The sequence below is a fragment of the Polaromonas sp. YR568 genome (genome assembly GCF_900116715.1).
Taxonomy (GTDB): domain Bacteria; phylum Pseudomonadota; class Gammaproteobacteria; order Burkholderiales; family Burkholderiaceae_C; genus Polaromonas.
This window is the reverse complement of record NZ_FPBM01000007.1, coordinates 1-113,997: the sequence shown is the minus strand read 5'-3', so window position 1 is coordinate 113,997 and position 113,997 is coordinate 1. Positions and strand designations below refer to the sequence as shown.

Annotated in this window: 105 protein-coding genes and 1 other RNA gene (1 of these 106 only partly in view); 57 read left to right on the top strand and 49 right to left on the bottom strand. The window is 62.9% G+C overall.

The window, feature by feature from the left end:
• The 3 genes from BM408_RS15635 to BM408_RS22785 all read left to right on the top strand — a co-directional run.
• A protein-coding gene (locus BM408_RS15635) for an FAD-dependent oxidoreductase (protein WP_092130799.1) crosses the window boundary here: on the top strand, positions 1-623 show its 3' portion. 634 nt of this gene lie to the left of the window's left edge; the window shows 623 of its 1,257 coding nt (coding positions 635-1,257); the start codon falls outside the window, past its left edge; it ends in the stop codon at positions 621-623.
• A gap of 164 nt (positions 624-787) precedes the next feature.
• Positions 788-988 carry a hypothetical protein gene (locus BM408_RS15630; protein ID WP_092130798.1) on the top strand — a complete coding sequence of 67 codons (201 nt, stop codon included), beginning with the start codon at positions 788-790 and terminating at the stop codon, positions 986-988.
• Positions 989-1,195: 207 nt separating this feature from the next.
• A complete protein-coding gene (locus BM408_RS22785) occupies positions 1,196-1,471 on the top strand; it encodes a hypothetical protein (protein WP_139237359.1) in 276 nt (91 codons plus the stop codon).
• Positions 1,472-1,555: 84 nt separating this feature from the next.
• Here BM408_RS22785 and BM408_RS15620 read toward each other — a convergent pair whose 3' ends face one another.
• The 3 genes from BM408_RS15620 to BM408_RS15610 all read right to left on the bottom strand — a co-directional run bounded on the left by BM408_RS15620 (position 1,556) and on the right by BM408_RS15610 (position 4,642).
• On the bottom strand, positions 1,556-2,455 hold the full coding sequence (locus BM408_RS15620) for a sulfurtransferase (RefSeq protein WP_092130796.1): 900 nt from the start codon (positions 2,453-2,455) through the stop codon (positions 1,556-1,558).
• Between the two features lie 10 nt (positions 2,456-2,465).
• Positions 2,466-3,368, bottom strand: a complete 903-nt coding sequence (locus BM408_RS15615) for a DMT family transporter (protein WP_092130795.1) — start codon at positions 3,366-3,368, stop codon at positions 2,466-2,468.
• 155 nt (positions 3,369-3,523) lie between these two features.
• Positions 3,524-4,642, bottom strand: a complete 1,119-nt coding sequence (locus BM408_RS15610; protein ID WP_092130964.1) for an aromatic ring-hydroxylating oxygenase subunit alpha — start codon at positions 4,640-4,642, stop codon at positions 3,524-3,526.
• 277 nt (positions 4,643-4,919) lie between these two features.
• Between BM408_RS15610 and BM408_RS15605 the strand changes: the two genes are divergently transcribed.
• The 6 genes from BM408_RS15605 (at position 4,920) to BM408_RS15580 (ending at position 12,081) form a co-directional block, all read left to right on the top strand.
• Positions 4,920-5,177 (top strand): exodeoxyribonuclease VII small subunit, encoded by a 258-nt coding sequence (locus BM408_RS15605; protein ID WP_092130794.1) that lies wholly within the window; start codon positions 4,920-4,922, stop codon positions 5,175-5,177.
• A gap of 62 nt (positions 5,178-5,239) precedes the next feature.
• The gene (locus BM408_RS15600; protein WP_092130793.1) at positions 5,240-6,160 is read left to right on the top strand and encodes a polyprenyl synthetase family protein; all 921 of its coding nucleotides are present in this window, start codon (positions 5,240-5,242) and stop codon (positions 6,158-6,160) included.
• Between the two features lie 67 nt (positions 6,161-6,227).
• On the top strand, positions 6,228-8,135 hold the full coding sequence (gene dxs / locus BM408_RS15595) for a 1-deoxy-D-xylulose-5-phosphate synthase (RefSeq protein WP_092130792.1): 1,908 nt from the start codon (positions 6,228-6,230) through the stop codon (positions 8,133-8,135).
• Between the two features lie 240 nt (positions 8,136-8,375).
• Positions 8,376-9,455 (top strand): TRAP transporter substrate-binding protein, encoded by a 1,080-nt coding sequence (locus BM408_RS15590; RefSeq protein WP_092130791.1) that lies wholly within the window; start codon positions 8,376-8,378, stop codon positions 9,453-9,455.
• Between the two features lie 231 nt (positions 9,456-9,686).
• A complete protein-coding gene (locus tag BM408_RS15585) occupies positions 9,687-10,766 on the top strand; it encodes a TRAP transporter substrate-binding protein (protein WP_092130790.1) in 1,080 nt (359 codons plus the stop codon).
• Between the two features lie 235 nt (positions 10,767-11,001).
• Positions 11,002-12,081, top strand: a complete 1,080-nt coding sequence (locus BM408_RS15580; protein ID WP_092130789.1) for a TRAP transporter substrate-binding protein — start codon at positions 11,002-11,004, stop codon at positions 12,079-12,081.
• Positions 12,082-12,161: 80 nt separating this feature from the next.
• Here the strand turns inward: BM408_RS15580 and BM408_RS15575 are convergent, their stop codons facing one another.
• From BM408_RS15575 to selD, 4 genes are all read right to left on the bottom strand, one after another.
• A complete protein-coding gene (locus BM408_RS15575; protein WP_092130788.1) occupies positions 12,162-12,683 on the bottom strand; it encodes a hypothetical protein in 522 nt (173 codons plus the stop codon).
• Positions 12,684-12,783: 100 nt separating this feature from the next.
• Positions 12,784-14,325, bottom strand: coding sequence for a TRAP transporter large permease (locus BM408_RS15570; protein WP_092130787.1), 1,542 nt, complete (start codon positions 14,323-14,325; stop codon positions 12,784-12,786).
• A 47-nt stretch (positions 14,326-14,372) separates the two neighbouring features.
• Complete coding sequence (locus BM408_RS15565; protein ID WP_092130786.1) at positions 14,373-14,912, bottom strand: TRAP transporter small permease subunit; 540 nt, start codon at positions 14,910-14,912, stop codon at positions 14,373-14,375.
• Positions 14,913-15,102: 190 nt separating this feature from the next.
• Positions 15,103-16,176: a selenide, water dikinase SelD gene (selD, locus tag BM408_RS15560; RefSeq protein WP_092130785.1), complete on the bottom strand. Its 1,074-nt coding sequence runs from the start codon at positions 16,174-16,176 to the stop codon at positions 15,103-15,105.
• A gap of 225 nt (positions 16,177-16,401) precedes the next feature.
• Here selD and BM408_RS15555 point away from each other — a divergent pair, with 225 nt between their 5' ends.
• The 7 genes from BM408_RS15555 to BM408_RS15525 all read left to right on the top strand — a co-directional run bounded on the left by BM408_RS15555 (position 16,402) and on the right by BM408_RS15525 (position 26,095).
• Positions 16,402-17,022, top strand: coding sequence for a hypothetical protein (locus BM408_RS15555; protein ID WP_092130784.1), 621 nt, complete (start codon positions 16,402-16,404; stop codon positions 17,020-17,022).
• A gap of 120 nt (positions 17,023-17,142) precedes the next feature.
• The gene (locus BM408_RS15550; RefSeq protein ID WP_092130783.1) at positions 17,143-17,760 is read left to right on the top strand and encodes a hypothetical protein; all 618 of its coding nucleotides are present in this window, start codon (positions 17,143-17,145) and stop codon (positions 17,758-17,760) included.
• 87 nt (positions 17,761-17,847) lie between these two features.
• A complete protein-coding gene (locus BM408_RS15545; protein WP_254774852.1) occupies positions 17,848-20,841 on the top strand; it encodes a hypothetical protein in 2,994 nt (997 codons plus the stop codon).
• Positions 20,838-21,476: a tail fiber protein gene (locus tag BM408_RS15540; protein ID WP_092130782.1), complete on the top strand. Its 639-nt coding sequence runs from the start codon at positions 20,838-20,840 to the stop codon at positions 21,474-21,476. The genes BM408_RS15545 and BM408_RS15540 overlap by 4 nt, the downstream gene beginning before the upstream one ends.
• 54 nt (positions 21,477-21,530) lie before the next feature.
• The gene (locus BM408_RS15535; protein ID WP_092130781.1) at positions 21,531-22,907 is read left to right on the top strand and encodes a hypothetical protein; all 1,377 of its coding nucleotides are present in this window, start codon (positions 21,531-21,533) and stop codon (positions 22,905-22,907) included.
• An 18-nt stretch (positions 22,908-22,925) separates the two neighbouring features.
• Positions 22,926-23,810, top strand: coding sequence for an FkbM family methyltransferase (locus tag BM408_RS15530; RefSeq protein WP_092130780.1), 885 nt, complete (start codon positions 22,926-22,928; stop codon positions 23,808-23,810).
• A gap of 2 nt (positions 23,811-23,812) precedes the next feature.
• The gene (locus BM408_RS15525; RefSeq protein ID WP_092130779.1) at positions 23,813-26,095 is read left to right on the top strand and encodes a glycosyltransferase family A protein; all 2,283 of its coding nucleotides are present in this window, start codon (positions 23,813-23,815) and stop codon (positions 26,093-26,095) included.
• Between the two features lie 22 nt (positions 26,096-26,117).
• On the opposite strand, the gene BM408_RS15520 is transcribed toward BM408_RS15525, so the two are convergent.
• Positions 26,118-27,620 carry a protein kinase domain-containing protein gene (locus BM408_RS15520; protein ID WP_092130778.1) on the bottom strand — a complete coding sequence of 501 codons (1,503 nt, stop codon included), beginning with the start codon at positions 27,618-27,620 and terminating at the stop codon, positions 26,118-26,120.
• Positions 27,621-27,636: 16 nt separating this feature from the next.
• Positions 27,637-28,575 carry an FHA domain-containing protein gene (locus BM408_RS15515; protein ID WP_254774839.1) on the bottom strand — a complete coding sequence of 313 codons (939 nt, stop codon included), beginning with the start codon at positions 28,573-28,575 and terminating at the stop codon, positions 27,637-27,639.
• 615 nt (positions 28,576-29,190) lie between these two features.
• Between BM408_RS15515 and BM408_RS15510 the strand changes: the two genes are divergently transcribed.
• The 4 genes from BM408_RS15510 (at position 29,191) to senA (ending at position 34,163) form a co-directional block, all read left to right on the top strand.
• Complete coding sequence (locus BM408_RS15510; RefSeq protein WP_092130776.1) at positions 29,191-29,859, top strand: hypothetical protein; 669 nt, start codon at positions 29,191-29,193, stop codon at positions 29,857-29,859.
• Between the two features lie 11 nt (positions 29,860-29,870).
• Positions 29,871-30,527, top strand: coding sequence for a glycoside hydrolase family 25 protein (locus BM408_RS15505; RefSeq protein WP_092130775.1), 657 nt, complete (start codon positions 29,871-29,873; stop codon positions 30,525-30,527).
• Between the two features lie 8 nt (positions 30,528-30,535).
• The gene (locus BM408_RS15500) at positions 30,536-32,758 is read left to right on the top strand and encodes a glycoside hydrolase 64/thaumatin family protein (RefSeq protein ID WP_092130774.1); all 2,223 of its coding nucleotides are present in this window, start codon (positions 30,536-30,538) and stop codon (positions 32,756-32,758) included.
• Positions 32,759-32,891: 133 nt separating this feature from the next.
• Complete coding sequence (senA, locus tag BM408_RS15495) at positions 32,892-34,163, top strand: selenoneine synthase SenA (protein WP_305790677.1); 1,272 nt, start codon at positions 32,892-32,894, stop codon at positions 34,161-34,163.
• A 27-nt stretch (positions 34,164-34,190) separates the two neighbouring features.
• Here senA and BM408_RS15490 read toward each other — a convergent pair whose 3' ends face one another.
• Positions 34,191-35,972: an ATP synthase subunit B family protein gene (locus BM408_RS15490; RefSeq protein ID WP_092130773.1), complete on the bottom strand. Its 1,782-nt coding sequence runs from the start codon at positions 35,970-35,972 to the stop codon at positions 34,191-34,193.
• A 228-nt stretch (positions 35,973-36,200) separates the two neighbouring features.
• A complete protein-coding gene (locus BM408_RS15485) occupies positions 36,201-37,316 on the bottom strand; it encodes a substrate-binding domain-containing protein (RefSeq protein WP_092130772.1) in 1,116 nt (371 codons plus the stop codon).
• A gap of 166 nt (positions 37,317-37,482) precedes the next feature.
• On the opposite strand from BM408_RS15485, the gene BM408_RS15480 reads away from it, so the two are divergent.
• The 8 genes from BM408_RS15480 to BM408_RS15445 all read left to right on the top strand — a co-directional run bounded on the left by BM408_RS15480 (position 37,483) and on the right by BM408_RS15445 (position 45,333).
• Positions 37,483-38,235 (top strand): ABC transporter permease, encoded by a 753-nt coding sequence (locus tag BM408_RS15480; RefSeq protein WP_092130771.1) that lies wholly within the window; start codon positions 37,483-37,485, stop codon positions 38,233-38,235.
• Positions 38,232-38,921 carry an ABC transporter ATP-binding protein gene (locus BM408_RS15475; RefSeq protein WP_092130770.1) on the top strand — a complete coding sequence of 230 codons (690 nt, stop codon included), beginning with the start codon at positions 38,232-38,234 and terminating at the stop codon, positions 38,919-38,921. Before BM408_RS15480 ends, BM408_RS15475 begins: the two co-directional genes overlap by 4 nt.
• Positions 38,918-39,745, top strand: a complete 828-nt coding sequence (locus BM408_RS15470) for an ABC transporter substrate-binding protein (protein ID WP_092130769.1) — start codon at positions 38,918-38,920, stop codon at positions 39,743-39,745. The genes BM408_RS15475 and BM408_RS15470 overlap by 4 nt, the downstream gene beginning before the upstream one ends.
• A 140-nt stretch (positions 39,746-39,885) precedes the next feature.
• Complete coding sequence (locus BM408_RS15465; RefSeq protein WP_092130768.1) at positions 39,886-40,659, top strand: molybdate ABC transporter substrate-binding protein; 774 nt, start codon at positions 39,886-39,888, stop codon at positions 40,657-40,659.
• A 681-nt stretch (positions 40,660-41,340) separates the two neighbouring features.
• Complete coding sequence (locus BM408_RS15460; protein ID WP_092130767.1) at positions 41,341-41,727, top strand: DUF2946 family protein; 387 nt, start codon at positions 41,341-41,343, stop codon at positions 41,725-41,727.
• A 93-nt stretch (positions 41,728-41,820) separates the two neighbouring features.
• Positions 41,821-44,160: a TonB-dependent receptor gene (locus BM408_RS15455; protein ID WP_092130766.1), complete on the top strand. Its 2,340-nt coding sequence runs from the start codon at positions 41,821-41,823 to the stop codon at positions 44,158-44,160.
• Between the two features lie 39 nt (positions 44,161-44,199).
• Complete coding sequence (locus BM408_RS15450; protein ID WP_092130765.1) at positions 44,200-44,763, top strand: YcnI family copper-binding membrane protein; 564 nt, start codon at positions 44,200-44,202, stop codon at positions 44,761-44,763.
• An 84-nt stretch (positions 44,764-44,847) separates the two neighbouring features.
• Entirely contained in the window at positions 44,848-45,333 is a 486-nt protein-coding gene (locus BM408_RS15445) for a copper chaperone PCu(A)C (protein ID WP_092130764.1), read from the top strand.
• Positions 45,334-45,362: 29 nt separating this feature from the next.
• Here BM408_RS15445 and crcB read toward each other — a convergent pair whose 3' ends face one another.
• The 4 genes from crcB to BM408_RS15425 form a co-directional block, all read right to left on the bottom strand.
• Entirely contained in the window at positions 45,363-45,749 is a 387-nt protein-coding gene (gene crcB / locus BM408_RS15440; protein ID WP_092130763.1) for a fluoride efflux transporter CrcB, read from the bottom strand.
• A gap of 65 nt (positions 45,750-45,814) precedes the next feature.
• Positions 45,815-47,125: a TRAP transporter large permease gene (locus BM408_RS15435; RefSeq protein WP_092130762.1), complete on the bottom strand. Its 1,311-nt coding sequence runs from the start codon at positions 47,123-47,125 to the stop codon at positions 45,815-45,817.
• Between the two features lie 149 nt (positions 47,126-47,274).
• Positions 47,275-47,808, bottom strand: coding sequence for a TRAP transporter small permease (locus BM408_RS15430; protein WP_092130761.1), 534 nt, complete (start codon positions 47,806-47,808; stop codon positions 47,275-47,277).
• A 3-nt stretch (positions 47,809-47,811) separates the two neighbouring features.
• The gene (locus tag BM408_RS15425) at positions 47,812-48,795 is read right to left on the bottom strand and encodes a TRAP transporter substrate-binding protein (RefSeq protein ID WP_092130760.1); all 984 of its coding nucleotides are present in this window, start codon (positions 48,793-48,795) and stop codon (positions 47,812-47,814) included.
• A gap of 232 nt (positions 48,796-49,027) precedes the next feature.
• Between BM408_RS15425 and BM408_RS15420 the strand changes: the two genes are divergently transcribed.
• Both BM408_RS15420 and BM408_RS15415 read left to right on the top strand, forming a co-directional pair.
• On the top strand, positions 49,028-49,588 hold the full coding sequence (locus BM408_RS15420) for a winged helix DNA-binding protein (protein WP_254774838.1): 561 nt from the start codon (positions 49,028-49,030) through the stop codon (positions 49,586-49,588).
• Positions 49,589-49,611: 23 nt separating this feature from the next.
• Positions 49,612-53,223 carry a hydantoinase B/oxoprolinase family protein gene (locus BM408_RS15415; protein WP_092130759.1) on the top strand — a complete coding sequence of 1,204 codons (3,612 nt, stop codon included), beginning with the start codon at positions 49,612-49,614 and terminating at the stop codon, positions 53,221-53,223.
• Between the two features lie 10 nt (positions 53,224-53,233).
• On the opposite strand, the gene BM408_RS15410 is transcribed toward BM408_RS15415, so the two are convergent.
• Both BM408_RS15410 and BM408_RS15405 read right to left on the bottom strand, forming a co-directional pair.
• Entirely contained in the window at positions 53,234-54,148 is a 915-nt protein-coding gene (locus tag BM408_RS15410) for an SDR family oxidoreductase (RefSeq protein ID WP_092130758.1), read from the bottom strand.
• A 49-nt stretch (positions 54,149-54,197) separates the two neighbouring features.
• On the bottom strand, positions 54,198-55,076 hold the full coding sequence (locus tag BM408_RS15405) for a helix-turn-helix domain-containing protein (RefSeq protein ID WP_092130757.1): 879 nt from the start codon (positions 55,074-55,076) through the stop codon (positions 54,198-54,200).
• A 118-nt stretch (positions 55,077-55,194) separates the two neighbouring features.
• Between BM408_RS15405 and BM408_RS15400 the strand changes: the two genes are divergently transcribed.
• Positions 55,195-55,740, top strand: a complete 546-nt coding sequence (locus BM408_RS15400; RefSeq protein WP_092130756.1) for a DinB family protein — start codon at positions 55,195-55,197, stop codon at positions 55,738-55,740.
• 81 nt (positions 55,741-55,821) lie between these two features.
• On the opposite strand, the gene BM408_RS15395 is transcribed toward BM408_RS15400, so the two are convergent.
• The 13 genes from BM408_RS15395 to gyrA all read right to left on the bottom strand — a co-directional run bounded on the left by BM408_RS15395 (position 55,822) and on the right by gyrA (position 70,758).
• Entirely contained in the window at positions 55,822-56,508 is a 687-nt protein-coding gene (locus BM408_RS15395; protein ID WP_092130755.1) for a ComEA family DNA-binding protein, read from the bottom strand.
• A gap of 149 nt (positions 56,509-56,657) precedes the next feature.
• On the bottom strand, positions 56,658-57,665 hold the full coding sequence (rfaD, locus tag BM408_RS15390) for an ADP-glyceromanno-heptose 6-epimerase (protein ID WP_092130754.1): 1,008 nt from the start codon (positions 57,663-57,665) through the stop codon (positions 56,658-56,660).
• A gap of 37 nt (positions 57,666-57,702) precedes the next feature.
• Positions 57,703-58,638, bottom strand: a complete 936-nt coding sequence (gene rfaE1 / locus BM408_RS15385) for a D-glycero-beta-D-manno-heptose-7-phosphate kinase (RefSeq protein ID WP_092130957.1) — start codon at positions 58,636-58,638, stop codon at positions 57,703-57,705.
• A 29-nt stretch (positions 58,639-58,667) separates the two neighbouring features.
• Entirely contained in the window at positions 58,668-59,813 is a 1,146-nt protein-coding gene (lapB, locus tag BM408_RS15380; protein ID WP_092130753.1) for a lipopolysaccharide assembly protein LapB, read from the bottom strand.
• Positions 59,803-60,084 carry a LapA family protein gene (locus tag BM408_RS15375; protein ID WP_092130752.1) on the bottom strand — a complete coding sequence of 94 codons (282 nt, stop codon included), beginning with the start codon at positions 60,082-60,084 and terminating at the stop codon, positions 59,803-59,805. Before BM408_RS15375 ends, lapB begins: the two co-directional genes overlap by 11 nt.
• Before the next feature lie 63 nt (positions 60,085-60,147).
• Positions 60,148-60,462 (bottom strand): integration host factor subunit beta, encoded by a 315-nt coding sequence (locus BM408_RS15370; RefSeq protein WP_092130751.1) that lies wholly within the window; start codon positions 60,460-60,462, stop codon positions 60,148-60,150.
• 69 nt (positions 60,463-60,531) lie between these two features.
• Positions 60,532-62,217, bottom strand: coding sequence for a 30S ribosomal protein S1 (gene rpsA / locus BM408_RS15365; RefSeq protein ID WP_007869489.1), 1,686 nt, complete (start codon positions 62,215-62,217; stop codon positions 60,532-60,534).
• Positions 62,218-62,367: 150 nt separating this feature from the next.
• Complete coding sequence (locus tag BM408_RS15360) at positions 62,368-64,350, bottom strand: bifunctional 3-phosphoshikimate 1-carboxyvinyltransferase/cytidylate kinase (protein WP_092130750.1); 1,983 nt, start codon at positions 64,348-64,350, stop codon at positions 62,368-62,370.
• An 11-nt stretch (positions 64,351-64,361) separates the two neighbouring features.
• Positions 64,362-65,240 (bottom strand): prephenate dehydrogenase, encoded by an 879-nt coding sequence (locus BM408_RS15355; RefSeq protein ID WP_092130749.1) that lies wholly within the window; start codon positions 65,238-65,240, stop codon positions 64,362-64,364.
• A 33-nt stretch (positions 65,241-65,273) separates the two neighbouring features.
• Positions 65,274-66,356, bottom strand: coding sequence for a prephenate dehydratase (pheA, locus tag BM408_RS15350; RefSeq protein ID WP_092130748.1), 1,083 nt, complete (start codon positions 66,354-66,356; stop codon positions 65,274-65,276).
• Between the two features lie 81 nt (positions 66,357-66,437).
• Positions 66,438-67,544 carry a 3-phosphoserine/phosphohydroxythreonine transaminase gene (serC, locus tag BM408_RS15345; RefSeq protein ID WP_092130747.1) on the bottom strand — a complete coding sequence of 369 codons (1,107 nt, stop codon included), beginning with the start codon at positions 67,542-67,544 and terminating at the stop codon, positions 66,438-66,440.
• Positions 67,541-68,110: a DUF2059 domain-containing protein gene (locus BM408_RS15340; protein ID WP_092130746.1), complete on the bottom strand. Its 570-nt coding sequence runs from the start codon at positions 68,108-68,110 to the stop codon at positions 67,541-67,543. The genes serC and BM408_RS15340 overlap by 4 nt, the downstream gene beginning before the upstream one ends.
• Positions 68,110-70,758 (bottom strand): DNA gyrase subunit A, encoded by a 2,649-nt coding sequence (gyrA, locus tag BM408_RS15335; RefSeq protein WP_092130745.1) that lies wholly within the window; start codon positions 70,756-70,758, stop codon positions 68,110-68,112. The genes BM408_RS15340 and gyrA overlap by 1 nt, the downstream gene beginning before the upstream one ends.
• Positions 70,759-71,010: 252 nt before the next feature.
• Between gyrA and ompA the strand changes: the two genes are divergently transcribed.
• From ompA to ssrA, 4 genes are all read left to right on the top strand, one after another.
• A complete protein-coding gene (ompA, locus tag BM408_RS15330; RefSeq protein ID WP_092130744.1) occupies positions 71,011-71,652 on the top strand; it encodes an outer membrane protein OmpA in 642 nt (213 codons plus the stop codon).
• A gap of 66 nt (positions 71,653-71,718) precedes the next feature.
• Positions 71,719-72,426, top strand: coding sequence for a bifunctional 2-polyprenyl-6-hydroxyphenol methylase/3-demethylubiquinol 3-O-methyltransferase UbiG (gene ubiG / locus BM408_RS15325; RefSeq protein WP_092130743.1), 708 nt, complete (start codon positions 71,719-71,721; stop codon positions 72,424-72,426).
• Between the two features lie 93 nt (positions 72,427-72,519).
• The gene (gene gph / locus BM408_RS15320) at positions 72,520-73,185 is read left to right on the top strand and encodes a phosphoglycolate phosphatase (RefSeq protein ID WP_092130742.1); all 666 of its coding nucleotides are present in this window, start codon (positions 72,520-72,522) and stop codon (positions 73,183-73,185) included.
• A gap of 12 nt (positions 73,186-73,197) precedes the next feature.
• Positions 73,198-73,584, top strand: a transfer-messenger RNA (tmRNA) gene (gene ssrA, locus BM408_RS15315).
• A gap of 135 nt (positions 73,585-73,719) precedes the next feature.
• Here ssrA and BM408_RS15310 read toward each other — a convergent pair.
• Both BM408_RS15310 and BM408_RS15305 read right to left on the bottom strand, forming a co-directional pair.
• Positions 73,720-75,078 (bottom strand): histidine kinase dimerization/phospho-acceptor domain-containing protein, encoded by a 1,359-nt coding sequence (locus BM408_RS15310; RefSeq protein WP_092130741.1) that lies wholly within the window; start codon positions 75,076-75,078, stop codon positions 73,720-73,722.
• The gene (locus BM408_RS15305) at positions 75,075-75,755 is read right to left on the bottom strand and encodes a response regulator transcription factor (protein WP_092130740.1); all 681 of its coding nucleotides are present in this window, start codon (positions 75,753-75,755) and stop codon (positions 75,075-75,077) included. Before BM408_RS15305 ends, BM408_RS15310 begins: the two co-directional genes overlap by 4 nt.
• 188 nt (positions 75,756-75,943) lie before the next feature.
• On the opposite strand from BM408_RS15305, the gene BM408_RS15300 reads away from it, so the two are divergent.
• Positions 75,944-76,645, top strand: a complete 702-nt coding sequence (locus tag BM408_RS15300; RefSeq protein ID WP_092130739.1) for a phosphatase PAP2 family protein — start codon at positions 75,944-75,946, stop codon at positions 76,643-76,645.
• A gap of 56 nt (positions 76,646-76,701) precedes the next feature.
• Here BM408_RS15300 and BM408_RS15295 read toward each other — a convergent pair whose 3' ends face one another.
• From BM408_RS15295 to BM408_RS15280, 4 genes are all read right to left on the bottom strand, one after another.
• Positions 76,702-78,030: a caspase family protein gene (locus BM408_RS15295; RefSeq protein WP_092130738.1), complete on the bottom strand. Its 1,329-nt coding sequence runs from the start codon at positions 78,028-78,030 to the stop codon at positions 76,702-76,704.
• Positions 78,020-78,661: a DUF1353 domain-containing protein gene (locus tag BM408_RS15290; protein WP_217649435.1), complete on the bottom strand. Its 642-nt coding sequence runs from the start codon at positions 78,659-78,661 to the stop codon at positions 78,020-78,022. Before BM408_RS15290 ends, BM408_RS15295 begins: the two co-directional genes overlap by 11 nt.
• A 133-nt stretch (positions 78,662-78,794) precedes the next feature.
• Complete coding sequence (locus tag BM408_RS15285) at positions 78,795-79,505, bottom strand: alpha/beta hydrolase (RefSeq protein WP_092130737.1); 711 nt, start codon at positions 79,503-79,505, stop codon at positions 78,795-78,797.
• Positions 79,506-79,507: 2 nt separating this feature from the next.
• Positions 79,508-81,151, bottom strand: coding sequence for an AAA family ATPase (locus BM408_RS15280; RefSeq protein ID WP_092130736.1), 1,644 nt, complete (start codon positions 81,149-81,151; stop codon positions 79,508-79,510).
• A gap of 287 nt (positions 81,152-81,438) precedes the next feature.
• Between BM408_RS15280 and BM408_RS15275 the strand changes: the two genes are divergently transcribed.
• Both BM408_RS15275 and BM408_RS15270 read left to right on the top strand, forming a co-directional pair.
• On the top strand, positions 81,439-82,197 hold the full coding sequence (locus tag BM408_RS15275; protein WP_092130953.1) for a pseudouridine synthase: 759 nt from the start codon (positions 81,439-81,441) through the stop codon (positions 82,195-82,197).
• A gap of 38 nt (positions 82,198-82,235) precedes the next feature.
• Positions 82,236-82,829, top strand: a complete 594-nt coding sequence (locus BM408_RS15270) for a putative pterin-binding protein (protein WP_092130735.1) — start codon at positions 82,236-82,238, stop codon at positions 82,827-82,829.
• 86 nt (positions 82,830-82,915) lie between these two features.
• On the opposite strand, the gene BM408_RS15265 is transcribed toward BM408_RS15270, so the two are convergent.
• A complete protein-coding gene (locus BM408_RS15265; RefSeq protein ID WP_092130734.1) occupies positions 82,916-83,707 on the bottom strand; it encodes an alpha/beta fold hydrolase in 792 nt (263 codons plus the stop codon).
• 221 nt (positions 83,708-83,928) lie between these two features.
• On the opposite strand from BM408_RS15265, the gene BM408_RS15260 reads away from it, so the two are divergent.
• The 10 genes from BM408_RS15260 (at position 83,929) to BM408_RS15215 (ending at position 94,606) form a co-directional block, all read left to right on the top strand.
• Complete coding sequence (locus BM408_RS15260; protein WP_254774849.1) at positions 83,929-84,897, top strand: YVTN family beta-propeller repeat protein; 969 nt, start codon at positions 83,929-83,931, stop codon at positions 84,895-84,897.
• Positions 84,863-85,783 carry a polysaccharide deacetylase family protein gene (locus BM408_RS15255; protein ID WP_092130732.1) on the top strand — a complete coding sequence of 307 codons (921 nt, stop codon included), beginning with the start codon at positions 84,863-84,865 and terminating at the stop codon, positions 85,781-85,783. Before BM408_RS15260 ends, BM408_RS15255 begins: the two co-directional genes overlap by 35 nt.
• A gap of 5 nt (positions 85,784-85,788) precedes the next feature.
• Positions 85,789-86,751 (top strand): sterol desaturase family protein, encoded by a 963-nt coding sequence (locus BM408_RS15250; protein WP_092130731.1) that lies wholly within the window; start codon positions 85,789-85,791, stop codon positions 86,749-86,751.
• A gap of 61 nt (positions 86,752-86,812) precedes the next feature.
• Positions 86,813-87,742, top strand: a complete 930-nt coding sequence (locus BM408_RS15245; protein WP_092130730.1) for an EI24 domain-containing protein — start codon at positions 86,813-86,815, stop codon at positions 87,740-87,742.
• Between the two features lie 11 nt (positions 87,743-87,753).
• Positions 87,754-88,578 (top strand): competence/damage-inducible protein A, encoded by an 825-nt coding sequence (locus BM408_RS15240; protein WP_092130951.1) that lies wholly within the window; start codon positions 87,754-87,756, stop codon positions 88,576-88,578.
• Positions 88,579-88,817: 239 nt separating this feature from the next.
• Complete coding sequence (glnA, locus tag BM408_RS15235) at positions 88,818-90,233, top strand: type I glutamate--ammonia ligase (protein WP_092130729.1); 1,416 nt, start codon at positions 88,818-88,820, stop codon at positions 90,231-90,233.
• Between the two features lie 178 nt (positions 90,234-90,411).
• On the top strand, positions 90,412-90,939 hold the full coding sequence (locus BM408_RS15230) for a hypothetical protein (RefSeq protein ID WP_092130728.1): 528 nt from the start codon (positions 90,412-90,414) through the stop codon (positions 90,937-90,939).
• Between the two features lie 40 nt (positions 90,940-90,979).
• Positions 90,980-92,086, top strand: a complete 1,107-nt coding sequence (gene glnL / locus BM408_RS15225; RefSeq protein WP_092130727.1) for a nitrogen regulation protein NR(II) — start codon at positions 90,980-90,982, stop codon at positions 92,084-92,086.
• 94 nt (positions 92,087-92,180) lie between these two features.
• Positions 92,181-93,692 carry a nitrogen regulation protein NR(I) gene (ntrC, locus tag BM408_RS15220; RefSeq protein WP_092130726.1) on the top strand — a complete coding sequence of 504 codons (1,512 nt, stop codon included), beginning with the start codon at positions 92,181-92,183 and terminating at the stop codon, positions 93,690-93,692.
• Between the two features lie 272 nt (positions 93,693-93,964).
• Positions 93,965-94,606 (top strand): DM9 repeat-containing protein, encoded by a 642-nt coding sequence (locus tag BM408_RS15215; protein WP_092130725.1) that lies wholly within the window; start codon positions 93,965-93,967, stop codon positions 94,604-94,606.
• 28 nt (positions 94,607-94,634) lie between these two features.
• On the opposite strand, the gene xth is transcribed toward BM408_RS15215, so the two are convergent.
• The 5 genes from xth to BM408_RS15190 all read right to left on the bottom strand — a co-directional run bounded on the left by xth (position 94,635) and on the right by BM408_RS15190 (position 99,674).
• Positions 94,635-95,414 (bottom strand): exodeoxyribonuclease III, encoded by a 780-nt coding sequence (gene xth / locus BM408_RS15210; protein ID WP_092130724.1) that lies wholly within the window; start codon positions 95,412-95,414, stop codon positions 94,635-94,637.
• Between the two features lie 347 nt (positions 95,415-95,761).
• Positions 95,762-97,555, bottom strand: a complete 1,794-nt coding sequence (locus BM408_RS15205) for a phospholipase D-like domain-containing protein (protein ID WP_092130723.1) — start codon at positions 97,553-97,555, stop codon at positions 95,762-95,764.
• 142 nt (positions 97,556-97,697) lie between these two features.
• Positions 97,698-98,291, bottom strand: coding sequence for a DUF4337 domain-containing protein (locus tag BM408_RS15200; protein WP_092130722.1), 594 nt, complete (start codon positions 98,289-98,291; stop codon positions 97,698-97,700).
• Between the two features lie 51 nt (positions 98,292-98,342).
• Positions 98,343-98,828, bottom strand: coding sequence for a dihydrofolate reductase (locus BM408_RS15195; RefSeq protein ID WP_092130721.1), 486 nt, complete (start codon positions 98,826-98,828; stop codon positions 98,343-98,345).
• A gap of 15 nt (positions 98,829-98,843) precedes the next feature.
• Positions 98,844-99,674, bottom strand: coding sequence for a thymidylate synthase (locus BM408_RS15190; RefSeq protein WP_092130720.1), 831 nt, complete (start codon positions 99,672-99,674; stop codon positions 98,844-98,846).
• Positions 99,675-99,874: 200 nt separating this feature from the next.
• Between BM408_RS15190 and BM408_RS15185 the strand changes: the two genes are divergently transcribed.
• Entirely contained in the window at positions 99,875-100,456 is a 582-nt protein-coding gene (locus BM408_RS15185; RefSeq protein WP_092130949.1) for a uracil-DNA glycosylase family protein, read from the top strand.
• Positions 100,457-100,478: 22 nt separating this feature from the next.
• Here the strand turns inward: BM408_RS15185 and BM408_RS15180 are convergent, their stop codons facing one another.
• On the bottom strand, positions 100,479-101,900 hold the full coding sequence (locus BM408_RS15180) for an FAD-binding oxidoreductase (protein WP_092130719.1): 1,422 nt from the start codon (positions 101,898-101,900) through the stop codon (positions 100,479-100,481).
• A 15-nt stretch (positions 101,901-101,915) separates the two neighbouring features.
• Positions 101,916-102,299: a DUF2069 domain-containing protein gene (locus tag BM408_RS15175; protein ID WP_092130718.1), complete on the bottom strand. Its 384-nt coding sequence runs from the start codon at positions 102,297-102,299 to the stop codon at positions 101,916-101,918.
• 86 nt (positions 102,300-102,385) lie between these two features.
• Between BM408_RS15175 and BM408_RS15170 the strand changes: the two genes are divergently transcribed.
• The 5 genes from BM408_RS15170 to BM408_RS15155 all read left to right on the top strand — a co-directional run bounded on the left by BM408_RS15170 (position 102,386) and on the right by BM408_RS15155 (position 105,020).
• A complete protein-coding gene (locus tag BM408_RS15170; protein WP_254774837.1) occupies positions 102,386-103,600 on the top strand; it encodes a YihY family inner membrane protein in 1,215 nt (404 codons plus the stop codon).
• A 175-nt stretch (positions 103,601-103,775) separates the two neighbouring features.
• The gene (locus BM408_RS15165; RefSeq protein WP_092130716.1) at positions 103,776-104,012 is read left to right on the top strand and encodes a hypothetical protein; all 237 of its coding nucleotides are present in this window, start codon (positions 103,776-103,778) and stop codon (positions 104,010-104,012) included.
• A gap of 158 nt (positions 104,013-104,170) precedes the next feature.
• Complete coding sequence (locus BM408_RS22975; protein ID WP_175541809.1) at positions 104,171-104,329, top strand: hypothetical protein; 159 nt, start codon at positions 104,171-104,173, stop codon at positions 104,327-104,329.
• A gap of 242 nt (positions 104,330-104,571) precedes the next feature.
• Positions 104,572-104,769, top strand: coding sequence for a DUF3606 domain-containing protein (locus BM408_RS22780; protein WP_254774836.1), 198 nt, complete (start codon positions 104,572-104,574; stop codon positions 104,767-104,769).
• Positions 104,766-105,020, top strand: a complete 255-nt coding sequence (locus BM408_RS15155; RefSeq protein WP_092130714.1) for a hypothetical protein — start codon at positions 104,766-104,768, stop codon at positions 105,018-105,020. Before BM408_RS22780 ends, BM408_RS15155 begins: the two co-directional genes overlap by 4 nt.
• Positions 105,021-105,028: 8 nt before the next feature.
• Here BM408_RS15155 and BM408_RS15150 read toward each other — a convergent pair whose 3' ends face one another.
• On the bottom strand, positions 105,029-105,394 hold the full coding sequence (locus tag BM408_RS15150) for an Mpo1-like protein (protein ID WP_092130713.1): 366 nt from the start codon (positions 105,392-105,394) through the stop codon (positions 105,029-105,031).
• Positions 105,395-105,505: 111 nt separating this feature from the next.
• On the opposite strand from BM408_RS15150, the gene BM408_RS15145 reads away from it, so the two are divergent.
• Positions 105,506-105,922 (top strand): thioredoxin family protein, encoded by a 417-nt coding sequence (locus BM408_RS15145; RefSeq protein ID WP_092130712.1) that lies wholly within the window; start codon positions 105,506-105,508, stop codon positions 105,920-105,922.
• A 1-nt stretch (position 105,923) separates the two neighbouring features.
• Here the strand turns inward: BM408_RS15145 and BM408_RS15140 are convergent, their stop codons facing one another.
• The 4 genes from BM408_RS15140 to BM408_RS15125 all read right to left on the bottom strand — a co-directional run bounded on the left by BM408_RS15140 (position 105,924) and on the right by BM408_RS15125 (position 111,512).
• On the bottom strand, positions 105,924-107,180 hold the full coding sequence (locus BM408_RS15140) for a cytochrome P450 (protein WP_092130947.1): 1,257 nt from the start codon (positions 107,178-107,180) through the stop codon (positions 105,924-105,926).
• 62 nt (positions 107,181-107,242) lie between these two features.
• Positions 107,243-109,381 carry an acetyl-CoA hydrolase/transferase C-terminal domain-containing protein gene (locus tag BM408_RS15135; protein ID WP_092130711.1) on the bottom strand — a complete coding sequence of 713 codons (2,139 nt, stop codon included), beginning with the start codon at positions 109,379-109,381 and terminating at the stop codon, positions 107,243-107,245.
• 8 nt (positions 109,382-109,389) lie between these two features.
• Positions 109,390-110,208, bottom strand: coding sequence for an alpha/beta fold hydrolase (locus BM408_RS15130; RefSeq protein ID WP_092130710.1), 819 nt, complete (start codon positions 110,206-110,208; stop codon positions 109,390-109,392).
• A 2-nt stretch (positions 110,209-110,210) separates the two neighbouring features.
• The gene (locus BM408_RS15125) at positions 110,211-111,512 is read right to left on the bottom strand and encodes an O-acetylhomoserine aminocarboxypropyltransferase (RefSeq protein ID WP_092130709.1); all 1,302 of its coding nucleotides are present in this window, start codon (positions 111,510-111,512) and stop codon (positions 110,211-110,213) included.
• 172 nt (positions 111,513-111,684) lie between these two features.
• On the opposite strand from BM408_RS15125, the gene BM408_RS15120 reads away from it, so the two are divergent.
• Both BM408_RS15120 and BM408_RS15115 read left to right on the top strand, forming a co-directional pair.
• Positions 111,685-112,140 carry a CBS domain-containing protein gene (locus BM408_RS15120; protein ID WP_092130708.1) on the top strand — a complete coding sequence of 152 codons (456 nt, stop codon included), beginning with the start codon at positions 111,685-111,687 and terminating at the stop codon, positions 112,138-112,140.
• Positions 112,141-112,299: 159 nt separating this feature from the next.
• Positions 112,300-113,502, top strand: coding sequence for an MFS transporter (locus BM408_RS15115; RefSeq protein ID WP_371327020.1), 1,203 nt, complete (start codon positions 112,300-112,302; stop codon positions 113,500-113,502).
• Positions 113,503-113,997 lie beyond the last annotated feature (495 nt).

Below are 113,997 nucleotides of genomic sequence, written 5' to 3'. Positions count from 1 at the left end.
TCCTGGCGACGATTGACCGCGGCACTTACTGGCAATGCGCTTATGTGATTCCCAAAGGTGGCATTGAGGAGGTGCGCGCGCGCGGCCTGGAGGCTTTCCGGGCCGACATGGTGAAGGTGGCGCCGCTTTTTGCGGGCCGCATCGGCACCCTGGCAAGTTGGGACGACATCAAGTTGCTGAGCGTCACGGTCGACCGGCTGGAGCGCTGGTACAAGCCGGGCCTTTTGTGCATAGGCGATGCGGCGCACGCCATGTCGCCGGTCGGTGGTGTCGGCATCAACCTGGCGGTGCAGGACGCGGTGGCGGCGGCCAACATCCTGGCCGCGGCGCTGGCCGATACGCGCATGGGCAAGGCAGACTTCACGCCGCTGCTCGCGCAGGTGGAAAAGCGCCGGCTGTTTCCGACCCGCCTCACGCAGGCCGCCCAGGTGGCGATCCAGAACCGGGTGCTCAGCCCGGTGCTGGCAGGCCGGGGCCGCGACGGCCCGCCCATGGAAGTTCCCTGGCCCATGAAGTTGATGCAGCGCTTTCCGGTGCTGCAGGCGCTGCCGGCGTATGCGGTGGGCATGGGCGTGCGGCCCGAGCATGTGCGCTCGCCCGCGACGCCGCCGGCGGATTTGTAGGAAGCTTCCTACATCATCGGAAGGCATTGCCTACACCCACCGGCAGGGCTGCCTTTTAGAGTGAATCAAGCGCAGCACGCGAACATACCGAACGCGTGCCCGAACTGCATGGCCAATACTCTTCGGAGCCAGGAGGCCACGCCCTGCAAGCCAAGGAGGCCAACATGAAAATCAGCGACCACTCACCGCGCACCTACAGCGCCCACCGCCCCGAGCCCAGCCCGTCCAAGGGCCTGGTGGGCGACAGGCCCGACAACGGCTCCCGCAGCAGCCGCGGCGCGGGCCCCAATTCGGGTGCACGGCTGGACAACCCGCACAAGCGCATTCGCCTGACAGGGCACGGACGTTTTGACGGCGCAAGCTAAAGGCACCGCACGACACCGCACGCGTATGGCGAAGAAGCCCTACAGCCCTGTGGGAAGCCGTCTCATGCGGGCCAGCCCGGGCGCCCGGCTAAATTGAAATCTGGCTGGCGTCAAACCTTGCAGCCCAAGTTCAGACGATAACGGTCACGATCACAGACGATCGGTTCTTTGATTCATCTTTCATCGCTTTTATAAAAGGAAACAGACATGCTCGCATCCAAATTCAAACCCGCTGCCGCTACGGCCGTCGCATTGGCCGCTTTGCTGGCACTGGGCGCCTGTGGCAAAAAGGTGGAGGACACCGGCGCAACACCTTCATCGTCATCGACGCCTGCCGCGACAACGCCATCGACTTCGTCCATGCCGTCCACCACGCCATCATCCACCGACACCAGTGCCACGCCGACGCCTGGCGCCAGCGCCGCAGCGGCGAATGCGGGTGTCACACCGGCCGGCACGCCTGCCAGCGGCAGCACCAAATAACGCGTACTGCCCCCGGTTTTTGCACCGGCAATAAAAAAAGCCACCAGTGCCCATGCCTGGTGGCTTTTGTTTGAGGGGTGCGCGTCAGCCCTGCGCCACCGGCCGCTCCGGGTTGCTGCACCAGTCGCTCCAGCTGCCGGCGTACAGCCCAGTCCTTCCCAGGCCGGCGACTTCCATCGCGATCAGGTTGGGCACGGCGCTGACGCCGCTGCCGCAGTGATGAACCACGGTCGCCGGGTCGCGCCCGGCCAGCAGGGTTTCAAACTCGGCCTTGAGCTGCGCGGCTGGTTTGAACTTGCCGTCGGGCCCGATGTTCTGGCTGAAAGGGCGGTTCAGCGCGCCCGGGATGTGGCCCGCCACCGGGTCCAGCGGCTCGACCTCGCCTTTGAAGCGGGGCGTGGCGCGTGCATCAACCAGGGTCTGCGCCGGCCTGCCGAGCTGCTCGGCCACGGTCTGCACCGACACCAGGGAAGCCCTGGCCGGCGCCAGCAGGAAATTCGCCTGGAAGTGCGCGGGCTCTTCGCCGCTGTTGACGGCGCCGCCTGCGGCCTGCCAGGCCTGCAGCCCGCCGTCGAGCACGGCGACGTTTTCATGGCCGGCCCATTTGAGCATCCACCACAGACGCCCGCAGTAGTTGGCGCCGTTGCGGTCGTACACCACGGCCTGCATGTCGTTGGCCAAACCAACACTGGACAGCCAGGTCGCGAACTTCTCGCGGTTGGGCAGCGGGTGACGGCCGCCCGACGCGGGGGCGTCGGCGCCGCTGGCGGTGATCACACCGTGCGCGCCCGGCACGCCGTGCTTGGCGCTGAGCGCGGTGTCCAGGTTGGCATACACGGCGCCGGGAATGTGCGAGGCGAGGTATTGCTCTTGCCCGGCGCTGGGTTTCATCAAATCAAAGGTGCAGTCGAAGATACGCAGGGGCTTGGCCGATTTGACCAGGGCTTGCAGCTGCTCTGCGGAAATCAGGGTGGTGTAGCTCATGGGAAGCTCCTTAGTGTTCTTCAGCCGGGGCGTTCGGCGCAGCGCGGGCGCGCAGCACGGTCGCGGCAATCGCGCTCACGATGATGAGCGCCATGCCGGCCCAGCCGATCCAGGGGATATTGTCGCCAAACAGGATGAGGCTGTAGATGGCCGCAAACACAATGCCCGAGTACTGCAGGTTGGCCACCATCAGCGTGCCGCCGTGGTTCTCCGACATGGAGTAGGCCTTGGTCATGGCCAGCTGGCCCAGCGAAGCCAGGATGCCTATGGGCGGCAGCCACAGCGCGTGCTGCCAGTTCCAGGGCGTGATGCCCATCACCGCCATGCCCAGCGAGCCGGCCACCGCGGTGCCGACGGCAAAATAAAACACGGTGCGCGTTTCAGGCTCGCCCATGCGCGCAATCGCCATCACCTGCATATAGGCAAAGGCGGCGCCCAGGCCCGACATCAGGCCTACCAGGCCGGCAAAAGTCTGGTTCTGGTCGATGGCGGGGCGCAGCAGCATGACCACGCCGATAAAACTCGCGAGGATGGCCATGACCAGGGGCCCCTGGCTCGGGCCTTTTTGCCCGGCCTTGCCCAGCATCAGCGCGCCGCCGACCAGAAAGGCGGCAATCCAGACACTGCTCATGTAATTGAGCGTCATGGCGGTCGCCAGCGGCAGGTGGGCAATGGCGTAGAACCAGGCCGACAGCGACATCACGCCGATCAGGCTGCGCCAGGCATGCATCGCCGGGTAGCGGGTGCGCAGCGTGATGCCCTGGGCGCGGGCGTAGGCGGCCATGAAGAGGATGCCCAGCACGCCGCGGTAAAACACCAGCTCGGCGCTGTTGAAGTGCTCGGAAGCGAACTTGACGCAGACCCCCATGGTGGCAAACATGAACGAGGAAAAAAGCATCCAGAAGGCTTGCATGGCGGGCGGTGGGCTTAAAGGGAAGGAAGGGAAGGAGGGGAAGGAGGGGAGGGAAGGGTGAAATGAAAAATGGCTGCGGCCCCAATGTGTGGGACTGCAGCCATCCTATACGCGGTCTCGGCGGCTTGCACGTTGACGGGTTCTCAGACCATCTCTCAAATCATCTGCGTGGTCTTGCTGGCGCCCATTTCGCGGCGGTACCACTCGTGAAAGTGCTGCATGCCGTCTTCCATGGGGCTCTGGTAGGGGCCGAACTCGTTGTCGCCGCGAATCATCAGCGCCTTGCGGCCGGCGTCCATGCGCAGGGCGATCTCGTCGTCTTCCACGCAGGTCTCCATGTAGGCGGCCTGCTGGGCTTCGATGAATTCGCGCTCGAAGGCGCAGATCTCTTCAGGGTAGAAAAACTCGACCACGTTGAGCGTTTTGTCGGGCCCCTGCGGATGCAGCGTGCTGACCACCAGCACATGCGGGTACCACTCGATCATCACGTGCGGGTAGTAGGTGAGCCAGATCGCGCCGTACTTGGGCGGCACGCCCTTGCGGTACTGCAGCACCACGTCGTGCCATTTTTTGTAGGTGTCGGTGCCGGGCTTGCCCAGCTTGTCCGACACGCCCACGGTCTGCACCGAGTAGTCGGATTCGAGCTGCCAGCGCAGGTCGTCGGTGGTGACAAAGCCGCCCAGCCCGGGGTGGAAGGGGCCGACGTGGTAGTCCTCCAGGTAGACCTCGATGAAGGTTTTCCAGTTGTAGTTGCACTCGTGCAGGTGCACCTTGTCGAGCTGGTAGCCCGAAAAGTCGAGGTCGGAGAAAGTGGCGAGCTGCGACATTTCGGCGGCGACGTCGCGGCCGTTGTCTTCAAACACCAGGCCGTTCCAGGTCGTGGTTTTGTAGCGGTTCAGGTTCAGGCAGGGGTCGATCTCGAAGTGCGGCGCGCCTATGAGCTCGCCCGAGGTGTTGTAAGTCCAGCGGTGCAGCGGGCAGACGATGTTGCTGCCGGTGTTGCCGCGGCCCTGCAGCATGGTCGACTGGCGGTGCCGGCAGACATTGGAGATCAGCTCGATCCCCGAAGCGTTGCGCACCAGCGCGCGGCCTTCGCCTTCGTGCGGCAGGGCGTAGTAGTCGCCCAGCTCGGGCACCGCCAGCTCGTGGCCCAGGTAGCGCGGCCCGCGCGCAAACAGCTTTTGCTGCTCCCGCTCAAACAGGCCCGCATCAAAATAGCTGGAAATGGGAAGCTGGCTGGTGGCCTGCAGGAGACGAAGGCTGAGATCAGACATGCAAATTTCGGTGAACATGCCGCCGCGCAGGGCTTGGAGGCAGTTGACAAGCGAGGGAAGCGGGCTGAGCGGCAGCCCACGGGTGAAACAAGGCCGGGTATCCCGCAGCGGGGGCTCCGCTGCTATCGAGAACTGTTATCAATTGTACCCGCGGGGGGTGAATTCGGGGGGCTTAAGGCGCGGCCACTGGATAATGGGAATATTGCATTTGCAACCCGGCTCTGCGGGGCCTGCAAAAGCCCCCAACGGCCTAAAATCAGGCTTTCACCCCAAAAACATGGCCAAAAGCTCAACATCTTCCGCCTCCGCTCCTGCTGCCGCCCCGGCATTGCCTGCCACTTATGAGGCGGCCCTGCAGGAACTCGAAGGGCTGGTGGACAGCCTGGAGTCCGGCCAGTTGCCGCTGGACCAGCTGCTGACCGGCTACCAGCGCGGCGCGCAGCTGCTGAAGTTTTGCAAGGACAAGCTCGAAGCCGTGGAAAACCAGATCAAGGTGCTGGAAGGCACGGAACTCAAGCCCTGGGTGCAGGAGTAGGCGCGGCGCCTTGTGCCGGCCCCTGCTCTTTCTTTTTGACCCCCTACAACAAGAGACCCCGATTGAACGCCCCTGAAAAACTGCCCCTGTTCACGCTGAGCGCCTGGAGTGCCAAACAGCTGGCCACCGTCGAGCAGGCATTGTCCCGCTGGGTGGCATGCCCCACCGCCGCGCCCGCGCCTGCGGGCCTGGGCGACGCCATGCGTTATGCCGTGCTCGACGGCGGCAAGCGCTTGCGGCCGCTGCTGGTCATGGCGGCCTGCGAAGCCGTTGACGGCAATGCCCAGGCCGCCTTGCGGGCTGCCTGCGCGGTGGAGCTGATTCACGCTTATTCACTGGTGCACGACGACATGCCCTGCATGGACAACGATGTGCTTCGCCGCGGCAAGCCCACGGTGCACGTCAAGTTCGGCCAGGCCCAGGCATTGCTCGCCGGCGACGCGTTGCAGGCTTTGGCTTTTGAATTCCTCACCCCTGAAGACGGCTCCGTCGATGCCGCCACGCAGGCGCGCCTGTGCCGCATGCTGGCCCAGGCTGCGGGCTTTCAGGGCATGGCCGGCGGCCAGGCGATTGACCTGGCCAGTGTGGGCATGCCGCTGAATTCGCAGCAACTGCACGAGATGCACCGCCTGAAAACCGGCGCCCTGCTTGAGGGCAGCGTCATGATGGGCGCGGCCTGCGGCGCCGCCAGCCCTGCCGCGCAAAGCGCCTTGCGCGACTACGGCGCGGCAGTCGGCCTGGCCTTTCAGGTGGTCGACGACATCCTGGACGTGACGGCCGACTCGGCCACGCTGGGCAAGACCGCCGGCAAGGATGCCGCGCAGGACAAGCCCACTTTCGTCTCGCTGATGGGGCTGGAGGCGTCCAAAACCTATGCGCAGCAATTGCTGGCCAAAGCCCTGGCCAGCCTGGACGCCAGCGGGCTGGGCCATACCGACGCCCTGCGCGCGCTGGCCGACATGCTCGTCAACCGTCATCACTAAAGCTTGACCCGCGACAGACAACACCAGGGACAGAGGACGCGGCCTCGCCATAACAACGACACACACGATGTACTCACTGCTTGAAACCATCAACAGCCCCGCCGATTTGCGCAGGCTGCCCCGTGCCGAATTAAAACCACTGGCCGATGAACTGCGCGCCTATGTGCTCGACAGCGTCTCAAAGACCGGCGGGCACCTCAGCTCAAACCTCGGGACCGTGGAGCTCACGGTGGCGCTGCACTACGTCTTCAACACGCCCGACGACCGCCTGGTGTGGGACGTGGGCCACCAGACCTATCCGCACAAAATCCTGACCGGCCGGCGCGAGCGCATGGGCAGCCTTCGCCAGTTCGGCGGGCTGTCGGGTTTTCCGCGCCGCGACGAGAGCGAATACGACACCTTCGGCACGGCGCATTCGTCGACCTCGATTTCCGCCGCGCTGGGCATGGCGCTGGCCGCCCAGCAAAAAGGTGAAAACCGCCACGCGGTCGCCATCATCGGCGACGGCGCCATGAGCGCCGGCATGGCCTTTGAAGCGCTGAACAACGCGGGTGTGCACGACCACTGCAAGCTGCTGGTGGTGCTCAACGACAACGACATGAGCATCAGCCCGCCGGTGGGCGCGCTGAACCGCTACCTCGCCCAGTTGATGAGCGGGCGCTTCTACGCATCGGCCCGGCAAGTGGGCAAACAGGTGCTGCGCGTGGCGCCGCCCTTGCTCGAGCTGGCCAAGCGGCTGGAGTCGCACGCCAAAGGCATGGTGGTGCCGGCCACGCTGTTTGAAAACTTCGGCTTTAACTACATCGGCCCCATCGACGGCCACGACCTCGAGTCGCTGGTGCCCACGCTGGAAAACATCAAGCACCTGATGGACACCCAGGGCGGCCCGCAGTTCCTGCATGTGGTCACCAAAAAAGGGCAGGGCTACAAGCTCGCCGAAGCCGACCCTATCGCCTATCACGGCCCCGGCAAGTTCGACCCGGCCATGGGCCTGCAAAAGGCGGCAGCACCGGCCAAGCAGACTTTCACCCAGGTCTTCGGCCAGTGGCTGTGCGACATGGCCGTGCAAGACAGCCGACTGGTCGGCATCACGCCGGCCATGCGCGAAGGCTCGGGCATGGTCGAGTTCCACAGGCGCTTTCCTGAGCGTTACCACGATGTCGGCATTGCCGAGCAACACGCCGTGACCTTTGCGGCCGGCATGGCCTGCGAAGGGCTCAAGCCCGTGGTCGCGATTTATTCGACCTTTCTGCAGCGCGGTTACGACCAGCTGATCCACGATGTGGCCTTGCAAAACCTGCCTGTCGTGTTTGCGCTGGACCGCGCCGGCCTGGTCGGCGCCGACGGCGCCACCCATGCGGGCGCCTACGACATTCCTTTCCTGCGCTGCATTCCCAATATGAGCGTGGCCTGCCCGGCCGATGAGCGCGAATGCCGCCAGCTGCTCAGCTCCGCCTTTGCGCAAAACCACCCGGTGGCCGTGCGTTACCCGCGCGGCGCCGGCGCCGGCATCGAACCCGAAGCCGGCCTGGAGCCGCTGCCCTTCGCCAAGGGCGAAATCCGCCGCGAAGGCGCGGGCGTTGCCATCCTGGCCTTTGGCACGCTGCTGTACTCGGCCCTGCAAGCGGCCGAGAAACTCGGCGCCACCGTCGTCAACATGCGCTGGGCCAAACCGCTGGACACCGAACTGCTGCTCAAAGTGGCCGCCAGCCATGAAGCCCTCGTCACGGTCGAAGAAGGCGCCATCATGGGCGGCGCCGGCAGCGCCGTCAGCGAAGCCCTGCAAGCCGCAGGCATCGCCACGCCCGTGCTGCACCTGGGCCTGAAAGACGAGTTCATCGAACACGGCGACCCAGCCAAGCTGCTGTCGCTGCAAGGCCTTGATGCCGCGGGTATCGAAGCGGCCGTCACCACGCGCTTCGGCGCGTTGCTGACCAATAAGCCTGCCAAGCCCGCGCTCAAGTCCGTCGCTTAAGCGCGGACTCAACTCTTTAACCAGGCAGGGGCCGCAAGCGCAGCGGCTCCTCGGCGGACAGCGCATTACACGAAGTGAAAAGCGTGGGAGCCGACAGGTTCCTGTCAGCTCTTCAAGGGTTTACCCGCCCGGGCCCCACCACCCTCATTTCTAGAATTCCTCAAGGCCTGCAGAAGCAGTCTTTCGGGTGCATGCACCCAGTCAAAAGCCTTTCTTTTTTCACACTTCGGAGTCAACCTGATGGATCGTCGTTCCCTCATCAAGCACGCTGGCGTCGCCGGCGTTCTGGCCGCAGGCGTTGCGCCTGCCGTTCACGCGCAGACCGCCGTCCGCTGGCGCCTGGCGTCCAGCTTCCCCAAATCCCTGGACACCATCTATGGCGGCGCGGAAACCTTTGCCAAACACGTCAAGGCGATCTCGGGCGGCAAGTTTGAAATCTCCGTCCATGCCGCCGGCGAGCTGATGCCCGCTTTCGGCGTGGTCGACGGCGTGCAGCAGGGCTCCATCGAAGCGGCCCACACCGCGCCTTATTACTTCTTCGGCAAGGACGAAACCTTTGCCATCGGCGGCGCCATTCCTTTCGGCCTGAACAGCCGCCAGATGAGCGCCTGGACCTTCGAAGGCAACGGCCTGAAGCTCATGCGCGAGTTCTACGCCAAGTACAACATCATCAGCTTCCCCTGCGGCAATACCGGCGCGCAGATGGGCGGCTGGTTCCGCAAGGAAATCAAGTCGATTGCCGACATGAAGGGCCTCAAATTCCGCGTCGGCGGCTTTGCCGGCAAGGTCATTGAACGCCTGGGCGGCGTGCCGCAAAACATCCCCGGCGGCGAGATTTACCAGGCGCTGGAAAAAGGCACCATCGATGCCGCCGAATGGATAGGCCCCTACGACGACCAGAAGCTGGGCTTTAACAAAGTGGCGCCCAATTACTACTACCCCGGCTGGTGGGAAGGCGGCCTGCAGCTGGACCTGTACATCAACCAGAAGGCCTACGACGCACTCTCGCCCGAGTACAAGGCCATCGTGGAAGCCGCCAGCGCCGCCGCCCACGTGGACATGCAGGCCAAGTACGACGCCAAGAACCCGACGGCCTTGAAGCAACTGGTGGGCGCGGGCGCCAAGCTGCGCCCCTTCCCGGCCGACGTCATGAACGCGGCTTTCAAGGAATCCATGAAGCTGTACGAAGAGCTGTCGGCCAAGAATGAGAACTGGCGCAAGGTCTATGCGGACTACTCCAAATTCCGCGGCGACCAGAACCTGTGGTTCCGTTTCACCGAAGCCACATTCGACCGCTTCATGCAAAGCCAGAAGCTCTGATACCCCTCACGGGTGTACCGGGCCGCCGCAGCCGCGGCGCCTTCAAAAAACCGCCTCCAGGGGCGGTTTTTTTATGGGCCGTCTACGGGTAAGAACGGGGTATCTTTGTATAAAAGAATGACAAAGTATGCATGCTTCGCCAGTGCCCCGGAGGTCATGCGGCAGTTGCCATGCCTGAGGGGGCGCTGGTGGATCAATCCAAAACTCGATAACTATCAGGAGAGATACCCCATGGATCGTCGCTCACTCATTAAAAATGCCGGTATCGCCGGCGTATTGGCCGCCGGTGTGGCGCCTGCCGTTCATGCGCAGGCTGCCGTCCGATGGCGCCTGGCATCCAGTTTCCCCAAATCGCTTGACACCATCTTTGGCGCCGCCGAGGTGTTCGCCAAGGCCGTCAAGGCCATGTCCGGCGGCAAGTTTGAAATCTCCGTCCATGCGGCCGGCGAGCTGATGCCCGCCTTCGGCGTGGTGGATGGCGTGCAGCAGGGCTCCATCGAAGCGGCCCACACGGCGCCTTATTATTTCTTCGGCAAGGACGAATGCTTTGCGCTGGGCTGCGCCATCCCCTTCGGCCTGAACAGCCGGCAGATGAGCGCCTGGATGATTGAAGGCAACGGCCTGAAGCTGATGCGCGAGTTCTACGCCAAGTACAACATCGTCAACTTCCCCGGCGGCAACACCGGCTCGCAGATGGGCGGCTGGTACCGCAAGGAAATCAAGACGCTCAAAGACATCAAGGGCCTGAAGATGCGCATAGGCGGCTTCGGCGGCAAGGTGCTCGAGCGCATAGGCGGCGTGCCGCAGAATCTTCCCGGCGGCGAAATCTACCAGGCGCTGGAAAAAGGCACCATCGATGCCGCCGAATGGGTGGGCCCCTATGACGACCTGAAGCTGGGCTTCAACAAGGTCGCGCCCTTCTATTACTACCCCGGCTGGTGGGAGGGCGGCCCCGAACTGGACTTCTTCATCAACAACAAGGCCTTCGACGCCCTCACGCCGGAAAACAAGGCCATTGTGGAAGCCGCTGCGGCCCAGGCCCACGGCGACATGCAGGCCAAATACGATGCCAAGAACCCCGGCGCCCTCAAGCAGCTGGTGGGTGCAGGCACCAAACTGCGGCCTTTCCCCACCGATGTGATGAACGCCGCCTTCAAGGAGTCCATGGCCCTCTATGAAGAGCTCAGCGCCAAAAACGAAAGCTGGAAAAAGATCTACGCCGATTTCTCCAAGTTCCGTGCCGAGCAGAACCTGTGGTTCCGTTTCACCGAAGCCACGTTCGATCGCTTCATGCAAGCGCAAAAACTCTGAATATGGCGGGCCCATGAGGGCCTGTCAGCTTTCTGCAAGCCGCCTCCCAGAGGCGGCTTTTTTGTTTCCTGAAACACTACGGGTAATAACGGGGTGGGGCCCCAGGCGAAAGCTGACAGAATCTCCCGTTGACCTGCGCTTGAGGACGCGGCCTTTACGGGCCGTGCTGGCTTGAGCGGTCCGGCCGGTCCCCATCAGGGCCTGCACATTCGAAAACCTTTCAGGAGATAGTATTTTGGATCGTCGCTCACTTATCAAAAACGCCGGCATTGCCGGCGTTCTCGCTGCCGGCATCGCCCCTGCAGTTCACGCGCAGGCCACCATTCGCTGGCGCCTGGCTTCCAGCTTCCCCAAGCCGCTTGACACCATTTACGGCGGCGCCGAAGTGTTTGCCAAGAAGGTCAGCGACATGACCGGCGGCAAGTTCCAGATCAGCGTGCATGCAGCCGGTGAACTGATGCCCGCGTTCGGCGTGGTTGACGGCGTGCAGCAGGGCTCCGTGGAAATGGCACATACCGTGCCTTACTACTTTTTCGGCAAGAACGAAGCGTTCGCCATCGGCGCCGCCATTCCCTTCGGCATGAACTCGCGCCAGATGTCCGCCTGGATGTTTGAAGGCAACGGCCGCAAGCTCATGAATGAGTTCTACGCCAAATACAACATGGTCAGCTTCCCCGGCGGCAACACCGGCACCCAGATGGGCGGCTGGTTCCGCAAGGAAATCAAGACCGTGGCCGACCTGAAGGGCCTGAAGTTCCGCATCGGCGGCTTTGCCGGCAAAGTGGTTGAGCGCCTTGGCGTGGTTCCACAAAATCTGCCTGGCGGCGAGATTTACCAGGCACTCGAAAAGGGCACGCTGGATGCCGCCGAGTGGGTCGGTCCTTACGACGACCAGAAACTGGGCTTCAACAAGGTGGCCCCGTTTTACTACTACCCCGGCTGGTGGGAGGGCGGCCCTGAGGTTGACTTCTTCGTCAACAACAAGGCGCTCGAAGCCCTGCCCGCAGAGTACCGCGCAATTGTCGAAGCTGCTGCCTCGCACGCGCACATCGACATGCAGGCCAAGTACGACGCCCGCAACCCGACCGCGCTGAAGCAACTGGTGGGCGCCAAGACCAAGATCCTGCCTTTCCCCAAGCCCGTGCTCGACGCCTCCTTCAAGGCTTCGATGGAAGTCTATGCCGAGCTGGCCGAAAAGAACCCCGACTGGAAGAAGATTTACGGCGACTACCGCGCCTTCCAGAAGGACCAGATCCTCTGGTTCCGCTTCGCCGAGTCGCGCTTCGACACCTACATGCAAGGTGTAACTCTGTAAGAGTTGCCCACGCAAGAAAAAACCGCGACATGTCGCGGTTTTTTTCGCCTGTCTTTTCCGGAAGGCTGCGGGTGGCGCTTTTAGCGTTGACTGCGAAAGGTCTTCAGTTCACTGACGAGGCGCTCAAACTCCGCCACCATCTCAGGTGACGAGGCATAAAACACCGCAAACTTGCCCATCAGCGTGCGCACATACAGGCGCGGCGCGATCAGCCATTCGAGCCCGCGTACACGGATCAGTTTGCCGTAGGCCAGCTCGCGCAACTCCATGTGCTTGTCCCAGACCCAGCTTTGGTAAAGGCCGCTCTCGTCCAGGCGCGTCACGCTGCGCAGGATGTGCCACCAGGTGTAGCTCACGAGCAGCAGGCCGGCGATGAACCAGCCGCCGCCGGCTGATGCGCCCGAGGCCCTGCCGGCCAGCCAGGCTTGCACAAAGGCGGCGGCCAGGGCCAGCACGATAAAGGTGGCCAGAACCTTGAAGGTGACCGAGAAGGCTCGCCCCGAGATGCTTCCGCCCTTGGGCGTGAACTTGAAGGGTGGTGGGCCGAAATAGGTATTCGGAATGGGTTCAGGGCTGGGGGTGGGACTGGATGTGGGGTCCATGGATGACTCGCGGTAGAAGAGTGTGGTGACAGTATGAGGGGCCAATAAAAACGCCCCTCGCGAAAGGGGCGTTGCAGGGGCCTGGAGGCGGCCGGTGGGCTTACTTGGTCTTGAACAGCTCGTCGACCTTCTTCTGCTCGTCGTCGGAACTCAGCTCGGCTGGTGGCGCCAGCGGGTCGCTGCCTGCCGCGCCGCTGGCTCCACCCGCAGGTGGTGTCGCGCTGTCGTCGACGGGAATCTCGATCTTGACCTTGTCCAGGTCGACCACCTCGGGCTTGTCGAGGAAGACCGTCACCGTCTGCGGCACAAAGATCACGATCATCACCAGGATCAGCTGCATCGCCACCCAGGGAATGGCGCCCAGGTAGATGTCGTTGGACTTGATGGGTTTGGGGATGCGCCCCTCCTTGAACAGCGTGTCGGCAATCCCCCGCAGGTAGAACAGTGCAAAGCCGAAGGGCGGGTGCATGAAGCTGGTCTGCATGTTCACGCACAGCAGCACGCCGAACCAGATCAGGTCGATGCCGAGCTTGTCGGCGACCGGGCCCAGCATGGGCAGGATGATGAAGGCGATCTCAAAGAAGTCGAGGAAGAAGGCCAGGAAGAAGATAAAGATGTTGACGGCGATCAGGAAGCCGGTCTGGCCGCCGGGCAGGCCGCTGAGCATGTGCTCTACCCACTTGGCGCCGTCCACGCCCTGGAACACCATGGAGAAGACGCGTGCCCCAATCAGGATGAACACCACCATGGCCGTCAGGCGCATGGTGCCGACCATGGCTTCCCAGATCAGCGCGCGGGTCAGGCGCTTGTGCATGGCGGCCAGTATCAGCGCGCCCACCACGCCCATGGCGCCGGCTTCGGTCGGTGTGGCGATGGCGGTGTCGATACCGGGAAGGCCGCCCATGGAGCCCAGCACCGCAAAAATCAGGATGGCCGAGGGGATGATGCCGCGCAGGCACTTGGCCCACAGCGCCCAGCCGTTGAGCGTGCGCGCTTCTTTGGGCACGCCCGGAACATGGTGCGGCTTGAAGACGCCGAGCATGAAGGTGTAGCCCGCAAAAATCAGCACCTGCAGGATGGAAGGGCCCCAGGCGCCCTTGTACATGTCGCCGACGGAGCGGCCCAGCTGGTCGGCCATGACGATCAGCACCAGCGACGGCGGCACCAGCTGCGTGATGGTGCCCGAGGCAGCCAGCACGCCGGTGGCGTAGCGCATGTTGTAGCCGTAGCGGATCATCACCGGCAGCGAGATCAAGGCCATGGCAATCACCTGGCCCGCCACCGTGCCGGTGATCGCGCCCAGGATAAAGCCGACGATGATCACCGAGTAGCCCAGGCCGCCCTTGGCGGGGCCGAAGAGCTGGCCCATGGAGTCCAGCATGTCTTCCGCCAGGCCGCACTTTTCAAGGATGGCGCCCATGAAGGTGAAGAAGGGAATGGCCAGCAGCAGCTCGTTCGACAAGATGCCGAACATATTGAGCGGCAGGTTGGACATGAAGCTGGCCGGGAACCAGCCCATCTCGATGGCCAGGAAGCCGGAGGCCAGCCCGAGGGCGGCCAGCGAGAAGGCGACGGGGAAGCCGATCAGCATGATCAGCACGAGGCCCGCGAACATGATCGGGGCGAAGTTTTCCATTTGCATGGGGTAGTCCTGAAGGTATTTTTATGGGAACGAGCGATGCAAACAGATCACTGGACCGGTTTTTCGTAGTGCGTGTCCATCTCGAACTTGCCCTGGAGATAGCAGATGCGCTTGATGATTTCCGACAGGCCCTGCACAAACATCAGGCCAAAGCCCAGCGGCAGCAGCAGCATTGCAGGCCAGCGGATCAGGCCGCCCGCGTTGCCCGAGACTTCGCCGGAGCGCAGCATGCTCATGAAGAGCGGCCAGCTCAGGTAGGCCATCAGGCCCATCACCGGCAGCAGGAAGAGGGCCAGGCCGAAGATGTCGACATAGACCGGCCCGTTGCCCTTGAGCTTGCCGTAAATGATGTCGACGCGTACGTGTTCGTTGAGCTTGAGTACGACGGGCGCGCCCAGCATGACGGTGGCGGCGAACAGGTACCACTGGATTTCAAGCCAGCCGTTGGAGCTGATGTCCAGGCCGTAGCGGACAAAGGCATTGCCGGCGGAAATCAGTGCGGCGGCCAGCACCGTCCAGGCGGCGATCTTGCCCAGCCGCGTGGTCAGCCAGTCATAGGCCAGTGCGAGTTTGAGGAGTGCGGACACGGGATGTCTCCGATCTATTTTTTTGAATGAGAAAGTACCCACGCGGGGATGTCGAGGCATGAATGGTACGACGGATGCCGCCCGCCGCACTGAATAAAGACTGACAAAAATTTTCCGGGTTTACCCTAGGGGTTTGGGGCGTTTTTTTGCTGGCCTTTTATCGGCTTTTGTCCCTAATTTCTCGCCTTTTTCAGCGCACGGCCATGCCCTGGCCTGTGGCCACTTCTCCAATGACGGCTGCCTCGGAAAAACCGTAGGCCCGGAAGATGGCCAGCACTTCGGCGGCACTGTCCGCACCGCAGGAAACCAGCAGGCCGCCCGAGGTTTGCGGATCGCTCAGCAAGGCCCTGTCAACTTCGGCGAAGCCGGCCGGCAGGCCCACTTCATGGCCGTAGCTGGCCCAGTTGCGGCCGGATGCGCCGGTGATGCAGCCCTGCGCCGCAAGGTCACGCGCGCCGGGGATGACCGGAACGCGCTGCCAGTCGATGCGAACCTGAAGCCCGGCGCCGCGCGCCAGCTCAAGGCCGTGCCCCGCCAGGCCGAAGCCGGTGATGTCGGTCAGCGCATGCACGCCTTCCATGCGCGCCAGTTCAATGCCGGGTTTGTTGAGCTGGGTGGTGAGGGCGATCAAGCGGGCATAGCCCTCGGCATCGAGCACTTCTTTCTTGAGCGCCGCCGACAGCACCCCTATGCCCAGCGGCTTGCCCAGGATCAACACATCACCCGCACGCGCGCCCGAGTTTTTCTTGACGCGTGAAGGGTGCACCAGGCCCATCACCACCAGGCCGTAAATCGGCTCGACCGAATCAATCGTGTGGCCGCCCGCAATCGGAATGCCGGCATCGCGGCACACGTCCTGCCCGCCGCGCAGGATGGCGCCTATGGTCTCCAGCGGCAGAACGTTGATGGGCATGCCCACCAGGCCCAGCGCCATGATGGGTGTGCCGCCCATGGCATACACATCGCTGATCGCGTTGGTCGCGGCGATACGGCCGAAGTCATAGGGGTCGTCCACGATGGGCATGAAGAAGTCCGTCGTGGCGATCAGCGCCTGCTCGTCATTGAGCTGGTACACCGCCGCATCGTCCGCGGTTTCAATGCCCACCAATAACTGCGGCGGAATGTTCAGACCCGGCAGGTTGCCGGAATTTTTCAGGATATCGCTGAGCACGCCCGGTGCGATCTTGCAGCCGCAACCACCGCCGTGCGAGAGGCTGGTGAGCCGCGGCGTGGCCGGGGCTTTCGAAGTAGGGGTGCTTGTCATCGTGAGTCTTCCAGATTCTGCCGGGCGCCTATTGCATATCGCTTGCGATGCCCGCGCCAAAAAGCATGTTGTGAACTTTCTTTTGCATCGCAGTGCAAGGGTAATTTTCACCCATGCCCTCTGTAATCGCCTGTAATCGTTTTGCGTCGATGCCTTCCCTAGAGTAGCACCACTGCCGCGAGAGGACCGTGCGGCACAACGGACAACTCACTCAGGGCGGGCACCATGGATATCAAACTGCGATTCGTCAACAAATCCAGCGACGGCAACAAATCCGAAGTGGTGATCTACCAAAAGAGCGTGCTCACCACCATGGCCTCGTTGTCGGTGGCCTGGAAGGTGATCCGCTACTGCGGCCGCGACTGCACACATCCCTTCGTCTATCCCGACGGCTATGAAGTAGCGATCACCGACGAGTACGGAAACTACTCGCCCCGCCTGCCCGCCCAGAACGGCCAGATGCTCAGCGTGGTCTCCACGCCGGTCGGCAACCGCCGCCTGCGCTACACGGGGCCTGCGAGCGCCTCCACCGAGCTGGACGTGCTCAATGCCATGGGCCAGGGCGCCGTCAACGTCTGCATCTTCAAGGACGGGCGCCTGATGGGCATGAAGACCTCGGTGTCGCCGGGGCAGAAGGCGGTCTTCCAGTACCAGCCCGCGCTGTGGATAGGCGTGTCCTCCGAGGTCGTGCAGGGAGAGCCGATCAACTCGGCCGTCATATCGGACGTCAACACCGAGATCTCGCTGATCGGCATTGCCAGCGCCGACATCGTGATGACGGGCGGCGGGCCGGGTGAAGGCTCCACGCCATATGAATTCAATCTCGAAAACATCGTCCGGTGCTGAGGGCAGACCTCAGCACCGGACACACAGGGTTCGCCGCCGGGGCAGCAGGGCAACGATGGCAAACGGGCAACGCATGGTGCGCTGCCATCTTTTTATCAACAGGATCAACAGGAGAGAACCATGGATATTGCACTGAACTTCATCAACAACTCTAACGACGCGAACAACTCGGAGATCGTGATTTTCCAGAAGAACGTCGCGACCAACTTCGACGAGCTCGCGGTGGCCTGGCAAGTCATTCGCTACTGCGGCCAGGGTGACAACCATCCCTTCACCTTCCCCATGACCATGCAGGTCGGCGCCAGCGACAGCTACGGCAACTACACGCCGCAGCTCGACGCCCAGAACGGCCAGCTGTTCCAGATGTCGCTGACGACGTCCGGCGACCGCCTGGTGCCTGGCGGCAGCGGCACCAGCTCCAAGGAAGTGCAGGTCCTCAACAGCCTGCCCAAGGGCGCCATCAACGCCAGCATCTACAAGTCCGGCAAGCTGCTGGCAGTGAAGACTTCGATCGCTCCGCAACAAAAGGCGGTGTTCGAATTCAAGCCCACGATCTGGATCGGCGTGGCTTCGCAAATAGTCCAGGGCCAGGTCATGGACTCGGCGATCATTTCCAACATCAACACCGAAATTTCTTTGCTGGGCATCGCCAGCGCGGACATCGTGATGACCGGCGGCGGCCCAGGCGCGAACTCCACGCCTTTCGCCTTCAACCTCGAAAACATCGTTATGTGCTGATGCCGTTTCACCGGCGTGCGGCCTTGCGGCCGTGCGCTGGTGATACGCACCGCACGCCGTCCACACAGGAGTCACCGAGTGAACGAAATGGTCAAAAGAAGCTGGTCGGCCATGGGCGGCTGCCTGGTTTTCGACTTCACCATCAATCGTGAGCCGGCCGACGATATTCCGTCGATCGCGAGCATCTCCTGCAAATCCGGCCCGGCCGAAAGCCAGGTGGTCACCATCACCAGGCTGTGGCCGAGCAAACCCTTTGAATTCAAGTTCCGCTCGGGTTGCTATGTCTCAGGCTACCTGCAGCAGAAAACGCCGGTGCACATCAACGGCGTCACCAACACCGCCATCTTTGCCGACATCCACTACGGCATGCGGGGCCAGAGCGACGACCACCATTTCGAGGGCATCATGGTGGCCTGCCCCACGCGCGGGCCCGTGCCACCACCCGGCCCGCCCTGGCCGCCGGGGCCGCCGCCCATAGAGCCGGACCCGCCGATCGACCCGGTGGAGCCGCTTCCCATCATCACCAGCCATCCCGATGAGCTGTTTCCTTATGTCTATGTACGGCGCTGGCCCAAAGTCAGCGCCGCCGACCTGCTCTACGGCTTTGTCCAGTACGTCAGCGCCAGCCCGCCATCCAGCGGCTTCTTCGACGATCTGGTGAGCGCGCGCAACCAGGCCAGCGGCGCCCGTGAAGCGGCGCAGGACCTGGCCTTGCGCTTCATCGACGGTGACATCTACTCCGGCGATTTCATCCGTGACATGGACAGCCTGGCCGGCCCCGTCAGCCAGTTTCCGCGGGCCTTTATGCGCCTGCCCCGGCAGGACGCAAGCCCGTCGGCCTGGCTGGCGAAAGCCACGGAGCAAGTCACGCAGCTGCTGTCGCGCTATGCACTGGACTGGAGTTACTTCAGCTCCGCCGCCTACGCGCAGGCGGTGGACCGCGTCTGGCAGAGTTACTTCGCCCTGATCATCACGCTGGGTTACGACACCGCCTTGCTCGACGAATTCACCCGCGCACTGCTGATGGCGCATGTGGTTGAAGTGGCGCTGGTGCCCTATGCCAGTACTGGTGCCAGTACCGGCGCCAGTACCAGTACGGGTACTAGTGCCGGCGCCGGTGAAGCGCCTGCTATGCCGGAGCAGGCGCACCTCACAAAGCAGCAGATCAACGAGCTGCTGCAGGCCACGCCGGCACTCAGCGCGCAGGTGTTTCCGCTGCCTCCGGCGCAGGCTGCCGGCGCGTCCCCGCCGTCAGGCTCACCCGGCTGGATAGAGCCCTATGCCATCGGCGACCTGCAGATGGTGCGCCAGCGTTTGCTGCGTTACCAGTGCGGCGAGATCGCGCGCATTGAAAACGTGATGCGCGGCGAGCGCCGCGAGGTGACGAACAAACGCACGCACCGCCAGCTTGACGAAGTGCATCAAAGCAGCGGCGAAAAGCAACTGCTGCAAAACGATGCCGCGGATGAACGCAGCAACTTGCAGGAAGAGTCGCGCAAGACCGTTGCCGAGGTGGTGGAAACCAACCAGTACAACAAGTTCACCAACAGCTACGGCCCGCCGACCCAGGCCACGCTGGACGGCTCCTGGAGCAAGACGGTGCAGCCGGGCGCCGCGCCGGGGGTGGACGACACCACACGCTTTGCGCGCGACATCCTCAACAAGACCGTCAACCGCATCAACCGCAGCGTGAGCCTGAGCCGCTCCAGCAGCACCATGAGCCAGACCGAGGACTCGGTCGTCAGCCTGGTCGACAACACGGGCGGCTCACGCAACATGCGCGGCGTCTACCGCTGGCTCAACAAGGTGTATGAAGCCTGTGTCGTCAACTACGGCCAGCGGCTCATGATGGAATTCATGGTGTACAAGCCGGCGGCCTCTTTCATCGCCGGCGAGCAGGCGATGGCGGGGCAGAACTTTGTCAAGCCGCTGTCGCCGCTGCAGCTGAATATTCCCACCTTTAAAGCCATCACCCGGGACAACTATGCGAGCCTGGGCGCCTATTACGGCGTGCTGGACCTGGAGCCGCCGCCGCTGGAGCAGCGCTTTGCTTCGGCCACCCTGCGCGACGGGGAAGAAAAGCAGATCGCCATTCCCGCGGGCTACTGTGCATACAAGGCCTTTGTCGGCTACATCAGTGCGCCTGTGGGCCTGCCCGCGCCGGTGGTGCTGGTGGGCTGGCAGACGTTCACGCCTCCCGGCAGCCCGGACGGGATGGCGCTTGCCGGCGAGGACGACAGTGTGCCGGTGTCGGTGCTGGACTACCCGCCCAGCCTTTCGCCGCCGGGGGACCCGCAGGTCCAGGTCAACATTGAAATTACCTGCAAGCCGTCGGCGCGTTGCATGGACGAGTGGTGCATACGCATCTACGCCAGCATCATGCGCGCCTACCAGGCGCAACTGGCCGCCTACTACGCCCGCGCCGATGGAGGGCCCCAGGGCCGCCTGCCCACCCGCTCGCCGCTGGCGAACCGGCAGATCGAGCAGCGCGAACTCAAGAACGCCTGCATGCGCCTGCTGCTGGAGCGGCTGTTCACGCTCACCGGCATGCCGCCCGATGCGCCCATGTTCTCGCCGCCCTCTGAGTTTGCCGTCAACGAGCCGCGCTACCTGCAGTTCTTTGACGAGGTGCTGGAGTGGAACGAGATGGTCTACAGCTTCTACGCCAGCCCCGGTCCCGATGCGGCCGGCGCCGAGGTCGAGCTGGGCAGCCTGGCCGCCGACGATGACGCCTTGTTCTCCAGCTTCCTGCAGGCCGACCAGGCCCGTGTGCTGCTGCCGGTGCGGCCCGCGCATGTGATGGCCTTTTTGTACTTTTACTCGGCCGGCATGCTGTGGAGCTCCTCCGACCGGCTGGCGCCCGTGAATCCGCGCGACATCGCGCTGGTCAACGACCTCAAGCATGCGGAGCCGGCGCGCCACCCGCACAGGCCCGTGGGCCCGTGCTGGGAGGTGGTGGTGCCCACGTCCATGCAGGTGCTGGACGAAGCGGGCCTGCGAGACAGCGCCGGCCCCCTGGCTACTCCTCTGGCTATTCCTCTGGCTATTGAGGGCGGCTCACCAGGGAGCGATTCACCATGATGGCGCCGGGCATGGACAACCCCTTCTTTATGCGCCCCGGTTTCGGCGAGCTGCCGGTGGGCTCGGTGACGGCTTTTGCCGGAACCCTGGGCGCGCCCGACACTGCCGGCGCAGCCACTACCGTGACGCCGCAGGACTACACGACCAATCCGCTCGAGGCCTGGGGCTGGATGTTTTGCAACGGCCGGTCGCTGTCCATCTACGACTACCCGGAGCTCTTCGCGGCGCTGGGCTATGTCTATGGCGGCAGCGGCGACCAGTTCCAGATTCCCGATTACCGCGGTTACTTTCTGCGCGGCATCGGCACCGGCACCAACAACGACCCCGACATCGGCATGCGCCAGGTGCCGCCCGGCGGCCAGGGGCAAAGCAGCGGCGTGGGCTCCACCCAGACCTTTGCCGTGGAAACCCACGAGCACACCTACAACAGCGCCCCTGCGCCGGCCACGTCCTCGTCACCCGCCACCGCCGCAGGCGCTCCCAGCTCGACGCCCACGCTGACCACCGGCGGGCCGGTGCCCGGCCAGGGCCAGAGCAGCCCGGTGCTGGTGAGCCAGTACGAAACACGGCCGCTCAATGTTTATGTCAATCACATCATCAAGTTCACCTACGGGCTGAAGCAGTTCGTGCAATGAACCGGCATCCGTAACCACCACCGACCTACCGAGCTTATTTACAGGAGAAACAGCATGGCTTACAACAACGTTCGATTCATGGGTTACGTGATTGACACCGCGCCCGAGTTAAATCCCGACGGCTCAAAAATCTACCTGGGCCTGAACAACCCCAGGCAGGACATCGAGGCGCGCTGCGACCTGATGCTGCGCGCCATGGGCGTCGCGCGCGATGCGCTGGCGCCGCAGTCCCCGCCTTTGCCGCCCGGCGACACGCTGAATGTCTTCATGGCGCCGGAGTTCTTTTTCCGCGGCGTCTCGGGCGCCTACCAGATGGACGACGTGCAGCTGGCCATCACCACACTGCAGGCGATGGCGGCGGGCCCCGAGTGGACAGACTGGGTATTCGTGTTCGGCACCATCCTGGGCGTGTCCTCGCCCACGCTGAAGACGCCGCCTTACGACATCGACCCGCTGGCCAACAAGGAGGTCTATAACTTCGCGCTGGTGCAGCTGGGCGGCGTGGCGGCCCAGGGTGATACCGGCGCGCGCGTGGTGATGAAAGAGCTCATGTCGGGCGTGGACTTCATCGCCGCCGCGGCCAACCCCGGCGGCCTGCTGCTGGGCGACGTGGAACACCTTGCACCGTCCACCAGCGGCGGCCCGGGGCGCGAGCAGCAGATAGTCAACTACGACGGCGCGGGTGTGTTCGAGCTGGCCGGCATCACCTGGGGCCTGGAGGTCTGCCTGGACCACCTCGACACGGTGCGCCGCCTGCAGAAGTCGCCGCAGCTGCCGGGGGAAAACCTGATCCAGCTGCAACTGGTGCCCTCTTGCGGCATGAGCGTGCAGGCCGCCAGCGTGATCACGCAATTCGGTGGCTACGTGTTCAATTGCGACGGCTCGCGCAATACGCGCCACTCCACGGTGGCCGAGCTGGTGCCTCCGCTGACGGAAGTGGTGCTTGCCACCAGCACCCCGGTCAGCAATGCGCCCATCCAGCTGCAAAGCACATCGCCGGTGCTGGACGTGCCCATCAGCTCCCTGTATGCGAGCGGCCCCGGCGTGGTGAATGTCTACCCACCGCGCTCCCTGCCGGCGCAGCAGACCGTGCCGGGCAGCACCGTGCGGCTGTTCTGGCAGGCCAGCGCCGACTACCAGTTCGTCTTCCTGCTGGTCTATGACGACAACGGCAACTATGTGACACAGGTCTGCGAGCCGCGCAGCAAGAAGACCAACTTTTACGGCAACAACTACTTCCTGCCGCTGTCGCTGCAAACGCAGGACGCCCTCAAGCAGAGCGTGAGCATCCAGATGGAGCTCAAGCCCGGCAGCAGCCCTTATGCCGGGGCCGTGTGGTGCAAGATCAATGTGCCCGGCTTCATCTTTGAAGGCAATGCCTTCGAGTTCAGCGCCACCACGAGCGGCCCGGCGCCCATGACGATCTGGTAAGCCGCGAGGGAGTCTGCCATGCAAACCAGCCCTCTTTCGGCTCTCTCGGCTCTTCCGGCCCTGGAGCGCGACTACGCGTCGCACGAGCTGAGCGTGTCCGTGCACAGGCGTGCCTTCCGGGTCCGGGCGGCAAGCGGGCGGCAGGCTTTCTGGAGCCGCGTCGGCGCGGGCCAGTGGGAGCCCCAGACCTTCGATGTGTTCCAGCGCTTTCTGCACCCGGACCATTCGTACATCGACATGGGCGCCTGGATAGGGCCTACCGTGCTGTATGGCGCCATGCTGGCGCGCCGTGTGCATGCGCTGGAGCCAGACCCGGTGGCCTTTTCCGAGCTGGCGGGCAATGTGATGGCGAACCCGGCGCTGCACCACAAAATCCAGCTCTACCCCTACGGCATAGCCCCCGAAAGCGGCCCGCTGCAGCTCTATGCCGGCGGCCTGTATTTCGGCGAGCAAAGCCAGTTCGGCGACAGCATGTCCGGCATGTTCGCCGCGCCCGGCGCGGTGGGCCAGCCTTGCCGCGAGGTCGATGCCATGGACCTGGAGCGCTTTCTGGCGCTCAATGAAATTGACGACTGCAACTTCATCAAGATGGACATCGAGGGGGGCGAATACGCCGTGATTCCCGGCCTGTGGCGCCGCCTTGGCAGCGGGCGCCTGCCCACGCTGTATGTGTCCTTCCACGCGCCCGAGCCCGCCCGGCGGGAGGCGCTGATAAGGGCCTGTGTGGATGAGCTGCTGCTGTGCTACCCGCGGTTTTACGGCGCGATGGACGCCCAGCCGGTGGCGCTGGAGCGCGCCGTCGACGCGGTGGGCGATTGGGGCGACGACGCGCCCGGAAGCCCCTGGCGCAGGCTGGAGATCCTGCTGGGTGCGGGCCTGGTGGCCAGTCATGAGGAATGGTAGAGATGCCGGGCCCGCAACACCGCCAGATACTGATCGGCGTTTATGTGGCGGCGCGCGCCGAAGCCCTCACCGCCACGCTGGCCGGTATTTTCGAAAACACGCCCCTGCCTTTCAGCCTGCGGCTGTTGCCGGACCCGGCCGATGAGACCGGCGCCGAGGCGCTGCAGGCGCGTTTTAGCGAGCACCCAGGCATAGAGGTGCTGCCCGGGCCCGCCCATGAAGGGCCGGCCGCCTGCTTCAACCGGCTGGTGAGCGTGCCGGCGGATATTTATGTCTTCCTGGAAAACGGTGCGCGTGTCACTCCTGGCTGGCTGGAGCTGCTGCTGGCCGCGCTGGACGCCGACGCCAGCCACGGCCTGGCCGGCCCGTCGACCAACCGCGGCTGGAACGAGCAGGCCGTCGCCACGGGTTGCGGTGCAACGCAGGACGCGCTGTGGGACCAAGCCGATGCGCTGGCGGCGCGCTACGGCAAGGCCTGCGTACCGCTGGAGCCGCTGCACAGCCTTTCTGATTTTTGCTACGTCGTGAAGAACGAGGTGGTGGCCGCCATAGGCGCGGCCGACACCGCCTACGCCCAGGGCCCCTGCTGGGAGATGGACTACAACATCCGCGCTGCGCGGGCCGGCTTTCGCGGCGTCTGGGCGCAGGGCGCTTTTGTGTACCGCGCGCTGCCCTGCCCGCAGCGCTTGCAGGTGGAGGGCAGCCTGCTGGAGACCAACAAACATCTCTACCAGGACCGCTTTTGCGCATGGCGCAGCGAGGCGCACCACCAGCCGCCGCCTTACCATGCACATTGCGCCGGCGACCAGTGCCGTTATTTCGCCATGCCCGAGCGCATGCGCATCTTCATGCCGCTGGCCGGGCCCGCATTGCCCTGGGTGCTGCCCGCACCGGGGCCGGTTGCCCCTTTGCTGAGCTGCATCATGCCCACGCGCGCGCGGCCCGAATTTGTCGCGCAGTCCATCCGTTACTTCCAGCGCCAGGACTACCCGGCGCTGGAGCTCATCATTGTTTATGAGGACGACAGCGACCTGCCTGCCGATATCAGCGACGCGCGCATACGCTGCATACGCATGCCGCCCAAAACCAGCATAGGCGCCAAGCGCAACGAGGCGGTGCGCCTGGCCCAGGGTGAATTGATCGCGCATTGGGATGACGACGACTGGTACGGCGAGGAGCGCCTGAGCCGGCAGGCCGCGCCCCTGCTTCACAACATCGCCGACATCACCGGGCTGAACGACATGCTGTTCATGGCGCGGCCGCAGGCCGAGTTCTGGGCGTCCAGCCGGACGCTGTTTCGCCGCATGTTTGTCGAGAACGTCAGCGGCGGCACCTTGCTGTTCCGGCGCAGCCTGTGGGAGAAACATGGCCACTATCCCGCGACCTCGCTGCGCGAAGACGCCGACTTTTTGCAAAAAGTACTGGGCGGCGGCGCGCGCCTGTGCCGCATCCCGGGGCGGGACTTGTGCGTTTATGTGCGCCACCATGGCAATACCTGGAAGTTCAAGGAAGGCCACTACCTGCAGCAAAACGCCTGGACCCTGATGCCGCAGCCCGAGTTCTTGCAGCGTGACCGCGATTTTTATTTTCCGCCGGCAGCGGGTGCGCAGGCGGCGCCGGTGCAGGCCGCGCAATCACAGCCGCTGGTGTCCTGCATCATGCCCACCGCCGACCGGCGCGAATTTGTGCCGCAGGCGATCCGCAACTTCCTGGCGCAGGACTACAGCCCGCGTGAGCTCATCGTGCTGGACGACGGGCGCGACAGCGTGGCTGACTTGATCCCGGCGCACGAGAACATCCGTTATGTGAGGCTGGACCGCAAATCCACCCTGGGCGCCAAGCGCAACATCGCCTGTGAGCTGGCCCGCGGCGAGCTGATCGCGCACTGGGACGACGACGACTGGATGGCGCCGGGCTGGCTGAGCTCGCAGGTGAAGGCCTTGCAGGAGCAGGGCGCCGACATCTGCGGCCTGGACAAGGTGTTCTTCTACGCACCCGAAGGGCGGCGAGCCTGGCAGTATGTGTACGACGGGCGCTCGCCCTGGGTTTGCGGCGGCACGCTTTGCTACCGCCGGGAGTTCTGGCGCAGCGCGCCTTTCGCCGATATCAATGTGGGTGAAGACAATGCTTTCGTCTGGGCGCCGCAGCACAAGCGCATCGTGATCAACCCGGACCAGCACCTGTATGTGGCCCGTGTGCATGCGCGCAATACCAGCCCCAAGGAGACGCTGAACCGGCGCTGGCGCAGTTACCCGGCCGAGCAGGTGGAGCGCCTGATGGCCTGATGGTGTGAAGCCGGGTGGTGGCTTATGCCCCGTGCCGGGTGATCAGCTTGAAGATCCGGTCGTGCTCGTCGTATTGAAAGCTTGCCGCGCCGGCATATTCTTCAAACTGCATGTTGTCCGCCAGCGCGTGGCGGGCATGCTGGCTGGCCACAATGGCGCCCGGCCTGGCCATGCTGTTCAAATGCAGCGCAACGTTGGCGCCCTGGTTCCTGCTGGAGGCATCACCGAGCGATACCGTCGCCACGCTGTGGATGCCGCCTGATATTTCCAGCCGCACGCCGTGCTGGACTTCCAGCAGGCGGCTTCTGCGCTGCACCCGCGTGCACAAGTCCATGGCGGTGGCTGCCGCCTGTTGCAGGTTCTGCGCGCTGCTGGTGCCCTGTTCAAAATGAAACAGCATGCAGTCGCCCAGCACGCCGGCGCTCTGGCCCTGGCTGCCTTGCACGGTGTTGGCGCACCAGCGCATCTGCTGCTCGCGGATCTCCTGCAGGTAGGGCAGGGCCAGTGAGGAGTTCCTGGCCGGGTACACACGCAGGCCCACACACAGGATGCCCAGGGCGTTTTCCTTGACCGGGGGCTCCTCTGGAATGTCCATGCTGTCCAGCGTCAGCTGCCTGGCAGTTTCAGGCGGAGCCGCGGGGGTATGCAAAAAGGCCTGCGAAGGCACTGCGGTGCGCAGTTGCGCCAGGCACTGCAAGAGATCGAGGTACAGGCCCGCAGCGTCGGCCGTGCGCTGGCGCAGGTTTTTTTGCAAGGCCTGCCGCAGCAGGGGAGCGATCGGGTGGTTGGCCAGCGCGTCGGGTATGGCGATGGCCGAGGCGCTCAGCTGGCGGTGCAGTATTTCACCGAGGTTCGCACCTTGCACGCAGGGCCTGGCAGTCAGGCATTCGAGAAAAATCAGGGCCCAGGCATAGATGTCTGTCGCCGGGGTGCAGTCTTCCGCTCGCAGCTGCTCGGGTGCGCAGTAGGCGGGTGTGCCTTCGGCGCCTGTCATGAAGCGCGGCTCGCCGTGGTGGCTGGCCAGGCCGAAGTCCAGCAGCTTGAGATGCAAGGCCGTACCGGTGGACACGACCATGAGGTTTTCGGGCTTGAGGTCGCGGTGCACGACCTGGTGCTGATGCAAAAAAGTCAAAGCGTCCAGCAACTGCGCCATCAGGGCCATGGTGTCCGGCAGGCTCAAGGCGCCGTTGCGCTGCAAAAACTCCCTGAGCGTTTCGCCCGGAATGAATTCCAGCACCGCAAAGAGCTGCCCGCCCGCCGCCATGCCTTTGTCGATGAGCCGCACCACATGGGCATGCTGCAGCATGGCCAGCAAGCGGGTCTCCTGGTGCAGGCGCTGCTGCACGCGCCGGTTCGACGCGGGGTCGTGCAACAGGCCGGGGTCGGTGATCTTGATGGCGACAAACTGCCCGGTGCTGTGCTGCCTTGCCTTGAACACCTGGCCCGACGCCCCCTGGCCCAGCAAACCGAGCGGCTGATAGCCGGGCACGCCCACGGGAAAGCCGTGCGTGGGCGCCGGCGTCATGAGGGTGGGCGCCGGATCAGGCGGCGAGGGATTCTTCGGGGTAGCTCTGGCCGTGGGCCAGTGGGTCGAAGTCTGCTTCCAGCTCTGCCCCGCGCGTGATCCGGAATCGCAAGCTGCCAAAGCGCAAAGAGCCCCGGCGGCGCTCTATCAGTTCCGGCACATGCGCGCCGTGGGGCATCGCGAGCGCCAGCTGTTTGCGCATGCGAAAGATCTGGATGTTCAGGTGGCCCGGGTCCAGGCCCAGCATCTTGGCCAGGCGCTCGAGCTCGACCCAGCCCTGCGCATGGGGCGCGAGGTGGCGCTGCGCATCGGCCAGGCGCAGGCGCGCGAGGATCAGCAGGGCGTAGTGGTGCGAGCGCTCACCGAGGTCCAGGTGCAGCCCGGCATCATCGAGCTCCAGCCATGCATGTTCCTCATCCTGGCTCACCCTGAAAGAGAGCGCCGGTTGCGGCGCTCGCAGAGGCGGCTTGCCGCCGGCCATGCAATCCATGGTGGACACCACTTCAGCCGCCAGCACGAAGCACCAGACCTTGCCGGCGAAACGAACCTCATCGCCGTCTTCCATGATCCAGCTTCCGTCGGGTGTGGTGCAGACCCATTGGCCTTTTTCACTGTGGTGAATCGACAGCTCGGCAGCCACGCCGTGCGGCAGCAAGTTGGAGTGCCCCAGGGTAATGTGGGGTTCGTCGTGGCCCAGGGGCCAGAGAAGATTGCAGGGCGCCGACACATCTTCAACCTGCCAGCTGCTGCCGCCGTCAGGCCCGAATCCGATGGTGCTGCCGACGCCCAGTTCAAATCCTTTGGTGCCGGACAGGCGCGCGCCATTGAGCAAGGTGCCGTTGCGGCTGTGGTCGCGCAGTTCCCAGCTTTTTCCGGTCCAGCGAATCGATGCATGCAGCTGCGATGCATCCAGGTTCTCGAGCAGGGTATCGGAAGAACGTCCTCGCCCAAACACATGGTGAGTCCGGAGATAGATTTTTCGCTGTGTGGAGCGATTTCTCAGAATAGCCACTCGCCTTCCCCCTGTTCTTGCCATCACGTGTCATGACAAGAACCCTCGCTCTGCGGCTCGATGCATCCTGTCGACGTTGGAAAACCGTATCGGTCGGCCGCAGTATCTGCGAGACGCTCAATCGTCGTCAAGCGGGATGGGCCGGTATTTTCCGAACAATCCCGTTTGGGCATTAATTGCCGAGATTGAACTTGTTGGCGCTCTTGGCAATGGTTATGCAACGAAGTAAAAGAGGCTGGTCCTGAATATTTTTTCCGCGTGCATCGATGCACGTGCGAAGCCTGCCATCGCGAAATGCATCCGCCGCGTCATCACGCTGTCATGCACACGCAGCGGCACCGCGCCGCAGCGGGTGGGTGATGGCGCTGCCCGCATAAGTCAAAACGTTTCGTCAATAACCGGGTGCACGCAAGCTTGAAGCGCAAAGTTTTAGAGCCTCACGAGCCGTAAAGATCAGCGCCTGTAATGCCCTGTAATCGCCAGCGCACCAAGCCCCACTGACAATTTATTCAACGAGGCGGCCACCGCCCTTTCCAACCATCACCGAAGGAGAAACCCATGCCTTACCTGAGCGGCGCCCAACGCAACCTGCTGGCCCCGGCCGGCGCAGACCATCCCCGTGACGGCGAAACCGTGCCGACCTCCGACCAGGCGCCTTTTTACTACTCGGCCTGCTGGGGCTGGGCCTTGACTGGCGAGTATGAGAGCGCCGACAACGCCTACACCGCCCCCACCATCTACAACTCCGATGAAGGCGCGTTTGTGTTTGATGATGAGCGGGTGCCCACAGCCCTGAACGCCGACTTCTTCAACACCACCGACATCATTTTTCCGCAGACGGTCCCTTTTCATCAGGTGCTGGCCGATAACCTTCAAGCCGCGCTCGATGGCGACCCTGCTGCGCAGGACGCCTGCCGCGTGGCCCTGATGACGATCACCGCGCAGCTCAATGGCCATACGGTGCTGCCCGACAACGGCTCCGGCGTTTACACCATGTTCATGAAGACCAGCAGCTGGTACGGCTGGGACCACTGGGGCTTGGGCATTCAGAACACCGACGGTGTGACCACCACCTACCAGCAAAAAGTCAGCGGCAGCCAGATCAATCCGGAGCCCTTGCAATACAACTGCGGCGATATGTGGGACGAAGACCAGCCGCTGGAGACAGTGCTGAAGATCGACGGCCTGCTGCCGGCGCAGGTCACCATGCTCAACAACGTCGTCTGAAGGATTGATCCATGCCGATTCCGGGCATAGACGTCAGCCACTTCCAGGGTGCTGTCGACTGGACGCAGGTCGCTGGTAGCGGCGTGGCCTTTTGTTTTATGAAGGCCACCCAGGGGACCGGCGACGTGGATCCCTGCTTCAAAGACAACTGGCCGGGAAGTTTTGCTGCCGGCCTCACACGTGGCGCCTACCATTTCGGCCTTCCCGGCATTGACGCCCAGGCCCAGGCGCAGTTCTTCTTCGACACCGTGACAAGGCTGAACGGACTGGCGCCGGACGATTTGCCGCCCGTGCTGGACATCGAGACGGCGAACGGGGCCGATGCGCAAACCACCCTGCAATGGGTGCTGGACTTCACCACCAGGGCGGATAAATTGTTCGGCCGCCAGACCATGATCTACACCGACAACGGATTCTGGCAAAGCCTGGCTGCACTGCCTGGCTGCGCGCCACTGGCCGCGCGGCCCCTGTGGATCGCCGACTACGACGCCGGGAGGCCGGCCGTTCCGTCGCCCTGGCAGGCGTGGTCTTGCTGGCAATACAGCGACGACTCCGTCACGGGCCCAGGCGGCTTGCCTCGTGTGCCCGGCATCAACGGCCCGGTAGACCGTGACTGGTTCCAGTCCGCCGCCTTTCAATCGCTGACTACACCTTCTACCGCAAGTTAAGGACTCTCATGACCAGCTACGTCACCCTCAATATCGTCAACAACAGCCAGAAGAACAGCGCCGCCTCGGGCCTGGCCGATGACGCGATCTACCTGTTCCTGACCCAGGAAAAAATCAACCTGGCCTGGAGCATTGACCCCGGCACAGGCATCGCCACGCCGATGTCCGCGCCGGGAACGCTGGCGCCCAGCTTCACGCTGGCCGACCTGAAGGCGGCCGGCGGTGCGATCCAGCTGGACGCCAGCGTGCAAGTCGACTCCGCGCGCCTTTACCTCAGCAGCTCGCCGAATGCGGTCAGCCTCTCGGGTGCCGGCAATGTCAGCGGGCCGACTGCGGCCACCGCCGGGTTCTTCTACGACTTCGTGGAGCTGGCACTCGCATGCACCACGCCGGGTGCGACATCCGCCAGCGCACCGAACATCCTCAATGTGGACACGACCCAGGTCGACCAGTTGGGCATTCCGCTGACACTGCAGGTGACGCCCCAGGACCCGAGCTTCAGCGCCGGCTCAGGCATCGTGCTCACGCTGGACAGGCAGACCCTGGTGAGTAAATTCAAGGCCATGGCCGTGGGCCCGCTCGCGCCTTTTGCCGATTGTGTGTTTCCCCAGGGCAGCGATGCATCGACGCCTTACCGCCTGCTCAATCCCAGCGACGTGATTGGCGGCCAGTTGCAGGCTTCCAGCCTGCAGGGCACGCTGGCCGTCTCTGGCACCCCCGGTGCGTGGCAGGCCACCTTCACCATCACCGGGCCGGGCTCCCCCGCGCCGACCAACGGCAGCCTGACGGTGGGCATGCCGGTCAGCGGCCCCTTTATGCCGGCCGGCGCCACCGTGGGCAGCGTGCCAGGCGCACCCGCGGGCAACACGGTGGTGATCAGCAGCACCAGCAGCGCCGCGGCCAACCCCTTCACCGCCAGCACCAGCCCGGTGGAGCTCTTCTTCATCACGTCGCCCACCACCGCACTGGCCACCTATTTCGATACCGCCATCGACAGTTTCTTCGCCTGGTGCAAGAAGAACCCCGGCGTGCTGCAGGTCGAGCAGAACAACAACGGCGTCAACTACGTCTACAGCGGCAGCGTGATGCAACTGGGCGGCATCGTCGACATCAACGGCAACAGCAACACCTATACCGTGCTGCAGTTCACCGCCAGCGGCGACAAAGAAAGCTACAACCTTTATTACCCCTTCTTCAGCACCAACTCGGCCGCCGGCAAGACCACGCCTTTCGGCGCCGACGTGCCGCCGCCGCCCGCATGGTGGACGCCGTCCAAGGGCCTGATGTATTACGCACCGCCTTCGCTCATGGTGTTCGGCGCCAGCGGCGTGTTCGCCGACAACACCCAGCAGCCGATTCCTGCGGCCAGCGGCACGGTACTGGGCGCGATTGAGAACGTGATCGTCACGGCACTGGCGCGGGGCTATGCCACCACCTGGAAATTCCTGCAGGGCAGCATCACGCCGGGCAACCCCGCCACCAAGGCCACGGTCAACCTGAACGCCGGCGTCACCACAGCCGGCCTGTCGGGCTCGCTGGACATGGCCTCATTCCAGATCGCCAAAATCCCCATGACGGCGGCCATTCCGGCCGCGCCGGCGAACAGCTTCAGCGTCAGCTCGCCACTGGACATCCTGCCCACGACCGCGGACCTGCTGACTTTTTCGCAGTTCTATCCCGCCGGCGGCACCTGGAGCGCTTTTGCGCAGTTCCTGCACAAGCCCGCCGTCACCATTGACGGCCGTGCGTATGCCCTGCCTTTCGACGACCAGGGCGGCTTCAGCTCGGACCTGAACGCGGCCACCTCGGTGACCAGCCCGGCCGGCATGACAGTCACCATGGGGCCCTGGACGCCCGGCTCCATCAAGCCGAACGTGGTGCCGGTGCCGGCAGGGGGCAACTCGATCCCGCTCAGCTGGCAGGCTTGCGATGACTACCGCTTTGACTTCGTGCTGGTTTACGACGCCAACGGCGAATACGTCACCATGGACATCTCCATCATCAGCGCCGTGAGCCAGTTCAGCGGCACCGGCTACACGCTGCCGGTGGCGCTGCAAACAGCGCCCTCCGCAGCGCAGCAGGAGACCATCGACATGACGCTGAAGCCCGCCGGCGATCCCTACAGCGGCGCGGTGTGGTGCGTCATCAACGTGCCGGGTTTTGACTTTGAAGGCGTTGCCTTCGAGTTCAGCAGCCAGTACAGCGGCGCGCCGCCCGAGACGGTCTGGTGAGACGGCCTGACAAGAAGGTCTGGTAAGTGCCGGTAAAAATTGAGTGGAGGGCGTCTGCCGTTTTCCTGCCTAAACTCCATGGCATGACCCTCAATCCATTGCATCGCTGCGCCTGTGGCCGGAGGCCGCCGCTTTGAACCTGAACGACCCTGGCAGCACGCGCAGCGCCGGCCAGGGACTGCTGTCGCTGGCCCTGATGGACGCGCGCAACCACACCCTGCACCTGTTTGCGCAGTACCAGCACGCCCTTGAGGCGGTGCATTTCGCTGTGCCGCAGCTTGCCGCGGTTAACCCGCCCTTGTGGGAGCTGGGCCACCTGGGCTGGTTTCAGGAATGGTGGATCGCGCGCAACATGCAGCGATCACTCGGCACACGCTGTGACTCCGCGCACACCCGGCTGGCCTCGATCGAGCCCCGCGCGGACGGCTGGTGGAATGCGGAGGCGGTGCCCCACGGCGCACGCTGGTCGCTTGACCTGCCCGATATGAGCGCCTGCCGCGCCTACCTGCTCGATACCCTGGAGGGCACGCTGGACCTTCTGGAGAAGACCGCGCTGTCCGGCAGCCGCAATGGCGACAACGACGACGCTCTGTATTTTTACCGGCTGTGCCTTTGTTACGAAGACATGCGCAGCGAGTCGCTCGCCAGCGGGGCGCAGGCCCTGGGCCTGCCGCTGGACGAGACGCTGCAGACGGCGTTCACGCCCCGGCCCATGACCGTGCGGGAGCCGCTGGTGATTCCCGCCACCGTATGGCAATTGGGCAGCGTGCGGGGGCCTGGTGCCGGTTTTGCTTTCGACAACGAAAAGCCGGTGCATGCGGTCAGCGTGCCCGAGTTTGAAATCGACGCCCAGCCCGTCACCTGGGCGCAGTATGTGGAATTTGTGGGCGACGGTGCTTATGACCGCGAGGAGCTCTGGCACCCTGACGGCTGGCGCTGGCTGCAGGCCCTGGCCGCCAGCGAGGGCCGGCGCGGCCCGCGTTATGTTGACCAGATCGGCATCACCAGCGGCGCGGTCATCCAGAACCGCTTTGGCGTGCCGCGCCGCATGCAGCCCAGCCAGCCGGCCCTGCACGTGAGCTGGTGGGAAGCTGACGCCTGGTGCCGCTGGGCCGGGCGCCGCCTGCCCGCTGAAGTCGAATGGGAGCTGGCGGCTCACACGGCCGCCCGCCGCGGGTTCTACTGGGGCGATGTGTGGGAGTGGATGGGCACCACCTTCCGGCCTTACCCGGGCTTTACGCCCGACCCGGGGCAGGCGTATTCGCAGGCCTCATTCGGCACGCACAAGGTGCTGCGCGGCGCCTCGTTTGCAACACGTGCGCGCATGAAAACGCCCAGGCACCGCAACTTCCAGTTGCCGGAGCGGGACGATGTGTTTTGCGGCTTCCGCTCTTGCGCGCTGTAAAAAAATGGCGCCGGGCCGGGCGGCGGGCTATTTGCGCTTGGCCTCGCTATCCCGGTCCGCCTTGAGCTCGCCCTTGAGCTCGTCATAGAAAAACAGGCGCTTTGCCAGCCGGGGCTGGTAGTTGAGCATGTCGATCAGAAAGCTCAAGGCGCCCAGGTTGTTGCCCAGCCGGTCAAACATGCCGGCAGCGCGGGCCTGCTGCTCGTCAATGTCCTGCTCGAGTATTTTTTCAACCAGCTCGCGCATGTGCATCACCGCCAGGGCGGCCTGGTCCAGCTCGAGCATGGACAGCACGCCCTTCATTCTTGCGAGCTGGGCGGGCACCGCGGCCAGTACTTTTTTGTCCTGCGGTGCGCGAAAGAAATTGTCCAGCGACTTTTCCAGGTCGGCCAGCGACACACGAAGCTCGTCCACCACACTGATCATGGTCTGCTTGTCGTTGACGCTCTGGTAGAGCTGCTCCATCCAGGATTCGAGCGCTTGCGGCTGCCCGCCGGCCTGGGCGCTTTGCAGCCGCTCCGCGAGCCGGGCGGTACGGGTCCAGAGTTCCGGGTCGTTGGGATCGAAATCGTCGAACACGGCTTCCAGGTAGAGCACGGCCGCCGCGACTTCCAGCGCCAATTCAGGTGCAGGCGCTTTGCCCGAGGCCACCGTCGCGTCGATGACCCGTGACAGCGCGCGCGCCATCGGCTCGCTGGGCGGGTGCAGTTTCACGAGCGAGTCCGACACCAGGCTGAACTGGTCTTTCAGCGACTTGAATTTTCCCAGGTCCCCAGCGGTAGCGAACGACCAGCTCTCCCTGGCCGCGGCAATCCGCTTGCGGGCCTGCGCAATCAGCGCGGGGGCGAAGCGGCCGAAATGGACCGATTCATAGTCAACCGGCTTGACGCGCGACAGGCCGTAAGCGGAGCGCACCGCCGACAACACCGGTGCATCCGCCGACCGCATCACTTTCGCCTGCGAGCACATGAAAAGCAGGTCCTGCGCAAGCCGGGCCGAAGCTTCCGTGCCCCGCACAAGCCACACGTACTGCAGCAGGATGCGCAAGGTGGCGCGCTTCACATAGAGGTCAACCTTCAGGAGGCCCTGGGCCAGCGCCTCAAAAAAGCCCGCGGCTATTTTCCAGAATGTCCGGGGCTCGGCGCCCGGCTGCCCCGCGGCAAAGCCGAGGCAGACATCGCTGAGGCTGCGCGCTGTTTCAGGGTCGCCCGTGCGAATGAGGTTGAGCATGAGCCGGTCGAGCAACTGCCTCGCGTCGTCACCGTAGGGCCTGGCGTCGACTGCCCGGGTGACCGCCGGCTCTATCCAGCGCCACTCAAAGGCCCACAGGTCGGCCGGATGGATGCGGTCGGCGCCGGCCAGGTCCTGGATGTCGCGGTATTGCGGAAAGAGGGACACCGCCGAGACGGGTTTGCCCGCCAGCACATCTTCAAGGTAGTGGGTCAGGGAAAAGCCGGCCAGCTCTATCTTGGTGGCGGCGTCCTGCGTGCACAGCGCGGGTGACTGGATGAACTTCTGCACGGCCGATTCCATGGCGCGCAGCATCAGCGCGGGCGCGTTCATGCCGACCATTTCCAGGGCGCCCAGGGACTGGTGCAATTGCTGGCGGGCGGTGCGCAGCTGGCCCGCGTCCAGGGCCGCGAGGTCCGAGTTGCTGACGGTTTCGGCCTCACGCACAAAACGCCGAAGCGCCTTGGACGCACTCTCCAGCGAGCTTTTCAACTCGTCCAGCACCCAGGCCAGCGGTCCCAGGTCCAGCAGCGTGAGGTCCAGTTCTGCGGGGGATGAATCCAGGTCATGTGCTTGCATAGGGTGGGCCGGTACGTGAATCAGAAAACGGACGACTGACTTGATGCGCCAAAAGAAAACGAAAGTGTGAGCAATCGCCGGGGCTTGGTGCAATGAGCCTGCACGAGTCTATCTGCGTCTTTGGAGATTCCCAAGCAGTCAATCGAAACGTAATGGAAACGTAATGAATCCTGGCGCGCGGCCATGCTGCCCGGCGCCCTGCGGCGCCTTGTCAATGCTTTGTCTGGGCTAAAGCGGGTTTTTGCCGGGTTTTTCTTTTCGGTAGGTCCACCAGGGCAGGGTGGTGCGCAAGGAAAGCACTTTGCCGCTGTGCGCCAGCTTGCCGCTGTAGCCGGGCAATTCTTCCAGCGTCGTTTGCCATTCGCGGCTTTGCAGTTCCTTGATGAGCGCCTGCACTTGCGGCGTGGGCAGCTCTGACTTCAGGCATACCAGGTGGTAGCGCTCCTCGGCCAGGGGAACGAAGTCCAGGCCCTTCTCGCGCGCCGCCGTTTCAATGCCCAGGCCCGCATCCGCGGCGCCGCTGGCAATCGCCTGCGCCACCGCGGTATGTGATGGCTCCTGACTTTGATAGCCGTGGATGCGCGAAGCCGCCACACCGGCCCGGCCCAGCAGCTCGTCCAGCAGCACGCGCGTGCCGGTGCCCTCGGCCCGGTTCACATAGCGCACACCGGGCCTGGCAAGGTCGGCGATACCGGTGATACGCAGCGGATTGTTTTTGGCAACGATCAGGCCCTGTGTGCGGTGGGCGAAGCCTATCAGTTTGTGCAGCCCGGGCTTGAGCAGGTTGCGGTAGGTCTGCGCGGTCACAGACCGGCTTTCGGGTTGGTCCAGCGTGTGAAAGCCCGCCATCATGCAGCGCCCCGCGTTCAGGGCCGCGATGGCGTCGACGCTGCCCATGAAGCGGATGTCCAGGTGCAAACCGCGCGGGCTGGCCTGGTCGCGCAGGGCCGAGAGCGCCGCGTCGTGGCTGGCATAGAGCGTGAGAACGTGGGCGTTGTCGTCGAAGGCGGTGGAAAACGCGCGTTCAATGTCGCCGCGCAGGGCCTCGATCTGCGGGGCCAGCCGCGCCTGCGCCTGCCGTTCGGCCCAGAGCAGCTTCTCGCCGAATTCGGTGAGGCGCGCCCGCTGGCCTTTGTCCCAGACGATGAGCGTGCGTCCCAGGGTCTGCTCCCAGCCCTTGAGTGCGCCCCACACGTGGCGGTACGAGAGATCAAGCGCCTTGGCCGCCTTGGAAATCGAGCCCTGCTCGCGTACGGCATGGAGCAAATCCATCAGCGGGTTGCGTATCAGGGTGTTTTTGCCGCGCTGTGGCGTGAGCAGGTAAGAGAGTTCTACTTTATGCATGGCAAAGACGGTAAGTGCACAGATTATGAGTGCATCGCCTGGCAGGGACGGGGCGGGTACCTGCGGCGGAGCATGGGTTTGCCAACCTATGCAAATGAATTCATAGCGATGATTCCCGATGCAAATCAAGGACTTAGGCAGTACGCTACATACCTCCGCTCCCGACATGAACACCTTCTCAGACAGCGCCGCTACGGCCCTCACCCTCATCACTTCGCTTGATCCCGTGCTGGCCGGCATCGTCGCCCGGTCGCTGGCCGTGAGCGCCCTGGCCTGCCTGATCGCCTGCGTCGGCGGCCTGCTGCTGGGCGCCTGGCTGGGCGTGTCGCGTTTTCGGGGCCGCGCTGCGGTGCTGGCGGTGCTCAATACCGCGCTGGCCTTGCCGTCGGTGGTGGTTGGTCTGGTGGTCTACCTGCTGCTGTCGCGCAGCGGGCCGCTGGGTTTTCTGGGCTGGCTGTTTTCCTTCAAGGCCATGGTGCTGGCGCAGGCGGTGCTGGTGCTGCCTGTCGTGACTGCGCTGGTGCGCCAGGCCATCGAAGACGCCGACCGCTCGCATGGCGAGCAGTTCCAGTCGCTGGGCGCGGGCCGCTTCGTGCGCGGCCTGATTCTTCTGTGGGACGAACGTTATGCCTTGCTGACGGTGCTGATCGCCGCCTTCGGCCGCGCCATTTCAGAGGTGGGTGCTGTGATGGTGGTGGGCGGCAATATCGACGGCTTTACGCGTGTGATGACCACCTCGATCGCGCTGGAAACCAGCAAGGGTGATTTGCCGCTGGCGCTGGCCCTGGGCATCGTATTGCTGGGCGTGGTCTTGCTGCTGAACATCCTGATTGCCCTGCTGCGGCGCTGGCGTGAGCGCTTTGATGACCGCGTTCCCGACATGGCCGCCGGCCTGGCCGTGCGAGGAGGCCCGGCATGACGCAGGTGTTCAACCTGCACGCCGTCAGCGTGCAGTTCGGCAGGGTGCAGGCGCTGAGCGATTGCAGCCTGCGCATCAAGGCCGGCGAAAAACTGGCGCTGATAGGCTCCAACGGCAGCGGCAAAAGCACGCTGCTGCGAACCCTGAACGGCCTGGTCCGGCCGGCATCGGGCAGCTTGCAGCGTGACATGCAGGCGCGGCAGGCCATGCTGTTCCAGCGGCCTTACATGCTGCGAACCAGCGTGCTCAACAACGTGGCGCTGGGCCTTTGGCTGGGCGGCGCGCGCTGGCAAGAAGCCAAGGCACGCGCACTGGCCGCACTCGAGCGCGTGGGGCTGGAAAGCCTGGCCACGCGCAATGCCAAGGCTTTGTCTGGCGGCCAGCAGCAGCGTGTGGCGCTGGCGCGGGCCTGGGCCCTCAAGCCGCAGGTGCTGCTGCTCGATGAGCCCACCGCCAGCCTGGACCCCACCGCCAAGCGCGAAGTCGAACGCCTGATGGCCGAATTTGCCGATGCCGGCATGACGCTGGTCTTCAGCAGCCACAACCTGGGCCAGGTCAAACGCCTGGCCAGCCGCGTGATTTACCTCGAGCAGGGCCGGCTGGTGGCCGACATGCCGACGGCGGATTTTTTCAACGGACCTATCCCCGCCGCGGCGGAAGCTTTTTTAAAAGGAGAACTTGCATGATCACTTTGAAAACCCTCAGGGCACTGGCCCTGGTTCCGCTGGCGCTATCGGCCACGCTGGCCATGGCGCAGACCAACAGCATCGTCATGGCGTCCACCACCTCTACCGAACAGTCGGGGTTGTTTCCTTACCTGCTGCCCGAGTTCAAGAAGGCCACGGGTATAGACATCAAAGTGGTCGCCGTCGGCACCGGCCAGGCCATCGACATGGGGCGCCGCGGCGATGCCGACGTGCTGTTTGTGCACGACCAGGTCGCTGAAGAGAAAGTCGTCGCCGAAGGCTTTGCAATCAAACGCTTTCCGGTCATGTACAACGACTTCGTGCTGATCGGCCCCGCAGCCGACCCGGCCAAAGCCAAAGGCAAGGACATTGTCGAAGCGCTGAAAAAACTCAATACTGCCAACGCCAACTTCATATCCCGTGGCGACAAGAGCGGCACGCACGCCGCCGAGCTGCGCTACTGGAAAACCGCGGGCATCGAAACGCCGGGCGACAAGCCCGCGTTTGCCAACTACAAGGCCTGCGGCTGCGGCATGGGCCCGGCACTCAATATTGCGGCCAGCAGCGGCGCTTATGTGCTGGCAGACCGCGGCACCTGGCTGTCATTCAAGAACCGCGGCGACCTGGCCGTGCTGGTGGAAGGCGACACCAAACTGTTTAACCAGTACGGTGTGATGGTGGTGAACCCGGCCAAACACCCGCAGACCAAAGTGGTGGAAGCGCAGAAGTTTGTGGACTGGGTGATTTCGCCCGCAGGCCAGAATGTGATCGCGGGCTACAAGATCAATGGCGAGCAGCTCTTCTTTCCGAACGCAACGAAATGAGTACCCCCCTGTCCAGGCTCACTGCGTGTAGCCTGTTCCCCCCTCGAGGTGGCGGCGCCTGCGGCCCGGCAAAGCCAGTCCCGCGGCGCCTGCTGGTATGGGCTGCTGCTGTGGCAGTTGTTTTCTCAGGAGGCCTGAATATGGCGCATGCCCAATCGCCCGCAGCATCTGCTGAAGGCGCCGCGCCGCTGCGCGTGTATGCGGCGGGCAGTCTGCGTGAAGCGCTCACAGAAGCTGCTCGCGCCTACGAAACCCGCATGGGCGTGAAAACCCAGCTGACTTTCGGCGCCTCTGGCCTGCTGCGCGAGCGCATTGAAAAGGGGGAGCCGGCGCAGGTGTTTGCATCGGCCGACACGCAGCATCCCCAGCGCCTGTATGCCGCAGCGGGCAGTGCATGGGCACAGCCCACGCTGTTTGTGCGCAACCAGCTGTGTGCGCTGGCCGTGCCGCAGCTCAATGCAGACTCGGGCAAGCTGCTCGACCTGATGCTGGACCCCGCCGTCAAGCTCGGCACCTCCACACCCAAAGCGGATCCGTCGGGGGACTACGCCTGGGAAGTGTTCCGCAAAGCCGAAGCGCTCAAGCCCGGCGCTTACGCGGCGCTGGACGCCAGGGCGCTCAAGCTCACCGGCTCACCCGAGGCACCCCAGCCGCCGGCTGGCCGCAGCGTTTACGAGTGGTTGATCTCCGAAGGGCGCGCTGATCTGTTCCTGACGTATTGCACCAATGCGGTGGCGGTTCGCAAGGAGTTGCCGCGCATGAATGTGGTGCAGATGCCGCCTGCCTTGCAGGTCAGTGCGGCTTATGGGCTTACCGCTCGCAGCGGTGATGCTGCGGCTGCGCAGTTTGCGGCGTACTTGCTTACGCCGGAGGCGCAGGATGTGTTTCGCCGTTTTGGGTTCGGCGCACCCTGAGCGATAAGGCTGGCTTGCTCCGGCAGTGTGCTCTCTGCTGACTCCTGCTGGCCGGGGTCGCCCGGCGGCGACTCACTTTTTTTTGCTTCGCCAAAGGAAAGTAAGCAAAGGAAAGGCGACCCTACTGTCTGCGTCCCTCCGCTTCGCTGCGGGCAGCCTGCGGTGCTCGGTCCAGACGGGGTCAAAAACAACTCGCCTTCGGCTCAGACAAGTTTTTGCCCTTATCCGTCTGGACCTGCGCTCCTCGGCGCAGACAGAAGGGGGTGGGAGAAGGAATACCGAACAGCCAAACAGCCGAATACGAATACCGAATACCTGAAGAAACAAGGACTCGCCATGGCGAGTCCTTGTTGGTATTTGTCTTTGGTATTTGTCCCCGTTCCCGATTGCCCCGTTCTGGCTGGGCCGAGGAGCGCAGAGACAAGCGGATCAGGGCAAAAACTTGTTTGAGCGCAGCGAGTTGTTTTTGACCCCGCTTGGCTCGAGCACCGCAGGTTGCCCGTAGCGAAGCGCAGGGACCCAGACTGCGGGTCGCCTTTCTTTTGGGCACTTTTCTTTGGCGAAGCAAAGAAAAGTGCCTCGCCCGCCGGGGCGAGACCCGGCCAGCTGCCTCAACAAAGGGCAAGAGCGCGCTGCCGGAGCAAGACCCGGCCAAAAACCCCGTGTCCTTATAATCACCCGGTGCCCCGCCCCACACCCCCCCACCCGACCCCACCCATATGGGAACGCCTGGCCGCTTGGCTGGCTTTCCTGGCCGTGCTGTCGGCGCTGTGGGCTCCCGTCTCCATGCTGGCGCAAGACGTCCGCACCGGCAAACTGGGTGGCGTTTGCACCGTCAACACGTTTGACGCGGCTTCGGCGGACAGCAATACCTCAGGCGACACCGGTGCCGCGCAATCGGGCATCCGCTGCGACTTGTGCGGCTCCGTGGCCCTGGTGTTGCCGGTATTGCCCGAAGCGGCCGTGCCGTGCTTTGCCGGCAACGAGGTAGTCGCCGCCAACTTCCCTGCGGCCACCAGCGCCGCCATACCCGGGCTGCCTTTCAGCCGCGGGCCTCCCGCACTTTGAACTGAACCGCCTCTGGCCTGGCGCTTGAGGCAATCCCGCGCGCGGGCCTTGCGGCCGGCGTGCCTGTCCGTTCAATTCACCGTGTGAGTTCTCATGAAACATTTCCGCGCACCTGCTGCGCTGGCCTTGCATGGCGCTGCCGCGCTCGCGTGGCCTGTGGCAGCCTTTGCACAGTCCGCGCCTGCTGACGCACCCACCAGGTCCCTGGGCGTGGTCACCGTCAACAGCGGCCAGCCGACTTCTTTGCCCACGCAGATTCCGACCACCATCGAAGGCATCAGCCGCGAGCAGATCGAGCAAACCATCAACGCCACCGACAGCGAAGATGCACTCAAGTACTTCCCCAGCCTCTTGGTGCGCAAGCGCTATATCGGCGACTACAACCACGCCATCCTCTCCAGCCGCGCCTCAGGCACCGGCAACAGCGCGCGCTCTGCGGTGTATGCCGACGGCATTTTGCTGTCCAACTACCTGGGCAACGGCATTGCCAACGGCACCAACTACGCGCCGCGCTGGGGCCTGGTCACGCCGGAAGAAATCGAGCGGGTTGATGTGCTGTACGGCCCGTTCTCTGCCGCTTACCCGGGCAACTCGGTCGGTGCGGTGGTGGATTACGTCACGCGCATGCCGACGAAGTTCGAGGCGCATGCCAAGCTCAGCGGCTTCACCCAGGACTTCAAGCTCTACGGCACCGACAGCAGCTTCAGCGGCAGCCAGGCCAGCGCCTCACTGGGCAACCGCAGCGGCGACTGGTCGTGGTTTATCAATGCCAACCGCACAAAAAGCGCGGGCCAGCCGTTGACCTTTGCAACACGCACCTTGAGCAGCACGGCGCCGGCAGCGGGCGCAACCGTGGTGAGCGGCGCGGTGCCTGGCCTCAACACACGCAACGTGCCCTGGCTTTTGCTGGGCGGCGCCACGCAATACGAGACCGGGCAGGAGCATCTCAAACTCAAGGTGGCCTACGATTTCTCCTCCACGGTGCGCGCAAGCTACACACTGGGCTACTGGAAGAACACCTCGGAAAACCGCTCGCAAAGCTACCTGCGCAATGCGGCCGGCGCGCCGGTGTACAGCGGCAATGTGAGCATCGACGGCCGCGGCTACACCCTGGCGGCCAGTGACTTCGGCGTGAGCAACGAGGCACTGACCCATGTCATGCACGGCCTCTCGGTCAAATCCAATACGCAGGGCGTGTGGGACTGGGAAGTGGCGGGCAGCCTGTACGACTACCAGAAGGACCAGATACGCGCCGCCACCACCGCGCAGCCGGCCTCCCTGAACGGCGGCGCTGGCACCTTGCAAGACCAGGACGGCACAGGCTGGAACACGCTGGCCTTCAAGGGCATCTGGCGGCCCGAAGGCATCAAGGGCGCGCACATTGTCGACTTCGGTTTTCAGCAAGACAGCTACAAACTGCGCATCCTTAAATCGAATGCCGCCAACTGGCTGACCAGCGGGCCGGGCACCGTCGTGAATGATGTGGGCGGCAAGACACGCTTGCGCAGCCTCTACGCACAAGACGCCTGGGCCTTTGCACCGAAGTGGAAAACCGTGCTCGGCGCGCGGCTTGAGAACTGGACGGCCTCCAGCGGCTTTACCAGCTTTGGCGCCGGCAATGCCGCCAACACCGGCTATGCGGCTCGCAGTGAAAGCGGGGTATCGCCCAAGGCGGCGCTCTCATACCAATGGTCGGCCGATACCGTGCTCAAAGCTTCCACGGGGCGCGCGGTGCGTTTCCCGACGGTAGGCGAGCTGTATGGCGCAACGGCCACCATCAACTCGCAATACATCAACGACCCGAACCTGAGACCCGAAAAGTCCTGGACCACCGAACTGACGGCGGAGAAGGACCTGGGCAACGGACTGCTGCGCGTCACCTTCTTCACCGAGAGCGTGCGCGACTCGCTGTATTCGCAAACTACCTTTGACCCGGTAGCCAATGCCAACATCAGCCGTGTGCAGAACGTCGGCCGCATCAAGACCCAGGGCGTGGAAGTCGCTTTCAGCGGCAACGACGTGTTCAAGAAAGGGCTGGACCTGAGCGGCAGCGTGACCTACGCTGATTCCCGCATCAAGGACAACAATGGCTTTGTGGCGGTGGCCGGCGACACGGTGGGCAAGTACCAGCCGCGCGTGCCGGTCTGGCGCGCCACGGCCCTGGCCAGCTACCGCTTTGACCAGGCATGGACGGCCACGGTGGGTGCGCGCTACAGCGGCAAGCAGTTCTCCAGCCTGGACAACAGCGACGTGAACGGTTTTGCCTACCAAGGCACCAGCAAGTATTTCACCACCGATGTGCGTGTGCGTTACCAGGTGAACAAGCAGTGGAGCGCGGCAGTCGGCATCGACAACCTCAACAACTACCAGTACTGGAACTTTCACCCCTATCCGCAGCGCACCTTCATGGCTGAACTGAACTTCAGCCTGTGACCGCCAGCTTTCTTCTTTTACCGTTATCAAGGATGAACCATGAAACATACCGCCCTTAAAACCATCGCAGCCAGCGCAGTGCTTCTGGCTATTTCGGTCATTTCCCTGCCGGCCGCCGCCCATATCACCCTGGAATACCAGGTGGCCAATGCCGGCAGCTATTACAAAGGCACCTTCAAGGTCGGCCATGGCTGCGGCAGCTCGCCGGTCAAGCAGATCGTGGTGACGATCCCCGCCGGTGTGCAGGGCGCCAAGCCCATGCCCAAGGCCGGCTGGACGCTGGAAGTCACCCGTGAGAAGCTGGCCCAGCCCCGGCAGGATCACGGCAAGGCCATCACCGAAGAGGTGTCCCGCATCAGCTGGACGGCCAAAACGCCGGCCGACTATTTGCAGAATGACTGGTATGACGAATTTGTGCTGCAGGCGAAACTGCCTGCCCAGGCCGGCATGATCTACTGGCCCGTCAGCCAGGTCTGTGAACAGGGAAAAATGGACTGGTCAGAAATTCCCAAGCCCGGCCAAAAGCTGTCTGACCTGAAAAGCCCTGCCGCGGCGCTGGAGCTGATGCCCACCGGCGGCGGTGGTGGTGAGCACAATCATTGAGCCTGAGCGGCCCAACTGCCGCCCAACTTTGGCCGAACTGTTTTCCATTTCCAGAGTCCATCATTGACTGAAAGAACCCTTCCCATGAAATTTCCAACCTTGTTAAAAACCGCCGTAGCGCTGGCTATGGCGTCGGCCTGCATGGCTGCCTTGGCACAAGCTGCCGCTGTCAAGGTAGAGGGCGCCTGGGCACGTGCCACCGTGCAGGGGCAAAGAGGCACCGGCGCCTTCATGAGCCTGACCTCCAAAGACGCGACCCAGCTGGTGGGCGTGACGACGCCCGTGGCGGGCGTGGCCGAAGTGCATGAAATGAAGATGGTGGGCGACGTGATGAAGATGCGCGCCTTGCCCCTGCTGGATTTGCCCGCCGGCAAAAAGGTGGAGCTCAAGCCGGGCGGCTACCACCTCATGCTGATGGACCTGAAAGCGCCCCTGGCCAAGGACAGCACAATTCCCGTGACCTTGCTGTTCAAGGATGCCAAGGGCGTTGAAAGCCGGCTGGAGCTGAAGCTGCCGGTAGCCACTGTCGCGCCAGGTGCGACGGCTGCCACAGCTGAACACAAGCACTGATTGACAAACACCCGCGCTGGGCGCGGAGCTCAGCGCGCGTACGCCGCCAGTAAAACCATGGTGGCCTTCACGCCGGCCACCGTCATCAGCAGCGAGCCCATCACATGCACGATGGCCGTCAGCGTGGCCAGGCCGTAGCGTTCATCCATCAGAAAGATCACGACCTCGGCCGAAAACGAGGAGAAGGTGGTCAGGCCGCCCAGGAAGCCAGTCACCAGCGCCAGGCGCCACACCGGGTCCAGGTTGGGCATGGCCTCAAAGGCGGCGATACAGACACCGATCAGAAAGCCGCCTATCAGATTGGCTGCCAGCGTTCCCCAGGGGATCAGGCCGCCCGGTGTGAGCCACAGGCCCAGGCCCCAGCGGGCAAGCGCGCCCAGCGAGGCGCCTATGGAAATTGCAATGACAGGCAACATGGTCCGGTTCCGCAGTCAAAACGCCATTGTTGCCTGACTTCAGCCGTTGGTGGGCTAGTGGGGGGCTATTTTTGCGTGCCCATGACGAGGTCGGGCAGGATGGTCACGATCTGCGGAAACAGCGTGATCAGCGCAATGCAGATCACCATGCAGACAAAAAACGGAATGGCGGCGCGCGCAATGACGTTGCTGTCTTTGCCTGTCATGTTCTGGAGCACAAAGAGGTTGAAGCCGACCGGCGGCGTGACCTCGGCAATCTCAACCAGCAGCACGATAAAAATGCCGAACCAGATCAGGTCGAAGCCGGCCTTCTGGATCATGGGCAGCACCACCGCGCTGGTCAGCACAATCATTGAAATGCCGTCGAGCGCGGTGCCCAGCACCAGGTACACCACCACCAGCGCGCCTATCAGCGCGTAGGGGGAGAGGTGCATGGCGTCCACCCATTCGGCCAGCTCGCGCGGGATACCGGTGAAGGCCATGGTCTTGGTCAGGAAGGCCGCGCCCGCCAGGATGAACATGATCATGCAGCTGGTGCGCGTGGCGCCCATCAGGCCTTCGGTGAAGTTCTTCCAGGTGAGGCAGCGCCCCCAGGCGGCGATGGCCAGTGAGCCCAGCACACCGAAGGCCGCGCATTCAGTCGCCGTGGCCCAACCGGCCACCAGCACCCAGACGATGAAAACAATCAGCAGGCCGCAGGGAATCAGGTTGCCCGACAGCCGGATCTTTTCCATGAAGGTGGTGGGCGGGTCGGCCGGCGGCACTTGGTCAGGGTTGCGCAGGCTCCACCAGCCGATGTAGCCCGAGAACAGCAGCATCAGCAAGAAGCCGGGCAGGAAACCGGCCAGGAAGATGCGGATGATGGAGGCGTCGGCGGCCACGGCGTAGACCACCATGGTGATCGACGGCGGGATCAAAATCCCCAGCGTGCCGGCCGAGGCGAGCGAGCCGATGGCGAGTTTTTCGTTGTAGCCGCGGCGCTTGAGTTCGGGCAATGCCACCTTGGCAATGGTGGCGCAGGTCGCCGCGGACGAGCCCGACACCGAACCGAACACACCGCAGCCGATGATGGTGGTGTGCATCAGCCGGCCGGGGATGCGGTTCAGCCAGGGGCGCAGGCCGTCGAACATTTCTTCGCTGAGCTTGGTGCGAAACAGGATCTCGCCCATCCAGATAAACAGCGGCAAGGCGGCCAGCTCCCACGAGGCATTCGATTCCCAGAACGCGGAAAACAGGTTTTTGCCCGGCAGCGTGTTGGTGAAGAAGGCCTGGCCGACCCAGCCGACGATGGCCAGCGTCATGGCAATCCAGACACCGCCCGCAAGCAGCACCAGCATGATGATGAGCAGCAGGCCGCCCATGAGGAGGATATCCATGGTGTTGTTATCTTTCCGCTTGTACGCAGCGTTTTTTTAATGGATCTCTAGCAAGGAACACCGCGGAACCGGCTTTGCCGGGCCGCAGGTGTTGCCCCCTGCAGGGTGGGAGGCGGCTACACGAAGTGAGTCCGCAACGGGGGTGTGGGTCATATATCTGAAGAGAAGTCGCCCTTGGCGTGGCGTTCTTCAAGAGAGCGTTGGTAGCTGGGCTTGCCGCCCTGTAATACGGTCACAAGTTCGTCGACCATCGCAGCCAGCAGCAGCCAGCAACCGATCACAAACGTCGACTGCGGAATCCAGATCGGAATGACGACCAGGCCCGTGGCCATCTCGTTGAACTCCCAGCTTTCATAGGTGAAGGCTGTGGCCGAGTAAGTGAGGTAGCCCACCGACACCGCCGCGATCAGCAGGCAGGTGACGTCGAGGATGCGGCGTGTGCGCGGCGAGACCGAATCAAGCAGCAGCGTGACGCGCACGAAATCGCCGTGCCGGAACGCGTGCGCCATCGCAAAAAACGCGGCAGCGGCGCAGAGCCACGACACCACGTCGTTGACGCCGCTGACCGGCAGGTTCATCTGCCGGCCCACGCCGGCGACGATCATCAGCACGAAGATGAGGAAGACGCAGAAGGCGCCCAGGGCGCCCGCCGCGTCAAGAACACGTTCCAGAACGCGGCGCATGGCTTACTTCTTTGCTTTGTAGGCGTCGAGGATGGCGGCGCCGTCAGGGCCCGCAACCTTGAGCCAGTCGGCCTGCATCACGGCACCGACCTGGCGCATGTCGGCGTCGAGCTTGGCCGAAGGCTTGTGGATCTTCATGCCGCGCTCGGTCAGCAGGCGCTTGTACTCGGCGTTTTTCTCTTCGGCGACTTTCCAGCCGCGGGTTTCGGCCTCGGCCGCGGTTTTCAGCAGGGCGGCCTGCGTGGCCGGCTCCAGCGCGTTGAAGGCCTTGAGGTTCACGAGCACCGCGTTCTTGGGGATCCAGGCCTGGGTGTCGTAGAAGTTCTTGATGTGCTCGTAGGTCTTGGTGTCATAGCCTGTGGAGCCCGAGCTCATATAGCTTTCAATCACGCCGGTGGCCATGGCGGCGCTCAGCTCCGCTTGCTGGATCTGCACCGGCTGCGCACCGATCAGCTCGGCGATCTTGGCGGTGGCGGGGCTGTAGGCGCGCCACTTGATGCCGCGCAGGTCGCCCACGGAGTTGATCTCGCGCTTGGTGAAAATGCCTTGCGGCGCCCAGGGCACCGAGAACAGCAGCTTGATGCCTTGCGCGGCCAGCAGTTTTTCCATCGCGGGTTTGGAGGCGTCATACAGGCGCCGCGCTTCAGGGTAGCTGGCGGCGACGAAGGGCACGCCGTCCAGCGCGTAGAGCGGGTTTTCGTTGGCGTAGTTGGCCAGCAGGATTTCACCGGCCTGGGCCTGGCTGCTTTGCACCGCGCGCTTGATTTCAGGCGCCTTGAAGAGCGACGCATTGGCGTGCACCGAAATCTTGAGCTTGCCGCCGGTGGCCGTGTCCACATCTTTGGCGAACTGCGTGATGTTTTCGGTGTGGAAATTGGTGGCCGGGTAGGCCGTGGGCAGGTCCCATTTGGTCTGGGCCAGCGAGACGCCGCATGCCAGCAGGGTCGAGGCGGCAAGGGCGCCGAGAGCGAGGAAACGAGGCTTCATGGAAGAACTCCGGTAGGTCATGGGTGGAGGGAAGGTGTCTGGACTGTAAGCGGGCGGTGGTTAACGGGGATGGGTGTTTTCCCTAAATGTCGACAAATTGTTGATAAATTGTTTTTCATCTGCCTACAATCTGCGCATGCAACAACAGTGCCAGGCACGGCCCGCTCCGGGTTGTGCCGGCCTTCAGTCGTTCTACCAAGTTCTATCAAGTTCTACCAAGGGGAAACAGACCATGCCCAGGAAACCCGCCGAAAAAGCCGAAGCGGCCCACTCGCGCCCGCCGGCCGCGGAGCGTTCACCCATCGTGTCCTCGGCGCACCTGGTGTCGCCGCGCAGCGCCGAAATGAGCGAGTTCGAGTTCGGCCTGATCGTGGCGGGCAATGCCTTTAACCGCTGGATCGCGCACTGCATGAGTGCGGCGGGCCTGAAGGACCTGACACCGCTGGATGTGCTGGTGCTGCACCACGTCACGCACCGCGCCCGCGACAAACGCCTGGCCGACATCTGCTTCATCATGAATGTGGAAGACACCCACCTCATCAACTACTCGCTCAAGAAGCTGCAAAACCTGGGCGTGGTCGGCTCCAGCAAGAACGGCAAGGAAGTGACCTACGCCTCTACCGAATCGGGCCGCGCCTATGTGAAGCGTTACCGCGAAATCCGCGAGTCCTGCCTGATTGACGCGATGAACGCCGACGACGGCCTGAACCGCGATATCGGCGAGCTGGCGCGGCTGCTGCGCGTGCTCTCCGGCATGTACGACCAGGCCGCGCGCGCCGCGGCCTCACTCTAAACAAGACAAGAAAGCTCCAAGCAATGACCCAAAAACTTTGGCAATTCTGGATAGACCGCGGCGGCACCTTCACCGACATCGTCGCCAAGAAACCCGACGGCAGCATCGTCACGCACAAGCTGCTCTCGGAAAACCCCGAGCAGTACCGCGACGCGGCCGTCGCCGGCATACGCCACCTGCTGGGCCTGAAGCCTGGCGAACCGATTCGCGCCGACGTGGTCGACTGCGTGAAGATGGGCACCACCGTGGCGACCAACGCGCTGCTCGAACGCAAGGGCGAGCCGACGCTGCTGGTAACCACGCGCGGCTTTCGGGATGCGTTGCGGATTGCCTACCAAAACCGGCCCCGGCTGTTTGACCGCCACATCGTGTTGCCCGAGCTGTTGTACAGCGCTGTCATTGAAGCCGAGGAGCGGGTCAGCGCACAGGGCGAGGTGCTGCAGGCGCTGGATGAGGCGTTGCTGAAAACAGAACTGCTGGTGCACTACGAGAAGGGTTTGCGCAGCCTGGCCATCGTGTTCATGCACGGCTACCGTTTTACCGAACACGAAAAGGCCGCCAAACGCATTGCGGCCGAGGTGGGTTTCACGCAGATCAGCACCTCGCACGAAACCAGCCCGATGATGAAGTTTGTGAGCCGGGGCGACACCACCGTGGTGGACGCCTACCTCTCGCCCATCCTGCGCCGCTATGTGGAACAGGTCGCCAGCGAGATGCCGGGTGTGCGGCTGTTCTTCATGCAGTCCTCGGGCGGCCTGACGGATGCGCATGTCTTCCAGGGCAAGGACGCGATTCTGAGCGGCCCGGCCGGCGGTATTGTGGGTATGGCCCGCACAGCGGCGATTGCCGGCCATGCCAGGGTCATCGGCTTCGACATGGGCGGCACCTCCACCGACGTGTCGCATTACGCCGGCGAGTTTGAGCGCGAGTTTGAAACCCAGGTGGCTGGCGTGCGCATGCGCGCCCCCATGATGAGCATTCACACCGTGGCGGCGGGCGGTGGCTCCCTCCTCAAGTTTGATGGCGAGCGCTTTCGCGTCGGCCCGCAGAGCGCAGGCGCCAACCCAGGCCCGGCCAGCTACCGGCGCGGCGGGCGCCTGGCGGTGACCGACGCCAATGTGATGGTCGGCAAGGTGCAGCCGCGTTACTTCCCCAAGGTGTTCGGCCCCAACGCCGATGAGCCGCTGAGCTATGAGGCGGTCGAGGCCCAGTTCAAGGAACTGGCCGGGCAGACCGGCCGCAGCGCTGAAGTGGTGGCCGAAGGTTTTATCAATATCGCGGTGCAGCAGATGGCCAATGCCATCAAGAAAATCTCGGTTGCGCGCGGCTATGACGTGACGCGCTACACGCTGCAGTGCTTTGGCGGAGCGGGCGGGCAGCACGCCTGCCTGGTGGCCGATGCGCTGGGCATGACCAAGGTGTTTGTGCACCCGCTGGCGGGCGTGCTGAGCGCCTACGGCATGGGCCTGGCCGACCAGAACGTGATCCGTGAGCAGGCGGTGGAGCTCAAGCTTTCTGATGCGGCATTGCCCGAGATTGCCGGCAAGCTCAAGGCGCTGGCGTCTCATGCGCAAGACGAGCTGCAGCGCCAGCAGGTCAGCAGCGGAAACATCACCACTCACCAGCGCGTGCATGTGCGCTATGAGGGCAGTGACTCGGCGCTGATTGTTCCTTTCGGCACGCTGGATCAGATTGAGGCCGGCTTTGAGGCTGCTTACCGCCAGCGCTTTGCCTTTTTGATGCAGGGCAAGGGCCTGGTGGTGGAGGCGGTATCGGTGGAAGCCGTAGTGGCGGGCGATGCGCCGGCCGAACCGCGCCACGCCACGCACGAGCCGCGCGAAGTGCCGCGCCGCGAAACAGTGCGCATGTATTCAGGCGGCCAGTGGCACGATGCGGCGCTGGTGGTGCGCGAAGACCTGCGGCCCGGCGACATCATCTCGGGCCCGGCCATCATTGCCGAGAAAAACGCCACCACGGTGGTAGAGCCCGGCTGGGAAGCAGCGCTGACGGCGCTGGACCATCTGGTGCTGGACCGCCGCGCCGAGCGCGCCATCAAGTTCGCGGCCGGCACCACAGTCGACCCGGTGCTGCTGGAGGTATTCAACAACCTCTTCATGAACATCGCCGAGCAAATGGGCCTGCAGCTGCAGAACACCGCTTACTCGGTCAACATCAAGGAGCGGCTGGACTTCAGCTGCGCGCTGTTTGACACCGAAGGCAACCTGATCGCCAACGCGCCGCACATGCCGGTGCACCTGGGCTCCATGGGCGAAAGCATCAAGACGGTGATTCGCGAGAATGCCGGAAAGATGCAGCCGGGTGACGTCTATGTGCTGAACGACCCCTACCACGGCGGCACGCATTTGCCTGACATCACGGTGATCACGCCGGTGTACCTGGGCACCTCTGCGCAACCGACGTTTTATGTGGGTTCGCGTGGCCACCATGCCGATATCGGCGGCATCACGCCGGGCTCCATGCCGCCGTTCTCGACATTGATCGAGGAAGAGGGCGTGCAGATCAACAACGTCAAGCTGGTGGAGCGCGGCGTGCTGCGCGAAGCCGAGATGATCGCGCTGCTGAAAAGCGGCAAATACCCCAGCCGCAACCCGCAGCAAAACATGGCCGATTTGAAGGCGCAGATTGCCGCCAATGAAAAAGGCGTGCAGGAGCTGCGCAAGATGGTTGAGCAATTCAGCCTCGATGTGGTGCTGGCCTACATGCGCCATGTGCAGGACAACGCGGAGGAGTCGGTGCGCCGCGTGATCACGCGCCTCAAAGACGGCGAGTTCACGCTGCCGCTGGACAACGGCGCGCAGATCAAGGTGGCGATCCGGGTCGATGCGAAAAACCGCAGCGCGGAGATCGACTTCACCGGCACCTCGCCGCAGCAGACCAATAACTTCAACGCGCCGACGGCGGTGTGCATGGCGGCGGTGCTCTATGTGTTCCGCACGCTGGTGGATGACGACATCCCGCTCAACGCCGGCTGCCTGAAACCGCTCAAGGTCATCATCCCGCCGGGCTCCATGCTCAACCCGAACCCGCCGGCCTCGGTGGTGGCTGGCAATGTGGAGACCTCAACCTGCATCACCAACACGCTGTATGGCGCGTTGGGCGTCATGGCGGCCAGCCAGTGCACCATGAACAACTTCACTTTCGGCAATGCGCGCCACCAGTATTACGAAACCATCTCGGGCGGTTCGGGCGCCGGCGGCAAGCTCGACGAGGCCGGCAGGCTGGTGTCGGGGTTTGACGGCACCTCGGTCGTGCAGACCCACATGACCAATTCGCGGCTGACGGATCCGGAAGTGCTGGAGTTCCGTTTCCCGGTACGGCTGGAGAGTTATGAGATTCGCGAGGGCTCAGGCGGCGCGGGGCGCTGGAAGGGCGGCAACGGTGGTGTGCGCCGCGTGCGCTTCCTCGAAGCCATGACGGCCAGCATCTTGTCCAACGGCCGCAAGCATGGCGCCTTTGGTATGGCTGGTGGTGAGGTGGGGCAGGTGGGGCGCAACCTCGTCGCGCGTGCGAACGGCCAGGTCGAGGCGCTGGATCACATTGGGCAGGCTGACATGCAACCTGGCGATGTGTTTGAAATCCACACGCCAGGTGGCGGAGGCTACGGCAAAGCCTGATCGTCAGGCCTTAGATTTCGAAGGCCTCTACTTGTCGGCCGTCAATGTCGGTGAAGCCGTATTCGCGGGCCAGGTGCGCCACGAGATGGACGCCGCCGCTTTTCGCCATCACGCCCGGATCCGCCGCCAGCGCCGCCACGGCGCGGCCCAGGTATCGGGGTGACTCGGTGCGGGCGAGGGCGGGGCGCTCCTGCCAGTGGTCTTCATCGGTCTGGTGGCCAGTCAGCACGAACTCGGTGCGCATCCAGCCCGGTGACACCGCCAGTGACGCGATGCCGTGCGGGCGCAACTCTTCGGCCATGCCAAAGGCCAGGCGGGTCATGGAGGCCTTGGCCAGGTCGTAGAACAGGTTGCCCTTGAGGTAGTGGCCGCGGTCCCAGAAGGTGGTGGTGACCAGCAGGCCCTTGCCCCGGCCGAGCATGAGCGGCACCGCCAGCCGGCTGGCGAGCAGATGGTTGCGCACCCCGCGGTCAAACATGGTGTCCCAGTGCGCTAGCGGATGCTTCCAGAACGGGGCGTCGAACACACCATCAAAGCTCTCGTGGCCGCCCCAGGCGTTGTTGACCAGCAGGTCGAGCCGGCCTTGCTCCTTTTGCACGCGCGTGAAGAGCGCGGCAACGTCGCTTTCGTTTGTGTGGTCGCACTGCACCGCAATACCCCGGCCGCCCAGACGCGTCACTTCGTCGGCAGTGTCGTCAATGGTGCCGGGCACGGCGGTCAGTTTGGACAGTGCCAGCAGGCTGTCGTAGCCCGGGGCCGGATGCCCGCGTGTGCTGCGCCCCGTGACATAGACGGTCGCGCCCGCGGCGCCCAGTTCGAGTGCAATGCCCCGGCCCGCACCCCGGCTGGCGCCGGTTACCACGGCTATGCAGCCCTTGAGACTGGGCGCTGTGTATTTTCCGCTGTTGCCTTTATCTTTATCCATGAGCCGCCTTTCCTTGTTTGCTTCACTTCAGGATGAAGATACTCGCGCGTCAATGGCCTGTCTTGGAAGATTGCGCAACTTCGGGCATGCCGCGCTGCAGGAACAAGGTAGGCGACAAACCGCACAGCGCGCGGAATTCGTTGGCCAGGTGCGCCTGGTCGTAAAAGCCCGCCTCTGCTGCGACGTCGGCCCATGCGGGGTCCGGCTGCCGGCGGATCAGGCGCAGGCAGGCGTGAAGCCGCGCCAGCCGGCTCCAGGCGCGGAACGGCATGCCCACATGCTCAAAAAACAATTGCTGCAAGCGCCGCTCGCCGACGTTCACGGCCTCTGCAGTTTGCCTGAGCGACAGTCGCCCACCTGAGCGTGTCACCAGGCGTGCGGCGTGGCCGGCTCTTTGCTGGTTGAGCGTGGCTGCACCGGAAGTCTTCCTTTGCAGTGCAGCTGTCAACAGCGCGACCCGTGACGCATCGTCTTTGGCGCCGGCCATCCGCTCGGCCAGCGCGTGGGCTTCTGCGCCCCACAGTGTCTCCAGGGAGATGGCGTGGTTTTCAACCTCGCCGGCCGGCATGCCCAGCAAGGTGGCGGCCGCGCCTGGGTGCAAGGCGACCGAGATGCCTTCCAGGCGGCCGCTGAGTTGCAGCACCGTGGCGGCGGCCGACGCGCCAGCCACGCGCATCGATGGCCCCCTGGCCGCGCCCGCGCACGGCACATCGGCAAAATCGAACATCAGGCGTATCGCGCCATCCGGCAGCACGCGCTCCGTCAGGGTCTGGCCTTGCGGCAGTGTTTCGCGGTACGCCAGTATTTGCGATACATGGCCGCGCAGCGGTTCGGCCACCGGAAAGCTGGCGAGGGTGCTGGCGGGCGCCGTCGTTTCCGGGCCGCAGGTGGCGTCGCCGGCAAGGCGCAGAAAGAGGCGTTCTTTCATGATGATTCCATCGTACCCGCTGACATGGCTGTGAGATGGCCGCCCATGCGCTGAACCTGAAAGCAGATGCAAAATGCACGGGGGCGGGCGTCAGCCGCCATTCATTCAGGAGCATGCCATGTTTGGCGAATTTTGCGACAACTACCGCTTTCTGGCCCGCTACAACCGCTGGATCAACGGCAAGCTGTATGAAGCCTGCGACGAACTGACGGACGAGGCGCGCAAGCAGGACCGCGGCGCCTTCTTCGGCTCCATCCACCGCACGTTCAACCACCTGGTGGTGGCCGACCAGGTCTGGCTCAAGCGCTTTGCCAAATGCGGCGCTGACAACGGCACGCCGTTTACGTCCCTGACCGCCGAAGTTCTGGACCTGCCGGAGCCTTACAAGCTGGACATGGTGTTGTTTGACGACTGGGAGGCCCTGAAAGCCAAACGCGTGCAACTCGATGTGGCGATTGAGCAGTGGGCGGCCGGCATGACCGATGCTTACCCGCAACTCATCATGCGTTACGGCAACTCAAAAGGCGTGCAGCGCGAGCATGCGGCCTGGATGGCGATCACGCACTTCTTTAACCACCAGACCCATCACAGGGGTCAGGTCACCACCTTGATCACGCAGGCCGGTGGCACGGTGGGTGTGACCGATCTGATCGCGCTGGTGTGATGCGGTCAAGCGCCTGAGAAAATTTCTGCAAGCGTAAAAAAAACCCGCCAGGGCGGGTTTTGTTGAGCAAGGGTGTTGCCCTTATTTTTTAGCGGCGCTGGCTGCTGGTTTGGCCGCTTCGGCCTTGACGTCTTTCTTCTCGTCCTTGGCGGCAGGCTTGGCGTCCTTGGCTTTCTTGGCATCGGCCTTGGCAGCTTTTTCAGCGTCGGCTTTTGCTTTGGCTTCGTCAGCCTTTTTCTTCTTCTCGTCAGCTTTGGCCTTTTTGTCGGCTTCTTTTTTGGCCTTGGCTTCGTCAGCCTTGGCTTTGGCTTCTGCCTTCGGATCTTTCTTTTCTTCTTTGGCGGCGGCCGGTGCGGCTGCGGGCGCAGCGGCTACGGGTGTGGCGGCTGGCTTGGCTTCGGCTTTTTTCTCTTCTGCCTTGGCGGCAGGTTTTTCTTCCTTCTTCGCTGCGGCTGCGGCGGCGGGCTTTTCGTCCTTCTTGGCTGTTGGCGCTGCGGCCACGCCCTTGAAGCTGGCGCCGCCTACCGTCAGGCCTTCGGCGGAGAACTTGGCGGCGTTGCCTTCGCCGACGCCTTTGACGCGGTCAACAAAGTCGGTCCAGTCCTTGAAGCTGCCCTTTTTTCGCTCTTCGATGATCTTGCCCGAAATGCCGGGGCCTATGCCCTTGATGCCATCGAGCTCGGCGGCCGTGGCCTTGTTGACATCCACAGCGGCAAACGACGCCGTCATGTACAGGGCGGCAAGAACCGCCAGCAATTTTTTGAACATGAGAAAACTCCTCAATGATTTGGATTTGATTGAACTGAAGCAGAGTCTGGAAGACGCGTGACCCATCCTTTTGAAAAGGATGCCCTTGTTCTTAACGGCTTGCTTCAGGCGGGGTTGACCCCCGGCGGAGTGTTTGGCGCAGGAAAACCCTAGGCCTTGGCGGCGTTCAGCCACTGCATGTAAGCAGTTACACCTGTTTGCACATCGGCAAAGGTGTGATTGCAACCGGCGGCGCGCAAGGCGCCGAGGTCTGCCTGGGTGTAGCTCTGGTATTTGCCCACCAGCGCGGGCGGGAAGTCGATGTAGTCGATCAGGCCGCCGCGTGCGGCGTCTTCCAGGCTCAGGGGCGCGGCGTTCTGGCCCTTGCGCAAGGTGTTGACCACCGCAAGCGCGACGTCATTGAAGGGTTGGGCTTTGCCGGTGCCGAGGTTGAAGATGCCCGATTTTTCAGGGTGGTCGAGGAACCAGAGGTTGACGGCAACCACGTCGTCGATGAAAACGAAGTCACGCATCTGGCCGCCGGGGCCGTAGCCGCCGTATTCGCCAAACAGCTTGACCTTGCCTTCGGCCTGGAACTGGTTGAACTGGTGGAAGGCGACGCTGGCCATACGACCTTTGTGCTGCTCGCGCGGGCCATAGACATTGAAGTAGCGAAAGCCCGCCACTTGCGTGCCGGCGCCTTCAAAGCGTGCGCCGAGTTCGCGGCGCAGGCGCTGGTCAAACAGCAGCTTGGAGTAGCCGTAGACATTCAGCGGTTTCTCAAACTCGGGTGATTCCCGAAAGGTGTCCGAGCCGCCGTAAGTTGCCGCCGACGAGGCGTAGATCAGGCGCGTTCCCTGGTCCTGGCAGGCGTGGAACAACTCGCATGACAGCGTGTAGTTGTTGTCCATCATGTACTTGCCGTCAAGCTCCATGGTGTCGCTGCAGGCGCCTTCGTGGAAGACGGCTTCGACCTGGCCGTAGGCGCCTTCGGCAAAGAGGTCGTAGAAGTCGTCGGCGTCGACATAGTCGGCGATCTTCAGGTCGGCCAGGTTGCGGAATTTGTCGCCGTGAGTCAGGTCGTCGACGGCGATGATGTCGTCAATGCCGCGGTCGTTGAGGCCCTTGATGATGTTGCTGCCGATGAAGCCGGCTGCGCCGGTGACTACGATTTTCATGATGAATCCTTGAGATGTGCGGTACTTTGGCCGCAGCTCAGTGCGCGGCGAACAGCTCGCCGTAATTGACAGTGGCGGTGCCGAATTTGCCCACCACAATGCCGCCCGCGCGGTTGGCAATCGGCACGGCGTCGCGCAAGCTCATGCCGGTGGCAGTCATGGCGGCCAGGGTAGCGATCACGGTGTCGCCGGCGCCGGTGACATCAAACACTTCGCGCGCGACGGCGGGCACATTCAGCTCGCCATCAGCGTCGAACAGCGTCATGCCTTCTTCGCTGCGGGTGAGCAGCAGCGCGTCCAGGTTGAGTGTGGTGCGCAGGTTGTGGGCCTTGGTGCGCAGCTCGGCTTCGCTGCTCCAGGTGCCGATCACGTGTTCGAGCTCGGCGCGGTTGGGTGTGATAACGCTGGCGTTTTTGTAGCGTGCGTAGTCCGAGCCTTTGGGGTCGACCAGTACGACCTTGCCCGCGGCGCGCGCCTGGGCGATCATCAAAACGATATGCGCCAGGCCGCCCTTGCCGTAGTCGGAGAACAGCACGGCGTCGTGCTGCGGGTGAAGCTTCTCAAACGTGGCTGACTGGGAGGCCAGCACTTCGTTTTCAGGCGTGTTCTCAAAATCGAGGCGTATGAGCTGCTGCTGGCGGCCGATGACGCGCAGTTTCACCGTCGTCTTGAGTTGCGCGTCGCGGCCGAAGTAAGGGGCGATACCGGTCTTGGCGACCAGTGCTTCCAGCTGGTGGCTGGCCTCGTCGTCGCCCACCACGGTCAGCAGCGAAGCCTGTGCGCCCAGCGTGACGATGTTGTAGGCCACATTGGCCGCGGCGCCTATGCGCTCTTCGGTGCGCGTCACACGCACGACGGGTACGGGTGCCTCGGGCGAGATGCGGTCCACTGCGCCGTACCAGTAGCGGTCCAGCATGGCGTCGCCAACGACCAGGACGCGGGCGGATGAAATCTTTTCGGGTGTCGGTTGCATGCTCATGTATCTGGTATTTATGCGCTGTTCTACAGCTCTTCAATGCGCCGCGTCGGATAACTGTCCCATGCCTGGCAACCCGGGCAATGCCAGAAGTGCTGGGTCGCCTCAAAACCGCAAGCCGCGCAGCGATAGCGCATCAGGGGCTTGGTGGCCTGGCTCAGTGCCCGCTGCACCAGCGTGTGGTGGTGCTCGTCCTGCAACTGCTCGCCTTCTATCCATTTGCCTGTCGCGACCAGGGAGGCCTGGCGCTCCATGTGCCTGGCGTACCACTGGCGTGCGGATGCGGGGTCTTCTTCCAGTTTGACGATCGCCTCGACCACGTCGATCGACGGTGTGTTGGCGTAGCTGGTCTTGAGCAATTCGAGTGCGGCCGCTTTCTGGCCGCTGACCTGCGCGATGTTGGCCAGCAGGCCCGCCGCCAGCGGCAAGCCCTGGGGCGCCAATTCTTCGAGCTTGCGCAGCGTCTTCAAGGCGTCCTCAGACCTGCCGAGCTGGTTCTGCAACTTGGCCAGGTCAATCAAGGGCCGCGCGGCGGCTGGCGCCATGGCAACGGCTTCGCGTAGGTCGCTCAGCGCCTTGCCAGTGTCGCCCGAGGCGATGGAGGCGCCGGCCTGTTCGCACAGGTAGTGCGCCTGGCGGGTGCTGAAGCTGCCGTGGCTGGAGGTGCCCAGCCGTGCGGCGATTTCGGTGGCATTGGCCCAGTCGCGCGAGCGCTCATAAATGGAGAGGAGGGCGAGGCGTGCCTCTTCTTCGAACGGCGTGCCTTCAAGTTTGCGTAAAGCGATCTCGGCGCGGTCCAGCAAGCCAGCCTTGAGGAAGTCCAGCGCCAGGGCATGTTGTGCGCGGTCGCGTTCGGGCTGCGTCAGGTCGCCGCGCGACATGAGGTGCTCGTGCACGCGCACGGCGCGCTCGTATTCACCGCGGCGGCGAAACAGGTTGCCGAGGGCGAAATGGAGTTCCGACGTGTCCGGGTCGTTTTGCACGGCCTCGATAAACGCATCAATGGCCTGGTCCTGTTGTTCGTTGAGCAGGAAGTTCAGGCCCTTGAAGTAGGCCTTGGGCGCCTGGCGGTTTTCGATGCGAAGCTGCCGCAAGTCCAGCCGCGAAGCCAGCCAGCCCAGGGTGAAGGCGATCGGAAAGCCGAGCAGGACCCAGGTGAAGTCAAATTCCATGGTGGAGTGTGGAAGGATCGTCGGTCACGGTATGAGGTCCGCCGGATGAGGTGTGTTTGGCCGCTTTGCGTTTCTTCCACCAGCGCGGCATCATGACAAATATGCCGAGCGCCAGTCCGCAGGCGAAGGCGGCCAGAACAACCAGCACCAAAGGCGCTTGCCACAGGGTGCCAAAAAAGAAATACACCGAAACCGTTTGCTGGTTATTCAGTGCGAAAGCAAACAGGGTAAAAAAAATGGCTGCCTTAAGCAGCCACATGAGGTATTTCACTGGAAGATCCCCCGTAGTGGTCTGGCGATTGTAGCCAGCCCATCGGGGAGCAACAGGAAGACCTTACTTGGGTTCCTTGACCGCCAGCAACTCCTGGGTCCGGGCATCAACGGCTTCCCGCAATGCCTTTCCGGGCTTGAAATGCGGCACCCGTTTTTCCGGGATGGCCACGCTTTCGCCGGACCGCGGGTTGCGCCCCATGCGGGGCGGGCGGCGGTTGATGGAGAAGCTGCCAAAGCCCCTGATTTCAATCCGGTGGCCGCGCACCAGCGCGTCGCTCATGGCGTCAAGAATCGTCTTGACGGCATACTCGGCGTCGCGGTGTGTCAGCTGGCTGAATCGGGCCGCCAGTTCTTCAACAAGGTCGCTTCGGGTCATGGGTGCAAAAGTAGCTGTACAGCGATGCGATCCGCCAAAAGCGCATCACACCGCCGCACGGTTGCCTTCTTACTTCTCGTTGTTGTCCAGCTTGGCGCGCAGCAGTGCGCCCAGGCTGGTCGTGCCGGCGTTTTCACGCGAGGACTGCTGGCTCAGGTTAGCCATGGCTTCCTGCTGGTCAGCGTTGTCCTTGGCCTTGACCGACAGCTGGATGTTGCGGGTCTTGCGATCCACGTTCACCACGACTGCGGAGACTTCGTCGCCTTCTTTCAGCACATTGCGTGCGTCTTCGACGCGGTCGCGGCTGATTTCGCTGGCGCGCAGGTAACCGATGATGTCTTCGCCCAGGTCGATCTCGGCGCCCTTGGCGTCAACGGTCTTGACCTTGCCGGTCACGATCGCGCCCTTGTCGTTGATCGACACGAACGTGGTGAACGGATCGGAATCCAGCTGCTTGATGCCCAGGGAGATGCGTTCGCGGTCGACGTCGACAGCCAGCACGATCGCTTCGACTTCCTGGCCCTTTTTGTAGTTGCGCACGGCGGCTTCGCCGGGCTCATTCCACGAGAGGTCGGACAGGTGCACCAGGCCGTCGATACCGGCAGCCAGGCCCACAAAGACGCCGAAGTCGGTGATCGACTTGATCGGGCCCTTGACGCGGTCGCCGCGCTTGGTTTCCTGTGCGAATTCTTGCCATGGGTTGGCCTTGCACTGCTTCATGCCCAGGCTGATGCGGCGCTTGTCTTCGTCGATCTCGAGGACCATGACTTCGACTTCGTCGCCCAGCGCCACGAGCTTGCTCGGTGCCACGTTCTTGTTGGTCCAGTCCATTTCGGACACGTGGACCAGGCCTTCGATGCCGGGTTCGAGTTCCACAAACGCGCCGTAGTCGGCGATGTTGGTGATCTTGCCGAACAGGCGCGTGCCTTGCGGATAGCGGCGATTCACGCCCATCCATGGGTCGTCGCCCATTTGCTTCAGACCCAGCGAGACACGGTTCTTTTCGGTGTCGAACTTCAGGATCTTGGCAACGATTTCCTGGCCAGCCGTCACCACTTCGCTTGGGTGACGCACGCGGCGCCATGCCATGTCGGTGATGTGCAGCAGGCCGTCGATGCCGCCGAGGTCAACGAACGCACCGTATTCGGTGATGTTCTTGACGACGCCCTTGACGGCAGTGCCTTCCTTCAGGGTTTCCATCAGCTTGGCGCGTTCTTCGCCCATGCTGGCTTCGACCACGGCGCGGCGGCTCAGCACCACGTTGTTGCGCTTGCGGTCCAGCTTGATAACCTTGAATTCCATGGTCTTGTTCTCGTACGGAGACAAGTCCTTGATGGGGCGGGTGTCGATGAGCGAGCCGGGCAGGAAGGCGCGGATGCCGTTGACGAGGACGGTGAGGCCGCCCTTGACTTTGCCGCTGGTCTGGCCAGTGACGAACTCGCCGGATTCCAGGGCTTTTTCCAGGCTCATCCACGAAGCCAGGCGCTTGGCCTTGTCGCGGGACAGCAGGGTGTCGCCATAGCCGTTTTCGACGGAGTCGATCGCCACGGAGACGAAATCGCCGACCTGGACTTCGAGTTCGCCCTGGTCGTTCTTGAATTCTTCGAGGGGGACATAAGCCTCGGATTTGAGTCCGGCATTCACAACCACGTGGTTGTGATCGATACGCACTACTTCAGCGGTGATGACTTCACCGGTACGCATTTCAGAGCGTTGCAGCGATTCGTTAAATAGGTCGGCAAAAGATTCAGACATGATTTTCCTAGTCCACACAACAGGGTTCCAATAGCGGAATTGCTACTGTTTTTATAGCTGCTTGCGGCGGTTTTATGCGGCCAAACGTCTAGTAAGACCGCGGGTTACGTTAATGAACCTGCTAACCATGCGCAGGGTGCGCGTCGGGGGTCAGAAGGGCCGGGTGCCTTGCCACCAGTCAATCACCTGCTTCACCGATTCTTCAATCGACAAATCAGAGTTGTCCAGCTGGCGGGCGTCATCAGCAGGTTTCAAAGGGGCGGCTTGTCGCGACGAATCGCGGGCATCGCGTGCCTCTAAATCTTGCTGAATCGCGGCTATTGTAGCCGAATTTCCCTTTGAAATCAACTGCTTATGCCTGCGTTCGGCCCGGTGAAGGGCGCTGGCTGTCAGGAAGACTTTGAGTGGCGCCGCCGGAAATATGACGGTTCCCATGTCGCGGCCGTCGGCGACCAGGCCTGGAAGGCGCCGGAAACTGTGCTGGAGCTCCAGCAAGGCGGCCCGTACTTCGGGATGGGCAGATACCCGGGAGGCAGCCATGCCTGCGGGCTCCGTGCGAATGGCCTCGGAAACGTCCTCGGCCGCAAGGAAGATGCGGTCGCCCTGGAAACGCACCGGCATGGTGCGCGCCACACGGGCGACGCCTGGGCCGTCATCCAGCGAAATGCCTGCCAACGCTGCGGCGTGGGCACTCAGCCGATACAACGCGCCGGAATCCAGGTAGTGATAGCCCAGCCGATGCGCGACCACGGAGGCCAGCGTTCCCTTGCCGGAGGCGGTGGGGCCGTCAATGCAGATCACGGGAACGTGGGCGGTTTCGGCGCTGGCCACGGAAAAGAGGGCTTCGAAATAGTCCGGAAAGGTCTTGGCAACGCATTTCGGGTCCAGGATCCGCACCGGCAACTGGGCCGGATTAAAGGCGGCCAGCGAAAAGCACATGGCGATGCGGTGGTCGTCGTAGGTGTGGATGGACGCGGCCTTCCACCGGGCTGGCGGTGTGATCTTGAGGTAATCGGCGCCTTCTTCGACCGTGGCGCCCAGCTTTTGCAGTTCGCAGGCCATGGCCGCAATGCGGTCGGTTTCCTTGACGCGCCAGCTGGCGATATTGCGCAAGGTGGTCGTGCCATCGGCATAAAGCGCCATCGCGGCCAGCGTCATCGCTGCATCCGGAATGTGATTGCAGTCCAGGTCAATCGCCTTGAGCGGCCATGCGCCGCGGGAGATGCGCAAGGAATTCGGCGTGCTCTCAATCTGGGCGCCCATCATCTGGGCCGCTTCTACAAAGCGGATGTCGCCCTGAATGGAATCGGCGCCCACACCCAGGATTTCTATGTGTTTTTGGCTGCCAGCCCCTGATGCTATTGCGCCCAGTGCTATGAAATAGCTAGCAGACGATGCGTCGCCCTCGACGTGGATTTCGCCCGGTGATCGGTACCGGCTGCCGGCGGGAATAATGAAACGCTCCCAGCCTTCGCGCTTCACGTCGATTCCGAAGCGTTGCAGGAGCTTGAGCGTGATTTCGATGTAAGGCCGGGAGATCAGCTCGCCGACCACTTCAATGCAGATGTCCTGCCTGGCTACCAGCGGCAGCGCCATGAGCAAAGCCGTCAAAAACTGGCTGGAAACGTCGCCGCGCACCTTGATGGGGTCTTGCAGCTTCAGTTGTCCGGGGTGCAAACGCAGCGGCGGATAGCCCTCGTTGCCCAGGTAGTCAATCGCGCATCCGAGCTGCCGGAGCGCATCGACCAGATCGCCGATGGGCCTTTCGTGCATGCGCGGCACGCCGGAGAGTTCGAATTCCCCGCCGAGCAGCGCGAGGGCGGCAGTCAGAGGGCGCATCGCCGTGCCGGCATTGCCCATGAAGAGTTTTGCCGGCGTTTGAACGGATCGGCCACCCAGGCCGGAAATCACGGCGGTGTCGCCGTCCTGCTTCACCGCGCAGCCGAGCTGCCTGAGCGCCGTGAGCATCACGGCCGTATCGTCGGAGGAAAGCAGGTCGTGAACGGTGGTTTCACCGTGGCTCAAGGCGGCCAGGAGCAGGACGCGGTTGGAGATGCTTTTGGAGCCGGGCAGGCGAACGGTGCCGCCCGCCCTGCTCAACGGCGGAATATCCAGGAACTCGGTATCGAACATGGACCGCGCGTTTACTTGTGCGATTTTTGAGAAGAGATGCGCCAGGTGGAACGGGTTTCACTGGCTTTTTCGATCAGCACTTCCAGGACATCGCCGCTGCTGGTGGAGATCAACTGCTCAAGCGACTGAAGCGTTTCCTGGAAAATCTTGGATTGCGCCAGCAGCTCTTCGCGGTTGGCGATCAGGATGTCGCGCCACATTTTCGGGTCACTGGCTGCGATGCGCGTGAAGTCACGGAAGCCCGGACCGGCCAGCGACATGAACTCCTTGCCGTGATCCTGCCCGGTAATACCGTTGATCAGGGCAAAGGCGATCAGGTGCGGCAGGTGGCTGACCGCTGCGTAAGCGGCGTCATGCGCTTGCGGTGACATTTTGAGGACATGGCAGCCCAAAGCCGTCCACAGGTCGGTTGCTTTCTGGAGCTGGACGGTGAAGGTGCGCTCGATGGGCGTCAGAATGACCTGCTTGCCGGCGTAGAGGTCCACGTCGGCGTGCTCAACGCCCGAGACCTCTTTACCTGTAATCGGATGGCAGGGCACAAAGGAGCCGACGTTATCGCGCAGGACGCGCCTTGCAGCGTCTACGACATCGCGTTTGGTCGAACCCACGTCCATGATCAGCGTATTGGGTCCGACAAGGTGCCGGATGGCCTTGAATGTGGCTTCCGTGGCCGACACCGGCACTGCCAGCAATACGATATCTGCCCCGGAGACCGCCAGCAGTGCCGAGGGCGCCTCCACGTCGATCACGCCCATCTGGCGCGCGCGCTCCGTGGTGGAGGGGGACTTGCTGTAACCGACGACGCGTTTGACCAAACCGGCGCGTTTGAGCGCCAGCGCAAAAGAGCCACCCATCAGGCCGCATCCGATGAGACCTAATTGTTCAAACATGTCGTGATACCAGAGTTTGTGTAAGTCGTTGCATTAATCGCTAACTGGATAGGTCCCAAGGACCTTGTAGAAGGCGCACAGTTGCTGGAGGTCGGCCAGCGCCGCTTTGACATGGTCCTGCGACGGGTGGCCCTGCAGGTCAATATAAAAATAGTACTCCCACTGGCCTGAGCGCGCCGGGCGCGATTCAAAGCGGGTCATTGAGACGCCGTGGGCTTTGAGTGGCATAAGGATATCGTGCACGGCGCCCGGGCGATTGGGCACGGACACCACCAGGCTGACGCAGTCTTTGCCGGACGCCGGCGGGGAGGGCAGCGTCTGCGGCAGGCACACCACGGCAAATCGCGTGCGGTTGAAGGCATCGTCCTGAATGGCATGGGCTGCCGTGTAAAGGCCGAACTGGGTGGCCGCGCGGTCGCTGGCGATGCCTGCCCAAGCCGGGTTGGTGGTGGCCAGCCGCGCGCCTTCGGCATTGCTGGAGGCGGTGCGGCGGTCGACGTGAGGCAGATGTGTGGTCAGCCAGCCCTGGCACTGGGCCAGCGCCTGAGGATGTGCGTACACCGCTTCGATGCCTTCGAGGGATTCGGAGAGGCGCAACAGATTGTGGCGAACCATCAGGCTGATCTCGCCAACGATATGCAAGGGGGAATTCAGGAAGAGGTCCAGCGAGCGCGACACCACGCCTTCGGTGGAATTTTCAACAGGCACCACACCGTAGCTGGCGCTGCCTGCCGCCGTGGAGCGAAAGACCTCGTCGATGCTGATGCAGGGGACATGCTCAATGCTGGCGCCAAAAAACTGCAACGCCGCCTGTTCGCTGAAAGTGCCGGCGGGGCCCAGATAAGCGACACGGACCGGTGACTCCAGAGCCAGGCAAGCCGACATGATTTCACGCCAGACCGCTGCGACGTGTTCATTCTTGAGCGGGCCTTTGTTGGCTTGCTGGATCTGATCGATGACCTGGGCCACGCGGTCGGGGCGGAAAAAAGGCGTTCCTTCCCGCTTCTTGACTTCCCCCACTTGCTCCGCCACTTGGGCGCGGCGATTCAGGAGGGTGAGCAATTCCCTGTCCAAGGCGTCGATCTGGACGCGTAAATCAGCAAGATTGGCAGTCATATCAGAGGCCGCCCGGCCACCTGGGAGCACTGAACACCCACAGCGGGGCAGCGAACAAGGTGAGCATGGGGGTATTTAATCCTAGGCGTGTTTTTCTTCGAATTCTCGCATGTACTCCACCAGCGCCCGTACACCGGCTATCGGCATGGCGTTGTAAATGCTGGCGCGCATGCCGCCTACAGACTTGTGGCCTTTGAGCTGCAGAAGGCCCCGGGCCTTGGCGCCGGCCAGGAACGCGTCGTTGCGCGACTCGTCGCGCAGGAAAAACGGTACATTCATGCGCGAGCGGCAGTCCTTGCCGACCTTGTTCAGGTAGAGCTGTGAGCTGTCAATGGCGTCGTAAAGCAGTTGTGCCTTGGCGAGGTTGCGGCTTTCCATGGCGGCAACGCCAGTGGCCGAGCCTTCCTTCTGGCGTTTGAGCCATTGAAAAGTGAGGCCTGCAATGTAGATGGCATAGGTGGGCGGCGTGTTGTACATCGACTGGTTGTCCGCCACCGTCTTGTAATCGAAAGCGCTGGGGCACGCAGGCAAAGCATGGCCAAGCAAATCCTCGCGAATGACCACCAGCGTCACGCCGGCGGGGCCGAGGTTTTTCTGTGCTCCGCCAAATGCCAGGCCCACGCGGGACCAGTCAACGGGCCTGGACGCCACGTGGGAGGAAAAATCAATCACCAGGGGCGCATTGCTTCCCAGGGCTTTGAGGTCTGGCAGGGCGTGAAACTCCACGCCGTTGATGGTTTCGTTGGTGCACAGGTGCACGTAGGCCGCATCCGGGCGCAGTTTCCAGCCCGAAGGCGAAGGAAGCGCGGTATGGCCGTTGTCTGCATTGCTGCCGGCGATCTGCACGTCGCAGTACTTGCGCGCTTCTTTTTGTGACTTGTCGCTCCAGCTGCCGGTCACCACAAAATCAGCGGAACGCCCACGCGACAGGTTCAAGGGGACGATGGCGTTTTCGGCCAGCCCGCCGCCTTGCATGAACAGTATCTTGAACTGCGGCGGAATCGCCATGAGCTCGCGAAAATCGGCTTCCGCGGCTTCATAAATGGAGATGAATTCCTTGCCGCGATGGCTCATCTCCATCACGCTCATGCCGCTGCCGCGCCAGTCCAGCATCTCGTCCGCCGCCTGTTGCAAAACCTCTTCAGGCAGGTTTGCGGGGCCGGCGGAAAAATTGAACGGACGGGTCATTTCTTCGCAGGTGGCTTGGCTGCTCCCGGGGCCGGGCTGGTGCCAACGATTTTCACCGCTGTATCGTCGAATTGCTTGATGCGTGCGACCACATCGGCGCGCGAAGCTTCCACCAGTTTCTGCACAAAAAGATTGCCGAGTTCAGGCGCTGCGGTCTGGTATTTCTTGATGGCGGGAGATTCGAAAAAAGCGACGAGCTGCTGGAGTTCTTCCTGGGTGAAGCGCTCCGCATAGGCGGGAACCAGCGAGTCAGCGCTGACTTTGGCGACCTGCTTGCCGATCAGCTGGCTGGCGTCATCGGCGTACTTTTTAAGTTCGGTGTTGAGGTCTTCGGAGGCCTTTGCCTGCTTGGCCTTGGGGACGTTGGCTTCCAGTTGCGGGCCCCATTTGACAATCAGGTCCTGGGCCGTGCTGCCAGCCAGCTGGCTGACCAGCCGGTCCAGCTCGGGGCCCTGCTGCAGGGCGACCACTTTTTTGGCCAGTTCGGTTTTGGCGTCCGTCTGGGCGTGGACGGCGGTGGCGCAGGCCATGCCGGCGATCGCAAGTGCGGTGATCAGCTTTTTCATCAATTACTTTCCGTGTTGGAGGCGTCTGTGCCGGTGTCGGTTTCGGAGTCGATATCGTCCAGCGTGGCATCGTTTTCGACGATGCGCTGAAGACCGCTCAATTGTGAGCCCTCATCAAGGCCAATCAACGTAACACCCTGTGTAGCCCTGCCCATCTCGCGGATTTCGCTGACCCGGGTGCGAACCAGCACACCCTTGTCGGTGATGAGCATGATTTCATCGTCAACGTGGACCAGCGTTGCAGCCACCACTTTGCCGTTGCGCTCGCTTTGCTGGATGGCAATCATGCCCTTGGTGCCGCGGCCATGGCGCGTGTATTCGGTGATAGAGGTGCGCTTGCCGAAGCCGTTTTGCGTGGCTGTGAGCACGCTTTGCTGTTCATCTTCGGCCACCAGCATCGCGATGACGCCCTGGCCGTCTTCCAGCGTCATGCCGCGCACGCCGCGCGCGTTGCGGCCCATGGGGCGCACATCGTTTTCGTCAAAACGGACAGCCTTGCCGCCGTCGCTGAACAGCATCACATCGTGCTTGCCGTCGGTAAGCGACGCGCCTATCAGGTAGTCGCCCGGATCCAGATCCACGGCGATGATGCCGGCCTTGCGCGGGTTGCTGAATTCGTCCAGGGCGGTTTTCTTCACGGTGCCCATGGAGGTGGCCATGAAGACGTATTGATCCGCGGGGAAGCTGCGCTTTTCACCCGTCAGTGGCAGGACCACGGTGATTTTTTCGCCTTCCTGCAGCGGGAACATGTTGACGATGGGGCGGCCGCGCGAGCCGCGCGAGCCCGCAGGCACTTCCCAGACCTTGAGCCAGTAGAGCCGTCCCCGATTGGAGAAGCACAGGATGTAGTCGTGCGTGTTGGCAATGAAGAGCTGGTCGACCCAGTCGTCTTCTTTGGTGGCGGTGGCCTGTTTGCCGCGGCCGCCGCGCTTTTGCGCCCGGTACTCCGACAGCGGCTGGCTCTTGATATAGCCGGTGTGTGAGAGCGTCACCACCATGTCGGTGGGGGTGATCAGGTCTTCGGTGCTCAAATCGAATGAGCTGTGTTCAATCTGGCTGCGCCGCGCGCCCAGCTTGGTCTGGCCGAACTCGAGCTTGATCGCGGAGAGTTCTTCACCAATGATGATGGAAACGCGCTCGGGCTTGGCCAGGATGTCGAGCAGATCGTCGATCTCGGCCATGACTTCCTTGTATTCGGCCACGATCTTGTCTTGTTCCAGTCCGGTCAGGCGCTGCAGGCGCATCTGCAGGATTTCCTGGGCCTGGGTTTCCGACAGGCGATAAAGGCCATCGTTGCCCATGCCGAAAGCTTTTTCGAGCCCGTCCGGCCGGTAGTCGTCGGCATTGACCACGCCGCCGTCGACGCGCGTGCGGGTGAGCATCTCACGCACCAGACTGCTATCCCAGGGGCGCAGCATCAGTTCGGCCTTGGCTACCGGCGGCGTGGGCGCATTGCGGATGATGGCAATGAAATCGTCAATATTGGCCAGGGCGACTGCCAGGCCTTCCAGCACGTGGCCGCGTTCGCGTGCCTTGCGCAGCGTGAATACGGTGCGGCGCGTGACCACTTCACGGCGGTGCGAAATGAAGACCTGGATCAGGTCTTTCAGGTTGCACAGCTTGGGTTGGCCGTTAACCAGCGCCACCATGTTGATACCGAAGGTGTCCTGCAGCTGGGTTTGCTTGTACAGGTTGTTGAGCACCACTTCGGGGACTTCACCGCGCTTGAGCTCAATGACCAGGCGCATGCCGGACTTGTCGCTCTCATCCTGGATGTGGCTGATGCCCTCGATTTTTTTCTCGTGCACCAATTCGGCCATGCGCTCCTGGAGCGTCTTTTTGTTGACCTGGTAGGGCAGTTCGTCAACGATGATGGATTGGCGCTGGCCCTTGTCAATGTCCTCGAAGTGGCACTTCGCGCGCATCACCACCTTGCCGCGGCCGGTACGGTAGCCGTCCTTGACGCCGTTGATTCCGTAAATAATGCCGCCCGTGGGGAAGTCCGGCGCCGGCACGATCTCCATTAATTCATCAATAGAGGCCTCCGGGTTCTTCAGCATGTGAAGGCAGGCATCCACCACTTCGTTGAGATTGTGGGGCGGAATGTTGGTGGCCATGCCCACAGCGATACCGCCCGATCCGTTGACGAGCAGATTGGGCAGCCGGGTTGGCATGACCAGAGGCTCTTGCTCGCTGCCGTCATAGTTGGGGCCGAAGTCGACAGTCTCTTTATCCAGGTCTGCCAGCAATTCATGGGCGATCTTCGCCAGGCGGATTTCCGTGTACCGCATCGCGGCGGCGTTGTCGCCGTCGACCGAGCCGAAGTTACCCTGGCCGTCGACCAGCAGATGGCGCAGGGAGAAGTCCTGGGCCATACGCACGATGGTGTCGTAGACCGACTGGTCCCCGTGCGGATGGTATTTACCGATCACGTCGCCGACGATACGGGCTGACTTCTTGTAGGGGCGGTTCCAGTCGTTGTTCAGCTCGTGCATCGCGAACAGCACACGGCGGTGGACCGGTTTCAGGCCGTCCCTTGCATCCGGGAGGGCCCGGCCCACGATCACGCTCATGGCGTAATCGAGATAGCTGCGCCGCATTTCCTCTTCAAGACTGATGGGCAGGGTTTCTTTAGCGAACTGGGTCATGAGCGGCCTGGTTGGGATTTCGGGATTCTTGAGGAAAGCCCTCGATTTTAAGGCTTGAGTTTATAGCGAGCACTTGTGGCGGGGCAGCAACAAATGCTTAAGAATCTCGAGTCTGTGTCAGACGAAGCCGATACCGTGCTTGATGGTTCAGACAGGTGTGGCACAATCGATGTAACGCTTTGAGTGATGGTCACTCACGGCGTGTAAATTATTAATCGCAGCAAGTCTGCGGCTTTTCTCTAGAGGAGAACCATGAAGAAACTCAACAAAGTGGCAATGTTGTTTGCTTCCGCAGCGCTTGTTACCGCCGCTGGTGCACAAACGATTGACAACTGGAAAAACGGCAACAACGAACTGGTCTGGAAGAACGGCACCAACGAACTGTGCTGGCGCAACGCTAACTGGACGCCTGCTACCGCAGCTCCAGGCTGCGATGGTGCGATTGTTCCCGCTGGTGCTCCTGCTGCTGCTCCTGCTGCCGCCGCTCCTGCCGCTGCTGCTCCTGCTGCCGCCGCTCCTGCTGCTCCTCCTGTCGCAACGAAGGTCACCTACGCTGCTGACGCATTCTTTGATTTCGACAAGTCCGTGCTGAAGCCAGAAGGCAAAGCCAAGCTGGACGACCTGGTCGGCAAGATCAAGGACATCAACCTGGAAGTCATTATCGCTGTGGGTCACACCGACTCCGTTGGTAGCGATGCTTACAACCAGAAGCTGTCGGTTCGCCGTTCGGAAGCCGTCAAGGCATATCTCGTGTCCAAGGGCATCGAGAAAAACCGCGTCTACACTGAAGGCAAGGGCGAGAAACAGCCAGTTGCTGACAACAAGACCGCCGAAGGCCGCGCCAAGAACCGTCGCGTGGAAATCGAAGTCGTTGGTACCCGCGCCAACAAGTAATCCTTTCGGATCACTTCAAAAACCGCGCTACGGCGCGGTTTTTTTATGCCTCAACGATAATGCCTCATGTCTATAAGCGATAACTTCGATCCCGCCGAACTGGCCAAGTTTTCCGATCTGGCCCACCGCTGGTGGGACACCGAAAGCGAGTTCCGCCCCCTTCACCAGATCAACCCGCTCCGCCTGGGGTGGATAGAAGGCCTGGTCCCGCTTAAAGGGCTGCGGGTGCTGGATGTCGGTTGTGGTGGCGGCATTTTGGCCGATTCCATGGCACGCAAGGGCGCCGACGTCCTGGGCATCGATCTGGCCACAAAAGCGCTCAAAGTCGCCCAGCTTCATGCTTTGGAAGCCCAAACCGAGGGCGTTCAGTACCGTGAAGTCAGCGCCGAAGCGCTTGCGGCCGAGCAACCAGGCAGCTTTGATGTGGTGACTTGCATGGAAATGCTGGAGCATGTGCCCGACCCGTCTTCCATCGTCAAGGCTTGCTCAGCACTGGTCAAACCTGGCGGCCATGTGTTTTTCTCCACTATCAATCGCAACGCCAAAGCCTTTTTGTTCGCCATTGTCGGCGCCGAATACGTGCTGAACATGCTGCCGCGTGGTACCCACGAGTACGCCAAACTCGTCAAACCCAGCGAGCTGGCTGCTTATTGCCGTGCTTCGGGCCTCTCGCTCGAGCAAACCCGGGGCATGGAATACAACCCCCTGACACGCCATTACTGGCTCAGCGCGGATACCAGCGTCAATTACATGCTGGCCACACGGAAAAGTTGAAATCCGGGGCCCGAATTCGGCGATCAAACCTTTGCGCCGCCAAGTTCTGTCTTTTCTCTGCCTTTTTCTTATTATTTAGTTAGCGCCCTAGACATGTTCAACAACATCGCCGCCGTTCTGTTCGACCTGGACGGCACCCTGATCGACAGTGCTCCCGATCTGGGCGCCGCCGCCGACAAAATGCGTACAGACCGGGGGCTTGAGTCGCTCCCTTTAGCGCTTTACCGCCCCATGGCCGGCGCCGGCGCGCGCGGCATGATCGCCATCGCCTTCGGCCTGACGCCTGACGATGCCAGTTTTGCCGACCTGAAAGAAGAGTTTTTCCGCAACTACGAGTCGCGCATGACCGAAAACACCTCGGTGTTTGACGGCGTGGCCGAACTCATCGCCCAGATCAGCCAGGCTGGCCTCAAATGGGGCGTGGTCACCAACAAATCGGCTCGCTTTACCATCCCGCTGACCAAAGCGATGCCGCTCTTCAATACAGCACAGACCATCATCAGCGGCGACACCACACCGCACGCCAAACCGCACCCGGCGCCATTGCTGGAGGCTGCCCGCCAGCTTGATCTGGCGCCTGAACGCTGCATTTATGTCGGCGATGACGAGCGTGACGTCGTCGCAGGCCGCGCCGCAGGCATGCCGACCGTGGCTGCCGCCTACGGTTACCTCGGCAAAACAGCCGATACCGGCGGCTGGAAAGCCGACGCCACCATCGCCAAGCCCAGCGCGCTCTTGAATTTACTGCGAATGGCGTAAACTAAGCCTCCTGGGGCTGCATTGGTTTCGACGTGGGTTCGGACGCGGTGTGGTGCATGTCGAGCTGAGTGCGCTCGTAAAACAGATTCAAACAAACTAACTGCAAACGACGAACGTTTCGCACTCGCTGCTTAATTGCCAGTGAGCTTTACAACAGCAGGCCGATGGGCTGGGCAAGGGGTGTTTAGCGCAAGTTAAACGCTCCCGGCTGTAAAGATAATTTCATCGGCTGGCTCCGGGCTGGGTACCTTAACCCGGGGCGAGAAAATAGGGTGCTGGCGTCCTGTGTAGCGTGCGACTGCGCGACACAGGTGGCGAGACTCAAATCAGACCGCTAAACATGTAGATCTGCCCGAACAAGGCTTGCGGACGGGGGTTCAAATCCCCCCAGCTCCACCACCATCACGACCAAGGCCGTTGACTGAAATTCAGTCAGCGGCCTTTTTCATTGGTGACTGTTACTGGGCCATTCCTTCGCCCCACCAAAAGGCGACTCCAGCCCTTGGACCACCAGAAGAAGCGGCGCCCGCTCGTTCATGCGCTTTCCATGGGTCCTGCCGGAAATTGCAGGCGGTAACACCGGGTAAAGCCGGGCGGCGGCGGCGCCAACCCAAATTGCGCGCCGTGAATGGCCGCGATCTTTTCGACAACACGCAGGCCGGTGCCCAGGCCCAGGGAGCGCGAGCTGCCCGTATGAAGGCTGGAGGCCAGGACTTTGATGTTCTCCTGTGCCGAATCAGAGACCTGCAGCCAGCGGGCGGCGGGGTCCAGCTGCACTTCCACCCGGGTTTCCGGCGGCGTGTGGCTCAAGGCGTTTTCAACCAGGTTGCGCAGCACCAGGCCCAGCAGCACCGCGTGCCCGCTCATGAGAAAGGGCCCCGGGCTCACCAGCGACAGATCGTGCTGCGTCTCGACGGCGGCCTGGCCGAACTCGGCCACCTCGTTCATCGCGATCTCATCCAGGTTCAATGCCTGCCTTGCCTCGAGCAGGTCGGTACGACTGGCGCGCGCCAGCGCCAGCAGGTTCGCCAGCACCTGGCCCGCCCGCAAGGCGTCCTGCTCGAGCTGCGACAACAGCGCCTCGCGTTCATCGCCGGAGGCCGCACGCCGCAGGGCGTGCGCCTGCAGGGTTAGCGAAGCCAGCGGTGTGCGCAGCTCGTGGGCCAGTTCGCTGGCCAGTTCCCGCTCTCTTTCAACGGCCGACTGGTAGCGCCCCGCCAGCGTATTGATCGAATCCACCACGGCGCGGAACTCATGCTGCGAATAAGGCCCCTGGAGCGGGGCAGGCTTGTGGATGTCCAGTGCGTCCACGTCGCGCGATAAGGCGTACAGCGGCCTTAAACCCCGGTGGATCGCAAATCCCAGCGCCAGCGCGACCACGGGCAGCAGCCAGAAGCCGGGGCCCGCGACTTGCCCGGCAATGTCCTTTGCCAATTCATCACGCTCCGCCGAATCCAGCAGCACGGTGACCTTGCGTGTCCGGTCCGGCCCATCCCAGCGCGAGAATGCCCGCCAGGGCGCCGGCGGCGAGCCCAGCATCAGGTTCTCAAAGCCTTCGCGCGGATTGAAGGCCACGGGTGGCGCTTCGCCGATGCGCATCAACGCCTTGCCTTGCCCGTCCCACATCACCACGCTCATGGAGCGCTGGTAGTCATGGCTCTTCAGATTGGACAGCGCGGCGGTGTTGCTGAAGTCGGTGCGTGCGTCGGCGCCGGCAAAACTTTCCGCAAGCTCAAGAAAGGCGACGCTGGCAAGGTGCCCGTCCGTGAGCTCGTCGGCCTCATGGATGCCCGTGCGGTAGCCCAGCATGACAAAACCGCCCCAGACAATCAGCAGCGCTCCCAGCGCCCAGGCCATCAGGCTGGTCGTTAGCGACTTGTGTACGGCTTTCATGGCTCCTCCGGCACAAAATAGCCCACGCCGCGCAGCGTGCGGATCACGCCTTCGCCCAATTTTTTCCGCAGGTGATGCACATGGACCTCCACCGCATTGCTGTCGAGTGCGTTGTCCCAGCTATAGAGCCGCGCCTCGATCTGCGGCCGTGACAGCACGCGGGGCCTGACTTCCACCAGCGCGAGCAGCACACCGAACTCCCGCGCGGCCAGCTCCACGGGTTTGCCGTTCAGGTGTACGGCCCGTGTGGCCGGGTTGATCTCCAGCGCGCCGGCCGTGATGGTTGATTGCGCACGGCCGACGGCTCGCCGCCGCAGCGCACGCATGCGCGCGGCCAGCTCGTCGGGATCAAAAGGTTTGGTCACGTAGTCATCGGCGCCCATGTCCAGGCACTCGATCCGCGCGGCGACCTGATCGCGCGCCGTCATGATCAGCGTCGGCGTCCCGGCATCGGGAAGTGAACCTTCAGGCGCCAGGCGCAATCGCCTGAGCACTTCCGAGCCGTCGCCGTCTTCAAGGCCGAGATCGAGCAGCACCAGGTCGAAAGGCTCAACCTTCAGCGCGGTCCAGGCCGACTCAACACCGCTGGCGATATCGATGGCCCAGCCCAATTGCTTGAGGTGGCTCTCAAGCCCCCTGGCGATGCCTTCATCATCTTCAACGACCAGTACACGCATACGGCATTGTCCGCCAGGCCCGCGTGGAAGACAAAGGCATATCGCCCCCGCGTCCCCGTGTGAAGGGCTTTCGGGAGGCCTTAAGAGTGCCTTAAGAATTCAGCGGATTTCTCCGTGCAGCCGTCGAGGTTCGCGGCCCCGCCAAACCGTTAAGGAGGATTTAAGACAAGGCGTTGAAGCTCCACGCCATGCAAAATCTTTCCCCAAAACGGCTTGCGGTGATCACGGCCGGCACCGCCCTGATGTTTCTGGCATGGGACGCGTCCGGCTTCGACTTGCCCATGGCTCACTGGTTCGGCGGCCTGGGCGGCTTCCCGCTGCAGGACAACTGGTTCCTCACCACCGTCCTGCACGACGGCGCCCGGCGCCTGGCCTGGTGCCTCGCCTTGCTGCTGTGTTTGGGTGTGTGGTTTCCCCTCGGCGGTCTGGAGCGGCTGACATTCAACAGGCGTCTGCAGTTTGCCCTCACCACCTTGCTGGCGGTTACGGTGGTCAGTTCACTGAAGCTGGTGAGCGCCACCAGTTGCCCTTATGCCCTGTCAGACTTCGGCGGTGTGGCGCACTACACCTCGCACTGGGCCCACCTGTTCCAGCACGATGGCGGCAGCGGAGGCTGCTTTCCTGCGGGGCATGCTTCGTCGGGTTTTGCCTTCCTGGGCGGCTACTTCGCGTTCCGCGGCAGCGACAAAGCCGTGGCGCAAAAATGGCTGGCAGGCGCCATCATGGTCGGCTTGGTCCTGGGCTTCGCACAGCAGTTGCGCGGCGCACATTTCATGAGCCACACCCTCTGGACCGCATGGATTTGCTGGTGCACTGCATGGGGTGTCGACAAGCTGATGGATCGGTTCACTTTCGTGGACGTGAAAGCCGACCTTGGGGCAGCCGCATGAGTTCTATGGATGTTCCCGGTGCGTGGGTTCCATGGTGGGAACTTCGTCTCATCGACTCATTTGAGTGTGGAGCTGACTGCTATCGTCACGCGCCGGCTGCGTGCCAAGTCGGCACGGGTTTTCGCTTCGGTGATGAATTTTCCTTCGGTGTAGACCTGTGCAGCGGGTACCCCCCTGCTCATCAGGTAATTTTTTACCGAGTCGGCGCGTCTCATCGCCACCTTCTGTCCGTAGGCGGGCGATAACTGCTCCTCTTTATCGACATGGCCAACAATCAGCATGGTGTCCAGGTTCTCCTGGGCCAACTCCTGCACCAGGCTGTCGATGATGGCCATCGACGCCGGTTTCAGAATTGATTTGTCGTAGTCAAAATACACATCCACCGAGTAGGAAAGTTTTTTCACGAACTTCGATTTCTCTGCGCGTTTGGCGGATTCGGCAGTGGATGGCAAAGCCGTTTGGCTGAACTGAAACGTAACGTCCCCGCGAGCAAGTTCCGGATCGAGAATCATGCCGGTCTGCGGATTCTGGTTTTTATTGAGCGTCGGTACGTTTTGGGCGAGCCACAAGCCAATTTCCTTGCCGGTCACAAAGCCATCCCTGGCGCTCGTCGCGGCGCCGTTCAGGGCGTCAATCAGCAATGGCAGGAAGACGCTCTTCGCAGGGACCTTTTCTGTGGCACTGCCGGCCGAAATGAACTGGCGTGCCGGCGCCTTGGCCTCCGTGCTCAGAAATCGCCACCGGCTTTTCTCGTCTTCGTCCGGCAAAGCCAATGACCCCTTGCTCTGGAAGATCGTCCCTGAAAAGCAGCTGTCGAATATGAACATCGCGTGGCGTGATGCGACTTCATGGGCAATCGTTTGAAATTCGCGGATGGGGACGGCTGATCTGAGGAATGCCTTCGGGTCGACCGCAGGATCGACTGCGTCGATTGGCACCAGGTACCCGAAATCATTCACTGGATTTGAGTAGCCATGCCCTGTGAAAAAATAGAGCAGCCGGTTATCCGGCACCGTCCCATACTCTGCCGAGAATTCGCGCAGATAGCTGCCTATTTCTGCCCCCGTGGCGTTCGACACGACCCATACGTGGAACCCGTGTTTTCTTAATACCTCGGCAAGTTTGTCCACGTCTGCAAGCGTATTGGGCAGCGGTGACCATCCCTTGTTTGCCGCTCCGAGATAAGCCGATTCGGCGATCAGCAGCGCGTAACTGCCGGTGTAGAGCGGCACCGACCTGCCTGCGGGGGACACAACCGTTGGCTGCGGTCCGGTGGCCGGCAACTTGCGAAGCGTTGCGGCATCCGCAGATGGGGCGATGGTGAGCAGCAGGCACAGGGCAAGCAGCCACCCGGCATGCCGGCTTTGCCGGGTGCTAGAACACATCGGTTCTTTTCTTCCAGTCCTCCCACCGGGTGACGGCGGACGTGGGGAAGCGTTTCAAGAGTCGCCGTTCGCCTTGGGCCTTGAGCTCCGTGTTCCGGTTCCAGGCGGATTCGCCCATCGACCGGACCGCGTTGAAGATCACTGTCGACTTGACCGTTGACACATCCAGATCCTTCATTGCAAGCCTGAATATCTCGTCGGCGTCACTGCGCGGGATCGACGGTGACTGCTCCCAGTACAGATAGTCGTGCACGATGGCGGCGTAGGCATAGTCGCCGTCGGGCCGCAGGACCGACCAGAACAAGCGCGGAATACTCGCCAGGTCGGTGACAAAGCCGGTCGGCACGACGACTTCCTTGAATCTTTCTGAGGCCTGCGCCGGGCGCCACTGTATGGGTTTCGCCAGGAAGTAAATGGGCTCGACAAAACGTTGAACCACGAGCGGATCGCCGAGTGCCTTCTGATCCATCCAGCCTTTCATCCAGTCATCGATCTCATTGCTTGCCGGTTCAAGACCGGTCGCAACCGGCGATTTGACAGGCTGCGCAAAGGCAGGAGAAGTTGGCAGGCACGCGCCGGCTAGCGTCGCGATCAGATAGCCGAATGTGTTTCGCTTGTTCAAGTCGGACACGATGGATTCCCTCACTTTTTTGAAGTATTTGTTGTGACTGCATCGTGGCACGCACCTTCTCCAGACGCCTCCCCTAATTGGGGGAGAAGCGTTTACGCATCTCACGTCGGCAGCGAGGGCTGCGACGGTCTTGTCATTGCGCTGCGAGCGACCCCAAAAAGAAATCCATCGCCAGCGTCACCACAGCCGGCTCGATCCGGTGCGGGCCTTTGAACTCCACAGTGCTCACGTCATAACCCGCGGCCCTGAGCCGCTCGGCGTGTGGGCGTGCGCTGGTTTCTATCGGCAGCTGTTCGTCTTCCAGCCCGTGGGCGATGAAGATGCGGGGTGCACCTTCCTGCGTGAAGACGGACATGAAGCCGCCCGAGAACACGATGACGTGGCTGGCGATGTCGCCGTTGGTGACGCCTGCCGAGAGGGCGTAGCTGCCGCCGTCGGAGAATCCGGCAAAGGCCAGGTGGCTGGGGTCTATTGCAAACCTTGAGGCGACTTCCGCTAGGGCCTTGTCCAGCCGCTCCAGGTCGGGGCCGTTGCCGCCTATGACCAGGTCCCAGGTCGGAAACTGCGACTGCGGCAGCAGCAGCAAAAAGCCGCGCTGCTGTGCATGCTCGATGAAGAAGGGCAGCACCTTGTCGGCACTGCCGCCGGCGCCGTGAAACATCACCAGCAAGGGCGCCGGCGCCCCGGGCTTGAGGCTCTGCGGCACGATCAGCACGGCGTCGCGCTCTTCGGCAATGCCCAGCTTGTGGCGGCCGGCTGGCAAGGGGTCTTGATGCGGCTTGCCGCCGGGGCGAAACGAGAGCCGTCCCAGCAACGCGCCACCCAGAAGCGACATATCCAGCATGGTCAGGCTTTAGGCGTCTGGCCAATGCAGCGGAAGGCCGCGCACTGCGCAAACGCGTCTTCACTCAGCGGCTGGTTTTTGCCCTTGCAGAACTTGGTCGTCAGCTTGAGCAACTCCTTGATGTCGCGGCCGCTGGCGGCGGCATAGGTTACGGTCAGTCTGGCGATCAGTTCATCGGGCAGCTCGGCGCCGAACTGCTGCGCCAGCGACTTCCACAGTTGCGTGGCCTGGTCTTTGGTCGGCGTTTCAAACTGGATGATGGCGATGCAGCGCGACAAGATGGCGTCGTCAATATCGGCCACGCGGTTGGTCGTCATGAAGAGCAGGCCGTTGAAGTATTCGAGCGTGCGCAAAAACTCCGCCACGATGGCGTTGTGCTGCAGGTCATTGTCGCGGCGGCGGATGTAGACATCGGCTTCGTCCAGCAGCAGCACCGAATCCCATCGCGCGGCGCGCTGCAATATCTTCGACAGATTGGCTTCCACCGAGCCGGCGGTCACGCCAAGCTGGCCCGAATGCACGCGGTACAGCGGCTTGCCCACCACCTCGGCATAGACCTCGGCCGTCAGCGTTTTGCCCAGGCCCGGCGCCCCCTTGCACAAGATAGTGGTGCCGCCGGACTTGCCCTCGACGATATCTTCCATCAGGAAGTTGCGGTCGGCCGTGAGAATGTCGATCAGGTCGCGGTGTGCCTGCGGCAGCACCAGCTTGTCGCGCAGCTGCGGCTTGTAGCGGTACTCGCGCACGTTTTGCACATGCACCCACAGGTTGCGGTGGTAGTCCAGGTGAAAGAGGTGCAGGTAGCAGTGCAGTGGCACGCGGTCAAAGCCTTCGGTTATGCCGCTTTCGCGCCAGAAGGTCGCGTCGGCCGAGGTGTCGAACTGCCGCTCCAGCAGCTCCTCGTCGTTCACACAGCGCGCGCTGCCGCCCTGCAGGCGCCGGCATTCCAGTTGCGGGCGGGAGCTGCCGTCCGGCATCCAGGCAGAGCCCGAGACGGTGAACTGCGCGCCGAACTTGGGCTGAAGCTGCATAAAGCGCTTGGCGTGCGTCTCGTATTCGTTCTTGAACTCCGCGCATTCCTTGTAGAAGCCCGCGCCTGTCATCAGCTCGGGAATGGTGTGGTTGTTGATGTCGTCGGCATAAAAGCTCAGGCCGTAGGTCATGCCGGTGCGCCGCATGCGCGGATCGGTGACGGGCTCTCGCCCGGCGGCCTGCACTGTATTGGCCAAGAGGCCGATGATCACGTAGGCCGAGCCGTCGGCCGGCTGCACGTGGCGCATTGAATGCACCAGCCAGGGCAGCAGCACGCCGTCTTTGCCGCGCTTGTAGAGCCAGCCGTCGATCATGTCGCGCGACAGCCAGGCGATCAGGCCCGGGACCAGCAGCTCCAGGCTGGGAATCTTGCGCGCCGCCGGCGCGGCGTGGATGTTGTCCAGCGCCAGCATCTGGAACATCAGCTCGCGCTCGTTGGCAGCCCGGCACAAGCCGTAGAGTGTGTTCAGCGTGGGGAGGTCAAAGAGGCGGCTGGGCACAACACGTTTGCCGCGCGACATGCCGTGCTCGCTCAGGCGCCTGGCCAGCGGCGACTCGGCGTTGATCATCCCCAGCAAGGTGTTGGCCAGGGATTCCGGTATTTCAAATTCCATGAGTCTCTTTCACCGTCTTTATCGCTGTCTCTTTTTGACCGTTTCCCGAAAAAGATCATAGGACGCCATGGTCAGGAATCGCTTGACCGCAGTCAACCCGCAGGGCGATGTGGCTTGATTTGAGGGTGCCATGGCTGAAAACGCCCGCGCCGGTGGCCGGTGTGGCTCGAAATGGCCAAAGTGGCAATTCTGGCCACGTTGTCCACCGTTTGCAGGCCATTTGCATGCTGCTTGCCGGCCTTTCCGCCCGCCGCCGCCTCCCGGCGACAATACGCCCCATGGCAAGCATGCAACTTCAGGAAATCCTCTTCTCCCAGGGCTTTGGCACACGGCGCGTGTGCGCGGGGCTGGTTCAACAAGGCCATGTGGCGGTGGCTGGCGCGCCGTGTGACGACCCTACGGCCGAATTCGAGGCTGAAGAGGGCCTGCAGTTCACCGTGCAGGGCACGGCATGGGAATACCACGAGAAGGCCTATTTGATGCTGCACAAGCCGGCGGGCTATGAGTGTTCACAAAAGCCCAGCACCTACCCCAGCATCTACACGCTGCTGCCGGCGCCGATACGCCAGCGTGGCGGCGGTGCGGCGGCCGGTGTACAGGCGGTGGGGCGGCTGGACCAGGACACGACCGGCCTCTTGCTGCTGTCGGACGACGGCAAATTCATCCACCGCATGAGCTCGCCCAAGCACCACGTGCCCAAGGTGTACGAGGTGCGCGCCAAACATCCGGTGGACGACAAACAGGTCGCCAAACTGCTGGCCGGCGTGGTGCTGGACGATGACCCCAAGCCGGTGCGCGCCGCCGCCTGCGAAAAGACGGGTGACAACCAGCTCAGCCTGACGCTGACTGAAGGCAAGTACCACCAGGTCAAACGCATGATTGCCGCCGTGGGCAACCGGGTGGAAGAGGTAGCCGGCCTGCACCGCTCACGCATCGGCACGCTGGACTTGCCGGCCGACCTGAAGCCCGGCGGCTGGCGCTGGCTGACGGCCGAGGACATGGCCAGCATCTCGGCCACGCCTGCCACACTGGCCAAAAAGGCCTGAACCCAACTTCACCGCTCACCATCAACCGGAGGAAAAGCATGAACCAACGCCGTCAATTCCTGGGTGCCGCCGCCATAGGCGCAGTCGCCGCCCCAACGCTGGCCCTGGCGCAGCACGCCCCCAAGTCCGTGCGCGGCCCGGTGCTGCTGACGGTGAGCGGACTGATAGGCGCGGGCAACCGCGGCGCGCTGGACCCCAAACTCGACCAGCTGCTGGCCAAGCAGAAAGTCGGCTTCGACAAGGCTCACGCCTTTGACTTTGCCGCCATCGCTGCGCTGCCGGCCGTCACCATCAAACCCACGCTCGAATACGACAGCAAACCCCACACGCTCAAAGGCCCGCTGCTGGCAGACGTGCTGAAAGCCGCCGGCGTGACGCTCAAGGACGGCATGACGGTTTTTGTGCGCGCTATCGACGGCTACGCGGCGCAGATCACCGCGGCCGACCTGCGCAAATACCGGCCCATCATCGCCACCCATATCGACGGCCAGCCGCTGTCGCTGGGCGGGCTGGGCCCGCTGTGGGCGGTGTATGACGCCGACCGCTTTGCCGACGTGATGGCCAAGCCGCTGCCCGAGCGCTTTGCCTGGTGCCCCTGGGCGGCGTATCACGTTGAGGTCAAGGCTGGTTGAAATTTGCGAGTAACCGGCTACAGGCGCTGGTAGTTTGCTACCAAAAGCATAGTAAATAGAAGGCAAGTCAGGGCTGAAAACCCGTCTCAACCCAGATTTTTCAGGAAGCCCGCAATGGCCTCAGTTGTCTTGCCGGCCTGGTCACGCTGCGGTGAATGCCCGCAAGCGGCCAGCCGTAACTGCTGCGCGTGGGGCGCCGCCAGGGCAATTTCATCCAGCTGGCGCATCGTGCCGTATTCATCGTCCAGGCCCTGGATGAGCAGCAGCGGCGCGCTGATGCGGTGGCAGTCTTCGCGGATGTCAAAGCTGCGGAAGGCTTGCGACAGCCAGACATCGTTCCATTGCCAGAAGGCGACGTCGACATCGGCGTGGTAGCGCGCCAGCCGCTCCCGCAAGCCGCCCGATTCAAACGCCGTTGTCGCCTGTGCAATCGCCTGCACCGCGATGTCTTCCACCAGCACATGTGGCGCCATCGCAATACAGGCCGCCACCGGGTGCCGGCTGGCGTGGAGCAGGGCGATGGTCGCGCCGTCTGAATGGCCCAGCAGTACCGGTTGGCTGATCTGCAGTGCGTCAAGCAGCGCGGGCAACACGTCCCAGGCTTCGCGGTGCATGTAGTCGGGCGGCAGCCGACCGGTGCACCGCACATCGGGCACCGGGTCTGACTGCCCGTAGCCGCGCCGCGAATACACCAACCCGGCCCGGCCGATGGCGGCGCACACGGCCTCGGGCCAGCTGAGGCCGCGCTGCGTCCATAAAGCGACCGAGCCCAGGCCCTCGTGCAGGAAAACAATCGGCGCCAGGTCGGCCCGCCCGGCGATGCGCTGTATCTCCAGCCGTACGCCCTTGATCTCTACCAGTTCGCTCGTCAGGTTCATCGAAGCATCGTAAAGGATGTAAACGGATCGGGTATTTGGGGCATTGGGTGTTGCAGAGGCCGGAAATTGCCGGTATTCCCTCGCAAATTGCCAGCTTTTCGGGGCTTGGCAGCAAGCCCGCGCCGGTACACTAGCCCGTTGCACGTAGAAAGACCGTTTTTGTGAATGTTTCCGCCCGTTTAGCAGCCGTCCGGCTGTGCGCCCTCAGTGGTTTCCTGATGATGTGTTTGCCGGCCACCGCCCAGACGGCGGCCCCGGCGCCATCGGCCTCCGCTTCCGGCATCGCAACCCCCGTCTTTGTGCTCAATTCGCTGGACGACAGCGTCAGTGTGATCAACCCGGCCACCTGGACGGAAACCCGGCGCATCGCCACCGGCAAGCAGCCGCACCACCTCTACCTCACGCCAGACGAAAAATCCGTCATCGTCGCCAACGCGCTGTCGGACTCGCTGACCTTTATCGACCCCAAGACCGCCGAAGTGCAGCGCACCGTGCGCGGCATCCTCGACCCGTACCAGCTGCGCTTTTCGCCCGACATGAAATGGTTTGTCACGGCGGCCAACCGCCTGAACCACATCGACATCTACAAGTGGGACGGCAAGGACATCACGCTGGCCAAACGTGTGGCCACCGGCAAGACGCCCAGCCACTTGTGGATAGACAGCAAAAGCAGCACGATTTATTCGACCATGCAGGACAGCGACGAGCTGATCGCCATCGACCTGGCCACGCAGGCCGTCAAATGGCGCACCAAGACCGGCTCCATCCCGGCCGATGTGTACGGCACGGCCGACGACAAGTTCATCCTGGTGGGCCTGACGGGCGGCGATGCGGTTGAGGTCTACGACGTGAGCGGCGCACAGCCGCAGCGCACCAAGAGCATCAAGACCGGCGCCGGCGCGCATGCCTTCCGTGCCTTTGGCGACAAGCGCCATGTGCTGGTCAGCAACCGCGTGGCCAACAGCATCAGCAAGATCGACCTGCAAACCCTGGAGGTTGTCGACAACTACCCTGCACCGGGTGGCCCCGACTGCATCGACGTGAGCCGCGACGGCAAGCAGATCCTGGTCACCTCACGCTGGGCGCGCAAGCTGACGGTGATCGATGTGGCGACGCGCAAAATTGTTCGCCAGGTCAATGTTGGAAAGAGCCCTCATGGCGTCTGGACGCTCGACCACGCCCCACGCTGAGCGAGCCGGGCAGGCTCGCTCGGCGCTGCTGCTTGCTATTGTTTCGGTAGCTGCTTGCGCTTATCCTGCCTGGGCTGCAGGCCAAAAAGACACCAAAAACGTCGCCCAGAGCGCCGTGCAGCCGACCGCCGCTGCCTGCAAACCCGTCTACCTCACGCTGGACACCGGCCACATGGCCGTCGCGCCGCTCATGGCCGACATCCTGAACAAACACCACGTCAAGGTCACGTTTTTTGCAGCCAATGAACGCACGCAGGAAGGTGACGGCAGCCTGGGCGCGCAATGGGCGCCCTGGTGGAAGGCGCGGGCGGCCGAGGGCCATGAGTTTGCATCGCACACCTGGGACCATGTGTACTGGCGCGCTGATGTGCCCGCGGAGCCGGGCGCGCAGCCGCAGTTCAAAATGCGGCCCTCCGCGGGCCCGCTGGAGGGCAAGGACTTCACCTGGTCGGCTGCGCAGTATTGCGAAGAAATCGGCAAATCCGCCAGGCGGCTGGAGGCCATCACAGGCAAGAAAACGCTGCCGCTTTTCAGGGCGCCGGGCGGCAAGACATCGCCTGCGCTGCTGGCGGCCGCCAAGTCCTGCGGCTATGAGCATGTGGGCTGGTCGCCTGCCGGCTTTTTGGGCGACGAGTTGGCGAGCGAAAAATACCCGAACGATTTTTTGCTGAAGAAAGCGTTGCGCGATGTGCGCTCCGGCGACATCCTGCTGGCGCACCTGGGCATCTGGTCGCGCAAGGACCCGTGGGCGCCCAAGGTGCTGGAGCCGCTGATCACCGGCTTGCAGGCGCGCGGCTTTTGCTTTCAGACTTTGCGCGAACACCCTCAGTACAAGGCGTGGATTGACGCACAAGCCGGCTCCGCGCCCGCCAAGCCTGCAAAATAAAGCCCATGGACTGGTTCAGCGATATTTTTTCGGCGGCGCAGCAGTGGCTGTTTGAGGCGGCGGTGCAGCCCGCCATGTTTGCGCTGGGCATGGGCAACCTGCTGGAAGACGGCTACGACGCCACCGCCTGGTTCATGGTGGGCGTGATCCAGGTGCTGATTCTGCTGGCCATCATCGGCCCCTTGCAGCGCTGGCGGCCGGTGGAGCCGGTGACAGACCGCGCCACCATACGCACCGATGTGCTCTACACGCTGATCCACCGGCTGGGCCTGTTCCGCATTGCGCTTTTCTTCACGCTGGACCCGTGGTTTGACGAAGCCTTCGGCGCGCTGCGCACCGCCGGCTACGGCACCTTCCACCTCGACCAGCTCTGGCCCGGCGTCACCGACCATGCGGTCGTCAGCCTGCTGATTTACCTCGTCGTGTTTGACTTTGTGGCGTACTGGACGCACCGCGGCCAGCACCAGATCGAATGGTGGTGGCGCCTGCATTCGCTGCACCATGCGCAGCGGCAGATGACGATGTGGAGCGACAACCGCAACCACCTGCTCGACGACATCCTGGTCGACTCCATTGTCGTGCTGGTGGCCCAGCTCATCGGCGTGCCACCCGGCCAGTTTGTCGCCATAGTCGCCTTTACCCAGCTCAGCGAAAGTTTTCAGCATGCCAATGTGCGCCTGTGGTTCGGCCGCATCGGCGAGCGTTTGTGGGTGAGTCCGCGCTTTCACCGGCTGCATCACAGCATAGGGATTGGGCATGAGACGGTGAAGGCTGAGCGCACCGTGCTGGGCGGGCATAACTTCGGCGTGTTGCTGCCTTGGTGGGATGTGTTGTTTGGCACCGCCAATTTTGAGCAGCGCTACGACCCGACCGGCATTCGTGACCAGGTGGAAGCCAACCGCGACTATGGGCGAGGCTTCTGGTCGCAGCAGTGGATTGGGTTGAAGCGCCTTTTTGGCCGCGCTTGAGCTTTCCTGAAGGCGGGGCTCCGCAGGCCCCAGGTCATCCTTTCGCGTTATCCTGTGTTTTATGAGCAAACTTCTTGACGCCTTCTGGCGCGCCGCGATGTACTGCCTCCACCCACGGGTTATTGCCTTGTCGGTGCTGCCGCTGATCATCATGGTGGTGATCTCACTCGGCCTGGGCTACTTCTTCTGGAGCGATGCGGTTGAAGCGATCCGCTCGCAGCTCGGCAGCTACGAACTCGTCAACACCATGGTCCGCTGGCTCGAAGGCCTGGGCCTGGGCGGCCTGCGCATGGTGCTGGCGCCCGCGCTGCTGCTCTTTATGGCGATTCCGGTGATCGTGATCGTCGCGCTGCTGTTTGTGGCCATCCTCATGACGCCGGCCATGGTGGCGCTGGTAGCCGAGCGGCGTTTTCCGCAACTCGAACGCAAGCAGGGCGGCTCCATGGTGGCCAGCCTGTTCTGGTCGCTGGGCTCGACCTCGCTGGCGGTGCTCGCGCTCATCGTGTCGATTCCACTGTGGTTGATCCCGCCGCTGATTCTGGTGCTGCCGCCGCTGATCTGGGGCTGGCTTACTTACCGTGTCATGTCCTACGACTCGCTGGTCGACCACGCCAGCAGTGAAGAGCGGCGCCAGATTTTCAAGGAACACCGCGCGCCGCTGCTGGCCATCGGCGTGATCAGCGGCTACCTGGGCGCCGCACCCAGCCTGATCTGGGCTTCGGGCGCGATGTTTGTCGCCATGGCGCCCATCCTGGTGCCGGTGGCGATCTGGATTTACACGCTGGTGTTCGCGTTTTCCTCGCTCTGGTTTGCCCATTACACGCTGGCCGCGCTGGAGCAGTTGCGCAAAAAGAACAATGCCCTCGCGCCCGACCCGCTGGCGCAGCAGGCCGTCACCTCCATGGCCGCCGAGCTGGCGCCCGAAGCCTTGCCGGGGCCCGCGCCCAGTTTCGGCACGCTGGGCGGCAAGCCCGATTTACCCCTGCCTTGAACCTGCACAACATGACACCCCACTTCGGCCTCATCATCGTCGGCGACGAAATCCTCTCGGGCAAGCGTGCCGACAAACACATGCCCAAAGCCATCGAGCTGCTGGGCGCACGCGGCCTGCCACTGGCTTATGCCGACTATGTGGGCGACGACCCGGCGCGCATCACGGCCACGCTGGCGCGCGCATTCGCGGCAGCGCGTGAAAGCGGCGATGTGGTGTTCTCCTGCGGAGGCATTGGCGCCACGCCTGACGACCACACCCGCCAGTGCGCCGCCAAGGCGCTGGGCCTTGAGCTGGCGCTGCACCCCACGGCCAAAACACTGATCCTGGAGCGCATGGCCGACGTGGCCAAAGAGCAGGGCACACCTTATGAGCCCGACCGCGACGACAACATCCACCGCCTGAACATGGGCGTGTTTCCAGCCGGCGCGGAGATCATTCCCAACCCGTACAACAAGATCCCGGGCTTCACTTGCCGGGCGGGGCAGGGGGCGGTTCACTTCGTTCCCGGCTTTCCCGTCATGGCCTGGCCGATGATCGAATGGGTGCTTGATAACCAGTACGCCCATCTGCACCAAAAGTCGCCTCACACCGAAAAGTCGGTGATCATTTTTGGGTCCATGGAGGCCATGCTCACGCCGCTGATGCTCGATATTGAAGCGGCGCATGCGGGCGTGAAAGTGTTCAGCCTGCCCAGCGTGGACCACCCCGAATATGGCCGTCATATTGAGCTGGGCGTCAAAGGGGCGCCCGAAGCGGTCAATCTGGCCTATCCGGCCATGCTGGCCGGGCTGCATAAATTCGACCTCAAATTTGGCCCCGAATTGGTGCGTTGAGTTTTTGCACCTTATCGGTGCAGTTTGCACAACGCACTTAAATGGTGCATTCGTTACGGCAGCGTGTTTTTTGCAGTTTCAGCCTGCCAAAGGCGGGAACTGAAGCCAGATAACGGCACAATCCGAGGCTTGGCAGAAATCTGAACCGATCCCGAACTGCTAATGGCTTTGGCACAAAAAGTGCATTCAACAGGCCCGAAGAGAATTTTCAACCACCCATCCAGCAACAGGAGATTTTGATGGCAAAGACCGTCGCAGACGTCATGAAAATGGTCAAGGAAAACGAAGTCAAGTTCGTTGACTTCCGTTTCACCGACACCCGGGGCAAAGAGCAGCACGTCACCGTGCCCGTGTCCCACTTTGACGAAGACAAATTCACGGCAGGCCACGCTTTCGACGGTTCGTCCATCGCGGGCTGGAAGGGTATCGAGGCTTCGGACATGCAGCTCATGCCCGACCCGAACACCGCCAACATCGACCCCTTCTTCGAAGAAACCACGCTGTTCCTGCAGTGCGTCGTGGTCGAGCCCAGCGACGGCAAGGCCTATGACCGCGACCCGCGCTCCATCGCGCAGCGCGCTGAAGCCTACCTGAAGGCTTCCGGCCTGGGCGACACCGCCTACTTCGGCCCAGAACCCGAATTCTTCATCTTTGACGGCGTGCGCTGGAGCAACGAGCCCGGCAACGTGCACTTCGCGATCGACGAGTACGAAGCTCCCTGGAACAGCGGCAAGCAGCTCGAAGGCGGCAACCGCGGCCACCGTCCCACCGTTAAGGGCGGCTACTTCCCCGTCCCTCCGGTCGACAGCACGCAGGACATGCGCGCCGAGATGTCCCTGATCCTCGAATCGCTGGGCATCCCCGTCGAAGTGTTCCACCACGAAGTGGCCGGCGCCGGCCAGAACGAAATCGGCACCAAGTTCAGCACGCTGGTTCAGCGCGCCGACTGGACGCAGGTCCTCAAGTACGTGGTCTGGAACGTGGCCAACGCCTACGGCAAGACCGCCACCTTCATGCCCAAGCCCTACGCCGGCGACAACGGCTCCGGCATGCACGTGCACCAGTCGATCTGGAAAGACGGCAAGAACCTGTTCGCCGGCGACGGCTATGCGGGCCTCTCAGACTTCGCGCTGCACTACATCGGCGGCATCATCAAGCACGCCCGTGCCCTGAACGCCATCACCAACCCCGGCACCAACAGCTACAAGCGCCTGGTGCCAGGCTTTGAAGCCCCGGTGAAGCTAGCTTACAGCTCGCGCAATCGCTCGGCCTCGATCCGTATTCCGTTCGTGGCAAACCCGAAGGGCCGCCGCATCGAAGCGCGTTTCCCCGATCCATCGGCCAACCCATACCTGTGCTTCTCGGCGCTGATGATGGCCGGCCTGGATGGCGTGGAAAACAAGATCCATCCGGGCGAAGCCGCCACGAAGGACCTGTACCACCTGCCGCCGGAAGAGGACGCAAAAGTCCCAACCGTCTGCCACAGCCTGGACCAGGCGCTGGAATACCTGGACAAGGACCGCGGCTTCCTGACCAAGGGTGGCGTGTTCACCGACTCCATGCTCGACGCCTACATCGAGCTGAAGATGGGCGAAGTCACGCGTTTCCGCATGGCACCGCACCCGGTCGAGTACGACATGTACTACTCGCTGTAAGCAAGTAAGCGCTCAATCACATACACGCCCGTTTCGGGTGTGTGTGGTCAAAAAGGGACGGCCAAGGCCGTCCTTTTTTATTGCCCCGGCGGGTTGTGGGTCTGCTGGCTTTGTAATTTGGCCGCTTTGCCGCATACTGATAGACCGTCCTAGCCTTCAACGGCACTGGGAGTTCCCTATGAAACACACCTTTTTGCTTTCTGCCCTGACCTTGCTGCTGGCCGGCACGGGGAGTGCTGCATGGGCGCAGCAGGTTTACCGCTGTGTCGGCGCCGGCGGCGCGGCGCCCGAATACATCAACAACACCAAAGAGGCGCAGCAGCGCAACTGCAAGCTGGTCTCCGGCGGCAATGTCACCGTGGTGCAGACTTCGCCGGCCGTCAGGGCGGCAACGGCGACGCCGACGGCACCGGTCCGGGTGGCCGCAGGCGGCCCCGTCAGCAGCGACCCTGTGCAGCGCGCCCGTGACAGCGATTCCCGCGCCATCCTGGAAGCCGAGCTGAAAAAAGCTGAAGCCAAGCTGGCGGAGCAGCAAAAAGAGTACAACAACGGCGAGCCTGACAAGCAGGGCATTGAAGGCCGCAACCACCAGCGCTACCTGGACCGCGTGGCTGAGCTCAAAGACAACATCACCCGCAACCAGAGCGACATTGCGGGCCTCAAGCGCGAGATTTCGCGCCTGCCTGCGCCTACTTCGACCAACTAGACACCGGCTGTAAGCCTGCTTTGGCGGCTTCTGGGTCAAAATGGATGGCTTGAACAAGCCCTCCATCCGCACCGCGCTATCTTCCGTCCCGGTTTCCGGGATCCCCCGCTTCCAGGCGTTTGACCTGCTGGCCACGCTGGTGGCCGTGGTGCGCACCAACGGCACGGTGGTGTTTGCCAATGCCGCCCTCGAAGACGCCCTGGGCACCTCCCGGCGAACCATTGAGGGCTCGCAACTCCCCGACTGCTTCACTGAGCCGCTGATTCTGCAAAACGCGCTGGAAGGCGCTGGCAGCAATGAATTCGCGGCCCTACGCTACGACGCCTGGCTGCGGCGCCTGAACCATGAGCCCCTGCCGGTCCACGTGGTGGTGGCGCAAACCGACACGCCAGGCGAAGCGATTGTGGAGCTGCTGCCTCTGGAGCAGCAGGCCAAGCAGGAGCGGGAAGAGCGCCTGATCGACCAGGCGCAGGCCAACAAGGAGCTGATCCGCAACCTGGCCCACGAGATCAAAAACCCGCTGGGCGGCATCCGCGGCGCGGCGCAGCTGCTGCAGATGGAAATCGGCAAGGATCTGACGGAATACACCCAGGTCATCATCCATGAGGCGGACCGCCTGCAGACGCTGGTGGACCGCCTGCTGGCGCCGCACCGCCGGCCGCACCTGGTGGGCGACGTGAATATCCACGAAGTGTGTGAGCGTGTGCGCTCGCTGATCCTGGCGGAGTTCCCCAAAGGCCTGAAGGTCACGCGGGATTACGACATCTCGATTCCCGACTTCCGCGGCGACCGCGAGCAACTCATCCAGGCGGTGCTGAACATCGCCCACAACGCCGCACAGGCGCTGGCGGAACGCATCGCGGCGGGCAATGCGCAGATCACTTTCAGGACGCGAATCGCCAGGCAGGTAACTTTTGGCAAGCAGCGCTATCGCTTGGCACTGGAATTGCATGTTATCGACAATGGACCGGGTGTGCCGGACTCCATCAAAGACCGAATCTTCTATCCCCTGGTCTCGGGGCGTGAGGGCGGTTCGGGGCTGGGGCTGACATTGGCGCAAACTTTTGTCCAGCAACACCACGGTTTGATTGAGTGCGACAGTGTGCCGGGCCGTACAGATTTCAAGCTGCTCATACCGCTGCCTTGAAATGTGTCTCCTCCATGACTGATACATAACGCGATCGGCGCGAAGGGCTTCAAAAGAGCCCTGCGCTGAAAGCACGAAAAAAGGGACTGCATACATGAAACCGATCTGGATCGTTGATGATGACCAGTCCATCCGGTTTGTTCTGGAAAAGGCCCTGCTCCGCGAGGACCTTCCTACGCGCAGTTTTACCAACCCCCGTGAAGTTCTTTCTGCGCTCGAAAACGCGACGGAAGACGATGGCCCGCAAATCCTGGTGAGCGATATCCGCATGCCTGGCGGCTCGGGCCTGGATTTGCTGGAGAAGGTCAAGGAAAAGCTCCCCGGCCTGCCCGTCATCATCATGACGGCTTTCTCGGACCTGGACAGCGCCGTGTCGGCCTTTCAGGGCGGCGCTTTTGAATACCTGCCCAAGCCTTTTGATTTGCCCAAAGCGGTGGAACTGATCCGCCGCGCGGTTGAAGAAAGCCAGCGCGAGGAAGTGGCCGAAGAGCGTATGGCCGCCGCGCCCGAAATGCTGGGCCAGGCGCCGGCCATGCAAGACGTCTTCCGCGCCATCGGGCGTTTGAGCCAGAGCATGGTGACGGTGATGATCACCGGCGAGTCCGGCTCGGGCAAAGAGCTGGTGGCGCGCGCGCTGCACAAACATTCGCCGCGCGCGAATGGGCCTTTTGTGGCGATCAACACCGCGGCCATCCCCAAGGACTTGCTTGAGAGCGAACTCTTCGGCCATGAGCGCGGCGCCTTTACCGGTGCGCAGACCATGCGGCGCGGCCGCTTTGAGCAGGCCGAAGGCGGCACGCTGTTTCTCGACGAAATCGGCGACATGCCCTTTGACTTGCAGACGCGGCTGCTGCGCGTGCTGAGCGACGGACACTTCTACCGCGTGGGCGGACACAACGCCGTCAAGGCCAATGTGCGTGTGATCGCCGCCACCCACCAGGACCTGGAGCAGCGCGTCAAGGAAGGCGGCTTCCGCGAGGACTTGTTTCACCGCCTCAACGTGATCCGCCTGCGCCTGCCCGCGCTGCGCGAGCGGCGCGAAGACGTCTTCATGCTGACGCGCCACTTCCTGCAGCAAAGCGCCAAGCAACTGGGCGTGGAGCCCAAACGCATTTCCGACACGGCCCTGCAGCAACTGAGCAACTTCGGCTTTCCGGGCAATGTGCGCCAGCTTGAAAACATCTGCCACTGGCTCACAGTCATGGCTCCGGCTCAGGTGATCGAGCCCAAAGACCTGCCGCCCGAAGTGCTGGGCATGATCCCCGAGCCGGGCAAATCCCCAGCGCTGATAGACAAAACGGAGGCTGTTCGCATCGACAGCGCGGGGAGCGCCGACAAGGCCCCGCCCGTGCACGCCCCCGAGTTTGCCGCGCCCGCCGTGACCGGCCAGGAGCAGAACTGGGAAAGCGGCCTCGAAGCCGAAGCCCTGGCTCTGCTGGCCACCGGGCGCAGCGATGTGTGGGATGTGCTGACGCGGCGCTTTGAGTCCAAACTGATCCAGACCGCACTGGCCAACACCCGCGGGCGCCGCATCGAGGCGGCGCAAAAGCTGGGCATTGGCCGCAATACCATCACGCGGAAGATTCAGGAATTGAACCTGGAGTGAACGCGGCCCCCACAGTCGTTCACCGCGTGTAACTCCTTGCCCCCGAGGGGGCCGCCCGCCCTACGGCCCGGCAAAGCCGGTTCCGGGGCTCATGCTGGGGTAAGAGTTCAAGGCGTGCCAACCAAGGGGTGCCGCGGAACCGGCTTTGCCGGGCCGCAGGCGCCGCCCCCTCGAGGGTGGGATAGGCTACACGCAGTGAGCCTGGGCGGGGGTGGGCGAGGAATGGCAAAATCGGCGCCGGTATCTCACGCCGATTGCTTCTGGAGGGAATCATGCTTGCCTTGAAGAATTTGCCTGTCCACCGGGTTTTGCTGCTGTGTGGAATTGCTGTGCCCTTCCTGGCGGCGGCCCAGGGCAGCTGGGTTCCTGCACGCAATGGCAATATCCCGCGCAATGCCGTCAACGGCAGCCTGAGCCAGACCAAACCCATGTCAATCTGCCGCGCCTGGTACCAGAACGGTGTGCACCCCGGCAAGCTGATCGCCGGAAACTGCAACATCGCCTGGGGAGACCGCGAGATCGTGATCCCGTCTTATGAAGTGCTGGCGGGAAATGCTCTCGACTTCCGTTGGGTCCGCGGCTCCAACGGCTCCGTGCCGGTCAACGTGATCTATGGCGGGCAGGAGCCGGGTCGGCAACTGGCGGTATGCCGCGCCGATTACCGTGGCGAGATGCACCCCGGCAAGCTGGTGGGCAATGTCTGCCAGATTGGCTGGGGCGGCCGTGCCGTCTCCTTGCACAGCTACCAGGTGCTCGCATGGCCCAGCAGGTCGCAATCGGCCAACAATCAACCTGTGCCGCCCGCTTTCATGCCCATGGACTCTTCCTTTGGGCACATGCCGGGCACGCCGGTGTTCCCGTCCCAGCAGCAGCAACAGCAGCGGACCGGCATACCGGAATTCGGCTCGCGCTAAAAGCTGGTCAGGCCGTCTATCAGGCCGCTCAGGCGCCCAGCTCCACCGTCACCGGCGCGTGGTCGCTGGGCTTTTCCCATTTGCGCGGCACGCGGTCTATGGTGCAGCCTTTCACTTGCGGCTTGAGCGCGTCGCTGACCAGAATGTGATCGATACGCAGACCGCGGTTCTTCTGGTAGCCCAGCATGCGGTAGTCCCACCATGAATAGCTTTTGGGCTGCTGCTCGAACATGCGAAAGCTGTCGGTCAGGCCCAGCGCCACCAGCTGGCGGAAATGCTCGCGCTCTTCCTTGGTGTGGTGAATGGTGTCGCGCAGGCCTTCGGGGTCGTAGGAATCCTGGTCTTCCGGCGTGATGTTGAAGTCGCCCAGCAGCACCAGTTGCGGATGGGCCGCCATCTCGGCGCGCACATAGGCCTGAAGGCCGTCCAGCCAGCGCATCTTGTAGGCAAACTTTTCGCTGCCGGGCTCCTGGCCGTTGACGAAGTAGCCGTTCAGCACGCGAATGGGGCCTGTGGGGCCGTCCACCGTGGCGGCGATGACGCGCGAATGCTCGTCTTCAAAACCCACGATGTTTTTCACCACGTCACGCAGCGGCGAGCGCGACAGGATGGCCACGCCGTTATAGGTTTTCTGGCCGAAGGCGGCGGCTTCATAGCCGGCGGCCTTGAGTGCCTCCAGCGGAAACTTGTCGTCCGTCATCTTGAGCTCTTGCAGGCACAGCACGTCGACCGGGTTGGCCGCCAGCCAGTCCAGCACATGCTGCAACCGGGCGGTGAGTGAGTTGACGTTCCAGGTGGTGATTTTCATAAAAGTCCTGACTGCTTGTGTTGGCCGATTTTCTTCTCAATTTTCAAACGAACCCCGGGGCAAGGCCTCATCTGGAATTCCTGCGATGCCCGCAAGTTCCGGATGAATTTAAACCGTATTTTGCCGGGTCCCACGAACAGGCACCGTATTCACCGGATGGCGTGCGGCGCGGCAAAGCCGCTGGCGATGCACATTGCCCGCATCGACCGCCTGGCAGTCCTGGGGATTGTCAGTCTGACATTGAAGTAAGGAGAGAGGCTAGCGAGGCTAGCCGGAACATATCGGTAGCGGCAAGCCCGGCGCAAGGCCGAAACACCGGTGCTGTCGTTTCGGCCCGGAACGCGCGATCAGTTGAAGCCGCTCATGGTGGTCAGCAACGCCAGGCGCTTCTGGCGCAGCTTTCCGGGGGCGTAGCCGGCGGTCCAGGCGTCGGTTTCTTTCAGGAACAGGCTGCCCTCCGCAGCCGGCGCGGCGCCGGCCTCGGCACGCTCCCGCGTCTCTTCTGCCACGGAGCGAAAGTAGTAGTGATTGAAGATGCGGTTGAACTCGGTGAAGTAGATATCGGCCACCCGTTGGTCACCCCGGATCAGCAGCATGTTTTCATCGTTGGAGTTGGTCGACGCCTTGCTGAAGTTGGCAGACCCCGTCACAACGATCGGATCCGCGCCCAGAGGATTGAACAGCAGAAACTTCGAGTGGACATAGCTGACATGTTTGTTGAGACCCAGCAGCTTGGCGTTGATCTCTCGCGCCCACTGGTACACCGGGTCGTTGATATAGGAGCCCCAGGCCTTGTAGACATTGTTGGAGGCGTTGATGGCGACGAAGGTGTCCTGGGTCTTTTCGGTCGCCTTGTCCTTCTTCTCGAGCAGCAGGAAGGTAATCGGGCTCTTCCCGGTGTGGGCTTTCAAGGCGTCCTTGAAGTCCTTGTTGATGCCGAACGCCAGGGTGATGAATCCGGATTCGGTAGCCTTGTCGACAAGGTCCACGTAGAGCTTCAGCGCGGCCGGCCCGCGGCGGGGGCTGAAGATCGAGGTGATGCCGTCCGGGATATCGGCGATGCGGCTCACCGTGGGCGAAATGGTTTCGACCTCGGTGTAGAGGGCCGCGTTCTCTTTTTTGCCTTCGGCCGAGGACCCGTCGACGGCGCCGGGGTCCGTCTTCAGCAGGTTCCAGTAGCTTTCAAACAAAGTGGCAGTGACTTCGTCCCGCACCCAATGGCCGACATTGGTCTGGCCGTGCAAGCCGCCTTCGGAAATATTGGTCGAACCGGTCCACGTCTGCATCGGTGTGCGTTTCTTGCCTTTGAGCAGAACCATGAACTTGTTATGTTGGATGTCGTTGGACCTGGACTCGCGCAGCGTCACCCGCGCCTTCGGAATCTTTGCCGTCTTGAGCATCCGCAGGTTGTCTTCGCGCGGAAAGCTCTCGTTGATCTTGCCGGTCTTCTTGTCTTTGGTTTCGTTCACCTTTGCATCGATGATCAATCGAACATCCACGCCTCGGGTGATGGCCTGCGCCAGCGCGGTGGCGACCGGGAGGTAGCGAAACTCATAGAAGCAGCACAGCAGGCCATCGCCCTTTTTGGCCTGTGCGATGAACTTGAGCAGGGCATCGTCAAGATCGCGGCTGAGCCAATCCTTGGCCTGCTGCTGCTTCGGCTCAGGCAGTTTGCCGAGCGGAGTGCGGCCAAAACGCCCCGTGTAGGCCTGACTGCTGGCGACGCCGCGGTTGAAGAACACGTCATGCGGCCCATCGGTGTAAAGGGCTTCAGTCTTCACTTGGATGCTGACCGGCTTGAGGCTGCGGTCGAGCTTTCGCGGCGTTCCCCGCAAGGGGTGGAAGAGGTATTCGTAGCTGCGTCCCGATTTCGCGGTGAAATCGTCCCACACCAGGCTTTGCACCGGGTGGTCGAAGGTGCTGGGCCGGGTGCTTTCGTCAGGCCTGGGAATGACGGATGGGAACACCTTGAAGCCCGGCATGAAATAGCGCTGCTTTTCCACCGGGTCGATGCGTTCGACAGCAAAGCCCAGCAGACCTTTGCGCGCGGTGGCGCTGGTGTCTATGCCGAACGAGACGGTGTTGATGCCGGTGACGGCGAACACCTGAAAGCCCGCCTGTTTCTTCGATTTGAAGCGCATGGTTTCCTCCCCTTGCCAACGGTTGAACTCGCGCCTCGTTTCTATTCGTAGAGGTCTTGCGGTGTCAACCTCCAATCAGAGGAGGGGGAGGGACCTGACGAGTGCATGCCCCGATCCCGGAAATCTCCGGAAACAGCGGCTGTCAGATATGCAGCACGGCCAAAACGCCCACCACCAGCCCCACACCGGCAACGGCGAACATGCCGTACTCCAGCCACTTCTTGCGCGTCAGCAGGGCGATGGCCGCCAGCGCGATGGCCACCTGCAGCACCGTGGTGGCCTGCGCCCAGCGGTGGTGCTGGTGCATTTGTTCGTCTGACGATTTGTCCCAGGTGGCGGCTTCGGCCTCGAGTTTTTCGGCGCCTGCCTTGATCTCGTTTTTCTCTTTCTCGTAGCGGTCTATCTTGTCCTGATAGCCGGCTTTTTTATTCTCGGGCGCCAGGTCGCGGGCGAGTTCGGCCAGCGACTGCTTGGTGCTTTTCGACTGGAAGTAATTCCACTGGTTGGAGGCTTCGGTCTTCTTGATGGCCGCGTTGTTTTTGTAGAGGCCCGCATTGGCCTGCGTGGCGCCGCCCATGTAGGCAAAGATGGCGCCTATGGTCGCAATGATGGCCGTGATGACCGCGATCTGCGCGATCATGCCGCCGCCGCTGTCGTGGCCGCCATGGCCGCCTTGGGCCGCGTGCTCAAGCTCATGGTCGTGGGGCCCGTGTACGTGAAATCCGCCTCCTGACATATCTGTTCCCTCGTGTGTTGTTGTGTGATGGTTGTTATGGATGGATAGAGACTATTTTTGGTAGGTGATGAAGCTGAACTTCATTCCGCTCGCCGACACGTGGTCTTCACGCGCGGCCTCCCGCCATTCGGGCCCCAGCGTCGGCGCGTAGGCGTCGCCTTCAAACTCTTCGGCAATCACGGTCACTTCAATGCGCTCGGCCAGCGGCATCGCCTGCGCGTAAATCTGCGCGCCGCCTATGACCCACACTTCGTCCGACGAGGCGCACAGCGCCAGTGCATCGGCCAGGCTGGCGGCGGTTTCGGCGCCCGTTTCCTTCCAGCTGGCCTGCCGCGTGATGACGATGTTGGCGCGGCCCGGCAGCGGACGAAATTTTGGCGGCAGCGAATCCCAGGTCTTGCGGCCCATGATGACCGGCCAGCCGGTGGTCAGCCGCTTGAAATGCGCCATGTCTTCCGGCAGCCGCCAGGGGATGGTGTTGTCGCGGCCGATCACGCCGTTGGCGGCGCGGGCGAAGATCATGTGGATGCGTGTCATGACTGCATCCTCGGGCTAGACCGCTACAGGAGCTTTAATGGCGTCGTGGTGCTGGTAGTCCAGGAACTCGAAGTCTTCAAACTGGTAGTCAAAGATCGATTCGGGTTTGCGCTTGATCTGCAGCGTTGGGTAGGCAAAGGGCTTGCGGCTCAGTTGCAGCGCGACTTGCTCATGGTGGTTGCTGTAGATGTGACAGTCGCCGCCTGTCCAGATGAAGTCGCCCACGCCCAGGCCGCATTGCTGCGCCACCATGTGGGTGAGGAGGGCGTAGCTGGCGATGTTGAAGGGTACGCCCAGGAAGATGTCGGCGCTGCGCTGGTAGAGCTGGCAGCTGAGCTTGCCCGGCTGGCCAGCCACCTCTGACGGCGCTACATAGAACTGGAAGAAGGCATGGCAGGGCATGAGCGCCATCTTGGAGAGATCAGCCACGTTCCAGGCGCTCACGATGATGCGGCGCGAGTCGGGGTTGGTTTTCAGCGTCTTGATGACTTCGCTGATCTGGTCGATGTGGCCGCCGTCAGGCGTGGGCCAGCTGCGCCACTGCACGCCGTAGACCGGGCCCAGGTCACCGTCTTCGCGCGCCCATTCGTCCCAGATGGTGACGCCGCGCGCCTTGAGCCAGTTGTTGTCGCTGGAGCCCTGCAGAAACCACAGCAGCTCATGCACGATGGACTTGAGGTGGACTTTTTTGGTCGTCACCAGCGGAAAACCCTCGTTCAGGTCAAAGCGCATCTGGTGGCCGAACACGCTTTTGGTGCCGGTGCCGGTGCGGTCGGCCTTGAAGACGCCATGGGTGTCCACATGGCGCATGAAATCTTCGTATTGGGAGCGGATAGGGCGGGTCATGGATAACCAGTCGGCTGGGTGTCAGGGTGGAGTGTCTCTCAGGCCGGCAGGTGACGGGGACAGCGGCCAGACAAGGACTTAATTATGCCCGCAGCACCCGCCGCGGGTTGGACCCGGCGCCCGGCGCTCTCGCCCCAACGATGCCAGGGTCCACGGGGTCAAACTGCTATAAATCAGGGGCTTACAAATTCTGGATGCCCATGCCGTCTGTTACGTCGCTCCTGGCCGAGGTTCGTGCCTGCACGCTGTGCAGCGAGCACCTTGCGCTGGGTCCGCGACCTGTCCTCCAGTTAGACCCCGCGGCGCGCATCCTGATCGCCGCACAGGCGCCCGGCCTGAAGGTGCACGAAACGGGCGTTCCTTTCAACGATGCCAGCGGCGAGCGATTGCGCAAGTGGCTGGGCGTCACCAGAGAGCAGTTTTACGACCCCAGGCTGTTTGCCATCGTGCCCATGGGATTTTGTTATCCGGGCAAAGGCAGCTCCGGTGATCTGCCGCCGCGCCCGGAGTGCGCGCCCCGCTGGCGCGCGCCGCTCTTGCAAAGCCTCAAGCAGTTGCGGCTCACGCTGGTCATCGGCCAGTACGCGGCCGCTTACCACCTTCCGCAGGAGCGCTCAGGCCTGACGGTGGCCGTCCAGCGCTGGCGCGAGTACTGGCCGGCCACTATTCCTTTGCCGCATCCGAGCCCGACAAACAATGGCTGGTTTGCACGCAACCGCTGGTTCGAGCAGGAGCTCGTCCCCAAGCTTCGCGATCGTGTCGCGGAGGTGTTTGACGAGTGAAGGCCGGCGGAAGGGGCTGCGGCTACGCCTTCAGCACCCGCCCCGGGTTCATCAGGTTCTGCGGATCCAGCCCCTGCTTGATGGCGCGCATCATGTCCAGCGCCACGGGTGATTTGTGCTTGGGCAGCGTGTTGACCTTCAGGCTGCCGACACCGTGCTCGGCCGAGATTGAGCCCCGGTAGCGGTCCACCGCTTCATAAACCAGCGCATTCATCGGCGTTTCCTGTTCGTTGAGGAAACGCGCCTGGTCTTCGTTCTCCGGCGCCTGCACGTTGTAGTGCAGGTTGCCGTCGCCCAGGTGGCCGTAGACCACCATGCGCGCACCGGGAAAACGCTCGAGCAGCAGCGCATTGGTTTCAGTCACGAACTCGGGGATGCGCGACACATTGATCGAGATGTCGTGCTTGATGTTCAATCCCTCTTCGGCCTGCGCCATCGGGATGCTTTCGCGGATGTGCCACAAGGCATGCGCCTGCGCCATGCTTTCGGCGACCACCGCGTCGACCACGCAGCCCGCCTCCATGGCGGCCTCCAGCAGGCGCTCAAAGCATTCACGCGCATGGGCTTCGGACTCGTTGTCCGAATTCTCCAGCACCACGCACCAGGCGTGCTCTTGCCAGAAGGGCACACGCTGCTGCGGGAAGTGTTTGGCCACCAGGCTTAGCGCGAACTGGCCCATGACCTCAAAACCCGTCAGGCCCGAGCCCAGGTGCTGGTGCGCCAGGCCCAGCAACTCCACAGCAGCCTCTAGCGAAGGCACGGCGGCAAAAGCGGTGAGCTGGGATTTGGGCATGGGGTAAAGCTTCATGGTCGCGCCGGTAATCACGCCCAGCGTGCCTTCACTGCCGATGAAGAGGTGGCGCAGGTCGTAGCCGGTGTTGTCTTTGCGCAAGCCCGAGAGGCCGTCCCAGATTTCGCCCTGCGCGTTCACGACTTCCAGCCCCAGGCAGAGGTCGCGCGTATTGCCGTAGCGCACAACCTGGGTGCCGCCTGCGTTGGTGCCGAGGTTGCCGCCTATGGTGCAGCTGCCTTCCGAGGCCAGGCTCAGGGGAAACAGGAAACCGGCTTTTTCGCAGGCTTCCTGCAGGTTTTGCAGCACGCAGCCGGCATCCACCGTGATCGTCAGGTTGCCGGCGTCCAGCGTGCGCACTTTGTTCATGCGCGTCAGGCTGAGCACCACCTGCGTGCCGCTGGCATCCGGGGTCGAGCCCACCACCATGCCGGTATTGCCGCCTTGCGGCACGATGCTCACGCGGGCCGCGGCGCAGGCTTTGACCACAGCCGCGACTTCCGGCGTGGAGCCGGGGCGCACGACGGCCAGGGCTTTGCCGGTTTCGCGCTTGCGCCAGTCCTGTACCCAGGGCGTCAGGTCGCCGTCGGTCAGGACATTGCTGGCGCCGACGATCTGGCGCAGGGATTCGATCAGTTGGGTGTGCGTGCTCACGGTGTTCGGCTCGGGTTAGAGAGTTGATGGGGTCGCAGGGGGCTGGGCGTTTTTCAGGCGCACACGCACGTGGAGCGCGCAGGCGGCGAAGAGCGTGAGGCACAGCAGCACCTCGACAAAGGCCAGGTAGTTGCCGGGCGCGCGGTCGCTCCAGGCCCGCACCACGCCTTCGGTGAAGTACAGCCACACCAGCAGGCTGACCCAGCGGTAGGTGTACATGCGGTTTTTCAGGATGCCGGCCAGCGGAATGCACAGCGGCAAGACCTTGAGCGCCAGCAGCGAGCCGCCCGGGCGTATGGGCGCCAGCCACATCTCCCAGGCCAGGCCCAGCACGATCAGGCCCAGCAGGCTGCCTAGCGCCAGGCGGCGGGTGAAGTCGATTTGTGTTGTTTTGTTCATGTTGAGGGGAGCCAGCCCCAATTCCGGAAATTTTCCAGGAAGTTTCCGGGGAGGATCCATGGGGTGTCGGTGGCATGATACCGGGGATGAAATTTCAGCAATACCTGCAGGACCTTTTGGAGGGCCTTTCGACCTTTCCGTGGCGCCACACCGCGCTCACGCTGCGCGACCGTTTCCGCGAAGACCACATGGGCCTGACCGCCAGCAGCCTGACCTTCACCACCTCGATCGCGCTGGTGCCGTTTTTCACTGTGGCGCTGGCGATTTTTACAGCCTTCCCCATGTTCGCGAAGCTGCAGGGCGCGCTGCAGGGCTGGCTGATCCAGAGCCTGATTCCCGACAACATTGCCCGCCAGGTGCTGGGCTACCTCACGCAATTCAGCCGCCAGGCCAACAAGCTGGGCATTGCCGGCCTGGCCGTGCTGCTGGTCACGGCGATTGCGCTCATCCTCACCATAGACCGCACGCTCAACGGCATCTGGCGCGTGAAGAAGGCACGCCCGCTGACGCAGCGTGTGCTGATTTACTGGGCCGCCATCACGCTGGGCCCCTTGCTGCTGGCGGCCAGCCTGGCGGTCACGTCTTATGTGCTGTCGGCCTCGGGCGGGCTGGTGGGGGCCTTGCCGGCCAGCCTGCGGTTTTTGCTCAGCACGCTGCAGTTTTTCATTGTGGCCGGCGGCATGGCGGCGCTGTACCGCTATGTGCCCAACACCCATGTGAAATGGTCACACGCCTGGGCGGGCGGGCTGTTTGTCGCGGCCGGCATCGAGGTGGCCAAGCGCATGCTCAGCCTTTACCTGAGCGCGGTGCCCACGTATTCGATGGTGTACGGCGCTTTTGCGACCTTGCCGATTTTGCTGGTGTGGATTTATGTCTCCTGGGTCATCGTGCTGATGGGCGCGGTCATTGCCGCCTACCTGCCCAGCCTGCTGGCCGGTGTGGCGCGGCGGGGCAGTGCGCACGGCTGGTACTTCCAGCTGTCCATTGAGGTGCTGCAGCAACTGCACAAGGCGCTGGCCCTGCCGGGCCGGGGCCTCACCGCCTCGCAGCTGGCGGAGCGGCTGCAGGTCGACGGCTTGCAGCTGGAGCCGGTGCTGGAAACGCTGGTGTCGCTGGACTGGGTCGGCCAGCTCAATGAGGCTGAAGGCGAGCAGGCGGCCCGCTACCTGCTGCTGGCAGACCCGGACGCGACGCCGCTGGAGCCGCTGATGCAGGTTCTGCTGCTCGACAAGGCCGAGTCCGTGCAGAATCTATGGGAAAAAGCCCAGTGGCCCGCCATACGGCTGCGTGACGCGCTATAAAAAGAAGAGTGAATAGCTCGCTGCCCTGGCGGGCTTGATCGGGCAACCCACGCGGCGGTTCACCTGAAAAAAACCGATTTGCGATTGGGGATATGGCTTGCAAATCGCTGAGGCGCCGCAAAATAATCCGTCTCTCCTTTCCCCCTTCCCATTTTTTTATTTCGTCGCACACAAGATGCCAGAAAAATCAAATGCCCGGGAAAAGCTGGACGGCGCCATTGCCCAGGAGCGGCAGGCCCAGCGCGAAGCCCGGTACATCTATCAAAAGCTGACCGCCAAAATGTGGGCCTACCAGACCGGTAAGGGCCCGGCGCCCACCAATGAAGACTTTGAGGCGTGGAGCCAGGCGGTGGAGCAGCGTGTGAAGGTCAGGCAACTGGGTATTCGTGTCGACGGCGAGCCCGCTGCTTAGGCCTGGCTGCCTGCCGCAGTCAGACAGGCCGCACAGGCGCGTGCGGTGCCGGCGTACCCGCCAACCGCGTTGACCTCCTTACGATGAACCCAGGCTGGCCAGACAGGGCCGGCCCGGGGCTTTGCGCTCCGCCCGTCATTCATCCCGTGGAGACTTTCATGCTGAAAAAATTAATTGTGTTTGCCATCACCTCCGGCGTCGCTGCCAAGCTGTACAAGAGCTATGTCGAAAAACAGGACCAGCGGGCATCGCGCGCACCGGCCAGGCCTGCGGGTGGGGCGCAAACCAGACGCCCTGCGCAGAAGAAGCAGGCTTGAGCATCGGTCTGCGGCATGGCCGGGTTTAGAAGCTCATAAGGTGAGGTGATAAGGCTCGCGTGTAAGCGTGCCTGCCTTATTCACACGCATTCATACATGCGTGCATAGATCGTCACCTGCCTGCACGTTTCGTTGCTTTTTTCCGGCCGGGATTTCAAAAAAGCGGGCTCGATTCTTACAAGCCCGGCGTGAAGACCGCAGCAATATGTGCTGCATCCATTCACTACCTGCCGGAGAAAACCGTGACAACCGTGACATCGCCGTCCTCCCCCGTTACTGACGCACCTTTAGACAACCAGCCCATCAACGTCAATGAAGAGGCCTCCCTCAACTACTGGGTTTCCGCGCTCGATTGCAGCGAACTCGAACTGCGCGTCGCCGTGGCCGAAGTTGGCCCTTCAGTCAAAGACGTGAGCAATGAGCTGGGGCGGGTTTTATGAGCCAGTTGCCGCCTTCCATCGGGCCCGTGACGCCCACGGCGCCTGGACCGCTCGCCGTGCGTGTGAGAGAGCCTTCGATAGGCCTTTTTTATTGGGTCGTGACGCGTTTGTCGGCCGATGAACACACCGCTGACCAGCGTGTGGAGGCTTCGGACCATCCTTACCCGACGCACGAGGCTGCGATGGAAGCCGGCGCCGCCTGCCTCAAGGCCCTGAAGTCTGCAGGCTTCGAACTCCAGCCCGCTTTGTAGCCGTTTGGCTAGCCCTTGGCCTTGCGAAAGGCCTGGGCCCACATGTCCCGGTACATCACCCAGTCGCCCATAAAGCTGTAAAGCGGGCGCTTGAACGAGGCCGGCTTGTTTTTCTCAAAGCCGAAGTGGCCTATCCAGGCAAAGCCGTAGCCGCAGAGCAGGCCTGCCAGCAGCCACCAGGGGTTGCGTGTGATGACCAGAGCCGCCAGGCACAGCAGCGTGAGCGTGGAGCCCACAAAATGCATGCGGCGGCAGGTGGGGTTGCGGTGCTCCCCAAGATAAAAGGGGTAGAAGCTGGCGAAGGAGTCAAAGCTTCGCGGATCTACCGGTGTAGGGGCGGGGCCCGCCTGAGGGGCCGTTTCAGTCGCGTTCATCGTGTGTCTCCTGCTCCGGGTTGTTTGTCGTGATAGCCCCGTGTCGCTCCTCATTTTGCGGCGGTGGACATAATAGTCAATCCCCTCTGTCTCCAAGTCGACGCCCCTCACATGCCCCCTATCGCCACGCCGCAAACGGCACCTCAGACGGCACCTTCCAGCGCGCCCGGTCTTGCGGTGAACTGGGTCATCTGCCTGTGCGCTGACTGGTGCGGCCTGTGCCGCGACTACGGCCTGGTTTTTAAAGAGATGGCCGCGCGCTACCCCGGCAGCCGTTTTGCCTGGCTGGACATTGAAGACCAGGCCGATCTGGTTGGTGACATTGAAGTGGAGACCTTTCCCACACTGCTGGTGGCTGATGCGGGCGGCACCCGTTTTCTGGGGCCGCTCACGCCGCATGCGCACACCCTGTCGCGCCTGCTGGATTCGCTGGCCGAACCCGGTGCGGCCACGCCCCACCTGGCGTCAACGCAGTCGCTGCTGCAAGGCTTGCACGCGGCGCCGCAGCACTGGATAAAGCCCGCCTGAACTAGACGGAAAACGGCGCCTTCAGAAATCCCCTGAAGCGCGCACGGCCGCCGCGCGTAGGGCTGGCCGCCAGCCGGTAATCCGGAAAACGCTGCACAAAACGGCCCACCGCGATCCGGCCTTCCAGCCGCGCCAGGCTGAGCCCGGCGCACTGGTGAATGCCAAAGCCGAAGGCCAGGTGGCGGTTGTCCTGGCGCGTCAGGTCCAGCGTCTCGGCGTTCGCAAACTGCGCCGGGTCGCGGTTGGCCGCACCTATGCACAGCGTCAGCAGCGCGCCCTCGGGCAGCTCTACGCCGCCCAGCTGGCAGGCCTTGAGCGCGCGCCGGTTGCTCAGCTGGTTGGACGGCTCAAAACGCAAAAATTCATCGATTTCAACACTCAAATCTGGCTGAACCCCTTTATCAGCGGGCGCAAGCAGCTCCAGTTTTGATAGCAGGTGTTTTTTGGCCTCTGGCCACTCCTGCAACAGCACCAGGGCATTGCCGATCAGGTTGGTGGTGGTTTCATGCCCGGCGTTGAGGATGAACACGCAGTTCTGCAGCAGCTCGGTTTCGCTGAGTTTCTCGCCGGCGGCTTCGCCTTGAATAAGCCGCGTCAGCACGTCGTGCTCCGGGTCGCCCGGGTGCCGGCGTCTGTTTGCCACCAGCTCTTTGAGGTAAGCGGTGAAGTCGCGCACGCTCTGGTTGCCCAGGGTTTCCTGCTCCAGCGTGAGTTTGGGCTCCAGCGCGCCCAGAATCGCCAGTGACCAGGCGCGCAGCGGGCCCCGGTCGGTATGCGGCACGCCCAGCAAGTTGCCGATGATCTCAACTGGAATGGCCGAAGCGAAATCTTCAATCAGGTCACCGCCGCCTTTGGCGTCAATCGCGTCAAGCAGACTGTCGACCAGCGTGATCAGGCCCGGCTCCATATCGGCAATCGCACGCCGCGTGAGCGCGCCCATGATGAGCTTGCGCACCCGCGTGTGCAGCGGCGGGTCGTTGAAGACCAGACTGGTGGTGTGGTGCTCAAACAGCGCCGAACCCGCGCCGTACTTGGGCTCGAACTCCACCTTTTTGTCTGAGCTGAAGGTCTGCGCATCGCGGTACACCGCCACGATGTCGGCATGGCGCGTGAGGAAGTAGGAGCCGTCGGGCATGCGGCGTATGGGTTCGCTTTCGCGCAGCGCAGCGTACACCGGATACGGGTTGGTATAAAAGTCCGGGGGCAGGGCGCGCAGGTCAAAGCCGGCTGCGATCTCCATCGCGCGGGCGGCAGGCATGGCCGGGGTGATGGCAAAAGAGGCGAGGGGCGAAGTGGTGGTCATCGTGCAACCCTGGCTTGTTAAAGGTTTCCGGCAAACAGCTTGCGCATCACTATCTTGCGCAGGCTCGTCGCGTCGTCCAGGCCCAGTCGCTGCAAATAGGCCGGCGGCGCTTCGCGGTCCGTCCACAGGCTTTTGACCAGCATGGCCACCAGCTCGGCCGGGTGTTGGCTGGCGTGCTGCATTTGCCGCAGGGCGGCCACGATGCGCAGCTCATCTGCCGTCAGGTCGGTGCCGAAGGGGAAGTCGGGCAGCAGCGCTGAAGCATTCCACGGCTGCAGCCGCGCACGCAGCACCTCGGGCAGGTTCTGGCGGTGCTGCTCGGGTACCTCGTAATTCGCATCCAGCTTGCCGGCGGCTTTGGCTTGCGCGACAAGGTCGCCTTGAAAGCGTGAGTCCGCAATCGCGATCAACCGCTTGACGACTTCACCGTCGGGCTGGGCGCGCAGGTCGGCCACGCCGTATTCGGTGATGACCACATCACGCAGGTGGCGTGGGATGGTTTCATACGCGTAATTCCACACCAGCGTGCTGCGCACGCCCTCTTTGTGGTCGTAGGTGGAGCGCAGCATCAGGATGGAGCGCGCGTCGGGCAAGGCATGCGCCATGGCCACAAAGTTGTATTGCCCGCCCACACCTGAGACGACTTGCCCGGACTCCAGCCCGTCCGACACCGCCGCGCCCAGCAGCGTGACCATCATGGTCGTGTTCATGAAGCGGCCCTGGGTGCGCTGCGCCTGCTTGAGGCGGCTTTGGCCCTGGATCTGGTTGATGAAGTCGATGCGCGTCATGTCGATCTTCGCCAGCATCTCGGGCGGCATGCTGCGCAGATGCTCGTAGAAATCAGTGGGGCCGAGGAAGAAGCCGCCGTGCAGCACCACACCGCCCACAAGGCGTGTACCCAGCCCGCCGGCGTCTCGCAGCGCGGCGCGTACGGCAGGGTCGCCAAGCCGGTTGGCTACGCGCGTGCCGGCCACGTCGAGCGCGCCGTCTTGCGTTAACCGGACCTTGTTGCCGAGCACGCCAAAGCGTTGCAGAAAAGCCAGGTCGTCAGCGCTCAGTGTGGCGCTGATTCGCCCGGCATCGATCAGCGCGGCAAGCGTGTCGGCGCTGACTGCCAGATTCGGTACACGGCCTTCGTTGACCAGGCGCTGCAAGGCCGCATCGTCAAACACCTCGCGCCGCACAATGCCCGCTTCGATGAGCTTCAGGATGCCGTTGACGAACATTTCCGAGCAGGCATAAAGGCCTTGCTCAAAACCGCCCAGCTCGCGGCCCTGCAAGCCATTGGGGGACAGCGCCGCCATGATGCGACGGTATTCCGCGTTGTCTTTGTCCCGCACGACCAACGCCTGGGCAATGGCGTCGCCCAGCGCGCCTATGCCAATCTGCAGCGTGCCGCCGTCCGCCACCAGGCTGGCGGCGTGCAGGCCGATGGCGTAGTCGGCCGTGCCGACCTTGTTGTTGGGTGGTGCGAAGAGAATGTGCGTGGCTTCGGCGTCCGTCACCACCACGTCAAAGAAACCGGCTGGCGCCACCGCATGGTTGGGCATGAAGGGCATCTGGCGATTGACCACACCTACCTTCAGCAGCGGCTTGCCTTGCGCGGCCTGGCGTTCGGCGAGCTCAAAGGTCACGTCGGGGTTGCTGCTCAATGAGAGGGTGAGTTCGCCATTCTCTTCACGCGCGGCCACAGCCTGCGCAATCACATTCACGCCCAGCACGCCCATGTCGCGGGCGACAAAGGTGTAGTTGGTGGCGATGTAGGCCTGCTGCGCGCGCTCATTGCCGAGGTAGTCGCCGGTCTTGAGAAAAAACTCCGAGACCTCGATATGCGCCGGCAACACACCCGCGCGCAGGTCTTTCACATAGTCGAAGTCGGGGTAGTCCTTGAACACGCGCTCAACCAGCGGCGTGAGGAAGTTCTGTTCCAGCTCGCTTTTGCCCTCGGGCTTTTCCAGCGACAGCGCGGTGATGATCTTCAGGCGCCGGGGCCTGGCATCGCTGCCCATGGCCTTGATGCGGCGGTAGAGCAGGTTCACAAAGGGGTTGGGCTTGCCTATGCCCAGCGGCAGGCCGAGCACGATGTCGCCTTCGATCGCGGTGAGCACATGCTCCACCGCCTGTGCGAGCGTGGGAATGACGAGAGGGCTTGCCATGCGCTGCGTCAGGCCGGTGGGGTCTGAAGAAAGTCGCGGATGGCGAACAGCGTGGCCTCCGGCGTCTCACTCATCTGGTGGTGGCCCACCGGCAGGCTGGCGATGCCGACTTTTTTGCCGCTCTCCCGTGCCTTGCCGATCAAACCCTGCGCCGCCTTGGGCATCGTCATCTGGTCTTGCGCGCCCAGCACAAACAGCACCGGGCAGCTGATCTGGCTGATGGCTGATTCGCCATTGGCGTAGCTGTCGCAGGCCTTGAAGCCGCGGTGGAACACATTGACTTTGGTATTGCTGGCCAGCACGCGCCGGCCCAGCGCCATGCTGGCGCCGTGCACCCAGCTGCCTGCCCCCAGCGGAGGCGCCAGCGTGCTGCGTGAAAACACATTGACCATATTCAGCGCCTTCATCGGCTCGTTAAGTGCCGCGTCGAGCAAAGCCTGCGACACCTTCATCGGGAAGGCGGTGCCGACCAGCACCAGGTGGCTCACGCGCTCTTTCAGCCGCGAAGCCGCCTCCAGTGCGATCAGCGAACCCCAGCTATGGCCGACCAGCGCGGTGCGCTGCACGCCCGCCGCGCCCAGCAGCGCGGCGACAAAGTCCGCGGCTTCTTCCACCGAAGAGGGCGCTTCGCCTGCGCTTTTGCAATGCCCGGGCAGGTCGACTGCCAGCACGTTCCAGCCGTGGTTGGCCAGGTAGCGGGTCTGCAAAATCCACACACTGTGGTCGTTCAGCACGCCGTGGATAAACACCGCCGTGGGCTTGGCGGCGTCAAAAGGTTTGCCGCCGGTGTAGCAATAGGTTTTGTGGCCGTTGACGTCGAGGTACATGTTTATGCCCCCGCCTTTTCAGCCGCCTTGAGGGCGCGCTTCAGGTCGTCGATCAAATCGTCCGGATCTTCCAGCCCGATCGATAGCCGTATCGTGCCCTGCGTGATGCCGGCGCCAGACAGCGCCTCGTCGGTCATGCGGAAATGCGTGGTGCTGGCCGGGTGGATCACCAGGCTGCGGCAGTCGCCCACATTGGCCAGATGGCTGAAGACCTTGAGCGCTTCGATAAAGGCTTTGCCTTGCTCGCGGTTGCCCTTGATGTCAAAGCTGAAGACCGAACCCGCGCCGCGCGGCAGCAGCTTTTTGGCCAGCGCATGGCTGCTGTGGGTTTCAAGCAGCGGATGGCCCACGCGCCCCACCAGCGGGTGGCTGGCCAGAAATTCCACCACCTTTTCGGTGTTGCCCATGTGCCGCGCCATACGCAGCGGCAGGGTTTCAATGCCTTGCAAAATCAGCCAGGCGGTGTGCGGGCTCATGCAGGCGCCGAAGTCGCGCAGGCCCTCGCGCCGCGCGCGCAGCAAAAAGGCGCCCACGGTGCTTTCCTCGCTGAAAACCATGTTGTGAAAGCCGTCATAGGCCTCGGTCAGCTCTGCGAATTTGCCGGACTTTTCCCAGTCAAAGCTACCGCCATCCACCACGATGCCGCCAATGACAGTGCCGTGACCACTCAAAAATTTGGTGGCCGAGTGGTAGACCAGGTCGGCGCCGTGCTCAAAGGGCTTGATCAGCCAGGGCGAGGTGAGGGTGGAGTCCACCAGCAGCGGTACGCCGGCCTTGTGGGCGATGCCGGAAACCGCCTCGATGTCCAGCACGTCCAGCCCGGGGTTGCCCACGGTTTCGCCAAAAAACAGCTTGGTGTTGGGCCGCACGGCAGCACGCCAACCCTCCAGGTCGCCGGGTTTGACAAAGGTGGTGTCTATGCCGAAGCGGCGCATCGTGTAGTGCAGCAGGTTCTGGCTGCCGCCGTAAAGCGCTGTCGAGGCCACGATGTGCGAGCCCGCACCCATCAGCGTGGCGATGGCCAGGTGCAGCGCCGCCTGCCCGCTGGCGGTGGCAATCGCGCCTATGCCGCCTTCCAGGGCCGACACCCGCTGCTCCAGCACCGCGTTGGTCGGGTTGCTGATGCGCGAATAGACGTGGCCCGCGCGCTCGAGGTTAAAGAGGCTGGCCGCGTGGTCGCTGGACTCGAAGACAAAAGACGTCGTCAGGTGAATCGGCACGGCGCGCGCGCCGGTGGCCGGGTCGGGCGCGGCGCCGGCGTGCAGCGCCAGGGTGTCGAAGCCGGGGTCTGAGTAACCGGGCATGGGTTTGTCTCCAGTCAGAAAAAAGTGGCGGTGCGCCGGGAAATCGCCAGAACCCGAACAGATTCTTGCAACCAGCCGTTTGATTGTGGGCTATATTTAAACTGAATTCCCTGTTGCCGCGCCGCGGTGGGACAATGAGGGGCATGCTGGCAGCACAACCGAGGAGACGGCCATGAAGGTTCTAGACATACTGCGCGTTAAGGGCAACACGCTTTACACCGTCCAGCCTGACGAACCCCTTTCCAAGGCGGCCCAGATCATGGCCGAAAAAGACATCGGCTCGCTGGTGGTCATGGAACACGGCGACCTGGTCGGCATGCTGACCTTCCGCGAAGTGATCGTCTGCATCGTCAAAAACGGCGGCGAAATCGGAACAACCCTGGTACGTACCGCCATGGACGACCACCCGCTCACCTGCACCTCTGAAACCGAGCTCGACGAAGTGCGCCGCATGATGCTGGACCGCCATGCGCGCTACATGCCCGTGATGAACCAGAAAATCATGATGGGTGTGATCAGCTTCTATGACGTCGCCAAGGCCGTGGTCGACAGCCAGAACTTTGAAAACAAGATGCTCAAGGCCTACATCCGCGACTGGCCGGAAGAAGACGCCGCCGACCGCGGCTGAAGACAGGCGCACTGACCGGTTTGGCGGGTTTAGGCATAAAAACCGCCGATAGACCAGGCAGGACGGGCGTAAGCTGCTATTAAAAAATAGCTTTCACAACAATACACGGGTGCGCAGTACACCCGCCCCGCCCGCAGGCGGGCTGCCATGGGAGCCGGGGTGAGCGATTACAACAACAGCGGCACCAGCGCCATTAGCGCCAAAGGCCTGCTGTTTTACGCCTCCCTGTTCTTCTCCAGGCTCGCCGACCAGATTCTTTTGTTCCTGGTGCCTCTTGTGGTGTTTGAAACCACCGGCAGCGTCGCCTGGTCAGGCATTGCCTTCACGCTGGAGACGCTGCCGCGCTTTTTGTCGTTTCCCATCTGCGGCGCGCTGTGCGACCGGGTGTCGCCCCTCAAGCTGCTGCGCATCAGCCAGCTGTTCCGCGCGCTGGTCTGCCTGGCCGGTGTGGTGGCGTTTCAGTGGGCGGGCGGTGTCGGCTGGCTGATTGCGCTGTCGGCCGTCTGCGGTGTGCTGACGACCCAGGGCCTGATGGCCCGCGAGGTCATGCTGCCGCAAATCTTCCGGCAGCACCGCTTTGAGAAAGTGCTGGCCCACGCGCAGATCGCAGACCAGCTCGGCATGGTGCTGGGGCCCTTGCTGGCCTCACTGCTGTTGCGCTGGATGCCCTGGCCCATGGTCGTCGGCGCCACGGCGGGCTTTTTCCTCATCGCCGACGGCGCCGTCACCCTGTGGCAACGACAAAACGTCGTCACCCTGGCCGCACCCGAGCCCGCTCCCGGCCACTGGGCCGCGCCCATACGCACCGCGTTTGCGCAGGTGCTGCGCCTGCCGGGTTTGAAGCAGGTGATCGCGCTGGCGGCCGGCGTCAACCTCGTCATCGGTGTCACGCTGGCCACCTCGGCCGCCATGGTGACCGGCCTGCTCCAGCGCTCAGCCGGCGACTACGCCGTGCTGCAAACCGCCGGCGCCATCGCCACCGTCATCATCCTGCTCTTCATCGCGCGCACCGCGTTGCCGCTGCCCACGCTGGGCCTGGTGTCTTACAGCGTGATGCTGGCCGGCGGCTTGCTCACCGGGCTGGCCGGCAACTTCTGGGTGTACATCGTTGGCTTCTTGCTGGTGATTGGCTTTGACAAGATGTTCAATGTCTACATCCGTAGCCTGCGGCAAAAACTCATTCCTCCGCGCGACTTGGGCAAGACGACTGGTGTGATCGTGATGCTGAACAATCTGTCGCAGCCGCTGGCGGGGATGCTGGTGGGGGTGTTTGCCGGGGTGATGGAGGGGCGCGGGGTGATTTTGGGTTTGGTGGGGGTGATGGGGTTGATTGGGGTTGTTGTTGCCTGGAGGGGGCGGTGAGGCTGGTCTTGCTCCGGCGGCCTGCCCTCTGCTGAATCCTGCTGGCCGGGGTTGCCCGGCGGCAACTCACTTTTCTTTGCTTCGCCAAAGAAAAGTAAGCAAAAGAAAGGCGACCCTACTGTCTGCGTCCCTTCGCTTCGCTGCGGGCAACCTGCGGTGCTCGGTTCAGGCGGGGTCTCGCTCGAACTCGCCTTCGGCTCAGACAATCGCGATCCCTGATCCGCCTGAACCTGCGCTCCTCGGCGCAGACAGAAGGGGTGGAGACAGAAATACCAATACCGAATACCAAACAGCCGAAGACAGAAACCCGAATACCAGAAGAAACAAGGACTCGCCGTGGCGAGTCCTTGTTGGTATTTGTCCCCGTTCCCGTTCCCGATTGCCCCGTCCTGGCTGGGCCGAGGAGCGCAGAGACAAGCGGATCAGGGCAAAAACTTGTTTGAGCGCAGCGAGTTGTTTTTGACCCCGCTTGGCTCGAGCACCGCAGGTTGCCCG

Bases quoted from the DNA above. Each gene is read 5' to 3' on its own strand.
- BM408_RS15630 (WP_092130798.1), top strand. From the start codon at position 788: ATGAAAATCAGCGACCACTCACCGCGCACCTACAGCGCCCACCGCCCC.
- BM408_RS22785 (WP_139237359.1), top strand. From the start codon at position 1,196: ATGCTCGCATCCAAATTCAAACCCGCTGCCGCTACGGCCGTCGCATTG.
- BM408_RS15620 (WP_092130796.1), bottom strand. From the start codon at position 2,455: ATGAGCTACACCACCCTGATTTCCGCAGAGCAGCTGCAAGCCCTGGTC.
- BM408_RS15615 (WP_092130795.1), bottom strand. From the start codon at position 3,368: ATGCAAGCCTTCTGGATGCTTTTTTCCTCGTTCATGTTTGCCACCATG.
- BM408_RS15610 (WP_092130964.1), bottom strand. From the start codon at position 4,642: ATGTCTGATCTCAGCCTTCGTCTCCTGCAGGCCACCAGCCAGCTTCCC.
- BM408_RS15605 (WP_092130794.1), top strand. From the start codon at position 4,920: ATGGCCAAAAGCTCAACATCTTCCGCCTCCGCTCCTGCTGCCGCCCCG.
- dxs (WP_092130792.1), top strand. From the start codon at position 6,228: ATGTACTCACTGCTTGAAACCATCAACAGCCCCGCCGATTTGCGCAGG.
- BM408_RS15590 (WP_092130791.1), top strand. From the start codon at position 8,376: ATGGATCGTCGTTCCCTCATCAAGCACGCTGGCGTCGCCGGCGTTCTG.
- BM408_RS15585 (WP_092130790.1), top strand. From the start codon at position 9,687: ATGGATCGTCGCTCACTCATTAAAAATGCCGGTATCGCCGGCGTATTG.
- BM408_RS15575 (WP_092130788.1), bottom strand. From the start codon at position 12,683: ATGGACCCCACATCCAGTCCCACCCCCAGCCCTGAACCCATTCCGAAT.
- BM408_RS15570 (WP_092130787.1), bottom strand. From the start codon at position 14,325: ATGCAAATGGAAAACTTCGCCCCGATCATGTTCGCGGGCCTCGTGCTG.
- selD (WP_092130785.1), bottom strand. From the start codon at position 16,176: ATGACAAGCACCCCTACTTCGAAAGCCCCGGCCACGCCGCGGCTCACC.
- BM408_RS15555 (WP_092130784.1), top strand. From the start codon at position 16,402: ATGGATATCAAACTGCGATTCGTCAACAAATCCAGCGACGGCAACAAA.
- BM408_RS15550 (WP_092130783.1), top strand. From the start codon at position 17,143: ATGGATATTGCACTGAACTTCATCAACAACTCTAACGACGCGAACAAC.
- BM408_RS15545 (WP_254774852.1), top strand. From the start codon at position 17,848: ATGGTCAAAAGAAGCTGGTCGGCCATGGGCGGCTGCCTGGTTTTCGAC.
- BM408_RS15540 (WP_092130782.1), top strand. From the start codon at position 20,838: ATGATGGCGCCGGGCATGGACAACCCCTTCTTTATGCGCCCCGGTTTC.
- BM408_RS15535 (WP_092130781.1), top strand. From the start codon at position 21,531: ATGGCTTACAACAACGTTCGATTCATGGGTTACGTGATTGACACCGCG.
- BM408_RS15530 (WP_092130780.1), top strand. From the start codon at position 22,926: ATGCAAACCAGCCCTCTTTCGGCTCTCTCGGCTCTTCCGGCCCTGGAG.
- BM408_RS15525 (WP_092130779.1), top strand. From the start codon at position 23,813: ATGCCGGGCCCGCAACACCGCCAGATACTGATCGGCGTTTATGTGGCG.
- BM408_RS15520 (WP_092130778.1), bottom strand. From the start codon at position 27,620: ATGACGCCGGCGCCCACGCACGGCTTTCCCGTGGGCGTGCCCGGCTAT.
- BM408_RS15510 (WP_092130776.1), top strand. From the start codon at position 29,191: ATGCCTTACCTGAGCGGCGCCCAACGCAACCTGCTGGCCCCGGCCGGC.
- BM408_RS15505 (WP_092130775.1), top strand. From the start codon at position 29,871: ATGCCGATTCCGGGCATAGACGTCAGCCACTTCCAGGGTGCTGTCGAC.
- BM408_RS15500 (WP_092130774.1), top strand. From the start codon at position 30,536: ATGACCAGCTACGTCACCCTCAATATCGTCAACAACAGCCAGAAGAAC.
- BM408_RS15490 (WP_092130773.1), bottom strand. From the start codon at position 35,972: ATGCAAGCACATGACCTGGATTCATCCCCCGCAGAACTGGACCTCACG.
- BM408_RS15485 (WP_092130772.1), bottom strand. From the start codon at position 37,316: ATGCATAAAGTAGAACTCTCTTACCTGCTCACGCCACAGCGCGGCAAA.
- BM408_RS15480 (WP_092130771.1), top strand. From the start codon at position 37,483: ATGAACACCTTCTCAGACAGCGCCGCTACGGCCCTCACCCTCATCACT.
- BM408_RS15475 (WP_092130770.1), top strand. From the start codon at position 38,232: ATGACGCAGGTGTTCAACCTGCACGCCGTCAGCGTGCAGTTCGGCAGG.
- BM408_RS15470 (WP_092130769.1), top strand. From the start codon at position 38,918: ATGATCACTTTGAAAACCCTCAGGGCACTGGCCCTGGTTCCGCTGGCG.
- BM408_RS15465 (WP_092130768.1), top strand. From the start codon at position 39,886: ATGGCGCATGCCCAATCGCCCGCAGCATCTGCTGAAGGCGCCGCGCCG.
- BM408_RS15455 (WP_092130766.1), top strand. From the start codon at position 41,821: ATGAAACATTTCCGCGCACCTGCTGCGCTGGCCTTGCATGGCGCTGCC.
- BM408_RS15450 (WP_092130765.1), top strand. From the start codon at position 44,200: ATGAAACATACCGCCCTTAAAACCATCGCAGCCAGCGCAGTGCTTCTG.
- BM408_RS15445 (WP_092130764.1), top strand. From the start codon at position 44,848: ATGAAATTTCCAACCTTGTTAAAAACCGCCGTAGCGCTGGCTATGGCG.
- crcB (WP_092130763.1), bottom strand. From the start codon at position 45,749: ATGTTGCCTGTCATTGCAATTTCCATAGGCGCCTCGCTGGGCGCGCTT.
- BM408_RS15435 (WP_092130762.1), bottom strand. From the start codon at position 47,125: ATGGATATCCTCCTCATGGGCGGCCTGCTGCTCATCATCATGCTGGTG.
- BM408_RS15430 (WP_092130761.1), bottom strand. From the start codon at position 47,808: ATGCGCCGCGTTCTGGAACGTGTTCTTGACGCGGCGGGCGCCCTGGGC.
- BM408_RS15425 (WP_092130760.1), bottom strand. From the start codon at position 48,795: ATGAAGCCTCGTTTCCTCGCTCTCGGCGCCCTTGCCGCCTCGACCCTG.
- BM408_RS15420 (WP_254774838.1), top strand. From the start codon at position 49,028: ATGCCCAGGAAACCCGCCGAAAAAGCCGAAGCGGCCCACTCGCGCCCG.
- BM408_RS15415 (WP_092130759.1), top strand. From the start codon at position 49,612: ATGACCCAAAAACTTTGGCAATTCTGGATAGACCGCGGCGGCACCTTC.
- BM408_RS15410 (WP_092130758.1), bottom strand. From the start codon at position 54,148: ATGGATAAAGATAAAGGCAACAGCGGAAAATACACAGCGCCCAGTCTC.
- BM408_RS15405 (WP_092130757.1), bottom strand. From the start codon at position 55,076: ATGAAAGAACGCCTCTTTCTGCGCCTTGCCGGCGACGCCACCTGCGGC.
- BM408_RS15400 (WP_092130756.1), top strand. From the start codon at position 55,195: ATGTTTGGCGAATTTTGCGACAACTACCGCTTTCTGGCCCGCTACAAC.
- BM408_RS15395 (WP_092130755.1), bottom strand. From the start codon at position 56,508: ATGTTCAAAAAATTGCTGGCGGTTCTTGCCGCCCTGTACATGACGGCG.
- rfaD (WP_092130754.1), bottom strand. From the start codon at position 57,665: ATGAAAATCGTAGTCACCGGCGCAGCCGGCTTCATCGGCAGCAACATC.
- rfaE1 (WP_092130957.1), bottom strand. From the start codon at position 58,638: ATGCAACCGACACCCGAAAAGATTTCATCCGCCCGCGTCCTGGTCGTT.
- lapB (WP_092130753.1), bottom strand. From the start codon at position 59,813: ATGGAATTTGACTTCACCTGGGTCCTGCTCGGCTTTCCGATCGCCTTC.
- BM408_RS15370 (WP_092130751.1), bottom strand. From the start codon at position 60,462: ATGACCCGAAGCGACCTTGTTGAAGAACTGGCGGCCCGATTCAGCCAG.
- rpsA (WP_007869489.1), bottom strand. From the start codon at position 62,217: ATGTCTGAATCTTTTGCCGACCTATTTAACGAATCGCTGCAACGCTCT.
- BM408_RS15360 (WP_092130750.1), bottom strand. From the start codon at position 64,350: ATGTTCGATACCGAGTTCCTGGATATTCCGCCGTTGAGCAGGGCGGGC.
- BM408_RS15355 (WP_092130749.1), bottom strand. From the start codon at position 65,240: ATGTTTGAACAATTAGGTCTCATCGGATGCGGCCTGATGGGTGGCTCT.
- pheA (WP_092130748.1), bottom strand. From the start codon at position 66,356: ATGACTGCCAATCTTGCTGATTTACGCGTCCAGATCGACGCCTTGGAC.
- serC (WP_092130747.1), bottom strand. From the start codon at position 67,544: ATGACCCGTCCGTTCAATTTTTCCGCCGGCCCCGCAAACCTGCCTGAA.
- BM408_RS15340 (WP_092130746.1), bottom strand. From the start codon at position 68,110: ATGAAAAAGCTGATCACCGCACTTGCGATCGCCGGCATGGCCTGCGCC.
- gyrA (WP_092130745.1), bottom strand. From the start codon at position 70,758: ATGACCCAGTTCGCTAAAGAAACCCTGCCCATCAGTCTTGAAGAGGAA.
- ompA (WP_092130744.1), top strand. From the start codon at position 71,011: ATGAAGAAACTCAACAAAGTGGCAATGTTGTTTGCTTCCGCAGCGCTT.
- ubiG (WP_092130743.1), top strand. From the start codon at position 71,719: ATGTCTATAAGCGATAACTTCGATCCCGCCGAACTGGCCAAGTTTTCC.
- gph (WP_092130742.1), top strand. From the start codon at position 72,520: ATGTTCAACAACATCGCCGCCGTTCTGTTCGACCTGGACGGCACCCTG.
- BM408_RS15310 (WP_092130741.1), bottom strand. From the start codon at position 75,078: ATGAAAGCCGTACACAAGTCGCTAACGACCAGCCTGATGGCCTGGGCG.
- BM408_RS15305 (WP_092130740.1), bottom strand. From the start codon at position 75,755: ATGCGTGTACTGGTCGTTGAAGATGATGAAGGCATCGCCAGGGGGCTT.
- BM408_RS15300 (WP_092130739.1), top strand. From the start codon at position 75,944: ATGCAAAATCTTTCCCCAAAACGGCTTGCGGTGATCACGGCCGGCACC.
- BM408_RS15295 (WP_092130738.1), bottom strand. From the start codon at position 78,030: ATGTGTTCTAGCACCCGGCAAAGCCGGCATGCCGGGTGGCTGCTTGCC.
- BM408_RS15285 (WP_092130737.1), bottom strand. From the start codon at position 79,505: ATGCTGGATATGTCGCTTCTGGGTGGCGCGTTGCTGGGACGGCTCTCG.
- BM408_RS15280 (WP_092130736.1), bottom strand. From the start codon at position 81,151: ATGGAATTTGAAATACCGGAATCCCTGGCCAACACCTTGCTGGGGATG.
- BM408_RS15275 (WP_092130953.1), top strand. From the start codon at position 81,439: ATGCAACTTCAGGAAATCCTCTTCTCCCAGGGCTTTGGCACACGGCGC.
- BM408_RS15270 (WP_092130735.1), top strand. From the start codon at position 82,236: ATGAACCAACGCCGTCAATTCCTGGGTGCCGCCGCCATAGGCGCAGTC.
- BM408_RS15265 (WP_092130734.1), bottom strand. From the start codon at position 83,707: ATGAACCTGACGAGCGAACTGGTAGAGATCAAGGGCGTACGGCTGGAG.
- BM408_RS15260 (WP_254774849.1), top strand. From the start codon at position 83,929: ATGTGTTTGCCGGCCACCGCCCAGACGGCGGCCCCGGCGCCATCGGCC.
- BM408_RS15255 (WP_092130732.1), top strand. From the start codon at position 84,863: ATGGCGTCTGGACGCTCGACCACGCCCCACGCTGAGCGAGCCGGGCAG.
- BM408_RS15250 (WP_092130731.1), top strand. From the start codon at position 85,789: ATGGACTGGTTCAGCGATATTTTTTCGGCGGCGCAGCAGTGGCTGTTT.
- BM408_RS15245 (WP_092130730.1), top strand. From the start codon at position 86,813: ATGAGCAAACTTCTTGACGCCTTCTGGCGCGCCGCGATGTACTGCCTC.
- BM408_RS15240 (WP_092130951.1), top strand. From the start codon at position 87,754: ATGACACCCCACTTCGGCCTCATCATCGTCGGCGACGAAATCCTCTCG.
- glnA (WP_092130729.1), top strand. From the start codon at position 88,818: ATGGCAAAGACCGTCGCAGACGTCATGAAAATGGTCAAGGAAAACGAA.
- BM408_RS15230 (WP_092130728.1), top strand. From the start codon at position 90,412: ATGAAACACACCTTTTTGCTTTCTGCCCTGACCTTGCTGCTGGCCGGC.
- glnL (WP_092130727.1), top strand. From the start codon at position 90,980: ATGGATGGCTTGAACAAGCCCTCCATCCGCACCGCGCTATCTTCCGTC.
- ntrC (WP_092130726.1), top strand. From the start codon at position 92,181: ATGAAACCGATCTGGATCGTTGATGATGACCAGTCCATCCGGTTTGTT.
- BM408_RS15215 (WP_092130725.1), top strand. From the start codon at position 93,965: ATGCTTGCCTTGAAGAATTTGCCTGTCCACCGGGTTTTGCTGCTGTGT.
- xth (WP_092130724.1), bottom strand. From the start codon at position 95,414: ATGAAAATCACCACCTGGAACGTCAACTCACTCACCGCCCGGTTGCAG.
- BM408_RS15205 (WP_092130723.1), bottom strand. From the start codon at position 97,555: ATGCGCTTCAAATCGAAGAAACAGGCGGGCTTTCAGGTGTTCGCCGTC.
- BM408_RS15200 (WP_092130722.1), bottom strand. From the start codon at position 98,291: ATGTCAGGAGGCGGATTTCACGTACACGGGCCCCACGACCATGAGCTT.
- BM408_RS15195 (WP_092130721.1), bottom strand. From the start codon at position 98,828: ATGACACGCATCCACATGATCTTCGCCCGCGCCGCCAACGGCGTGATC.
- BM408_RS15190 (WP_092130720.1), bottom strand. From the start codon at position 99,674: ATGACCCGCCCTATCCGCTCCCAATACGAAGATTTCATGCGCCATGTG.
- BM408_RS15185 (WP_092130949.1), top strand. From the start codon at position 99,875: ATGCCGTCTGTTACGTCGCTCCTGGCCGAGGTTCGTGCCTGCACGCTG.
- BM408_RS15175 (WP_092130718.1), bottom strand. From the start codon at position 102,299: ATGAACAAAACAACACAAATCGACTTCACCCGCCGCCTGGCGCTAGGC.
- BM408_RS15170 (WP_254774837.1), top strand. From the start codon at position 102,386: ATGAAATTTCAGCAATACCTGCAGGACCTTTTGGAGGGCCTTTCGACC.
- BM408_RS15165 (WP_092130716.1), top strand. From the start codon at position 103,776: ATGCCAGAAAAATCAAATGCCCGGGAAAAGCTGGACGGCGCCATTGCC.
- BM408_RS22975 (WP_175541809.1), top strand. From the start codon at position 104,171: ATGCTGAAAAAATTAATTGTGTTTGCCATCACCTCCGGCGTCGCTGCC.
- BM408_RS15155 (WP_092130714.1), top strand. From the start codon at position 104,766: ATGAGCCAGTTGCCGCCTTCCATCGGGCCCGTGACGCCCACGGCGCCT.
- BM408_RS15150 (WP_092130713.1), bottom strand. From the start codon at position 105,394: ATGAACGCGACTGAAACGGCCCCTCAGGCGGGCCCCGCCCCTACACCG.
- BM408_RS15145 (WP_092130712.1), top strand. From the start codon at position 105,506: ATGCCCCCTATCGCCACGCCGCAAACGGCACCTCAGACGGCACCTTCC.
- BM408_RS15140 (WP_092130947.1), bottom strand. From the start codon at position 107,180: ATGCCTGCCGCCCGCGCGATGGAGATCGCAGCCGGCTTTGACCTGCGC.
- BM408_RS15135 (WP_092130711.1), bottom strand. From the start codon at position 109,381: ATGGCAAGCCCTCTCGTCATTCCCACGCTCGCACAGGCGGTGGAGCAT.
- BM408_RS15130 (WP_092130710.1), bottom strand. From the start codon at position 110,208: ATGTACCTCGACGTCAACGGCCACAAAACCTATTGCTACACCGGCGGC.
- BM408_RS15125 (WP_092130709.1), bottom strand. From the start codon at position 111,512: ATGCCCGGTTACTCAGACCCCGGCTTCGACACCCTGGCGCTGCACGCC.
- BM408_RS15120 (WP_092130708.1), top strand. From the start codon at position 111,685: ATGAAGGTTCTAGACATACTGCGCGTTAAGGGCAACACGCTTTACACC.